Genomic DNA, 114755 nt, shown 5'->3' with positions numbered 1-114755 from the left:
CGCGGCCGCCTCAACGTCCTGATCAACACGCTCGGCAAGCCGCCGCGCCACCTGTTCGACGAGTTCGAAGGCAAGTTCGAGCACGTCCACAGCGACCTCGCCCACCAGGGCGACGTGAAGTACCACATGGGCTTCTCGGCCGACGTCGCCACCCCGGGGGGCCCGGTGCATCTCGCGCTCGCGTTCAACCCGTCGCACCTGGAGATCGTCGACCCGGTGGTCGTCGGTTCCGTGCGTTCGCGCCAGTCGCGCCGCGGCGACAAGGGCGCGCAGCAGGTGCTGCCGATCCTGATCCACGGCGACGCCGCGTTCGCCGGCCAGGGCGTGGTGATGGAGCTGTTCCAGATGTCGCAGGCGCGCGGTTTCCGCGTCGGCGGCACGGTGCACATCGTCATCAACAACCAGGTGGGCTTCACCACGAGCGCGGTGCAGGACGCCCGCTCGACGCTGTACTGCACCGACGTCGCGAAGATGGTCGGCGCGCCGGTGCTGCACGTGAACGGCGACAACCCCGAGGCGGTCGTGTTCTGCGCCGAACTGGCGCTGGACTTCCGCAACACGTTCGGCAAGGACGTGGTCATCGACCTGGTCTGCTACCGCCGCCACGGCCACAACGAGGCCGACGAGCCGGCGGCGACGCAGCCGGTGATGTACCAGGTCATCCGCAAGCACAAGACGCCGCGCGAGCTCTACGCGCAGCAGCTGGTCGCCGAGGGCACGCTCAGCGCCGACGAGGCGCAGGCGCTGGTCGACGGCTATCGCCAGAAGCTCGACGACGGCGTGGTCACGACCGAAGTGGTCGAGGTCAAGCCGGACGAGTTCACCATCGACTGGTCGAAGTACCTGTCGGGCAAGCTCAGCGATCCCGTCGACACCACGTTCGACCGCAAGAAGCTCGACAAGCTCGCCGTCACGATCAACGACGTGCCGGCCGACCTCAAGCTGCACCCGCGCGTGGCGAAAATCTACGAGGACCGCCGCAAGATGGCGGCCGGCGAGCAGCCGGGCGACTGGGGCTTCGCCGAGAACCTCGCCTACGCGACGCTGCTGGACGAAGGCTACAAGCTGCGTCTGGTCGGCCAGGACTGCGGCCGCGGCACGTTCTTCCACCGCCACGCGATCCTGCACGAGCAGACCAACGACGAGTACGTCCTGCCGCTGCGCCGTCTGGTGAAGAACCCGACCGACGTGACGATCATCGACTCGCTGCTGAGCGAGGAAGCGGTGATGGGCTTCGAGTACGGCTACGCGACCGCCGATCCCATGACGCTGGACATCTGGGAAGCGCAGTTCGGCGACTTCGCCAACGGCGCGCAGGTGGTGATCGACCAGTTCCTGTCCTCGGGCGAGGCCAAGTGGGGCCGCCTGTGCGGCCTGGCGCTGTTCCTGCCGCACGGCTACGAAGGCCAGGGCCCGGAGCACAGCTCCGCACGCCTCGAACGCTTCCTGCAGTTGTGCGCGCTGGAGAACATGATCGTCTGCACGCCGACCACCCCGGCGCAGGCGTATCACATGATCCGCCGCCAGATGCGCATGACCACGCGCAAGCCGCTGGTGGTGATGACGCCCAAGTCGCTGCTGCGCCACAAGCTCGCCGTCTCGACGCTGGACGAACTGGCCAAGGGCGAGTTCCAGCACCTGATCCCGGACGCCTCGGCGGACGTGAAGAAGGTCAAGCGCGTCGTGGTCTGCGGCGGCAAGGTCTACTACGACCTGCTGGAAGAACAGCAGAAGCAGGGCCTGGACGACGTGGCGATTCTGCGCGTCGAACAGCTCTATCCGTTCCCGCGCGCCATGCTGCAGGCCGAACTGAAGCGCTTCAAGAACGCCACCGACGTGGTGTGGTGCCAGGAAGAGCCGCAGAACCAGGGCGCGTGGTACCAGATCCGCCACCACCTGGCGGCCTGCCTGCAGTCCGGCCAGACGTTGCACTACGCCGGTCGCGCGCGCTCGCCGTCGCCGGCCGCCGGCCATCTCGCCGACCACGTCGCCGAGCAGACCGCGCTGGTCGCCGATGCACTGAAGAATCCGCTGCGTGGCGAGATCACGGCCGAATAACGGCCGCTCACCACACTCCGCCCACACACGACACACCGCTTACGTCATCCAGGATGCGCGCCCCATGAGCACCGAGATCAAAGTCCCCGTTCTGCCCGAATCCGTCTCCGACGCCACCATCGCGACCTGGCACAAGAAGGTCGGCGACGCCGTCAAGCGCGACGAGAACATCGTCGACCTGGAGACCGACAAGGTCGTGCTCGAGGTGCCCTCGCCTGTCGACGGCGTGATCAAGGAAATCAAGTTCAAGGAAGGCGACACGGTGACCAGCCAGCAGCTGATCGCCGTCGTCGAGGAAGGCGCGGCCGCCGCCGCTCCGGCCCCGGAGGCCAAGGCCGACAAGGCCGCGATCGACGCCAAGAACGTCGCCGCGACCACCGCCGAAGCCCAGCCGGTCACGCCGAAGGCTGCCGCGGCAGAAGCCACCAAGGCTGCGGGCGGCGTCGACCAGCTGCCGCCGGGCGCGCGCTTCACCGCCGTCACGCAGGGCATCGATCCGTCGCAGGTCGAAGGCACCGGCCGTCGTGGTGCGGTGACCAAGGAAGACCTGGTCAACTACGCCTCGGGCAAGACCGGCGGCGTGGCCGGCGGCGCGCGTCCGGAAGAGCGCGTGCCGATGACCCGCATCCGTGCGCGCATCGCCGAGCGCCTGATGCAGTCGAAGAACTCCATCGCCATGCTCACCTCGTTCAACGAGGTCAACCTGGGCAAGGTCATGGCCATGCGCAAGGAGCTGGGCGAGCAGTTCGAGAAGGCCAACGGCATCAAGCTCGGCTTCATGAGCTTCTTCGCCAAGGCCGCCGCCAACGCCCTGCAGAAGCACCCGGTGGTCAACGCCTCGGTCGACGGCAACGACATCATCTACCACGGCTACGCCGACATCTCGATCGCCGTGTCGACCGACAAGGGCCTGGTCACGCCGGTGCTGCGCAACGTCGAGCGCATGGGTTTCGCCGACATCGAGAAGGGCATCGCCGAGTACGCCAAGAAGGCGCGCGACGGGAAGCTCGGCCTGGACGACCTGCAGGGCGGCACCTTCACCATCACCAACGGCGGCACGTTCGGTTCGCTGATGTCCACGCCGATCGTCAACCCGCCGCAGAGTGCGATCCTCGGCATGCACGCCATCAAGGAGCGCGCGATCGTCGAGAACGGCCAGGTCGTCGCCGCGCCGATGATGTACATCGCGCTGTCCTACGACCACCGCATCATCGACGGCAAGGACGCGGTGCTGTTCCTGGTCGACATCAAGAACCAGCTCGAGAACCCGCACCGCATGCTGCTCGGGATGTAATCCCGCTTCGAGCCCCTCTCCCGGCGGGAGAGGGGTTGGGGTGAGGGTCGGCGAAGCGACACCGCCGGCCCTCCGTCGAGAACGACCGGCTCGCGCCCCACTCCGCCGTCCCCCATTCCGGCGCAGCGCGCCACCTTCCTGCAGTCGCAACGAAGGGCAAGGCACAGGACATACGCAATGAGCGAACAGCAAACCTTCGACGTCATCGTCATCGGCGCCGGCCCGGCCGGTTACCACGCGGCCATCCGCGCCGCACAGCTGGGCCTGAAGACCGCGTGCATCGACGCCGCGCTCGGCAAGGACGGCAAGCCGGCGCTGGGCGGGACCTGCCTGCGCGTGGGCTGCGTGCCGTCGAAGGCGCTGCTGGACAGCTCGCGCCAGTTCTACAACCTCGGCCACCTGTTCGGCGAACACGGCATCACGGCGAAGGACGCGAAGATCGACGTCGCCACGATGATCGGCCGCAAGGACAAGATCGTGAAGCAGTTCACCGGCGGCATCGCGATGCTGTTCAAGGCGAACAAGATCACGCCGTTCTACGGCTTCGGCCAGCTGCAGCCGGGCAACGTCGTCACGGTCAAGCAGCACGACGGCAGCACCGTCGAGCTCAAGGGCACCAACGTGATCCTGGCCGCTGGTTCGGATTCGATCGAACTGCCGTTCGCCAAGTTCGACGGCGAGAACATCGTCGACAACGTCGGCGCGCTGGACTTCACCGCCGTGCCCAAGCGCCTGGGCGTGATCGGCGCCGGCGTGATCGGCCTGGAACTGGGCAGCGTGTGGAAGCGACTGGGCGCCGAGGTGACCATCCTCGAAGCGCTGCCGGACTTCCTCGCCGCCGCCGACGCCGAAGTCGCCAAGACCGCCGCGAAGGAATTCAAGAAGCAGGGCCTGGACATCAAGCTGGGCGCGAAGGTCAGCAACACCGAAATCTCCGGCAAGGGCAAGACGAAGGAAGTCGTCGTCACCTATACCGACGCCGAAGGCGAGAAGACGCTCACCGTCGACAAGCTGCTGGTGTCGGTCGGCCGTCGCGCCGCCACGCGCGGCCTGCTCGCCGAAGGCACCGGCGTGAAGCTCGACCAGCGCGGCATGATCGAAGTCGACGCGCATTGCCACACCGGCGTCGATGGCGTCTGGGCCGTGGGCGACTGCGTGCGCGGCCCGATGCTGGCGCACAAGGGCTTCGAGGAAGGCATCGCCGTCGCCGAGCTGATCGCCGGCCTGCCGGGCCACGTCAACCTCGACACGATCCCGTGGGTCATCTACACCGAGCCGGAAATCGCCTGGGTCGGCAAGACCGAGCAGCAGCTCAAGGCCGAAGGCACGCCGTACAAGGTCGGCACCTTCCCGTTCGCCGCGATCGCGCGCGCCGTCGCCATGGGCGAGCCGGCCGGCTTCGTGAAGGTCATCGCGCACGCGGAAACCGACTTGATCCTCGGCATGCACCTGGTGGGTGTCGGCGTGTCCGAACTCGTGCACGAAGGCGTGCTGGCGATGGAGTTCAAGGGTTCGGCCGACGACCTCGCCCGCATCTGCCACGCCCATCCGACGCTGTCGGAGGCGATCCACGACGCCGCGATGGCAGTGTCCAAGCGCGCCATCCACAAGGCGAACTGATCGCCGCCGGCCGCGCCAACACCCGCGTGCGCCGCAACGAGGCCGCCATCACTTCCCAGTGCTGGCGGCCTTTTGCTTTGAGGGAGATCCCGTGACCGGCACTCCGATCCGCAACGTATCCGACACCGCCGCCTGGGTCGCGATCTATCGCGCGATGGAGAGCGAGCGTCCCGATGCGCTCTTCCACGATCCCTTCGCCCGGCGGCTCGGCGGCGAACGCGGAGAAACCATCGTCCGCACGCTGCCGCGCGGCGCATCGATGAGCTGGCCGATGGTCGTGCGTACCGCGGTGATGGACGAGATCATCCTGCGCTGCGTGCGCGAAGGCGCGACGACAGTCCTCAACCTCGCCGCCGGTCTGGACGCCCGCGCCTACCGCCTCGACCTGCCGCCCACGCTGCGCTGGATGCACGTGGACCTTCCCGAATCGGTCGACGACTTCCGCCAGCAGATGGCGGGCGAGACGCCGCGCTGCTCCGTTGAGTTCATCGGCGCCGACCTGCGCGATGCGTCCGTCCGCCGCGACGTCTTCGCCCGCGCTGCCGCGAACGGGCCGGTACTGGCAATCACCGAGGGGCTGTTGGTCTATCTGGAACCCGCCCAGGTCGCCGAACTGGCCGCCGACCTGCACGACGTCGCACGCGCCCGCTGGTGGCTGACCGACCTCGCATCGCCGCGATTGCTGAAGATGCTCGAACGCCGCTGGCAGCCGCAGTTGAAGGCCGGCAACGCGCCTTTCCGCTTCGGCCCGGCCGAAGGCACGGCATTCTTCGCGCCGTTCGGATGGCGCGAGCAGGAGTTCCGTTCCACCTGGGACGAAGCCCTGCGTCTTCGACGGTCCCCGCCGAACATGTGGCTGTGGAAGCTGCTCGATGCGCTGCAACCTGCGCGCAAGCGCAGAGAGATGCGACGCATGTCCGGCATCGTCCTGATGCAATCCACCCTGATCCACCTTCCGTTCCCGAGAGTTGAAAACATGCGTTCCCTTTGCGTCTATTGCGGCTCCAATTCCGGCTCCAAACCCATCTACACCGAACGCGCGATCGCGCTCGGCACGCGCCTGGCGAAGGACGGCATCACGCTGGTCTACGGCGGCGGCAACGTCGGCCTGATGGGCGTGGTCGCCGACTCCGTTCTCGCCGCGGGCGGCGAAGTGGTCGGCGTGATCCCCGAACAGCTGGTCAACTGGGAAGTCGCGCACAAGGGCCTGACGCGGCTGGAAATCGTCGGTTCGATGCACGAGCGCAAGGCGCGCATGTTCGACCTGTCCGACGGTTTCGTCGCCCTGCCCGGCGGATTCGGCACGCTCGACGAGATGTTCGAGATGCTCACCTGGCGCCAGCTCGGCATCGGCGACAAGCCGTGCGCGTTCTTCGACGTCGACGGCTTCTATTCGCCGCTGATGGGCATGCTCGACCGCATGGTCGCCGAACGCTTCCTGCACCCGGACCAGCGCGACGACCTGTGGCACGGCGACGACATGGACGCGATGCTCGCGTGGATGCACGCATACAAGCCCGCGCAGGCGGACAAGTGGATGGACGAGAAGCGGCGCGGGGCGATGCGGTGAGATCGAGCAGCAAGGGCGCTTAGCTGCGTAGTCTTTCACCGACCTGTAAATCCGTCATTCCAGCGGAAGCTGGAATCCATTTTCCGCTTTCATCGTCACTCGCCAGAGAAGCAAGATGGATTCCAGCTTTCGCTGGAATGACGAGTCTCAATGCGCAGGCAGTTGCATCCTTGCGTCTACATGCTGGCCAGTGGCGAGCGCGGCACCCTCTACATCGGAGTGACGTCCGATCTGATCAGGCGGATCTGGCAGCACAGGGAGAACGAAGCCGAGGGCTTTACTCGCCGCCACCACGTCCATCGTCTGGTCTGGCACGAGTCGCACGCAACCATGGACTCCGCCATGCGGCGCGAAAAGTCGCTCAAGGCATGGAAGCGCGCATGGAAGCTCCAGCTCATCGAATCCACCAATCCACGATGGCGCGACCTGTATCCCGATATCCTCTGATCCTGTTTCGCCAAGGATGCCCCTCATGACCATCCCCGCCACGTTCAACACCTTCCGCATCCACAACGACGCCAGCGGCTATCGCAGCGGGCTGGAGCAGGTCTCGCTCGACGACCTCTCGCCCGGCGAAGTGGTCGTCAAGGCGGCCTACTCGTCGGTCAACTTCAAGGACGCGCTCGCCGGCACCGGAGAAGGCAAGATCCTGCGCCGGTTCCCGCTGGTGGGCGGCATTGACGTCGCCGGCCACGTCGTCGCGTCCACCGACGCAACGTTCAAGGAAGGCGACGCCGTGCTGGTCACCGGTTGCGGCCTCAGCGAAACGCGCGACGGCGGCTACGGCGAGTACGCGCGGCTCGAATCGAAGTGGGTGATTCCGTTGCCCAGCGGCCTCAGCCTGCGCGAGAGCATGATCCTGGGCACCGCGGGCTTCACCGCCGCGCTCGCATTGCTGCGCATGACCGAAAACCGGCAGACGCCCGATCTGGGTCCGCTCGCGGTGACCGGCGCGACCGGCGGCGTCGGGTCGCTTGCGGTGGACATTTTCAGTCGCGCCGGCTTCGAAGTGCACGCCATCAGCGGCAAGCCGGAGCACGCCGACTACCTCAAGGAAATCGGCGCCACGCAGGTGCTCGGTCGCGATGCGCTCGCGACGACGCGGCCGATGGAATCGGCGCAGTTCGGCGGCGGCCTGGACAACGTCGGCGGCCCCATGCTCGCCAGCCTGCTCGCGCAGACCGCGCCCTACGGCAACGTCGCCAGCGCCGGGCTCGCCGCCACGGCCGAGCTCGACACCACGGTCATGCCCTTCATCATCCGCGGCGTGTCGCTCTTGGGTGTCGCCTCGGCCGGCACCGCGCGCGACATCCGCGAACGCGTGTGGCAGCACCTGGCCGACGACTGGAAGCCGCAGCACCTGGATCGCATCTGCATGCGCGAGGTCGGTCTGCAGCAATTGCCGGAGGTCTTCCCGACGATGCTGGCCGGCGGGTCGCTGGGACGTACGCTGGTCGTGATCTGACGCACGGATTGGGCGCGCGGAACGTTCGCCGCCCGCTGTTGCGACAGCCCTGACGCTGGCTACAATCCCCAAACGTTCAGGGGGACACATATGGCGCGCATTCTCATCGTCGACGACTCGCCGTCGCAGCTCATGGGCATCCGGCGCATCGTCGAGAAGCTCGGCCATGAGGCCCTCACCGCCGAAGACGGCGCCGCGGGCGTCGAGGCCGCCAAGCGCGAGCTTCCCGACATGATCCTGATGGACGTGGTGATGCCGAACCTCAACGGCTTCCAGGCCACGCGTTCGATCACCCGCGACCCGACGACCTCGCACATCCCGGTCGTCCTGGTCACCACCAAGGACCAGGACACCGACCGCGTCTGGGGCATGCGCCAGGGCGCGAAGGCCTACCTCACCAAGCCCTTCAGCGAGGGCGACCTGTCCGACGTCATCGGCCAGGTGATGAAGCGCTGAGCGGCGAAGGCGTCAGAACCAGAGCCGGTCGATCGCTTCGACCAGGATCGCGAAGGCGGTGATCCCGCAGACGCCCCACAGGAAGCAGATCGCATTGCGCATCCACCGCGCGCCGGTTTGAAGTTGGGAGTTCATGCCGTGATGGCACCAGACGACCTCCCGCCGCTCCATCGGATTAATCCGAAAGCGGCCTGATCAACCTTCAGACACGACAAAGGCGCCGCAAAGGCGCCTTTCTCGTTTCCTTACCCCGAGGTGCCGTCAGGCGCGACGCCAGTCGTCGCCGAACGCGTCGCGCAGCTGCTCGTAGGCCTCGCGTTCCGCGTCGGTGTTGGCGCGCGGTGCGAGGACTTCCAGCTCCACGATCTGGTCCCCCGGCGGCTGCCTGCCGGTCGGGTCGTTCGGCAGGCCACGGCCGCGCAGGCGCAGCTTGCGGCCGGCTTCCGAGTTGGCCGGGATCTTGAGTTCCACCGGGCCACCGAGCGTCGGCACGCTGACCGTCGCGCCCAGCGCCGCTTCCCACGGTGCGATCGGCAGCACGTGGATCACGTTGCGACCGTCCACCTCGAACTGCGGATTGGCGGCGTACTCGATCTCCAGCAAGAGGTCGCCGTGCGCGCCCTGCCCCGCCAGCCGGATCACCTGCCCCGGCCGGATGCCCTTGGGCACGCGCACGTCGAGCGTGCGGTTGTTGACCGAGATGCGCACCGTACCGCCTTCGTACACCGTCTCCAGCGACACGGCGAGCTTGGCGCGCGAATCTCCGCGCGGCTGCGGGCCGGCGCCGCGCTGCTGGCCGAAGCCGCCTCGACCGAACAGGCTTTCGAAGAAGTCGGAAAATCCGCCGCCCGCGCCACCGCCGGCGAAGATCTCCTCGAAGTCGGGGCTGCCGTAGCCGTTGCCGCCGAACCCGCCCGGCGGGGGCTGCACGTCGTCGCCCGGACGATAGCCGCGCGCGCGCAGCTGATCGTAGGCCGCGCGCTTCTGCGGATCGCGCAATGCCTCGTAGGCTTCGTTGACGGCCTTGAACTTCTCTTCGGCGCCGGCTTCCTTGCTGACGTCGGGGTGGTATTTCCGCGCGAGCCGGCGGTACGCCGTCTTGATTTCGGCGTCGCCCGCACCGGGCTCAACGCCCAGGGTTTCGTAGTAATCCTTGAACTGCATCGATCGTCCGTCCCGTAAAGGCTGCCCGCGGCATGGCCGCGAAGGCGGGAGGTTAGCGCAATCGCAGCGAAGCCGAGGTCGCGAGGGATCCACGGAGCCGCGAATGGCGGTAACCCTTTGAAATAGGCGCACGCGGACGGGCTTTCAAGCATGCGTTGACGCGGGGTTTCCCGGCGCAGGGTCTAGAATCGGGCGATCTTCCGCACCTCCGCACAGGAACCGCCATGACGATCCAGATCGGCGAACGCATCCCCGAAGTCCCGCTGCAACGCATCCGCGAGGGGGTGGAAACGGTCGATACCAACGCCCTGTTCGACGGCCGCCGGATCGTGCTGTTCGCGGTGCCCGGCGCGTTCACGCCGACCTGTTCGGAAAAGCACCTGCCCGGCTTCGTGGAGCATTTCGACGAATTCCGCAGCCGCGGCATCGAAGTCGCATGCATGGCGGTCAACGACCCGTTCGTGATGCAGGCGTGGGGCCAGAGCCAGAACGTGCCCGATGGCCTGATGATGCTGGCCGACGGCAATGGCGACTTCGCCCGCGCGCTCGGCCTGGAACTCGATGCGAGCGCCTACGGCATGGGCCGTCGCGCCAAGCGCTTCGCGCTGTATGCCGACGACGGCGTGGTGAAGCTGCTCAACGTCGAAGCGCCGGGCGAGTTCCGCGTGTCCTCCGCCGAGCACGTGCTCGAGCAGCTCAAGCACCTGTAATCCTGTCGGGAGGAAGCGTGCGCTCGCGCTTCTTCCCGACTCACTCGCTTCCCGCCTGCAGGCGGAATCCCAGACGCGACCACGCCCCGCTGTCGGCCAGCGCCGTCAGCGTGTGCTCGCCGGGCTGCTCGAAATCGTGGACGAACGCGCCCTCGCCCACGGATTCGCCGATGAGCCGACCGTCGAGCAGCCAGCGCACGCGCGCATCGCCGCCGAGCGCGCGCAGCGACAACCGCACCGCCTGCGCGCCACCGGGCGCAGGCGCGAGCGTCGCACGATCGTTCAGACCTTCGATGCGCAGCTCCTGCACTGCATCGCGTCCGTCGGCGACACAGTCGGGCGATAGCCGCGGCAGGCGCGCCGCCGCACGCGCCGCGCTGGACAGCCATGGCGAGGCGAGCGCCGGCCAGCGGGCGATCTCGCGCGACTCACGCACGTGAGTCGCGCTGCAATCGGCCGACAACCGCAGGCCGGTGCGCGCATCGACATCGAACCGCTCCACGCCCGCGCTCCACAGGCGCGCGTCGCGTTCGGCGAAGGTCGGCGGCACCGAGCCGTCGAGCGTCCAGGCCTCGCGTCGCTGACGGCACAGCTGTGGTGCCTCGGGATCGAGCGGCAGGCCGAGCGGCCAGCAGATGTCGAGCGTCCCCACGCTGGCCGGCGGCGGACGCGGCGCGGCGTCGGCGCGCTGCCGCGGCAGGCTGTCGATCACTTCGAACATCAGCGGCAGCGCGGTGATGGCGCCGTACTGGCCGGGCAGCGGCGTGCCGTCGGGACGGCCGACCCACACCCCGACCGTGTAACGCCGCGTGCCGCCCAGCGCCCACGCGTCGCGGAAACCGAAACTGGTGCCGGTCTTCCACGCCACGCGCGGGCGCCCGCGCGGATCGAACGTGTCGGCCGCGCTGCCGGGACGCGGATTGGCTTCGAGCATCTCGCGCACGATCCACGCCGCGCCGGGCGACAGCAGGCGCCGATCCACGCGCGGCGCATCGCGCGTGTAGCGGACGCGACCGGCGACGCCGTCGCGATTGAGCGCGGCATACGCGCCGACCAGATCCTCCAGTCGCGCACCGGTGCCGCCGAGGATCATCGACAGGTTCGGCGTCGCACCGGGCGGCCACTGCAGTCGGATGCCCGCATGCGCGAGCCGCGCGGAAAAACGCGACGGGCCGACGCGGTCGAGCAGATCCACCGCCGGCACGTTGAGCGACAAGCGCAGCGCCTGCGCAGCACCGACGGGACCATTGAACGCCGCATCGAAATTGCCCGGCCGGTAATCGCCGAACGCCTGCGGCGCATCGACCAGCAGGCTTTCGGAATGGATCAGCCCGTCGTCGAGCGCCAGGCCGTACAGGAACGGCTTGAGCGTCGAGCCCGGCGAACGCCACGCCTTCACCATGTCGACATGACCGACGCGCGCGGCGTCGGCAAACGCGAGCGAGCCGACATAGGCGCGCGCTTCCAACGTGGCGTTGTCGACCACCAGCAGCGCGGCGGAGGTGCGTTCGGGCAGTTGCGAGAAATACGCCGCGACGCGGTCTTCGAGCGTGCGCTGCAGGTCGAGGTCGAGCGTGGACGCGATGCGCACCGCGTCCGGTTGTTCGAAGCGAAGGCGCTGCGCCAGCAGCGGCGCGTAGCGCGGTGGCTGCAGCGACCGCGCGACGACCGGCTCCACGCGCGCGTCCGTTACCTGCGCGGGCGTCCACACCTGCATCTGCTGCATGCGCGCGAGCACCTTGTCGCGCGCGACGCGGGCGCGCTCGGGTTCGCGGTCGGGACGAAGGCGGCTGGGCGACTGCGGCAGCACGGCGAGCAGCGCGGCTTCGGCGTGCGACAGGCGCGAGGACGGCTTCCCGAGATACGCCCAGCTCGCCGCTTCCACACCTTCCACGGTGCCGCCAAACGGTGCGTGGTTGACGTACAGCGAGAGGATCTCGCGCTTGGACAGACGCACTTCCAGCTGCAGCGCGCGCAGCATCTGCCGCAGCTTGCGACCGGGCGTGCGCTGGTTCGACGCGCGCGCGTCCTGCCTCGAATCGAGGATGCGCGCGACCTGCATCGTCAGCGTCGAGCCGCCCGACACGACGCGCCCGCTGCGCGCCCATTGCCCGGCCGCGCGCAGCATCGCCACGGGATTGATGCCGGGATGCCGCCAGAACCAGCGGTCCTCGTAGGTCAGCAGCGCCTGCACGTACAGCGGCGACACCTGCTCCGGCTCGACCGCATAGCGCCAGATGCCGCCGGTGTCGGCGAACGCGCGCAGCGGCGTGCCGTCGGCGGCGGTGACGACGGCACCGCGGTCGCGCGCGTCGGGGAGCGGCAGCGGGAACGCGAGGTCGGCAAGCATTGCCGCGATGAGCAACAGCTGCGCGGCGAGGAGCGACTTCAGCGCGACGCGGCGGCGCTTCGACGAATGCTTCGCAGGAATGCGGGTCTCAGTCACGCGCCAGCCTGCCCGTCGCCGTTACACCTGCCAGAGCCGTGTTCCCTTCCAGAGCCGTCATATCTCCCAGAGCCGTCATCCCGGCGAAGGCCGGGACCCAGGCTGTCACGCATTACGGGAGCAACGCGACGGCAAACGGAAACACACCGGGTCTGGGTCCCGGCTTTCGCCGGGATGACGTTCTTCCACTCGATGGCAAAGCCCGGCAACTGCACGTCGAACCTCACTTCCCTCCCGGCTGCGTCACCGTGATCACCGACGGCGCCACCTTGCCGACGCCGCGCAGGTCCGGCCGGTACATGTCCTCCACGAGCGACGGCGGCACCGTGTACGTGCCCGGCGTCACCGCGCGCACGAGGTAGAACACGCGCGCGGTATCGCCGACGTCTAGCTTGAGCGCCGCCACGTAGCGGTCGTCGCGGAACTCCTCGTGGCGGACTTCGGCCGCGTCGTCGCGGTCGCTCAGCTCGATTCCGTCGATCACCACGCCTGCCCACTGCTTGCCGTCGCCGAGGTTGAAGTTCTCGATCTCCAGCCCCGCCGGCACCAGGTCGGTGAGCAGCGCGTCGGGCATCGGCCTGCTCGCGCGCACGTTCACCTGCACGACCAGCGCTTCGCCTTCGGCCAGCGTGCCGCCGGTCCAGGGCTGTCCGTCGGTCGAGTAGTACTTGCGGTCGATGTCGATGACCGATTTGTCCGGCGCCGGCGCGCTGCGTGGCACGCCGGCGACTTCGAAGCTCGCGTACAGCGGCGGCTCGCCCTTCGGCGTGAAGCTCACGCCCCGTGCGATGGCCGCGGCGTCGAACAGCTTTCCGACCAGGCGCGCCGGACCGGCCTCGCTGGTCGCGTCGCCGACCTTCCATTCGCCCGAGACCTGCTTGCCCTGGTCGGCCATCAGCGCCTTGCCCAGGCGCGCGATGGCGACCTGCTCCTGCGTGCTCAGCCACAGCCAGCCGCTGTTGCGGCGCGCGTCGAGTTCCTTGCCCAGCGCCACCGAACGCGCGTCGAACTCCGGCATGTCGAGCTTGTGCTCGTGCACCAGCGCGATCATCAGCGCATCGTCGCGCAGGCGGCTGCCGTAGTCGCCGAGGTAATCCGGACGATCGGCCGCATCGCGCGCAAAACCTTCGGCGATCGCCTTCGCACCGCGCGTCTTGTCGCCCTGCAGCGACAACGCGATGCCCAGATGCACCAGCGGGAGGCCGGTCAGGCTCTGCTTGCGCTCGTTGTCGTACAACGCGCGGAGCGTGCCCAGCGGCGCGCGGTTGACGCGTGCGAGCGCGTAGCCGGCATAGGCCTGGTAGGCGAACTTGAGGTGTTCTCGACGGTCGTAGCCGAAGAACGGCGCGCCGCCGGAGAGCAGGTCCTCGTTGAGTACCTTCAGCGCCTTCTGCAGCATCGCGTCGGGCACGGCGAAGCCGGCATCGCGCGCGTCGAGCAGGAACTCCACGACGTAGGGCGTGATCAGCGGATTGACGTAGTCGCCGTCGCCCCACATCGAGAAGTGGCCCGAGCCGATCTGCATCGCGGCCAGACGCCCGAACGCGCCTTCCATCCGCGCCCGACGCTTCGCTGCGTCCAGGCCCGTCGTGCCGAGCATCTTCGCCGTCGCATCGTCGAGTTCGAGCGCGGCGAAACCCTTGCTGGTCGTCTGCTCGGCGCAGCCGTAGGGATACTCGAGCGCGCCCTGCAATGCCGTGGCGAACGGGATCGGCGGCAACGCGCTGACCGTCAGGCGTGCGTTGACCGATTCGGGCATCAGGCCTTCGGCAAGCGCCTGGTCCAGCGCGATCTGGCCCAGCGAATCGAGCACCTTCGTCCTCGCGCGCACGACCGACGGCCATGCCGGGCGCACCGGCAGGTCGTAGCGGCGATCCACCTTCACTCCGTTACCGTCGACGCGTACGCGGACCTGCGCGACCGTCATGCCCGGACGTGCCTGCAGCGGGAAGGTGTAGGTGGTCTTCGCCTCGGACGCGAGCTGCGCGGTGCGCGTGCCATCGGCGATCGCGATCGGCCCCTCGCCCGTCACCTGCACCTTGAACGTGCCGGCGCGGCCGGTGAAGTTCTGCACGTCCAGCGTGACGTTGCTCTTGTCGCCCGGCGCGAGCACGCGCGGCAGGCTGGCTTCTGCCAGCACCGGCGCGCGCACGATGGTCTCCGCCGCACGGCTGCCGTACTTGCTGGCCGAATACACGAGCGCGGAGACCCGCAGCGTGCCGTTGAAGTCCGGCACCGGCAGCCGCACCCGCGCGTTGCCCTTCGCGTCGAGCTTCACCGGACCGGCGAACAGGTCGACGGTCTGGACCTTCGCCGTCGGACGCCGCGCCTGCGGCAGCGCAGCCAGCGCCATGTCGCCGCCGAAGCGGATCTTCGCCATGCTGCCTTCGAAACTTTCGATCACGCGGCCGTAGACGTCGTACGCGTCCACGCCCAGGCGACGCTGCGCGAAGAAATGCGCCGCGGCGTCGGGCACCGGGAAGCGCGTGATGTTGAGGATGCCCACGTCCACCGCCGAGACGGTCACGAACGCGTCCTGCCCGGCCAGCTGCGGCGCGCTCACCGTTACCGGCAGGTCGCGTTCGGGCTGCATCTGCTTCGGCACGGACAGGCCGACGGCAACCTTGCGATCGCGACGATCCATCGGCACGAACGCCACGCCCACCGCGCGCGCCGGCGTGATCTTGCTCGGCGCGCTGCCGCCGCGGAACACCAGCGCGGTGACGTAGACGTCGTGGCGCTCCCAGTCCTTCGTCACCGGGATTTCGAACGTGCTGCCGGCCTTGGCATCGATGTCCTGCACGTAGAGCATGCGGTCGGTCTCGACCATGAGCAGGCCCTTGCCGGCGTGCGGCGGCGTCAGCGTCACCTTCAGCGTGTCGCCGGCGCGGTACGAGGTCTTGTCGAGCGCGAGCTTGACCTTGTCCGGGCGTGCATCCAGGCCGCGGTTCTCGTCGTTCCAGCTCCACCCTGCGGTGAACGGGTAACGCGTCGTCAGCTTGGTTGCCGGGTCGAACACGTCGAGGCGATAGTCGCCCCACTCGACCGGGACATCGACGCGCGCCGATCCGCTGCCCACGTCGACGGTCTTCGTCTCGATGTCTTCATAACGGCGGGTGAAGTCGTAATCCCAGCCATCGTCGCCGTGGTTCCAGTGATAGTCGCGGTGCTCGCGCACCAGCGTCACGCGCAGCGCCTTGGCCGGGCGTGGCTGTGCGTCGCTGCCGTAACGGCCGATCTCGAATCCGACCGTGGTGTTCGCGTCGGCACCCTCCTTGTCGTCGAACAGCGGGCGCACGCCGACGATCGCATCGGCCGGCCACAGCACGCGCTTGAGGCTGCGATTGACGCTGCGCCCGCCGGTTTCGTACACGCTGCCGGTGACGATGGCGGCGATGGTGCTGGTGGGCTTGGCTTCCTCGGGAAGCGCGATGTCCTGCTCGAGCTTGCCCTGCTCGTCGAGCTCGGTGTCGACGACGTCCGCCGCTTCCTTCGGCAGCGACAGCGTGGGATCGCCGAAGAACCAGCCAGGCAGCTGTTCGAGCGGATGCTGCTCGACCGCCACGGCCAGCTTCGCCGTGAAGCGATTGCCCGACGCGGGGGCGCCGTACAGATACGCGCCATCGACCTGCAGCCGCAGCGGCTCGCCCGGCTTGAGCATGGGCGGCGCATCGAGGTCGAGCTTGAGGCGTTCGGGAAGGAACTCCTCCACGCGCAGTGTCATGCCCTGCACGGCGTCCTTGCTGCCGGGATCGGTGCGGAATTCCACGCGCCAGCGGCCGGTGGCCGCATCTACCGGAATCACCTGCGCGTGACGCACGTAGCCTTGTGCATCGGGTTGCAGGCGCGTTTCCAGGAACGTCTTGCCGTCGGGCTGCACATAACGCAGGAACACCGGCTGCGGCGTCTTTCCTGCTTTCGCCGCGACCGGATTGCCATCCTGGTCGCGCAGCAGCGCCGACAAACGCACGGTTTCGCCCGGCCGGTACAGATCGCGCCCTGACCACGCGAACACGTCGAACCACGCCTGCTCGCGGCCGCTCACCGCGAACTCGGACAGGTCCAGCGCCGGCTGGTTGAACGGCAGCATCGAGACGTCGCGACCCTTGCTCGCCACCAGCACATACGCCGCATCGAGCTTGTACTTCAGCAGCGCGTTGCCGTTGCCGTCGGTTTCGGCCTTCAGCACCGGTTCTCCGCGCGAGTCGAGGATGCGCAACTCCACGTTCGGCACCGCCGCGCCCGACTGCAGCGACGCGGTATGCACGAACATCGTGTCCTTGTACGCGCGTACGTGCAGGCCGAGGTCGCTGACGGTGAAGAAGGCGGTCTCGTACTGATCCTGGAACTGCCCGGCGCGCTTCATCACGGCGAAGTACAGGCCGGGCTCCTGCAGTTCCTTGATGTCCTGCACCGGCAGGTACGTCAGCACGCGCTCGTTGGGTTTGCCGCCCAGGACGAAGCGGTTCACGTAGACCGGTTCGGCGAGACGATCCAGCGGCGTCTTCTCGCTGTATTCGCTAGCCAGTTCCCAGCTGCCGCGACGACCGCCGCGCTGGTATTCGGCGAAGAACTTCGGCAGTTCCTTCTCGCGCACGCGCAGGAACTCGACGTCCACTTCCGGCACGTTGACCGAGACCACCGGCAGGCCGCGACTCTCGCGCGCCGGAAGCACGCTGCCCTGCGAGGCGAAGCCGACGACGGGATCCAGCGGCCCGGTGTAGACCTCCTTGCGCAGCGGTTGCGCGAGGCGATCGCCCGACGCGGCGGTGAGGCCGGCCTTGATCGCGACGATGTAGTCCTTGCTCGCCTCCACGTGCGGGAACCGCAGCACTCTGGCGTCGTCGGACAGCACCCAGCTGCCTTTCACGACCGCGCCGTTCTTGTCGGTCACCGCGATCAGGTCGTCGAAGGACTGCGTGCCCACCAGCGGCTTGCTGAAGTCCAGCGCGATGGCGAGCTGTTCGTCGCCCTTCTGGTCCGGGTATGCGGCGACGAGCGCGAAGCCCTGCACTGTCTGCGATTTCGCCTGGATCGCCTCGCCGCTCGGCGCGGGAAGCTGGCCGTTCGCGTCGCGCTTGCAGCCGCCCAGCAGCGCGGCGGCGATGGCGACGAATGCGAACCAACGAACCACGCGGCCGTGACCCGGCCAGGCGTGAACGAATCCTTCCGATGCGCGCTTCATGCGGTCTCCCCGGTTGTGCGCCGAGTATAGATTTCGGCCACGAAAACTTCGCGGCCGAACGTCGTGCCGAACGGGTCGATGCGCCTGTCGGGGTTGTCACACGGCGTGTGCGATCATCGGCCGCATCGTCCCACCCGACCTGACGCATGCCGCGCGACGTACCGCGTCCTGTCATCGCCGAACCCGACCTGCCGGCCAGACCGGCTGCCGCGTCGGAGCGCGACGTCCGGACCCGCAACCCGGTGCTGGTCATCCGTCACGGCGCATTCGGCGACCTGCTCCAGGCCGACGGCGCGCTGCGCGACCTGCGCGAACACCACCGCGACCGCCGCATCGTCCTGCTCGCCTCGTCGCCGTACACGCAGCTGATGTCGCGCTGCCCGCACGTGGACGAGGTGATCGCCGATCCACGCGCGCCGCTGCTCCAGCTCGGGCGCAATCTCGCGCTGCTGCGGACCCTGCGCGAGCGCGGCTTCGACCGCGTCTACGACCTGCAGGGCAGCGACCGCACCGCGCTGTACCGGCGCCTGATGCCCGAGCCCTCCCACTGGCTGCGCAAACACAACCCGGCGGACAGCGGCACTCCGGACCGGCTGGCCTATGCGTGGATGCTGGCGCAGGCGGGCATCCGGGTGCGCCACGCGGACGCGCCCGATCCGGTCTGGATGGCCGACGATGCGAGCGGGCTTCTCGCCGCCGCCGGCGTTCCTTCGGACTACATCGTGCTGATCCCCGGCAGCGCCGCCCGGCACGTGCACAAGCGCTGGCCAGGGCACGCCGAACTCGCCCGGCGCCTGGTCGAACTCGGACACGCGGTGGTGGTCGTGCCGGGGCCGGACGAACTGGAACTGGCCCGCAGCCTGCGCTGCCATGTGCTGACCGGGCCGAGCGGCTTCCTCGACTGGTTCGCCCTCGCCGGCGTGCTGCGGCACGCGTCGTTCGTGGTGGGCAACGACACCGGACCGACGCACCTGGCCGCGGCGCTTGGCGTGCCGGGCCTCGCCCTGTTCGGTTCGCACACCGCCGTCGAACGCACCGGCATCCGCATGCGCGCCTTCGATGCGATGCAGGTGCCGGACCTGGCGCAGCTGCCGGTCGACGTGGTCCTGGCGGAAGTGATGCGGCGCCTGCCGCGGCGCTGACGCTTTACCGCGTTCGCCACGGCGGTCACGATGGGTGCGTCCCCGCGCGTCCGACCCGCCATGAAGCTGAGCGACCTGTACCTGTACCCGATCAAGTCCTGCGCGCCGCTGGCGCTGGACGAGGCGCACGTCGAAGCACGCGGACTGGCCGGCGACCGCCGCTGGATGATCGTCGACGGCGACGGTCGCTTCATCACGGGCCGCCAGTTTCCCGAACTCACGCTCGTCCGCGCACGGCCCGTCGATGGCGGCCTGACACTCGACGCACCGGGATTGCCGACGTTGGACGTCGCGATTCCCGTGCCGTCGGAGCATTCGGTCGTCGAGATCTGGAAGAAGCCGGTCGCCGCCACGTTCGCGTCGTCCGAAGCCGGCGAATGGTTCAGCCGCTATCTCGGCACGACCGCGCGGCTGGTCTACATGGACGACAAGGTGCAACGGCAGGTCGATCCTGCGTTCGCGCGCGAAGGCGACATCGTCGGCTACGCGGACAGTTTCCCGATCATGCTGCTGGGCCGCGGCTCGCTGGATCGGCTCAATTCGCAGCTCGACGTGCCGGTCTCGATGACGCGCTTCCGGCCGAATTTCGTCGTCGATGTCGACGCACCGCACGCCGAGGATGCGTGGACGCGCATCGCCATCGGCGAGATGGAATTCGACGTCGCGAAGGACTGTACGCGCTGCAACTTCGTCAACATCGATCCGGCGACCGGGCGTCGATCGCACGACGGCCAGCCTTTGAAGACGCTCACGGGCTACCGGCGATTCGATGCCGGCGTGACGTTCGGGCGGCATCTGATTCCGCGCACGGCGGGCGTGGTGCGTCGCGGGGATGAGGTGCGGGTGCTGGGGTGATCGACGGTCTCGCGACGGCCTTTGACTGACGGCTTCCCCTCGCCAGTCCATGAACAAAAACGCCGCCCGAAGGCGGCGTTTTCGTTGACACGATAGTCGGATCGATCAGGTCGCGGCCGGCGAATCCGTTTCGCCCGACGCCTCGGCCGACGCATCGGCCACGACTGCCGAGGTGCCATCGATCGACGCTTCGCCGCCGTTCTCCTCGTCCTGGTCGAGCGAGGCGTCCACGCGTTCGATCGTCTGCAGGCTTTCCTCCGCCGACAGGCGCATCAGCGTGACGCCCTGCGTATTGCGGCCGACCTGCGAGATCTCCGCCGCGCGCGTGCGCACCAGCGTGCCGCCGTCGGAAATCAGCAGCACGTCGTGGTGGTCGGACAGCTGCACCGCGCCGATCAGCTTGCCGTTGCGCTCGGTGGTCTTGAGCGCGATCACGCCCTGGCCGCCGCGGCCCTTGCGCGGGTATTCCTCCAGCGCCGTGCGCTTGCCGTAGCCGCGTTCGCTGGCGGTGAGGATGTCGCCATCGCCTTCGACGACGATGAGGCTGACGACGTAAGCGCCGCTGGTGTTCCTGCCACCGTTGTCGTCACCTTCCTCGCCCTCCTCGCCTTCGGCCAGGCGGATGCCGCGCACGCCGGTGGCGGTACGGCCCATCGAACGCACTGCGTCCTCGGAGAAGCGGACGGCCTTGCCGTTGCTCGCGAACAGCATGATGTCGCAATCGCCATTGGTCATCGCGACATCGACCAGCGCATCGCCCTCATCGAGGTTGATCGCGATCTTGCCGCGCTGCAGGCGGAAGGCGAACTCGGTGAGCGGCGTCTTCTTGACCGTGCCGTTGCGCGTGGCGAAGAAGACGTAGCGGCCTTCCTCGTACTCGCGCACCGGCAGCACGGCCTGCACCTGCTCGCCGTTTTCCAGCGGGATCCAGTTGATGATCGGACGGCCGCGCGCGTTCGGGCCGGCGTCGGGCAGCTGGTGTACCGGCAGCCAGAACACGCGACCGGCGCTGGTGAAGGTCAGCAGCGTGTCGTGCGTGTTCACCAGCCACAGGTGGTCGATGAAATCCTCGTCCTTCGTCGAGGCCGCGTTGCGCCCCTTGCCGCCGCGCTTCTGCGCGCGGTACGCGCTGACCGGCTGGCGCTTGGCGTAGCCGGAATGCGACAGCGTCACCACCACGTCTTCCGGCGCGATGAGGTCGAGGATGTCGAGGTCTTCCTCGCTCGCGCGGATCTCGCTGCGGCGCGCGTCGCCGAACTCTTCCTTGACGTTGCGCAGCTCGGTGCGGATCACTTCCAGGAGCACGGACGGATCCTCGAGGATCTCGATCAGGCCGCGGATGGTTTCCAGCAGCTGCTTGTATTCGTCGGTGAGTTTGTCCTGCTCCAGGCCGGTGAGGCGGTGCAGGCGCATTTCCAGGATCTGCTGCGCCTGCGTCTCGGTGAGCTGGTAACGGCCATCGATCAGGCCGACGCCATTGGGCAGGTCTTCCGGACGCGACGCATCGCTGCCGGCGGCGGCGAGCAGCGCACCGACCAGGCCCGGCTCCCACGTGCGGGCGAGCATGCGTTCGCGCGCTTCGTTCGGGTTCGCCGAGGTCTTGATCAGCTCGATCATCTCGTCGATGTTGGCGAGCGCGACCGTCAGGCCTTCCAGGATGTGCGCACGCTGGCGCGCCTTGCGCAGCTCGAAGATGGTGCGGCGGGTGACGACTTCGCGGCGGTGCTTGACGAAGACTTCCAGCAGCTCCTTCAGGTTCAGCAGCTTCGGCCGGCCATCGACGATGGCGACCATGTTGATGCCGAACACCGACTCCATCTGCGTCTGCTGGTAGAGGTTGTTGAGCACGACCTCCGCCGATTCGCCGCGCTTGACCTCGATGTAGATGCGCATGCCGTCCTTGTCGGACTCGTCGCGCAGCTCGCTGATGCCTTCGAGCTTCTTTTCCTTGACCAGCTCGGCGATCTTCTCGATCAGGCGGGCCTTGTTGACCTGGTACGGGATCTCGGTGACGACGATCGCCTCGCGGCCGTTGTCGGCCACTTCGACTTCGGCGCGCGCACGCATGCGCACGCGGCCGCGACCGGTGCGGTACGCGGCGGTGATGCCCGCGGTGCCGTTGATGATGCCGGCGGTCGGGAAATCCGGACCCGGGATGTACTGCAGCAGGCCGTCGATGTCGATGGTCGGCTCGTCGATCAGCGCGATCGTCGCGTCGATCACTTCCGACAGGTTGTGCGGCGGGATGTTGGTCGCCATGCCGACCGCGATGCCGGCCGAACCGTTGACCAGCAGGTTCGGCACACGCGTCGGCATGACGGTGGGCTCGAGTTCCTTTTCATCGTAGTTGGGCTGGAAATCGACGGTTTCCTTGTCGATGTCGGCCATCAGCTCGTGCGCGATGCGCGACATGCGCGCCTCGGTGTATCGCATGGCCGCGGCGTTGTCGCCGTCGATCGAACCGAAGTTGCCCTGCCCGTCCACCAGCATGTAGCGCAGCGAGAACGGCTGCGCCATGCGCACCAGCGTGTCGTACACGGCCGTGTCGCCGTGCGGGTGGTACTTACCGATGACGTCGCCGACGATACGCGCCGACTTGTAGTACGGCTTGTTGCTGTGCGCGCCCAGTTCGTTCATCGCGTACAGCACGCGGCGATGCACCGGCTTGAGGCCGTCGCGCGCGTCCGGGAGCGCGCGCCCGACGATCACGCTCATCGCGTAATCGAGGTAGCTGCGGCGCATCTCGTCTTCGAGGTTTACCGGGATGATTTCCTTGGCGAGTTCGGCCATCGGGTTTCCGTGTCTGTTTGTTTGCGCGCGCCCGAACCGGAGGTTCCATCAGCGCGATGTTTCAGCCGCAAAACACCCCTTGCGGGCTGGCGTTCCAGTCCGCAGCGGGCGGTGTCGGATCGACAGGAAATGATAGCACGAAACGGGGTTTCGAGACACCCGAATCCCGGCCAGAAACAATGACTTGCGAGGGAATCCGGCGGGTTTTCCGCGATATTTGCGCGGGATCGTTCAGCACAGGCATGCAGGCACGGCGCGACGGCCGCACCGAATCCTCGACCGGCCGTGCGGAGGGTGTCGCGTTGACCGCTCCTTGCGGCTCCTTCCCGGCGGGTGCGGAGCCGGCAATGTCAGCCGAATGCCGCCTTCATCGACGCCTCGTCCGGCCGCTCGATCACGCCGCGCTCGGTCACGATGGCGTCGATCAGTTCGTGCGGCGTGACGTCGAACACCGGGTTCCAGGCGCCGATCTCGTCGGCCGCCGTGCGCACGCCACCGACGGCGAACAGCTCGCCGGGGTCGCGTTCCTCGATGTGGATCGCATCGCCGGACGGGGTTTCCATGTCGACCGTGGACGACGGCGCCACCACCATGAACTTCAGGCCGTGGTGGCGCGCGGCGATCGCGAGCTGGTAGGTGCCGATCTTGTTGGCGGTGTCGCCGTTGGCGCAGATGCGGTCGGCGCCGACGACCACCCACTGCACGTCGCCGGAGCGCATCAGGTGCGAGGCGGCGGAGTCGGCGATCAGCGTCGGCGAGATGCCGTCCTGCTGCAGTTCCCACACCGTCAGGCGCGCGCCTTGCAGCCACGGGCGAGTTTCGCCGGCAAACACCTTGTCGATGCGGCCTTCGGCCACGCCGGCGCGAATCACGCCAAGCGCGGTGCCGAAGCCGGCGGTCGCGAGCGAGCCGGTGTTGCAGTGGGTCAGCACGCCGCTGCCCGGCGGAATCAGCGCGGCACCGAGCGCGCCCATGCGACGGTTGGCGGCGAGGTCTTCGTCCGCGATGGCCTGCGCTTCGCGTTCGAGGACCTCGCGCCAGTCCGCGCCGGCGGCGGCAAGCGCACGGCGCATGCGCGCCAAGGCCCAGGCAAGGTTCACCGCGGTCGGGCGCGCGGCGTTGAGGCGCTGCAGCGCCGGTTCGAGTCGGGCGGCGGCGTCGCGGCCGTCATTGGCCTCGACCGTGCGCGATGCGAGCACCACGCCCCACGCTGCGGCGATGCCGATGGCCGGCGCGCCGCGGACGGTGAGCGCATGGATCGCCTCGGCGACGGCGTCGCTGTCGGCGCAGGTGACGTACTCGACCACGAACGGCAGCTTGCGCTGGTCCAGCAGTTCCAGGGCCTGCCCGGTCCAGCGGATCGGACGGATGCGGTCGTAGAGGTCGAAATCGATGGCGGTGGTATTCATGCGGCGAGTTTACAGGCCGCAGGTTTCAGGGCGGGAAACGGGCCCTCGCGCCCGCTTCCCGCACCAGCCACGTCGCAGGGTTCACCGCACCTGGAAGTCGGCGCGGCAGCCGTTGCTCACCCAGATGCCGTCGCGATCCCAGCCCCAGCTGCGGCCTTCGATGCATGCGGATTTGGACTTCTGCTGCACCATGCGCGCGTCGCGGCGGATGGTGACGTTGCAGCGGCGCTGGCGGTTGTCGTCGGAACCGCAGTAGAGCGTCTGCGCGGGGCCGCCACCGTTCCAGCCGCCACCGCCGTGACCGCCGCCGTTACCGCCATTCCAGCCGCCGCCGTGCCCGCCACCGTAGCCGGCGGCGAACTCGGCGCGGCAGCCGTTGTTCACCCACACGAAGCCGCGACCGACGCCCCAGCTGCGGCCTTCGACGCAGGCCGACTTGGAGTACTGACGGACCAGTCGCGCATCGCGGCCGTCGATGGCGCACTGCTGGTATCGGTTGTCGTTGGAATCGCAGCGCACGGTGCGGCCATCGCCACCACCGCCGCCACCCCAACCACCACCCCAACCGCCGCCGCCGAGCGCGAACTCGGCGCGGCACCCGTTGTTGACCCAGATTCCCGTCCGGTCGTAGCCCCAGCTGCGGCCTTCGACGCAGGACGATTTCGATACCTGCCGCAGCAGCCGCACACCGCCGCGCGTATCGGCGGCGCAGCGCTGCAACCGGTTGTCGTTGGAATCGCAGCGCACGGCCCGGTCGGAACCGTAACGCTGCGCATCGACCTGCGCGTGCGCGGCCTGCGCCGACAGCACGCCGGCGGCGATCACGGAGAAGAACCCAAGAACCTTGAGCGAATGCGCGAACATCGAAGCCCCCTTCGTGCGATGCGAGTTTTTCTCAGACTAACCAGCGAGGCTTAACGGGGACCGCACCGGAACGGTCCCGCCCGCGGTTATTCAGCCGTTGGAAGGTTGCGGCTTCTGGTGGATCTCGAACTCGGCGCGGCAGCCGTCCTCGACCCAGATGCCGTTGTCGTCCACGCCCCAGCTGCGGCCTTCGATGCAGGCGGCGCGGGAAAGCTGGCGGAACACGCGCACGCCGCCCTTGGTATCGATCGGGCAATGGCGCGGACGCTTCTCGACCGAATCGCAGCGCACGATCTCGCGCGGCGCTTCGTTGGCGACGTCGACCATCATGCGGAACTCGGCCCGGCAACCGCCGGACACCCACACGCCTCGCGCATCGGCGCCCCAGTTCTGGCCGCGCATGCAGGGGTTCTTCGAAAGCTGGCGCACCAGTTCGACGCCGGCCCGCGTTTCAGCCGGACAATGCGTCCAGCGGTTGCCCTTGGATTCGCAGCGCATCACGCGCGAACCGCTGCCGCTGCCGACGGTGCCGCCGTAGCCGAGCACGAAATCGGCGCGGCAACCGTCCTTCACCCAGACGCCCGCCGCGCTCACGCCCCAGGTCTTGTTCTCGTCGCAATCGGTGCGCGAGAGCGTGCGCAGCAGGCGGACGCCACCGCGCACATCGGCCGGGCAGATGTTGTCCTCGCCGTCCTTGGATTCGCAGCGCAGGATGCGGTCGCCGTAGAAACGTCCGCCCTCTTCCTGCGCGAACGCCTCAGGCGCGAACACCACACATGCCGCAAGCAACGTCGAGACCGCCAAGCTGCGCATCATGCACCCCTGTCTTCCAGACGCCACTGTATCGGGTCCGTGCGTAAACGGGCATCAAGGACGGGGACGATCCTGGAAGTGCGACCTCAGGCACGCGCGAAGTCGAAGGCCAGCACATCGGCGATGCGGCCGGTGCCGAGCATCGCCATCATCAGGCGGTCCATGCCCAGCGCGACGCCGGCGCACGCGGGGAACCCCGCCGACAGCGCCTCCAGCAGGCGTTCGTCGCGCGGCGGTGCGATGTCGCCACGCCCGCGGCGCACCTCCCGGTCCCGATCGAATCGCGCGCCCTGCTCGGCCCCGTCGGCCAGTTCGTGATACCCGTTGGCAAGCTCGAGCGGCCCAAGGTACAGCTCGAACCGCTCTGCGACGGGCACTTCGCCCGGGCGGATGCGAGCCAGCGCGCACTGCGAGGCCGGGTAGTCGTATACGGCCAGAAGTTCGTCGGGATCGAACGACGGCTGCAGCCGGTGCGTCATCAGCAGGTCGAGCCAGTCGTCGCGCGTCAGGCCCGTCGGGTCGATGACGACCTCGCCCAGCGCCGCGCGCAGTTGTTCGTCGTCAGCCGTCTCAACGTCGATGCCGAGCCGCTGCCGATACAGCTCGTGGTACGCGATGCGCGAGAGCGTCGCCGTCCGGCCGACCAGCGCCAGCGCGGCCTGCACCAACGCGGTGGTTTCGTCGACCAGACGCGTGTGGTCCCAGCCAAGCCGGTACCACTCCAGCATGGTGAACTCCGGATTGTGGCGACCGCCCGCTTCGCCGTCGCGGAACACGCGCCCGAGTTCGTAGCAATCGCCGAAGCCCGCGGCGAGCAACCGCTTCAACGGATATTCCGGCGACGTGCGCAGCCAGCGCGTGCGCGGCGCGCCGTCGGTGCGGCCGCTGAATTCCAGGTGGAACGACGCGATGTTCGGGTCGGTATTGCCGGCCACCGACATCACCGGCGTTTCCACTTCGACCACGCCGCGCTCAGCGAAGAAGGCACGCACGGTCGCGTTGAGCCGCGCGCGCAACCGCAGTGCGTCGAACGATGCCGAAGGTTGCCAGTCGCTCACGCGCTCAGCCTCCATGCTGCGCGAGGAACGCCAGCAGCTTCGCTTCGTCCCAGATGTCCACGCCCAGTTCCGTCGCCTTGTCGAGCTTGGAACCGGCCGCCTCGCCCGCGACGACGAAACTGGTCTTCTTCGACACGCTGCCGGCGACCTTCGCGCCGAGCGCTTCCAGCTTCGCCTTCGCCTCGTCGCGGCTCATGGCCGACAAGGTACCGGTGAGCACGGCGGTCTGGCCGTCGAGCGGACCGGCCGCGGCGACCTCGCCTTCGGGCGTCAGCGACAACAGCGTCGCCAGTGATTCCCCGCCGCGACCGAGCAGTCGCGCGTGTTCCTCGTCTTCCAGCCATTCGGCCAGCGACATGGCCGTGTCGTTCGGCAGGCCGGCGGTGACGAAGTTGTGCTGTGGCGCGTCGAGCAATGCCTGCACGTTCGGGAACGCGCTCGCCAATTGGTCGGCGCGGATCTTCGTGATCTTCGGGATTTCCAGGTCGACCAGCAGCGTCGCCACATCCAGGCCGTCGCGCAGCTTCGCGTTGGGCGCATGCGTGTCGTTGATGGTCACGCCGCGCGCGAGCAGGTCGTCGATCACCTGCTGGTTGCCGGGCTGGTCGAAGAAATGCCCGATCGCGCGGGCCACTTCGCCGCCGACGTCGGGCACGCGCTTGAACAGCGGCCACGGCAGGCGGCGGATCAGCGCGATGTCGCCGAACCACGCCGCCAGCGCCTTCGCCGTGCTCTCGCCGACATGCTGGATGCCGAGCGCGTAGAGGAAGCGCTCCAGCGTGGTGGTGCGGCTGTGGTCGATCGCGGCGATGAGGTTTTCGGCCCACTTCGTGGCGACCTTGCCGGACTTGACGGTCTCCGGCGTCGTCCCGTCGCGCTCGTCGGCTCGGCGCTTCATTTCCAGCAAGTCGTCGAGTTCGAGCTTGTACAGGTCGGCGACCGATTGGAGGTAGCCGAGGTCGGACAGATCCTCGATGAAGCGCTCGCCCAGGCCTTCAATGTCCATCGCGCGACGCGACGCGAAGTGGCGGATCGCTTCCTTGCGCTGCGCGGCGCAGGTGAGTTCGCCCGAGCAGCGCCACACCGCTTCGCCTTCCTCGCGGACGATCTCCGAACCGCACACGGGGCACTGCATGGGCATCTGCCACTGCGGTGCGTGCGGATCGCGGTATTCGGGCACGACACGCACGATCTCGGGAATCACGTCGCCGGCGCGACGCACGATGACCGTATCGCCGATGCGCACGTCCAGTCGCGCGATCTGGTCGGCGTTGTGCAGCGTCGCGTTGGTCACGACGACGCCGGCGACCTGCACCGGTTTCAGGCGCGCAACAGGCGTCGCGGCGCCGGTGCGGCCGATCTGGATGTCGATGCCTTCCAGCACCGTCGATTGCTCCTGCGCCGGGAACTTGTGCGCGATGGCCCAGCGCGGCGCGCGCGAGACGAAGCCCATTTCGCGCTGGCCTTCGTAGTCGTCGAGCTTGTAGACGACGCCGTCGATGTCGAACGGCAGCGATTCGCGCTGCTTGCCGATGGCGCTGTAGTAGCCGAGCAAACCTTCGGCGCCGGCCACGACGTCGTTGAGCCCGCTCACCGGGAAGCCCCACTCGCGCAGCTTAGCCAGCGTCTGCGAATGCGTCGGCGGCAGTTCCGCACCTTCGACGACGCCCACGGCGTACGCGTAGAACGCGAGCGGGCGCTGCGCGGTGATGCGCGGATCGAGCTGGCGCAGCGAACCGGCGGCGCCGTTGCGCGGGTTGGCGAGGACCTTACCGCCTGCCGATACCGCGCGCTCGTTGTACTTCCTGAACGCCTCCAGCGGCATGTAGACCTCGCCGCGCACTTCCAGCACGGCCGGCCAACCGGAACCGCGCATCTGCAGCGGGATCGCCTTGATCGTGCGCAGGTTCGCCGTGACGTCCTCGCCCGTCGCACCATCGCCGCGCGTGGCGCCCTGCACGAAGCGGCCGTTCTCGTAACGCAGGCTGATGGCCAGGCCATCGAGCTTGGGTTCGACCGAGAACTTCGGTGCGCGGCGACCGAGTTTTTCCTCGATGCGACGCTCGAAATCGGCCACTTCCTCGTCGGTGAAGGCATTGCCGAGCGAGAGCATCGGAATCGCATGGCGCACTTCGGCGAACGTGCCGCTTGGCGCGATGCCGACGCGCTGCGTGGGCGAATCGGGCGTCACCAACTCCGGATGTTCGGCTTCCAGCGATTGCAGTTCGCGCAGCAGCTGGTCGAACTCGGCATCGGGAATCGCCGGATCGTCGAGCACGTAATAGCGATAGTTGGCGTCGTCGATGCGCTGGCGCAGTTCGGCGATGCGATCGGCGGGAGTCTGGGTCTTGGCCACGTGCAGTCCTTCGGCCGTTGCACGGCGGGGGCGTAGGTAGTGTGCGGGTGAGGATGTGAGGACGGAAGCCTCGAGAGCGCATCTCGGCGGTGCGCGGATCCTTCGATGACACCGTCATCCCGGCGAAAGCCGGGACCTAGGCTGTCTTGCTTGCAGCAATCGCTGGGCTCGCGTATCGGCGAAGACGCTGCCGCGTAGTGGCCTTCAGCTGGAGCGATCGTCAGTGCACCTCACGCCCCAACCCTCACCCCAACCCCTCTCCCGGAGGAGAGGGGCTCAAGTCGTCATCGCGTTGAACGCAATGAGGAGGCTCGCAATCACCAGCGCGCCGGCTTCGTCAGCGGCGGCGCTTCGCGCTGGCGGTCGTAGGCACGCAGTTCGTCGCGGATGTGGGCGATGCGCTGGCGGCCGAGCGCGTTGCGCTGTTCGTCCAGGACGACGCCGTCGAGCAGTTCGGCCATGCGCTGCGCGGTGGGCAGCATGGTTTCCCATGCGTCGAGCGCGTTGACCGGCGCGGGCAGCGTGAGGAAGAACGCGATGGCCGGCGTTTCCATCGACTGGATGTTCGCCATGTCGAAGCTGCCGGGCTTCATGATGTTGGCGACGCTGAACACCGGGCCGCGATCGGGATGGTTCTCGACCAGGCGGTGGAACACACCCATGTAGCCGTAGACCAGACCGGCCTTCTCGGCGGCGACGACGATGTCCGGGCCATGCAGTTTCTGCCCGGCGCGCGCGGCCAGGTACAGGGTCACGATCTTGTCGAATTCCTCGCTGACGCGACGGCCCAGCTCGCTGTTGGCGCCACCTTCGAGCGCGCGGTCGAACAGTTCCAGCTCGGCCTGCGAGGTCGAGCCGCCGGCGGATCCGCCCTGCGCGAGGTCGCGTTCGATCTGCTCGCCCAGCGTCGGTTCCTGGCGCGGCGCGCCGGACGAGGCGGCCGCCTCGCGCGGTACGCGCTTGCCCTGCCCCGGCTTTCGCGGCCGGCCGAAGAAGACGATGGCGGCGACGAGGATCAGGCCGGCGATCAGGATGCCGATCCGCAGCAGGGTCACGTCGGACATTCGTTTGCTCCTAGGAAGCCGTGATTCGTGATTCGTGAATTGTGATTCGGGAAAGCGCGCGGCGCCGGCTTTTGCGGTTGGCAATCACGAATGCCGAATCACGAATCACGAATCACGGATTTTGTTACGCCACGCCCGCCAGGCGCGAGGCCTCGGCCAGGTCCACCGACACCAGGCGGCTGACACCCGGCTCGCGCATGGTCACGCCGGAGAGCTGGTGCGCGGCTTCCATCGTCGCCTTGTTGTGGGTGACGAAGAGGAACTGTACCGCCTCGCTCATCTCGCTGACCATCTGCGCGAGGCGGCCGACGTTGGCTTCGTCCAGCGGCGCGTCGACCTCGTCGAGCAGGCAGAACGGCGCGGGATTGAGGCGGAAGATCGCGAACACCAGCGCCACGGCCGTCATCGCCTTCTCGCCGCCGGACAGCAGCGAGATGTTCGACACGCGCTTGCCCGGCGGGCGCGCCATGATCGACACGCCGGTGTCGAGCAGGTCCTCGCCGGTGAGTTCGAGGTACGCGTGGCCGCCACCGAACAGGCGCGGATACAGCTCCTGCACGCCGGAATTGACGCGGTCGAAGGTGTCCTTGAAGCGGCCGCGGGTTTCGCGGTCGATCTTGCGGATCGCCTCTTCCAGCGTTTCCAGCGCGGTGGTGAGGTCGGTGTTCTGCGCGTCGAGGTAGTCCTTGCGCTGTTCGGCCTCGGCATGTTCGGCGATGGCGGCGAGGTTCACCGGCTCCAGGCGGCGCAGCTTGCCGTCCAGTTCGGACACCGTGCGCTCCCACACCTGCGGGTTCATGTCGTCGGTGAGCGTGTTGACCACGTCCTCCAGCACGAAGCCCGCCTCGACCACGGCCGCGGCGAGCTGTTCGGCCTTGAGCACCAGCGCCTGCTGTTCCAGGCGGCGCTGGCCGATGGCCTCGCGCTGCTGGATCGCCTGGTCGTCGCGCTGGTGGCGGACCTGTTCGAAGCGGCGCAGGTCGTTGTCGATGCCGTCCAACGTGGTCCGCGCGATGGTGAGGTTCTGCTCGGTCAGCACGCGCTGTTCGAGCGCGACCTGCCGCTGTTCTTCCAGCGTCGAGACCGGGTCGTCGCCCTCCGCCAGTTGCAGCGAGAGTTCTTCCAGCCGCGTGTCGAGCTGGCCGCGCTGCCCGACCATGCGCGAGACCGCCTGCTCCAGCGCGGCGATCTGCGTGCGCTGGGATTCCAGCGTGAGCGCCAGCGCGTGGGCGGCGTCGCGCGTTTCGCGGGCGATGTTGCGGGCCTGGTCGCGCGCGTCGGTCATCGAACGGCGTTCGCCTTCCAAAGCCTGGCGTGCGTCTTCCAGCTCGGTCATGCGCATCACCGCCTCTTCCTGGCGGTTGCGCGCCTCGCGGGCCTGGTCCTGCGCGGCTTCGAGGTTTTGCGCAAGCTGCGCCAGTTCCGCGTCGATCTTCTCGATGCGCGAACGCGCGTTGTCGAGGCGGCCCTGCTGGCTCTGCAGCTGGCCGGCGATTTCCGAGACGCTGCGATGCGCCATGTACAGCGTGCGCTGCGCGTCCTCGCGCTGCTGCTCGGCGGCGAGCGTGCGGTCGCGCAGCTGCACCTGCAGCGATTCGAGTTCCTTTTCGCGCGCGAGCAGCGTTTCGATCTCGCCGCGCAGCGTCTGGATCTCGCGTTCGCGCAGCAACGCGCCCTGCTGTGCGGCGCCGGAGCGCAGCACGCGGACCCAGCCGGCGCCCAGGCGTTCGCCCGTGCGCGTGATGACCGATTCGCCCTCGCCCAGGGTCGGCAGCAGCGCGCGCGCCGCGGTGAGGTCCTCGGCGGCATGCAGGCGCGCGAGGATGCGGCGGATCGCGATCGGGCCGCGCACCTTCGAGGCAAGCGACGTCGGTGCGAACTGCACGGCGTCGTTCTGCGGATCGACCAGCGCCAGGCGGCCTTCGCCCAGTTCGCCGATGGCTTCCACCAGCGTTTCCGGCGATTCGACCAGCACGCCTTCGATCATCTGGCCGAGCGCGCTTTCCACCGCGTTTTCCCAGCCGGCATCGACGTCGAGCGCCTCGCCCACGCGCGTGGCCGAATCGAGCCCGCGCGCCTTGAGCCAGCCCAGCGCGGCGCCCTGCTCCTGGCCCAGCGCGGCGTGCTGCAGGGTCTCCAGCGACGACAGGCGGCCACGTGCGGCCTGCGCCTGCTTGCGCGCCTCGGCCAGTTCGGACTGCGTGGAACGCTGCTGTTCCTGCAGTTCGGCCAGCGCGGCTTTGCGGGTCTCCAACTCCTCGGTGAGGCTGTCGATGGAGAACTTCTGCGTCTCGTGCTTTTCCTGCAGCTCGGCGAACGCATCCGACAGCGCGCTCAGGTCGAGGCCGGAGCGTTCGTTGCCGAGCGATTCGCGACGGCGATCGGCTTCCAGGACCTGACGGTCCAGATGCTCGATGCGCGTGCGTTCGACGTCGGCGGCACGCGAGGCTTCGGCCTGCGCGCGGCTGTGCGCTTCCCAGCGCTGCTGCCAGTCGGTCAGCGCGGCTTCGGCTTCGCGCAGCGCATCCTGGCGCAGGACGTCTTCCTCTCGCAGCTGCTCCAGGCGCGGCTCGGCTTCGGCCACCGCTTCGCGCAAAACGTCGAGCTTGGACTGGTCGCTGCCCATGTGCTGGCCCAGCTCGGCCAGCGCGGTCATCGCCTCGTCGCGCGCCTTGTTCAGGCGGTTGGCCATCTCGCGCTGGTGCTGGATCTGCTGTTCGATGCGCGCCAGCGTGCCGCTGACCTCGTAGCTGGCGGCCTGCGCCTTGTTGAGCGCCTCGGCGGCTTCCTCGCGCTTCACGCGGCCGGTTTCGATCTCTCGCTCGGCCTCGCGCTGTTCGGCAATGAGCTGCTGCAGGCGCGTTTCCTGCTGGGCGAGCTTCTCGCGCTGGCCCTGCAGCTTCTGATCGAGCGCGCGATGTTCCAGCGCCTTCCACTCGGCGTCCTTGATCTTCCGCTCGGCCTGGATCGCCTGGTACTGCTCGGCCTGGCGCGCCTGGCGCTTGAGGTGTTCGAGCTGCTTGCCGACTTCCTCGCGCAGGTCGTTCAGGCGGTCCAGGTTCTCGCGCGTGTGGCGGATGCGCGTTTCGGTTTCCTTGCGGCGTTCCTTGTACTTGGAGATGCCGGCGGCTTCCTCCAGGTAGACACGCAGTTCCTCGGGCTTGGCCTCGATGACCTGCGAGATCATGCCCTGCTCGATGATCGAGTAGCTGCGCGGGCCCAGGCCGGTGCCGAGGAACAGGTCGGTGATGTCGCGGCGGCGGCACTTGGCGCCGTTAAGGTAGTACTGGTTGCTGCCGTCGCGGCTGACGGTGCGCTTGACCGAGATCTCGTTGAACGCCGCGTACTCACCGGTGATGGTGTGGTCGGAGTTGTCGAAGATCAGCTCGACCATCGCCTGCGACACGGGCTTGCGGGCGGAGGAGCCGGCGAAGATGACGTCGGTCAGCGAATCGCCACGCAGGCGGCTGGCCGAGCTTTCGCCCATCACCCAGCGCACGGCGTCGATGATGTTGGACTTGCCGCAGCCGTTCGGACCGACGATGCCGGTCATGTTGGTCGGCAGGTGCAGCGTGGTCGGATCGACGAAGGATTTGAAGCCGGACAGCTTGATCGTGGACAGACGCATGCGTCGATGTGTTCTCGGGCTCGATGCGTGTCGCCGGACCGCGCGCGCATCCTCGTGAGGTGGATGACGTATCTACGCTAACTGCTTGATCGGTATAGCGAAGCATCGGCGTTTATGCCGAATGACGAAAGAGTATAGCGAGGCCGGACGGCCCTGCGGGCCGGATCGCCGCTCCGTGGACGCCCCCGGTGGGACGGCCGACAGGTCGACGCGGCATTTACGGCGCCGCTGCGAGGCTGGGGCATGGATCGAGGTTTCTGGGAGCAGGCGGGCGCGATCGCGTGGCCGTTGACGATCGCGCTGGTGCTGGGCCTGCTGGTCCATCGCGCCCTGCTAGCCCTGTCGCGCCGGGCCGACGCCCACGCCGCCACCCGGATGCGGGCTCGCATCACGCAGATCATCGCCCTGCCCGCCGCGGTCGCGCTGCCGCTCGTCTTCCTGAGCGTGGCGGTGCGCGCCGTGCCGCTTCCCGAAGACTGGCTGGACCGGATCCAGCACTGGCTGGGCGTCGGGACCCTGCTGTGCTTCACGTGGCTGGTGGTCCGGGCGATCGGCGCGATCGAACGGCGGATCCTGCGCCAGAACCCCGTCGAGGTCGCAGACAACCTCGAAGCCCGCCGCATCCAGACCCAGACGCGCGTGCTCAGCCGCATCGCCCAGGGCGTGGCGATCCTCGCCGGCGTCTCGATCGCGCTGATGACGTTCCCTGCCATCCGCCAGATCGGCACGACGCTGCTCGCATCGGCCGGCATCATCGGCCTGGTGGCGGGCATCGCCGCCAAGCCGGTGTTCGGCAACCTCATCGCCGGGCTGCAGATCGCCGTGGCACAGCCGATCCGCCTGGACGACGTCGTCATCGTGCAGGGCGAATGGGGCCGCATCGAGGAAATCGACAGCACGTATGTCGTCGTGCGCATCTGGGACGAGCGCCGCCTCGTGGTGCCGCTGCAATGGTTCATCGAGAACCCGTTCGAGAACTGGACGCGGACCACCTCGCAGCTGCTCGGCACCGCCTTCCTTTGGCTCGACTACCGCACGCCGATGGCCGAGGTACGCAAGGCGCTGCAGCACATCTGCGAGACCGACGAGCGCTGGGACGGCCGCGTATGCGTCGCGCAGATCACCGACTCGGACCAGTCGACGCTGCAGGTGCGATTGCTGGTGAGCGCGCGCAATTCCGGCGACCTGTTCGACCTGCGCTGCGCCGTGCGCGAACGGATGATCGAGTTCCTCAACGCCTCGCATCCCTATGCGCTGCCGCGCGTGCGCGTGGCGCGGGCGATCCGCGCGGCGGGCGATTCGGAATCGCGGCAGGCAGGACCGCGCGAAATCGGCGAGCAGACGACCTCGCCCGGTGCGGAAGACGTCAACGACGCCGACGTCGCGCGCGCGGCCGCGCAGCCCGAGTGAGGCCTACGCCCGCAGGCTGCGTCCACTCTCCGGATCGAAGTAGTGCATGTGCTCGGGGTTGTGCCCCAGATACACCGTGTCGCCGGGACCGGGCAGGTTGCGCGGAGGCAGGCGGACGACGAGCTCGCCGCCACCGCAGGCAAGGTTGAGGAAGGCTTCGTTGCCGATGGGTTCGACGGTTTCCACGCGCGCCTGCAGTTGCCCCGCGCCGGGTGCGGCGAGCGAGAGATCTTCCGGGCGCAGGCCGACGGTGAGCCGCTTGCCGGCAAAACCACGCAGGACCGCCCGCAGCTCGGCTTCTGGCTGCAGCGGAAGTTCGACGCCGTCCGCGAGCCGCAAGGCGAGATCGTCTCCGCGCTGCACGACCTCGCCTTCGAGCAGGTTCATCTTCGGGCTGCCCAGGAACGTCGCCACGAACAGGTTCGCCGGCCGGTTGTACAGCGCCATCGGCGTGTCGATCTGCTGGATGCGGCCCTTGTCCAGCACGACGATGCGCTGCCCGAGCGTCATCGCTTCGACCTGGTCGTGCGTGACGTAGATCATCGTCGTGCCGAGCTTGCGATGCAGGCGCGCGATCTCCACGCGCGTGGACGCACGCAGCTTGGCGTCAAGATTCGACAGCGGTTCGTCGAGCAGGAACACCTGCGGCTGTCGCACCAGCGCGCGGCCGAGCGCGACGCGCTGGCGCTGTCCGCCCGACAGCGCTGCCGGCTTGCGATCCAGCAGCGATTCCAGTTCGAGCATCTGCGCCGATTCGGTCACGCGGCGCGCGATGTCGTCCTTCGACGCGCCGCGCAGCTTCAAGCCGAAACCGAGGTTCTCGGCCACGGTCATGTGCGGATACAGCGCGTAGCTCTGGAAGACCATCGCGATGTCGCGATCCTTCGGCGCCACGTCGTTGACCACGCGATCGCCGATGCGCAATTCGCCGGCGGTGATGGTTTCCAGCCCCGCGATCATGCGCAGCAGCGTCGACTTGCCGCAGCCCGACGGGCCGACCAGCACCAGCAGTTCGCCGTCGCCGATGTCGAAGGTCGCGTCGTCCACGCCGACGAAGCCGTTGGGATAGACCTTGCGCAGACGATCCAGCGTGACCTTCGCCATTGAGTTCCTCGGGTGTGTCCCTGCGGTCGAGCGGGACGGCGCTCGCATTCTGTTGGTTCCGGCGATGCAAATGGCGCCGGGCTTCGTTATCCTGCCATGTAACCGTTTTCATGCCTATCGCGCGGCCTTCATGGGGCCACGGACCCGACGGTCGCGCACGGTTTGGCGGACGGGATCCGCTGCCCTTCCCTCCCACGGCAGCGGGTCCCGCCGCTCTTCTGGGAACGACGTGCGCGGCGGGGTCTGATTTCGTATTCAGTCGCGACAGGCCGGCGCCGGTACATCGCCCACGGAGACAGGCACGCGGCGGTCCATTACGCTGCGGCCTTTCTGCGTTTACCCCACCGCGGTGATCCCTTGAGCGAGACCTTCCAGACCGACAGCCACGCCCTGCTCGCCGACATCGGCGGCACCAATGCGCGCTTCGCGCTCGCGCGTCGCGATGCGGTCGACCCGTTGCTGATGGACAGCGTGCGCGAATTCGCCGTCGCCGATTTCCCCTCGCTGGCCGACGCCGCGCGCCATTACCTCGACACGACCGGCGCCATCGCGACGACCGGCGTGTTCGCCGTGGCCGGCCGCGTGGATGGCGACGAGGCGCGCATCACCAACCATCCGTGGGTGATCTCCGCCGTGCGCACCGGCGAACAACTCGGCCTGGGGTCGCTGCGCCTGGTTAACGATTTCGCCGCGCAGGCGATGGGCGCCTCGCTGCTGCGTCCGCAGGACGTGGTGCCGGTCGGCGGCATCGGCTGGAGCGGCCACGACGCCGTGGACCGCACCTTCGCCATCATCGGTGCCGGTACGGGCCTGGGCGTGGGCGGGCTGCTGCGACGCGGCGGCCGCTACTTCCCGCTGCAGACCGAGGGCGGCCACGTCAGCTTCGCGCCGAACTCGCCGGAGGAAATCGAGATCCTGGTGCAGATGTCGGCCGAGTTCGGCCGCGTGTCGAACGAACGCCTCGTCAGCGGCCAGGGCCTGGTGAACCTGCATCGCGCCCTGAGCAACATCGCCGGCGAGGATCCGGGTCCGCTGAAACCGTCGGACATCACCGCGCGCGCGAAGGAAGGCGACGAACGCAGCCTGCGCACGATCGACGTGTTCTGCGCGGTGTTCGGCGCGGCCGCGGGCGACCTGGTCCTGACGCTCGGCGCATGGGACGGCGTGTTCCTCACCGGCGGCCTCGTACCGAAGCTGTTGCCATCGATCGCGCATTCGGCCTTCCGCCAGCGCTTCGAGTACAAGGGCCGGTTCTCGCCGGTGATGGCACGCATCCCGACGCTGGCGGTGGTGCATCCGCAACCGGGGCTGCTCGGCGCCGCCGCGCTCGCGCAGGACGTCGCCTAGCGCCACACGTGGCCTTGAAGTGGGCTGTGCGAGGATCCGGCGAATGGCCGATCGCTCGCCCCAGCCGGTGCCCGAAACCGCCGCGACCTACACGTTCCACGCCCACACGCGAACCGCGAGGTGTGGACCTGGGCGGCGGCGGTGTCGATCGCCGCGGAACTGCGCCGCGAGCTGATCGTCCAGCCACGTGCGCGCCTGCTGCTCTCCGGCGGCGGCACGCCGGGGCCGGTCTACCGGGCGCTATCGCAGGCGCCGCTGGACTGGGAGCGCGTGGACGTCGGCCTCGTCGACGAGCGCTGGCTGCTGCCCGACGACCCCGACAGCAACGCGTGGCTGGTGCACCACGAATTCCTGCGCGACCACGCCGCCGTCGCGCGCTTCGAACCGATGACGCAGGCCGGCCGCAACCTCGAAGGCGCGGTCGCGACCGCCAACGCGCACGCGCGCCGCGAAGCGACCGTCGCGGTGTTCGGCATGGGCGAGGACGGGCATACGGCGTCGCTGTTCCCCGGCATGGCCAACGCCGAGCGCGTCCTAACCAGCCCGCGCGACTACGTCGCCGTGGACGCGCACGGCTGCCCCGGCGCGCAGCGATGGCCGCGCCGCATCAGCCTCACCCCGCACGGCATGAAGCGCATCGCGCACCGGTTGCTGCTCATCCAGGGTGCGCGAAAGCGCGCGGTGTTCGAAGAGGCGATCGCCTCCGGCGACGTGCAACGCTGGCCCGTGCTGGCGACACTGGAAAGCTCGTACGGCACGCCGCTCGACGTGCACTGGTGCGCGTGAGGTTCGGCGTTCGGATCAACCCTGGGCTTCGATCGACGCTTCGCTGCTGGCCACATGCACTGCGTCCTTCGACCTGATTTGCGCATCGCGCAGCAGGCGCCGCGCCACGAGCAGGTTCTTCAGCGGCAGCACCAGTCCGGATTCGAACGGACTGAGGATCACCGTCGTCACCAGCACGGGCACCAGGCCGACGGTTCGTGCGCGCGGATCGAGCGCGCGGCAGAGCCGGTGTGCGCGCACGGTGTAGAACAGCACCGGCGGAACCGTCACCAGCGTAAGCAGCACCGAGGCCTTCAGGCCGTCCTGACGCCACTGCAATGCGGTCGCGGTGCACATGATGGCGAACCACACCACGTGCAGCACATAGGTGCGGATCAATGCCGTGCGCGTGCGGGCGAGTTGCTGCAGGAGGGCATCGCGATCCATGCGTGCGCGGGTCCGGTGGGAACGCGGCCACTGTAGCCCGGGCGTGCGGGGCGGTGCCAAGGCACGTCGGTGCTCTGCCCTCATCCGCCTGCCGGCACCTTCTCCCGCAGGCGGGAGAAGGGTCGCGCTTCCGCCGTGCTCCCATTGGGAAGCGCTGTTCGCAGATCCGAGTTTTTGCAGATTTGAATGACTAATCGGCGCCGCCGCGACGAAGGCTAGACCTGCGGCACGCCGCGCGAACGTCCAACTTCCGATCGCGGGGGCGCGCCGAACAGGCGCTTGTATTCGCGGCTGAACTGCGACGGGCTTTCGTAGCCGACGTGGCGCGCGGCCGACAGCGCTTCCATGCCGCCGGCCATCATCAGCCGCCGCGCTTCGTGCAGGCGCAAGTGTTTCTGGAACTGCAGCGGCGACATCGTCGTCACCGCCTTGAACTGGTGGTGGAACGAGGACGTGCTCATGTGCACGGTGCGTGCGAGCTCGTCGATGCTCAGCGGTTGCAGGTAGTCCTCGCGCAGCCGCGCGACGGCGCGCGCGATGCGGCTGGAGCGCGTGTCCTTCGTCGCCAGCGCACGCAGGCGATGGCCGAGTTCTCCCGTCAGGACGCGATAGAGGATCTCGCGTCGCGCCATCGCGCCGAGCACCGGCAGGTCATCCGGCGTATCGAGCAGGCGCATCAGGCGAAGCACGGCGTCCATAAGCGGTGCGTTGACGCGCGCCGCGTAGAGGCCCAGATCAAGGCCCTGCGCGACGTCGGGCGACGCGGGCTGCGGCAGCCCGGACTGCGCGATGAGCGCGGCCACGTCGTCCGGGTCGATATCCAGGCGAAGGCACAGGTAGGGCTCGTCCGGCGTGGCCTCGATCACCTGCCCCGTCACCGGCAGGGTCACCGACACGACCAGGTAGTTGAGCGGGTTGTAGACGTAGGTCTGGCCGGCGAGCGTCGCCGTCTTGCTGCCCTGCGCCACGATCACCAGCCGCGGCTCGTACACGACCGGCGTGCAGGCGGTGGGACCGCTCAGGCGGACCAGGCTGAGCGGCGGGAACGCGGTCGCGTGGACGCCGTCGCCCGGTGTCGATCGGGCAATCCGCTGCGCGAGTTCCGGCAAGGCGGCGCAACCGGGGCGATCGTTCGGGGAATCGATGGAAGGCATTGGAGTTCCGGGGAGTTGCAGCCATTCCGGGAGGCGGTCCGATTATGACTTCCGGGCTATGCCGAAGCTTGCCGATCGTGCCGGCTCGCGACGGATTTGCAGGATCGGGCAATGATCCAGCAGCAATGGACTATCGCATGCCTCCGCCCGGGACTACCGTACGCAGGACACGGAACGCCCCGCGCCGACCCGCCCTGCACGCCCGCTTACGCGCGGCCGCGGGGCCATCGGGTGTGCGGCCTTCCCTCCCCCGACGCTTCGCCCAGCACAGGCCGGCCACCCGATGTGGATTGTCCAGTACGCCCTGAGCCGCCGATACACCATCGGCGTGCTCGCGATCCTGATCCTGCTGTTCGGCACGCTCGCCGCACGGCGCATGCCGACCGACATCCTCCCGGAGGTCGGCATCCCGTCGGTCAACCTGGTCTGGACCTATAACGGCCTGCCCGCCGCCGACATGGCCGCCAAGCTCACCTCGTTCTCCGAGGTGGCGATCATGAACACCGTCGACGACCTGAAAGAGGTCCGGTCCGACACGATCAACGGCGCGAGCATCGTGCGCATCGACTTCCAACCGAACGTGAGCCTGGACCGCGCGCTCGGCCAGATCACGTCGGTGTCGCAGACGATCCTGCGCCGCATGCCGCCGGGCACGTCGCCGCCGCTGGTGATCCGCAACAACGTCTCGTCCACGCCGGTGCTGATGCTGGTGCTGTCGTCGGACTCGCTCACCGAGGCGCAGCTGTACGACTACGCGCGCCTGCAGCTGCGCTCGCAGATCCAGACCATCCCCGGCATCCGCATGTCGCTGCCCTACGGCGGCGCGGCGCGGCAGATCATGGTCGACCTCAATCCCGCCGCGCTGCAGACCTACGGTCTGACGCCGGCCGATGTCACCGGCGCGCTGGAACGCGGCAGCCCGACGCTGCCGTCCGGTTCCATCCGCGAGAACGCGCGCGAGATGCAGATCTCGCTCGATTCCAGCCCGGCGACGGCGGCGGATTTCCTCGACATCCCCGTCGCGTCGCGCAACGGCACGCTGGTGTACGTGCGCGACATCGCCTCCGTGCGCGACGGCGGCGCGCTGCAGACCAACGTCGCGCGCATGGACGGTTCCAGCGCGGTCGCGGTGGCGCTGATCAAGCTCGGCAACGCCTCGGCGGTGGAACTGGTGCGTTCGGTGCGCGAACGCCTGCCGGAAATCGAAGCCTCCGCGCCGCCGGGCACGCGCATCCAGCCGATCTTCGACCAGTCGGTGTTCGTCGACAACGCCATCGGTTCGATCCGCCACGAGGCGCTGCTGGTCGGCCTGCTCGTCGCGCTGGTCGTGCTGGTGTTCATCGGATCGTGGCGCTCGAGCCTGATCGTGCTGTCGGCCATTCCGCTGGCGCTGCTGGCGTCGGTCGCGATGCTCAGCCTGCTGGGCTACACGTTCAACGTGATGACGCTGGGCGGCCTGGCGCTCGCCATCGGCATCCTGGTGGACAACGCGGTGGTGGACGTGGAGAACACCAACCGCAACATCGCGCTCGGAAAGGACGTGCGCACCGCGATCCTCGACAGCGCCAAGGAAGTGGTGTTCCCGGAGATGGTCTCGACCATCGCCATCTGCATCGTGCTCACGCCGATCCTGCTGATGACGGGCCTGTCGGCATGGGTGTTCACGCCGCTCGCGCTGGCGGTGATCTTCGCGATGCTCGCGTCCTTCCTGCTGTCGCGAACGCTGATCCCGGTGCTGTGCTACCTGCTGCTGCCGGCCGACATCCAGTCGCGCGCGAACCCGCGCTGGGCGCCGGAGAAGGCCCTGCTGAAGATCAACCACGCGGTCGAACATCGCCTCGATGCGCTGCGCGACAAGCACCACGCGCTGCTGGTGAAGCTCGGCCACCACGGCGGCGTGCTCGCCATCGCCGCGCTGCTCGTCATCGCCCTGGGTGGCGTGTCGGCGGTGTCGCTGGGACGCGAGTACTTCCCGCACGTCGACGCGGGCCAGTTGCGCTTCCAGGTGCGCTTCCCGTCCGGCACGCGACTGGAGCAGACCGCCGCGCGCGTGACCGACATCCAGCGTGAGATCCGCAAGATCGTGCCGCCGGACGAACTGCAGACGGTCTACGAGCAGATCGGCGTGCCCGACGCGGTGAACCTGTCGCTGGTCGACAGCGCCGTGGTGGGTTCGTTCGAAGCGGAGATCATGCTGCAGCTGAAGACGCCGCACGGTCCGAGCCACGAATACCTGTCGCGGATCCGCCACGCCATCGCCGAGAAATTCCCCGACGTGAAGATGTTCGAGCGCCCCCCGGACGCGACCAGCCGCACGCTGGCGGGCTCGGCCGCCGCGGCGTTCGAAGTGCGCATCATCGGCCGCGACAGCGCGGGCAACCTCGCGCTCGCACGCGAGATCGAACAGCGCCTGCACCGGGTGCCGGGCGCGGTGGACGTCGCGCTGCGCCAAGTGCTCGACCTGCCCGAATACCAGGTGCACATCGACCGCACGCGCGCGGCGCAGCTCGGCCTTGATGCGCAGCAGGCCAGCCGCGCGGTGCTCGCCGTGCTCGGCTCGGCCGGCACGGTGTCGCCGGTGTACTGGACCGACACCGTCAACGCGCTCGCCTACACCGTGCAGGTACAGGCGCCGCCGGTGAACATGACCAGCATCGACGAGCTGCTCAACGCGCCGCTGCGCATCGGCAGCGACGGACAGGCGGTGCTGCTGCGGAACATCGCGACGGTCACGCCGCGGCAAGTTCCGGCGAGCCTTGCGCGCACCACGCTCGCGCCGACGATCAGCGTGCTGGCGAACGTGGAAGGCACGGACCTCGGTTCGGTCCACGACGCGCTGACCGGCATCACCAAGCAGCTGGAATCGCGCCTTAAGCCGGGCAACCGCATCGAGATCGTCGGCCAGGCCGGCGAGATGCAGAGCGCGTACGGCGAACTCGCCGCGGGCCTGCTGATGTCGGCCGCGCTCGTCTTCCTCGTGCTGGTGGTGAACTTCCAGTCGTGGATCCAGCCGCTGGTGGCGATGTCGGGCCTGCCGATCGCCATCGCCGGCGCCGCCATCGGCCTGTTCGTCACCGGCACGCCGCTGAGCGTCCCGGCGCTGATGGGCGTGATGATGGTGATCGGCGTATCCACCGCGAACTCGGTGCTGGTCACCAGCTTCGCGCGCGGACTGGTCGCCGACGGCCACGACCCCGAACTTGCCGCGTACGAATCCGCCGCGGTGCGCCTGCGCCCGGTTCTGATGACGGCGAGCGCGATGGTGCTGGGCATCATCCCGATGGCGCTGGGCCTGGGCGAAGGCGGCGAACAGAACGCGCCGCTCGGCCGCGCCGTCATCGGCGGCCTGCTGTTCGGCACGCCCGCCACGCTGATCCTCGTTCCGTCCATCCTTGCCGTGCTCGGCCGCCGCATGCCGGCCGCCGCGCGTCACGCCGCCCATCCCGACGACACCCCCGGCACCGCAGACGCCGAGGCAGGAGCCACGCCATGACGACCGCCCCCTCCCACGCGCGCATCACCACGCGGGGCGCGACCTTCACCCTGACCGCGCTCTGGGTCGCGCTCGCGCTGTCGGGCTGCAACCGCAGCTCGGCCGAGCCCACGCCGTCGCAGTCGGTTCCCGACGTGCTCACGGTGCAAGCCAAGCCCGCCGACGCCGCGTTCGAACTGCGCCTGCCCGCGCGTGCGCTGGCCGGCGAATCGGCGCAGCTCTATCCGCGTGCGACCGGCTTCGTCAGCGAACGCCGCGTCGACCTCGGCGACAAGGTCGTCGCCGGCCAGGTGCTGGCCGTGATCTCCGCGCCGGAATCCGACCAGGCGGTCCGCGAAGCCGCCGCCGTGCTCGCGCAGGCGAAAGCGGACCAGGAACTGGCGAAGGTGAACTACGACCGCGCGCAGGTGTTGATCGGTTCGGGCGCGATCTCGAAGGAGCTCTACAGCGATCGCAAGGCGAACTTCGACGTCGCCGTGGCCGCGCGTGGCGCCGCCGAGGCACGTCTGGCGGCCGCACGCGAACGCCAGGGTTTCCAGACCGTGCGCGCGCCGTTCTCCGGCGTGGTGGTCGCGCGCAACGTCGAACGCGGCGATCGCGTGGTGGGCGATGTCGCCAGCGCGCAGCCGATGTTCGAGGTGAACGCGCTCGATCCGCTGCGCGTGGTCGTCGACGTCCCGCAGAACGTGGCGCTGCAGATCCAGCCGGGCGTCGAAGGCGACGTCACCTTCCCCGAGCTGCCGGGCCAGACGTTCAAGGCGCAGGTCGTGCGCAGCGCGCAGGCGATCTCGCGCGATGCCGGCGTGATGCGCACCGAGTTGCGCCTGCCCAATCCCGACAGCCGCATCCCCGCCGGCATGGTCGGCAGCGTCGCGCTGCACCTCACGCGTGCGGTGCCGGCGATCGTGGTGCCGGTGTCGACCGTCGTGCAGCGCGGCACGGTGGCGCAGGTGGCGACGGTGCAGGACGGCAAGCTCGCCTTCCACGACGTCACGCTCGGCCGCAACCTCGGCAACGACATCGAAGTGCTGTCGGGCGTCGCGGCGAACGACACCGTCGTGCTCGCGCCGAACGCACTGCTTACCGACGGCAGCGCGGTCAACGCCAAACCGATGGCGCCGGCGAAGAAGCAGTAATCGGGTTCAGGCCGGCGACTCGCCGGCCGCGTCCTTCTGGCGGCTCAGGTCGGCTTCGGCGCGCAGGAACACCGCGCCGAGCGCTTCGTCGCCGTGCGTCGAAACCGCGCTGCCCACGAGCACCGCCAACCCGCTCTGCGAAGGTTCCGCCGCGGCGACGGCCAGCAGCGCGTCCAGACGCGCTTCGCCCGCATCGCCCATCAGTACGGCGACGAACTCCGCGCTTTCGCTCACGCGGTTCACGCGATCGCCGGCCTCCAGGTCCATGCAGGCTTCGAAGCGCGATTCCAGCGCCGCCAACGCCTTGTCGACGGTGCGCTCGCCACTGCTTTCCACCGCGGCCGCGTAGCGCTGCACTTCCAGGATGGCGATGCGGTAGTTCTCCTTCGCCTTCGCTTCCGGCTCCGGCTGCGGCGCGCGCGGCGGGTCGAGCGCGGCGCGGACTTCGTCCTGGTAGCGGCGCGCATGCCCGTCCAGCAGGCCCATCGCGATGCGGCCCAGCGAATGCAGCCACTCGCGCTGTTCTCCGTCGAGCGTGCGCGGCTGGCGGTCGACGATGCACAACGTGCCGATCGCCTGCCCGTCGGCGGTCGTGAGCGGCATGCTCGCGTAAAAGCGGGCGCGCACCTCGCCGATCACGATCGGAAGGAACGCGAAGCGGGGATCGCGCGCGAGGTCGCTCACTTCCATCAGCTCGCCCGGCTGCAGGATCGCGTGCGCGCAGACCGCGACGTTGCGCGGTGTTTCGTGCTCGGCCAGGCCGACGCGCGCCTTGAACCACTGGCGTTCGCGATCGATCAGCGACAACAGCGCGATCGGTGCGCCGCACAGGTGCGCGGCGGCGCGGACCAGATCGTCGTAGACCGTCTCGGTGGGGGTGTCGACCACGTGGTAGCGGTCCAGCGCGTGCTGGCGCGCACGCTCGTCGGCTGGAAGAACGCGTTGGGGGATCCGGGCCAAGGGCCGCACTTCATGCTGCGGAGGCTCGAACGTTGCCGCAGCGAAGGTCCAGACGGCGTCAACGCGACGCCGCCCAGCCCGTGCCGTTCAGCGCAGCGCCACCCGCACGCGTGCGCCGGCGCGCCCGATGCGCAGTTCGCCGTCGTGCCACTGCGCCGGCTTGCCGTCGATGGTGGTCGCGCCGGGCGCGGTATCGTACGGCCAGGTGAACACGATGCCGCCCGGCGGCAGCCGGGTGTCCGGCGCGATGTCGAGCATCAACGCCCCGTCGGACTCGCGCAGCCTGTAGCCCACCGGGCCGTACTGCGTGCGCAGGTTCGCCACGCTGACGCCCTCGCCCGCCAGCCAGTCCGCGGGAATCCCGGCGGCGACGACGAGCGTGTCATCCAGGTCGCGCGAATACGCAAACAGGTCCAGCGCCGAACGCACGTAATCCGACCCGACCCACGCATGCGGCAGGTCGCCGACGAAGAACGGCTTGCGCGGCGTGCGCGAGACGACTTCGGCCCACTGGTTCCATGCACGCGGCTGCTGGTCGGCGAAGAAGAAATCCAGCGCCTCGTGCGCGCGATCGCGCCAGCCGAGCCGCACGAACGTGCCGATCGTGCGCAGCTCGTACGGCGTGTAGTCCTTCCATTCGCGCGTGCCGTCGCGACGCGCCACGAACTCGCGCCAATAGCGTTCGAACGTGTTGGTGAGCAGGTCCTGCGGAAGACGACCCTGCTCGCCGCCCGGCGCGAGCGCGATCGTGGTCGAGGTCGCATCGAAATCACCGAGTTCCGCCGCGCCCGGTAGGAAGTCGATGCCGTGCTGCTGCGTCGCGCTGCGCAGCGACGCGTACAGGTCGTCGCGGAATTGATCGCGCGACGCGGCAAAGCGTTTCGCGTCGGCGTCCTTGCCGAGCCACTGCGCGATCTCGACCGCATCCTTGTAGCCGCGCAGCGCCCAGAAGTTGTCCCAGTACGAATGCATCGGCTTGGCCGAATAGCCTTCGTGACTGATCGACGCCGGCATCATTCCGTAGAACGCCGGGTTGCGTGCGCGGTTGGCCTCGGTGCGTTCGGACAGTCGGAGCTTCTCCATGTAGTCGAACGCGCCGACCACGTGCGGCCACATCGCCTGCAGCATCGCGCGATCGCGGTTGAAGCGGTACACCTCGGCGATGGTGAAGATGAGCTCGCCGTGGCTGTCGTTTTCCGGTACCGGATCGCTGCCGCGGTCGTCCACGCAGCACGGCACCTTGCCGTTGTCGAACTGGTACGGCGCGTACCAGCGCAGGAATTCGGCCGCGACGTCCTCACGTCCCATGCGCAGCAGGCCTTCGCCGATCATCGCGCCATCGCGGATCCACGCGCGCGAATACGAGCGTGTGCCCGGTTGCAGACGCGGACCGATGCGGCTGATCAGCATGTGCGCGAGCGCGGTGCGCAGCGTATCGACGACGTGCTGGCCTTGTTCGGGAACCTGAATCTGCACGCGGTCAAGCTTGCCGCGCCAGAGGGCCGCTGTGGCGTCCTGTGCCTTCGCGGCGTCGATGGTCTTCGGAGTCGCCATATCGCGTCCGGTGAGGCGCACGCTCCAGTCGAATTCGCGCGACTGTCCGGGCGCGAGCTCGACCGCATACAGCAGCGCGCCGGACGCCAGCCCGGTCGCGTCCTCGACCTGGTTCTCCACGGCACCGAACGCCTTGCGTTCGCAGCCCTTCGAACAGAACGACGCCCAGTCCGCGCGCGCGAGCCGCTGCACCACTTCACCTTCGTCGAAGCGGCTGACGAACGCGGAATCGGCGGCCCTGCCCGCTTGCACCGGGAAACGGCCGGCAACGGTGATGGTGTCGGCGCTCGCGCTGATCGAACGGATCTCGCTGACGCCACCAACCGTGCTGAGGAACTGCGTCGGCGGATTCACCTGCATCGGCCGCGCCGCCAGCGCGAAGACGTATCGGCGCGGGCGATCGCTCGTGTTGCGAAGCACGTAGCGCGCGGTGAGATGCGAGTCATCGCGCGTTCCGTGCGCGAAGGCGGTGGTGTCGAGCGCGAAGTCCGCGTGCTGCCAATGCACCGACGGGATCGGCAGGTAGCTATCCTGCAGCGACTGCGTGGTCTTCACGTCGGCCCACGTCACCAGCGTGCCGTCGCTCACCACGAACGGTTCGATGCTGAAGCCGCCCTTGCCGGTTTCGATGGCGCCGTCTTCGCCGATCAGGCCCTGCTCGATGCCGCCGTCGAGACCGAGGATCGTCCAGTACGGCTGTTCGCCGAAGAAGCCCCGCGGCCAGCGGCCACGCGGTGCGTCTTTCGCAACGGAGCGGACGAAATCGTTGGGCGTCGCGGCGAACGCCAGCGGCATCACCTGCAAGCGCGAAAGCGCGATGCGGCCTGCCGGCGCTTTCAGCAGCGTCAGGCGGACGAAGCGCGCTTCGGATTCGGGCAGCGCGATGTGATCGCGCCCGCCGTCGGCACCGCGCACCTCGCGCGCCGTTCGCCAGGTCGCGCCGCCGTCCGACAACTCGATGCGGTAATCGCTCGCGTGTTCGCCCGACAACCAGTCGAGGACGAGCCCGCCGAACTCGCGCGGCTTGCGCAGGTCGAGCGTGAACTGCGGCGCCTGCTTCGCGCCTACGTCGGCTCGCCATGCGGTGTCGGGCGCATCGTCGATCGCGGCACGTGCCAGTCCGTTGCGGGTTTCCGCTGTCGCGCTTGCGGTGCCGGCCAGCGGCGAGTTGTCCTGCGGCGCGAGTTTGCGGAACGCCAGCTGGTCGAAACACACCGAACCCTTGCCGCCGACGCTGTTGTAGATCGTGAATTCGATCCTGCGGCTATGCCGCAGCGTGGGGTCCGGCGCCGGGCCCCACGCGCGAGTGATGTGGCGCTGCTTGTAGACGACCGGCGTCCACGTCTTCGGGAAGTCGTAACGCGGCTTGTTGACCCACCACACGTTGTCGCCACTCTCGTCGACGACCTTGAACTGGAGGTCGTTCGGCGGCGAATCGCCGCGCAACTGGAACGAGAACGCGTAGTTGTCCGGATAATCGATCGGAATTTCACGCGTCAATCCGGCATAACCGGACACGCCGTTGAAGTCGTAGTCCAGGCACACGGCCTGGCCGTCGGCGCCCGGCACGGTGCGCAGCGTCCCGCTCACCTGATCGGAGGTGACGACCTGCCACGGCGTGGTCGATTCGAAATCGTCCAACACGCGGATCTCGCCAACCCCCTGCGCGAACGCCATCACCGGAACGAGCGCGAACGCCCAAGCGAAACGCCTTGCCATCCTCACCCCTTCACGCTGCCGACCAGCAGGCCCTGCAGGTAGTAGCGCTGCAGCGCCAGGAACAGGATCAGCACCGGCAACACCGTCACCACCGATCCGGCCATCATCATCTCGTTGTCCTGCACGTGCTCGCGCGACAGCGACGCCAGCGCGACCGGCAGGGTGAAATGCCCCGCGTCGCTCAGCACGATCAACGGCCACATGAAGTCGTTCCACGCGCCGAGGAAGACGAAGATCGCCAGCGTGACGAGGATCGGCTTGAGTACCGGCAGCACGATCTGGAAGAAGATGCGCGTCTCGCTCGCGCCGTCGATGCGGGCCGCTTCGAGCAGTTCGTCGGGAATGGAGCGCGCGTACTGGCGCACCAGGAAGATGCCGAACACGCTCGCCATCAGCGGCACGATCGCGCCGGCGTACGTGTTCACCAGCCCCATCTGCTTGAGCATCAGGAACAGCGGCATCATCGTGACCTGCGCCGGGATGATCAGCGCGGCCAGCAGCAGGCGGAACACGCGCTCGCGCCCGGCGAACTTCAGCTTGGCGAACGCATAGCCGGCCATCGTGTTGAGCAGCAGCGCGATCAGCGTGGCCGCGGTGGCGATCATCGCGCTGTTGAGCAGGTAACGCCCCATGCCCGCACGCGCGAACAGCTCGTGGTAGTTGTGCAGCGTCGGCGCGGCGGGCAGCAGCGGCGGCGGGAAATGCGCCGCTTCGCCCGGCTGCATGAACGACACCGACAGCATCCACAGCAGCGGCGCAAGACTGATCACCGCGAGCGCGATCATCAGCCCGTTGACGATTGCCTTCGCCAGACGCGGGCTCATGCTTCTGCTCCCTTGCGCCGAGCGAACCAGAGCAGGCCGCTGGTCGCCACCGACATCAGCGCGAACAGCAGGAACGCCACCGCCGACGCGTTGCCGAGGTTCCACCACTTGAAGCCCTGTTCGTACATCAGATACAGCACGCTGACCGTGCTCTCCAGCGGCCCGCCCTGCGTGATGACGTAAGGCTCGGCGAACAGCTGGAAGTAGCCCGACAACGTCAGGATGCTCACCATCAGCAGCACCGGGCCCAGCTGCGGCAGCGTCACGTTCCAGAACTGCTGCGCGGGCGTGGCGCCATCGATGCGCGCGGCTTCGTAGAGGTCCTCCGGGATCGACTGCAGGCCCGCGAGGAAGATGATCATGTTGTAGCCGAAGTTCTTCCACACGGCGAACAGGATGATCGTCGGCATCGCCCACGTTGGATCGCCGAGCCAGTCGATGGGATCCAGGCCGATCGACGTCAGGCCCCAGTTCACCAGGCCATAGCGCGTGTGGAACAGATAACGCCAGATCACCGCGACCGCGACGACCGTCGTCACCACCGGCGCGAAGTACGCAGTGCGGAAGAACGGCTTGAAGCGCGCGCTCTTCGCGTGCAGCAGCAGCGCCGCGCCGAGCGACACCGCGATCGACAGCGGCACGCCGACCACGACGAAGTACATCGTGTTGCCAAGCGCCTTCCAGAACAGCGGATCCTGCAGCAGCGTCGCGTAGTTGTGGAGGCCAACGAAGCGCAGGTTCGACAGGTCCGCAAGCGAGTAGATGTCGAAATCGGTCAGGCTCAGCGCGAACGCGGCGAGCACCGGCAGGCCGAAGAACACGCCGATCACCGTCAGCGCGGGCGCGGCGAACACCCAGCCCGCGGTGGACGCGCTGACGCGTGGCATGGCGTTCATCGCGCACCTCCGGCGGCGTGCTGTTCGAGCATCCAGCGGCGCTTTTCGAGGATCGCATCGGCACGGCGATCGAGCTCGGCTGCCGCTTCGTCCACGGTATACCGCCCGGCGACCATCTGCTCGCCGACGATCCGCAGCTCCTGCGCGATGCGCTCCCACTCGGGCACCTTCGGCGCGGGCCTGGCGCGTTCGAGCTGCTCGCGGAAAGGCAGCGTGAACGGGTCCGCCGCCAGCGCTTCGCTACCGGCCCATGCGCTTCGCCGCGGCGGCAGGTTGCCGGTGAGCGAGTGGAAACGCACCTGCACCTGCGGATCGGACAGATACGCGACGAGCTTCCACGCCGCGTCCTTGTGCTTGGACTGTTCGAACACGACGAAACTCGCGCCGCCCGCGACCGACGCGCCGGGCCCGTCCGGACCGGGGAGCGGCATCGTGCCCCACTTGCCTTCCAGTTCCGGCGGCAGACGCTTGCGGAACTCGGCGATGTTCCAGGGGCCGTTGACGTAGAAGGTGAAGAAGCCGCGGCCGAACTCGTTCCAGACGTTGGCGATCTGCGTGTTGGCGAAGGCCGGCGCCCACTTGCGCGCGAAGATGTCGTTGTAGAACGTCAGCGCGCGCTTGAAGCCGGCGCTGCGGAAATTGCCGTAGCGTCCGTCGTCGCGCAGCAGCGGATCTGGCTGCTGGATCGCCAGATTGAGCAGCGGCTCGTATTCGTTCAGCGGAAGGTGGATCGCGTAGCGATCGGGCCCGACGTGTCGCTTCACCGCGGCCATCGCGTCGTTCCATTCGGCCCACGTGCGCGGCACCTGCTTCACGCCGGAGGCTTCGAGGATGTCCTTGCGATAGAACGGCAGGCGGGTCTCGACGTACCACGGCACCGCATAGACATGGCCGCCGATGAGGCCCGTATCCCACGAGCCGCTGAAGTAGTCGTTCGCCGGCATCGTCGGCGTGCGCGCGAGGAACGGCTCCAGCGGCGCGACGGCGCGCAGTTCCACGAATTCCGCCAGCCACGTGTTGCCGAGGCCGCACACGTCCGGCAGGCCGTCGCCGGCGAACGCGGTCAGCAGCTTCTCGTGCGCGGCGGTGACCGGCAGTTGCTGCACTTCGACGCGGATGCCGGGGTTGGCGCGTTCGAAATCGGGGATGAGCTGGCGGACCATCTCGCCTTCGAATCCCATGGCCCAGAAGCGCACGACGGTGCGGTCGTCACGTTCGCTTTTGCATCCGACGAGTGCGACGAGCGCGCACAGCACGATCGACGCGATGAACGCACGCGCCGTGATCCGCCGTGGCGTTCGCCCGCTCACTTCGTCTTCGGTTCCGGCGCCGGTGCCGGCTGCGGCGTCTGCGAGGCACGGTTCACGCGCGACTCGGCTTCACCCAGCGCGCGCGCCGTCGCGGCGTCCTTTTCCGCCTGCGTCTGCGGCTTGGGCTGCGTCGGCGCGGCTTCGCCTTCCTTCGCCGGTTCCAGCCAGCCGCCCTTGAAGCCCGCCTTCTGCAATCCATCGCGGATGTACTTGTTCCGCTTCATCACGTTCCAGACGAACTCGTTGCGGTAGTTGCTGATCATCGCCAGGATCGGCCCCTGGTCGATGCCGATGTAGTCGCTGGCGACCCAGCCTTCGCCCGGCACGAGGCGGCCGGTCTTCAGCGGAATGTCGAAGTCGAAGCTGCGGTTGAACGAATCCAGGAAGCCGTAGCTGGAATACAGGTATTCGCCGTAGCGCTCGTGCATCGCGACGGTCGAAGGAATGACGATTTCCGGAGCGAACGGCAGCGACGCGATCGCCGCGGTCGGCGCGATGGTGCCGTCGTCGAACGTGTCGCGCAGGCCGGCGCCGCGCGCGGAGTAGTGGCGGAACTGTCGCTGCTCGCCGCGGAATTCCTGCAACGTCTGCTGCGGACCGTCGCTGGCGGTCAGGCCCCACACTTCCGGGCCGTAGTCCTTCCACTTCATGGGATTGGCGATGGCGTAGGCGCGCTGCGCGTACGCCGCGCGGCGGCTGTTCTCGAAATAGTCGATGCCGCGCTCGCGCATGTAGTCGTCCTGGATGCCGCGGAAATCGATCCAGACGTGGCTGTACTGATGGCCGAACAACGGGCCGAACGACAGGTATTCCTCGCCCTGGTAGACGCCCCACGAATCGTTGTACGTGCGCGTCCACACCGACCACGACTCCGGCGCCACCGGATGCGTCGGCGATCCCATCGCGAGGATGTAGAGCATCATCGCTTCGTTGTAGCCGGTCCAGTCGTGCTGGATGAAGCCGCTTTCGGGGAACCAGCCCATCGAGATCAGCGGCGCGTTGCGCTGCAGCCACGGCCAGTCCACGCGCTTGTAGAGCGTGTCGGCGAGGTCGCGGATTTCCTTCTCGCGCGGATCGTCGCGATCGTAGTAACTCTGCGCGAACAGCACGCCCATCATCAGCAGCGCGGTGTCGACGCTCGAAAGCTCGACCCAGCTCTGGTAGCGGGCGCCAGTGTCCATGTCGAGGAAGTGGTAGTAGAAGCCGTTGTAGGCGCCCTTCCCTTCCGCCTGCGGACCCGACGGAATGTCGCGGAAGAACTTCAGCGTGGTGAGCGTGCGATCCACCGCCTGGCGGCGGCTGACCCAGCCGTTCTCGATGCCGATCGGATACGCGGTCAGCGCGAAGCCGACCGAGGCGATCGACGCGAACGGGCGCGAGGGATAGCGGTCGGGCGTGAGCCCGTTCACTTCGTTGGTGGTGTCCCAGAAGAACTGGAACGTGCGCTTTTCGACGTCGCGGAACAGCGGCGGCAGTTCGAGCTTGGTCGGCTTCAACGGCTCCACCTCGACAGGCGGCGCGGACGCGATCGGGAACGCCTTGGACGCCGGCCCTTCCTGCTTGCATCCGGAAATGAACACGAGCACCGCCACCAGCGATGCAGTCCCCACGCTGCGTCGTATCGAATCGAACATCACCACGCCATCTTGTCGAATGGAAGTCGCCGTGCCTTGCCCATCCGGGCGAAGGCCGTACCACGAAACCGCCGACCGCCCCGACGAGAAGGCGGCCGGCGGCCCGGGTCAGAAGTTGAAGCCTAGCGAGAGCTTGAAGGTACGGGTTGGCAGGGCCTGTGCAAGCGGGATGCCGAATTCGGGGTTGGGCGAATTGAAGCCACCGGGGTAATCCTGGTAACTGTTGTAGTTCGCCCAGTCGAATACGTTCAGGATGTCGGCGCGGGCCCACATCTTGAATCCTGCTCCCGTGTCGAATTCCTTCATGGCCGCGATGTCGAACTGCTTGCTGCCATACGTGCCATCCGGCTTGTACTGGTCGATGAAGCAGTTGTCCGGCTGGTCGACGTTCACGCAGTTCACGAAGTAGCGCGGCGGCTGCGAGGTCAACGTCAGCTTGGCCGATAGCGTCGTGTTCCACGGGCCGTCGTAGATGCCGGTGGCGACCAGGCGATGCTCCGGCACCTCGGCGTCATGCCAGCCCAGTGCGGCCACCGTCGGGTAATCGAGCGAGAACACCTCCGGCGATTCGCGCTGCTCGCGCGCGTCGAGGTAGGTGTAGGCGACCGTCACGCTCCAGCCGGATTCGGCCGTGTACGGCTTTTCGGCCTTCAGGTACAGCGCGTTGGTCTTGGTCTCAAGCCCGTTGGTGCCCAGGATCAGGTTGCCGAAGGGCGCGAAACCCTGCCCCCACGGCGGACCCCAGCTGAAGCCCGGGCGGAAGAACGAGCCGTCCGCCTGGCGGTTGCCGAGCAGGAACACGAAGCCGTCCTTGCTCTCCACGCGCGAGATCGTCACGTCGGTCAGCCAGTCGCCGACCTGGTTGCGCATGCCGAGGCTGAACTGGTCGGAGTACGGCGTCTTGAGGTTGTTGTCGAGCATGAAGACTTCGCGCCCAAGGCCCGTCTGAGACGCGAGCGTCGACAGCACCGCCGGATCGAAGTACGCGTCGCTCCAGTCGATGCACGGCGTGCCCGGCGACGGCAAAGGACGCGGGCACGAGCCGTCGGCGAGACGGAAATCGATGTCGGTCGTCGGGAACGTCGACTTGGTGATCTCCAGCTGCAGCCAGTCGAACAGGTTGCGGTCGTACGCGCGGCCGGCGCCGCCGTAGATCACGTGTTCCTGGTTGGCGAACAGGTCGTACGAGAAGCCAAGGCGCGGCTGCCAGCCGTCCTTGAAGGACTTCCGGTTGCTGCCGTTGCTGATGTAACGCTCGACGTTGATGCCCGAGTTCGGGTTGTTGATCGCGGTGGAGTTGCGCAGCGCGGCGGCGACGTCGGCCGGCGTGACGTAATCCAGGTACGTCGGGCTCTTCTCGTAGTCGTAGCGCAGGCCGAGGTTGAGGATCAGCTTGTCGTTGACCTCCCAGTCGTCCTGGAAATAGATGCCGTACTGCTTGTTCGACGACGACGCCGAGCCGTCGCCCACGCCCGGAAGCGCGGTGCCGAACTTGACGTGGATCGGCTGCGTCAGGCTCGTGCCGACGTCATAGGTGAACTGCGGGTAGTACGGCTGGCGCTCGGTGGCGTCGACATCGACGTCCTTGAACTTCACGCCCATCTTCAGCGTGTGGCCCTGGAAGCCGGTGAAGGTCAGGTCGTTCTGGATGCCGTAACCCTTCTGCCCCTTGTCCTGGAAGTCAGAACCGCCGCCGCTGCGCACGATGACGTTGTTGAAATCGGCGTTTCCGTTGTCGCTGCGGTTGCTGAGGATGTACGCGATGCCGCTGGTATACGGGCTCGGGTTGAACGTCGAGTCCTCGTACGTCAGGTGGAAATCGTTGAGCCACGGACCGTTGGTGTACTGGTAGCGCAGGTCCGCGCGCGTTTCCTCGTTGAGCTTGTTGGTGGCGTAGCTGGGCAGGTTCTGGCCGCCGGTGTTGGTCAGCTCTTCCTCGTCGCGGTACTTGCCGGTCAGCTCGAAGTAGTGGTTCTCGCCGATCAGCCAGTCGACCTTGCCGAAGTACAGGTCTTCCTTGAACGGTGCGTTGAACAGGCCCGTGCCGGCTTCGGCCTGCAGGAAGTCCGGCAACTGGTCGATGGAGTAGCCGCGGCCCGGCGTGAGCGTGCGGGGCGACTCGTATTCCTTGGCTTCGTACGACAGGAAGAAATGCGCGCGATCGCGCAGGATCGGGCCGCCGAAGGTCGCGCCGTACTGCTCTTCCTTGGTCTGCACCTTGTCGTCGGCGCGCTCTTCGAACACCGTCGGCGTGCGCCAGTCGGTGGAGGTGTAGTCCCAGAAGAAGCTGCCTTCGAAATTGTTCGTGCCCGAGCGCGTGGTGGCGACGATCGCCGCACTGCTCAGCTGGTCGTACTCGGCCTTGTAGTTCTGCGTGATGACCTTGTACTCGCCGATGGCCGACTGCGGGAACGGATTGCCGCGGCTGGAATCCTGGCCGCTGATGCCGCCGCGCAGCACGTAATCCTTCTGGCCGACGCCGTCGATGTAGACGTTGATGCCGTTGGCGTTCTGCGCGCCGGACTTGATGCGCGTGGAGCCTTCATTGCCGGTTTCGAACGCCACGCCCGGCGCGAGGTCGGCGAAGGCGAGGAAGTTGCGCGTGCCCTGCGGCAGCGATTCGATCTGCTTGTTGGTGACGTAGGTGGCGATTTCCGACGTCTTGGTTTCCGCGACCACTTCGCTGGTCACGGTGACGGCGTCGACGGTGGTCGCATCACCGGCCGGCGCGGTTTCGGGAAGTCCGCCGGCGGACAGGTTGATCGTCGCCGTCTGGCCGACCTGCAGCGTCACGGTCCTCGTCGTCGTCTGCCCGTTGGCGACCGCGTCGATGCGGTACGTACCCGGCGGCAGGCCACCAAGGTTGTAGGTGCCGTTCGCCGCCTGCACTTTTCGGGTGAGGCCGGTGGCGGTGTTGGTCGCGGTGATCTGGGCTTCGGTCGCAGGCGCCGAATCGACCGTGATCTGGCCGCGGATGGTCGCCGAGGTGCTTTGCGCCATCACCGCGGGGGCGGCGACGACCAGGCAGCTGGCAAGGGCGCAGGCGAGCAGCCGGCGCGTCGGATGTCGGGGGAACCTCGAATTCATATGCTTCCTCTCTCCAAAAGCATGTCGAACCACGTGGAATCGTTTACAGCGAACAGACACAAGGAACCGTGACGTCCCGGGGCACAGGCCGTCACGGAGAACGCGGAGGTGGGCGGGAACCGCTCGATTCGCGCACGATGAGCCCGGTTTCCAGCAGCTCGCTGGAAGACGCGGGCGCTTCGTCGGCCGCTTCTCCGGCGATCTGCGCGATGAGCAATCGCGCAGCGCGCGCGCCGAGTTCGGCGATGTTGACGCGAATGGTCGTGAGGGCCGGGTGCACGTAGCGTGCAAGCGGGATGTCGTCGAAGCCGGCCACGGCGATGTCGTCCGGCACGCGCAGGCCATCGTGCGCGAACGCGAACAGGCAGCCGAGCGCCATCATGTCGTTGGCGGCGAACACGGCATCGGGGCGCCTCGACGCGTCGATCAGCTCACGTCCGGCGCGATGGCCGGACGCTTCGTCGAAGTCGCCCTGCAACACCCATTCGGGCGTGCCGGGCAGCAGGCGCGCGAGCGCATCGCGATAACCGCGAAGACGCTCGTGCGCATCGAAGTTGTCGGCGGGACCTGCGATGAAGGCGATGCTGCGATGCCCCGACGCGACGAGATGTTCGACCATCGCCACCGCGCCGCCGTGGTTGTCCACGCGCAGGACGGCCGCGCCGTCGAGCCCCGACTGGCTGTTGATCAGCACCGTCGGCAGCGAGGGATCGAGGTGTTCGCCCAGCAACGTCGGCGTTTCGGCGAACGGCGACAGGACCAGCAGCCCATCGACGCGGCCGCGCATCGCGCGCAGTGCGGCGCCCTGCTCGTCCGGATTGCCGTGGTAGCTCGATACCAGCAGGTGCAGCCGCTTGGCGCGGGCGACCTGGTCGATGCCGCGCATCAGCTCGGAAAAGAACTCGCCGTGCAGGTCGGGCAACACTACGCCGAGCGTCTGCGTGCGGCGGCTGCTGAGGCTGCGTGCGGCGGCGTGCGGGGTGTAGCGCAGTTCCTGCGCCGCCGCGAAGACGCGATTGCGGACGTCTTCGGCGACGTTCCCATGGCCGTTGAGGGCTCGCGAGACGGTGGCCACGGAGACCTGCGCGACGCGGGCGACGTCTTTGATGGTTACGCTCGGCACGCTGTCAGGGCCTGTGCGGACAATGCGCGCGGACTGTAAACGTTTCCAATTTCAAGTGTAAAGCTGGTGTTACGCGACCACCGCAAACGTCGGCTTCGTCGGCGTTCTTGCAGGCAAATCGACCGCCGGATGTTGCAGCGCGGCACTGTCGCTGGAATTCGGATCCGGACTCAGTTTGCCTCGGCCGGGGTCCGCGCCCGGATGGAAAGCGCATGGATGTCGGTCGTCATCAAGTCGCCCAGGGCGGCGTAGACCGCCCGGTGACGGGCGATCGGCCCGAGGCCGGCGAAGGCCTCGCTCACCACGTCGACGCGAAAGTGCCCTCGCCCGTCGGCCGCCCCGGCATGGCCGGCGTGGCGGTGGCTTTCGTCCTCGATCTCGAGCGACAGCGGCGCGAGTGCGGCCTCGAGCGCGGCGCGGATGGCGCCGACCCGCTGCTCGCGCGGCAGGCTCACGGCAGCACCTTGCGGAATGGCCGGACCTCCACGCGCTGGTAGACGCCGGCGGCGACGTAGGGATCGGCGTCGGCCCAGGCGCGGGCGGCATCGAGCGATTCGAACTCGGCGATGACGACGCTGCCGCTGAAACCGGCCGGGCCCGGATCCTCGGCATCGATTGCCGGGCACGGGCCGGCGAGCAGCAGACGCCCGGCATCGCGCAGCGCGGTCAGGCGCGCCAGGTGGTCGGGGCGGGCCGCCAGCCGCTGGGCCAGTACATCGTTGCCGTCATAACCTTCGATCACGTACCACATGCCGTCGCGCGTCCTTCCGAACCATTGGGAACCGACCTGAATTGTAGTCGCCCCGCGGCTGGACACGGCCCGGACGAGGCCGTACCCTTGCCTTCACAAGGCCGGCTGCAGCGGCCCGACGCGACCGGATCCCCACACCGTCGCCTCGCACGCACCCGGTGCGTCGCTGCCCCCGACGGCCTCGAGCCCGAACTCCATCGCCCGCCACGCCCCCGCGTGACGCACCGGCGTTGGTCGTCCGGTAAGGGCCTGAGGTTCGACATATAGGAAAGGTTTCCTGACGGGAGTTCCGACCGGACCAGCATCTGTCCGGCAGGGTTCGACCCAGCAAGTCCGTTGCATCCACGGTGGTCCGTCGACCGCCAGCCTGAGCGATAGCAGTGCCCACGGCCCGGAGGGGCCGGCTCCGAATGACCGAAGAACGCGCAGCCGACGCGAGCGATCCGCAACCCGTGGCCGCCCCGGCCTCCACCGCGCCACAGCAGCAGGAAATGCCGCTGGCGGTGGTGCATGGCCAGCCCGTGCTGCAGATCCCGCAGGACCTCTACATCCCGCCGGACGCGCTGGAGGTCATCCTCGAGGCGTTCGAAGGCCCGCTCGACCTGCTGCTGTACCTGATCCGCCGGCAGAACCTGGACATCCTCGACATCCCGGTGGCGGACATCACCCGCCAGTACGTCGACTACATCCAGGCCATGCACGAGATGCGCTTCGAGCTGGCCGCCGACTACCTGGTCATGGCCGCGATGCTGGCCGAGATCAAGTCGCGCATGCTGCTGCCGCGCGCGGTGAACGAGGTCGGCGAGGAAGAGGATCCGCGCGCCGAGCTGGTCCGCCGCCTGCAGGAATACGAGCGTTTCAAGAAGGCCGCCGAGGACATCGACAGCCTGCCCCGGCTGGATCGCGATACCGCGCCGGTGCAGGCCTTCGTCCCGGACCGCGCGTCGGTGCGGCTGCCGCCGCCGGTGGAGCTGAAGGAAATGCTGCTGGCGCTGCACGACGTGCTCAAGCGCGCCGAGCTGTTCACCCAGCACGCGATCAAGCGCGATGCGCTCAGCGTCCGCCAGCGCATGGGCGAGCTGCTGGAACGGCTGAAGGACGGCACGTTCCAGCGCTTCGAAACGCTGTTCACTGCCGAGGAAGGCAAGCTCGGCATCGTGGTCACGTTCCTGGGCATGCTCACGCTGGCCAAGGAACAGCTGGTGGAGATCGTGCAGGAGGCACCGTTCGCACCGATCTACGTCAAGTCGCTCGCGCTGCTCAAGGACGGGGAAGAGATCGAACTGAGCAGCGAGTTCGACGAGCCGGCGGCCAACGATGGCTGAGTTCCGGACCGCACGCTCCCGCTACACCGCAACAACCGCAACGTCCTTGGCTTCCCGCTGACGCGGGAATGACGAGCAAACGCAGACGCAGGGCAAAGATCCCTTCATGGACCAACCACTGATCACCCGCATCGTCGAGGCCGCGTTGCTGGCCGCGAACCAGCCGCTGACGCTGGCGCAGCTGCACGCGCTGTTCCCCGAAGACCAGCCGGCCCCGCCGGACAGCGTCGAACAGGCGCTGGAAGCCCTGCGCGCCGGCTGCGAGGACCGCGGCGTCGAACTGGTCGAGGTGTCCTCGGGCTTCCGCTTCCAGGTCAAGGCCGACGTGCACCCGTGGGTCGCGCGCCTGTGGACCGAGCGCCAGACCCGTTACACCCGCGCCACGCTGGAAACCCTGGCGCTGATCGCCTACCGCCAGCCGATCACGCGCGGCGAGATCGAGCAGGTCCGCGGCGTGGCGGTCAACAGCAACATCATCAAGGCGCTGGAAGAGCGCGAGTGGATCCGCGTCGTCGGCCACCGTGACGTACCGGGCAAGCCGGCGCTGTTCGGCACGACGAAGGTGTTCCTGGACTACTTCGGCCTCAAGCGCCTGGACGAACTGCCGCCGTTGTCGGAGCTGAAGGACATCGGCGAACTCGAACCGCAGTTGCAGTTCGAAGGCACGCCGGCGCCCATCGCGGCGGGCGTGGCCGACGAAGCCGCGGCGTCCAACGCCGAAGCCGCCGATGCGTCGGACGAGCCGGCGAACGAGGCGGACACGGACGACACCGCCGCTGCCACCGCATCGGATGCGGATGAAACCGGCGCCGAAGCAGGCGACGACATCGGCGATGAAGCCGCGGCCGGCGATACCGCCGACACCGACGAGAACGAAACACCGGACGCGGCCGCCGACGAGGCGACCGAAAACGAAAACGAAGCCGAAGCCGAAACCATCGACGACGAGGTCGTCGACCTCGACATCGACGAAAACGAATACGCCCTGCAGGGCGACCCCGAAGCCGCGCCGGGCGAGCGCGCGGCGGACGAGAACGATCACGAGCAAGACAACGCCGTCGAGACGACGACCGTTCCCACCGATGACGAAGCCGAACTGGCCGAGTCGGAGCAACACAAAAATGACTGAAGAAAAGAGCCGCAAGCTCACCCTCAAACGCGCGCCCGATGCGGCCGCCACCGAGGCGCCGAAACTCGAAGAACGCCTGCACAAGGTGCTCGCGCAGGCCGGCCTCGGCTCGCGCCGCGCGCTGGAGCAACGCATCGCCGACGGCCTGGTGAAGGTAAACGGCGAGACCGCGCAGGTCGGCGTGAGCGTCAAGAGCGGCGACCGCATCGAGCTCGACGGACGCCAGTTCGTCGCCAGCGCGCTCACCGATCCCTCGCGCGTGCTGATGTACAACAAGCCCGAAGGCGAAGTGACCACGCGCGAAGACCCCGAAGGCCGCCCGACGGTGTTCGAGGCACTGCCCGCGCTGAAGGGCGCGCGCTGGATCGCCATCGGCCGCCTGGACATCAACACCACCGGCCTGCTGCTGCTGTCCACCGACGGCGAGCTGGCCAATGCACTGATGCATCCCTCGTTCGAAGTCGAACGCGAATACGTCTGCCGCGTGCGTGCGCCCGAAGGCGAGGACGTCGTGCCGGACAACATCGTCGACCGCCTCTCGCGTGGCGTCGCGCTGGAAGACGGCCCGGCGAAGTTCGACGAGATCGAACGCATCGGCGGCACCGATTCGCACGACTGGTTCCGCGTCGTGGTGAAGGAAGGCCGCAACCGCGAAGTGCGCCGCCTCTGGGAATCGCAGGGCTGCCAGGTGAGCCGCCTCAAGCGCATCCGCTACGGCGACGTCGCGCTGCCGCGCGAACTGCTGCGCGGCCAGTCGCGCGAGCTGACGTCCGAAGCCGTCGAAGCGCTTCGCGGCAAGCTGGGCCTGGAAGATGGCGGCGCGCCGTCGGCGCTGACGCTGCAGCCGGTGATCGGCCAGCGCAAGGCGACCAAGGCGACGATCGACCTGACCGGCAAGGCGCGTTCGCACGGTTACGTGGGCGGCCACAACACGGCCGACGAAGGCCGCGAACTGCGCCGCTTCGACCACGTGCGCGAGGATCGCGGCCGTGGCCGCGGTGGTCCGCGCAAGCACGGCGGCCTGACCGTCAGCGGCGAAGCCGCCGCGAAGGCCGGCAACAAGCCGTTCAAGCAGCGCAAGGAAAAGGGTCCCAAGCCGTTGCCGGAAGGCAATCCGGCCGCGTTCCGCACCTGGTACGTGCCGGACGGCGTGACCACCGGTCCGAGCGGCCATCGCAACCCCGACGGCGCGCGCGGTCCGCGCAAGCCGAACGCCGGCAAGGGCCCGCGCCCGGGCGGCGGTGGCGGTCGCGCCGGTGGCGGTTTCGGTGGCGAGCGTGGCGGCGGCTTTGGCGGTGAACGCAGCGGCGGTGGCGGTTTCGGCGGCGGCTTTGGCGGCGAACGCAGCGGGGGCGGTGGCCAGCGCAGCGGCCAGGGTCCGCGTGGCGGTCAGGGTCAGGGCCAGCGCGCCTCGCGTCCCTACGGTCATCCGGGCAACGCGCCGAGCTTCCCGTCCGACCACGCCAACCCGGGCAGCTTCAACCCGTACGGCGACAAGCCGCGCGCGCCGCGTCCGGGCGGTCGCCCGGGCGGCCCGAAGCCGGCTGGCGGTCGTCCGGGCGGCAACCCCGGCGGCAACCGTCCGGGCGGCAATCGTCCGGCGGGCGGTCCGCGTCCGGGTGGTCCGCGCGGCGGTGGACGTCCGGGCGGCGGTCGCGGTCCGCGCGGCTGATCGCGCAAGCAGCACGACTCGAAACGGGGCGCTCACAGCGCCCCGTTTTCGTTTGTGCGAACAAGGCGACGTACGGCACGCGATTTCACCCTCAGCGAACGAACGAGGGCCAAGCATGTAGCGCGGGCATCCGGCGGCCGATGCCCGCCCCGCATCGCGGCCGCACGCCGGACGACAAGCCGGGAGATCGCACCGTGGCGATGCTGGACACGGTATGGGCAGGCGCGTGCTCGTGTGCCCTTCTGTTCGCGAGCGCCGCATCCGCGGCGACGCGCATGTCTGCCTTCCGGGTGACCGCGACGGTCGCTTCGTCCTGCCGCATCGACGCGCCATCCCTCGTCGCCACAACGGCGGCGATCCGCATCCTCTGCACTTCGCGCGCGCCATACGCCGTCGCTTTCCAGGCCATGCCCGATGCACGCGGCGCCCCCGACGCCGCGGCGGCTCCTCGTCCTTGTCACGTACTGAACCGGATCCCTGCGATCCGGCGCCCATCGCTGCCAGGAGGTTTTCGATGCGTACCCTGCCCGCTTCCCGCCTTCCAATGCTGGCCGCCATTGCGGCCCTGACGACGGCGCCGCTCGCGTCGCCCGCCGCCACGAAGACCGCGACCTTCCAGGTGCTGGCCACGATGGTCAGCGACTGCACCATCATCAGCGCGCCGAACATCGACTTCGGCACGGTCGGCGTGATGACCGCAAACGTCGACAGCACCAGCACGCTGATCATCGCCTGCACGCCGGGCACGCCGTACTCGGTGGCGCTGGATGCGGGCACGGGAACGGGCTCCACCATCACCGACCGGCGCATGGCCAGCGCCGGCGGAAACGCGCTGAAGTACCAGTTGTTCCGCGACAGCATGCGCACGCAGAACTGGGGCAACACCGTCGGCACCGACACGGTCGGCGGCACCGGCAACGGCGGGAACATCGCCCACGTGATCTTCGCGCGGGTTCCGGAGCAGCCGGCGCCCGCCCCGGGCGCGTACGCCAGCACCGTCACGGTCACCGTCAACTACTGAGGCCGCCCCGCAACGCCACCACATCCCATCCGAGCGCGCGATCCGCGTCGTCAGGGCGTGCGCGCTCCCCGTCGGGCAAGGAGATCCGACATGAGGCTCAACCGCGTTCTTCCCGCGCTCGCACTGGCCTTCGCGCTCGCCATCGGTACCGCGATGGCGGGCTCGATCCACGTGATGCCGACCACGATCACGCTCGGTCCCGGCAAGGCGACGGCGGTGATGACCATCACCAACGAAGGCGATGCGCCCATCAGGACGCAGGTGCGCGTGTTCGCCTGGGACCAGAAGGACAACGAGGATCGCCTGACGCCAACGCAGAAGGTCGTCGCCAGCCCGCCGATGGCGACGCTCGCGCCGAAACAGACGCAGTCGATCCGCATCGTGCGCGTGGACAAGTCGGCGATCGCGGCCGAGGAAACCTACCGCCTGATCGTCGACGAAATCCCCGACGCCACGCGCGCGCCGAACGTCGGCGTGTCGGTGCAGATGCGCTATTCGGTGCCGGTGTTCGTGCTGCCCAAGGCGACGATGCCGCCGGGCGCGGTCACCTTCGCGGCGCAGATCGCGGGCAGCACGCTCACGCTCGACGCGCAGAACAAGAGCGACGCGCACATGCAGGCATCCGAAGTGGCGATCGAACACGCCGGCGGCACGTCGACGCCCGTCGTCGGTGGACTGCTCGGTTACGTGCTGCCAGGGAGAAGCATGCGCTGGAGCGTGCCGATTCCGGCGAACGCGGCGGCCAAGGGTCGACCCACGCGCGTGGTCGCGATGTTCAACGGCCAGCCGATCGCGGTCGACCTGTAATCGCCCGGCGGGGAGGCCGCGCGGCCATGGCTCCGTCGTCCCTGCGGCGATGTGCGGGAGAGGCAGCCGATGCGCGCGCGCATGCGGACGACCGTGACGATCTGCGCCGTCGCCGCGCTGGTGCGCCTAGCTGCGCTCGCGCCCGCCATGGCGCAGCCGGCCGATGAGGCGCCGGCGTCCTACTACCTGGAGGCGACGGTGAACGGTCGCGCGACCGGGCTGGTCGTGCAGGTGGACCGCGTGCGCGGGGCGTTCCGGATGCCCGCCGACGAACTGACGCAGATCGGCCTGCGCGAGGACGCGTTGCCGCTCGATGCGGACCGACAGGTGATGCTCGACGCCATCCAGGGTTTGTCGTTCGACTACATCGAGGATGCGCAGCGCATCGACTTCACGTTGCCCGAGACGATGCTGGTCGCGCAGCGCCTGGGCGAGGCGCCGCCTCCTCCGCCGCCGAGCCGCTCCGGCACCGGACTGCTGCTCAATTACACCGCGCGCCTGCAGAACTCGCGCGTCGATTTCGACGAGAAGCGCCTTGGGCGCCGCCTGCACGCACCGCTGCTGGGATCGGCGCGCTACGGTCGCTTGCCGGTGCTGGGCGAGGAGGAATTCGAAGCGCAGTACGACCGTCGCAACCGCACCTTCGCGCTGAACACCGAACTGCGTTTCTTCTCGCCAGCCGGGGTGTTCGTCAACACCGGCTACGCGACGGTCGAGAACGGCGAGTACGACTACGTGCGCCAGGACACGTACTGGACCTACACGAATCCCGACGCGCTGCGCACGTGGACGGTCGGCGACCTGGTGTCCTCGTCGCTGACGTGGTCGCGCGCGATCCACATGGGCGGCGCGAGCCTGTCGCGCAATTTCGACGTGCGGCCGGACCTGATCACTTTTCCGATTCCCGCACTTGGCGGTGATGCCGTCGTGCCGACGATGGTGGACCTCTACGTCAACGGCCTACGCCAGTTCACCGGTAACGCGACCGGCGGCCCGTTCGTGATCGCCGCACCGCCGGCCCTCACCGGCGCGGGCGTGGCCACCGTCGTGTTCCAGGACGCGCAGGGCCGGCAGGTGACGCTGAGCCAGCCGCTCTACCTGGACACGCGCCTGCTCGGCGACGGACTGACCGATTACTCGGTGGAAGTGGGCTATCCGCGACGCAACTACGGTAGTCGTTCGTTCGATTACGCCGACGATCCGGCGGCCAACGCGTCGCTGCGCCACGGGATCAACGACCGGTTCACGCTCGAAGCGCATACCGAACTCACGCGAGGCCTGACCAACCTTGGCGTCGGCGCGTTGTTCGAACTGCGCGGCGCGGGCGTGCTCAACGCATCGGCGACCGGCAGCGGCGGCGACGGCCAGCACGGCATGCAATGGGGCCTCGGCTACCAGTACCAGTCGCCGCGATTCAACGTCGACCTGCAGGCGCTGCGCGCCGACGGCGGCTTTCGCGACCTCGGCACGGTGAAGGGCGTGACCGTGCCGCAGCGGCAGGCGCATGCCTCGCTCGGCATCCCGCTCGGACAGCGGCACTCGATCACCTTCACCTACACGCGCCAGGAGGCGTCCGACCTCGGCGGTTCGCGCATCGTGTCGATGGGCTACAGCGGCACGTTCGGGCAGCGACTCAGCGTGTTCGCCAATGCATTCCGCGACGTCGACGTGGACGACTCCGCAGGCCTCTACATCGGCGCCTCGCTGTCGCTGGATCGCCGCATCAGCGTGTCGTCCAGCGTGAGCCGCTACGGTGAGGCGCGCACGGCGACGATCGCCGCGAACCGCTCGATGGACTACGACGCCGGCGGCTTCGCGTGGAACGCGCTGCTGGATGGCGGCAACGACGGGTATCGCCACGGCTCGGGCCGGCTCGACTACCGCGGCCGCTATGGCGACGCCTCGCTGATGCTGGAACACGCCACGCGCGACGACTTCAGCTACGACAACGCCTCGCTGTTCGCCACCGGCGCGCTGGTGTGGATGGATGGCGACCTGATGGCCACGCGTTCGGTCTACGACGCCTTCGCGCTGGTCGACACTGACGGCATGGCCAACGTGCCCGTCCTGCGCGAGAACCGCCGTGCAGGCACGACGAACGCGCAAGGCCATCTGCTGATTCCGGACCTGCTGTCATGGCAGGGGAACCGGCTCGCGATCGACACCCTTGCACTGCCGCTCGACGCCAACCTCGACGTCGAGTCGATGCAGGTCGCGCCGCGCGCGATGTCGGGCGTGCTCGTGTCGTTCCCCGTGACGCGTTTCCGCGGCGCCCTTGTCGTGCTCGTGGACGAAAGCGGCCAACCGCTGCCGCTCGGCACGGTCGTCACGCTGGTGGCCACGGGCGAGGCTACCGCGGTGGGCTACGACGGCCAGGTCTTCCTGCCGCAATTGCAGGAAGACAACGAACTTTCCGCCGAACCCGCAGGGAACCCGTGTCGCGTCCGCTTCACGTTCGATGCGTCCGCGACGATGACCACGCTGGGTCCGTTCGTCTGCACCGCGGGTGGCGCGCCATGAACGCCGCGTATCGCGGGGCCGCAATTCGCCTGGGCCTGCTCGCCGCAATGGCGGTGATGGTGTGCTTCACGCCGGTCCGCGCGCAGACGTGCACCTTCACGATGAGCAATGTGGACTTCGGCAACGTCGATGCGTTCGCCACCGAGGCGGTCGACCTGCTGGCGCAGGCAACCTTCACCTGCACCGGTGCGTCGACGCCGTATATCCATGCGTGTGCGAGCCTGGGCTCACGCGGGATGACCGGCCCCGGCGGCGCCAAGCTGGCATACGACCTTTACATCGACTCGGCCCGCACCCGGCCTTGGGGCAGTCTCTGGGAGGCCACCGCCAGCAACGTGCTGACTGGCGAAATACCGATCGCGTCCGGCAGCGGCAGCGTGACGGTGCCGGTCTACGTGCGCATCTTCGGCGGCCAGTCGCAGCTTACGGCGGGAGCGTACTCGCAAGGTTTCCTCGGTGCCGGCTATACCGGCTACAACACGGTGGGCTACACCTCGGGCACGCCGCCGTCGTGCACCACGAGCTCCGGCCCGCAGAACGCGTTCTCGTTCACGACACGGGCCACCGTGATTTCCAACTGCACGGTGTCGGCGACCAACATCGACTTCGGCCAGCAGGGCGTCATCCGGGCGGCGACGACAAGCACCGGCGTCGTCTCGACGACCTGCACGAAGGGCGCGAATTACACGATCGCGCTCAACGCCGGCTCGGGCACCGGCGCCACGTTCGCGGAACGGCGCATGACGCGCTCCGGCGGCAGCGAGACGCTGGGCTACGCGCTCTATCGCGACAGCGGGCGGACGCAGATCTGGGGCGATGGCAGCGGAGGCTCCGGCACCGTGTCCGGGTCGGGGACCGGCGCGGCGCAGACCAGCACCGTCTACGCGACGCTGCCCATGCAGACGTCGCCGCCGCCGGGCAGCTACGCCGATACGATCACGGTGACGGTGACGTTCTGACCGCCCGTCCGCGTCGAGAAGTGCGCCGGTGATTCAGGGAGAAAGACGCGGCTGCGCGTCGTACCACTCGCGTGCCTTTATCAGGTGGAAGTCGCGCTGCCCGTTGTCGACGGCCACCGCGCAACTCAGGACGCCCCACTTCGCGTACAGGCTGCCGTCGCGCTGCCTGCCGTGCAGGCGCAAGCGGGCCATCACGTCATAGCGCTGGTTGCTCGCGTGCACGTCGTTGAGCAGCAGCGTCTTTCCGGCGAGGCGCACGTTGCCGTTCGCCTGCGCCTGGCCGGAGTCGATCAGCTTGCCCATCCACTTCGGGTAGTCCTTCTTCCGCGAGAACAGCGCAAGCAAAAAACCGACATCCTTCATCGCGATCTGCGCGCGTCCGTCGATGCTCACCGGACGGTCCCAGTCCATGCGCGCTCGCTGCAGGTCGATGCGCGTCCACCATCCGCTGCGCGATTCGCCGCCGGGTTCGGTGAAGCTGACGTTCTGCAGCGCCAGGCGCGTGCCGTCGATACTGAACGTGTGGCGCTTCAGGTCGGCGCGGCGCAGCTTGGTGTCGATGTCGACGTCGGTACGAAGCGCGATACCCGCCAGGTGCATGCGGGCCGCACGCGCGTCCACTCCGAGCATGCCCTGCCCGATCGCGCCCGCGCCATCGAGCGTCAGGTCGCCCGACAGCGTGCCGGCGCCGCCGTCGAAACGCAGGTGTTCATTGGGCAGGTAGCGGTTGTACGCCCGCAGGTCCGGCACCTGCGCGTCGGTAAAGATGAGGTGCGCGCGCATCGCCTGCCCGACCTGCTTCATCGCGCCGGGCTGGCGCAGCGCCTGCCGTTCCACGCCGGACACGCTTTCCAGCAGCAGCCGCAGGTTCTGTCCCTGCACGAAGGGCTTGGCTGGCGCATCGTCGGCGGCGATGTCGAAGCGCTCCATCAGCAACTCCAGGCGCGGCAGGACTTCGTCGTTCGGGCCTGCATCCAGTCGCCCGTCGGCCTTCGCGCGACCGGCGATGCGGTTGCCCATCACGTGCGCGACCGCCTGCACGTCGGGCACGCCGACGCGACTGCCACCCGCGACGCGGCCATCGACCACGCGCACGTCGGCGTCGACCACGCCGGCGCCGTCGAGCGACAGCCATGGCGCATCGAAGAAATTGCCAAGCCAGCGCAGCGATGCGAAGTGCCAGCGCCCGACCACGTGTCCGGAGCTGCGCGGCAACAGGCTGCGTGGATCCTTCAGCGGCACCTGCGTGCCGCGTACGGTGAGGTCGGCATCGAGCGACAGCCGGCCTTCGGCATGCGCAGGCGCGCGGGCGACGAGGTGCATATCGCGATCCACGTTGAGCGCGATGTCCAGCGCATCGTCGAACGCCGCGCCGCGACCGTCGTGACCGGTGACCGGCGTGTGCCAGCGCAGCCGGCTGCCCGGCGTCAGCGAACCACGCGCGAAGCCAAGGTCGATCTGCGCGCGACCATCGCCGGCGACGTTCGCCAGCGCGATGCGGCCCTGCGGATCGACCTCGACGCGCAGCGTCGGCGCCTTGCCATCGAGCTTCAGCTTCGCGTCGGTCAACAGCAGCTTCGCGATGCCGCGCGCTTGCTCGCGCGTGTGCCGCGCAATGGCGAAGTCGGCGTCAATGCGGCCGTCGCGCAGCAGTGCCTCCTTGCCGTAGCGCAGCTGCACGTTCTCGAAATGCGCACGGGACGGCATCAGCTCCAGCGCGCCGCCGCGCAGTTGTTTGTAGAAGCCGACGTCGGCGCTGCCCAGGCCTTCGAGCACGAGGTCGCCCAGACGCCCGTTGCGGATCGAGTCGCTGTGGATCCGATCGAACTGCAGCACCCAGCCGCCGGGGCGCGCAGGCAACGGCGGCTTGCGCGCGCCGCCGATGTCGACCGCACCTGTCACGTCAACCGCGATCACCTCGGGCACGCGCACCGTCTTGCGCAGCAGCGGCAGGATCGCGATGCGCCCATTCGCGCGCGCTGCATTCACCGCCCACGTCGCGCGCCCGGCGTGGCCTTTCATCCGCACGTCCCATACGTGCACGCGGCCTGGCCACACGGTGTAGCCCGGGCCCCATTCGATCTGGAACTTCTCCGGCTTGCGGTTCGCCGTCCATTCGCCGATCGGCGTGTTGATGAACACGTTGCCCGCGAGCAGGTAGAACGCGTACACGCCGACCAGCGCGAAGGCGATGCGCCGGCTCCACGTTCGCGCGGACACCGGGATGCGCTGCCACGAGCGCGAGACGGCGTTCAGTTCCATTGAGCCACGCCTCCGGATGCACGATTTGGGCGCGGCAGGTTAACCGCGCAGTGCGTCCGCCGGACCTCCGCCCGGCGGGAACTTTGCACCGTGCATTGCACGCGCGATGCGGTTAGTGGCGCGCCAGCTCGACCATGCGCGGATGCACGAGGCGTTCGAAGTCGTGCCAGCCCATGCGCATCAGCTCGCGATGCGTGCCCGCGTTGAAGGCGATGTCGTCGTCATCGGCCAGGCTCGCCGCGGCGTACACGTCCATCGCGTAGAGGTTGCCAAACGGCGGCATCGCGCCGACTTCGCATTCGGGGAAACGATCCTTGAAATCGGCTTCGGTCGCCAATGCGACCTCGCGTGCGCCACTGGCCTTGCGCAGCTGCGCGAGGTCGAGCCATTCGTCCGACGGAAGCACGGCCATCGCAAGCTTTCCGTCGAGCCGCACCATGACGGTCTTCAGCATCTCGTGGCTGTCGATGTGGGCGCTGGCCGCGGTGTCGCGTGCGGTGAACGCATGCGGGTGCGTCATCGTGTCGTAGTGGACGCGATTGGAACTGAGGAATTCCTGGAGGCGCGGGGACAGGGTTTCGGACGACATGGCACGGGCTCCTTCTACGGAGGCCGGGCGCGACGCGGCGCACGGGGCGGCGCGGGGCTCGGTCGTTGTCGATGGTTTCAGAACTGCCGCAGGCCGCGAAGGCGGCTTCACGCGTGACGCGAGGCGCGGCCCGGCCAGTGTACGCCCGTTGCAGCGAAAAGCCGTGATTGGTGATTCGGGATTCGTGATTCGCAGCCGCAGAAGCCCGACGGCTGGCGGGCTTCGCATCTTCACGCGCCCGGACGCCGCTTTCCGAATCCCGAATCCCGAATCCCGAATCCCGAATCCCGAATCCCGAATCCCGAATCCGGATCACGAACCCCGAATCACGGCTCACAACAACTCGAACGCATCCGCATCCAGCATCGCGGGGAAACGCTCGCGATGCGCCGCCAGTTCGGCCGCCGACAGCGTCACGGTGACCACGGTTTCTACGTCGGCGCACTCGGTCACCGGCTGGCCGACGTAGTCGATCACCGCGCTGTCGCCGGCGTAATGCAGGCCGTTGCCGTCGGTGCCGACGCGGTTCACCGCGGCGACGTAGCACAGGTTTTCGATCGCCCGCGCGCGCAGCAGCGTCTTCCACGGGTACGCGCGCGCAGACGGCCAGTTCGCGACGAAGATCATCAGGTCGAAATCGAGCTGGCCGGCGCGTTCCACGTCGAAGCGGTTGCGCGAGAACACCGGGAAACGCAGGTCGTAGCAGACCAGCGGACAGATGCGCCAGCCGCGCCAGTCGAGCGTGAGGCGATCGCGACCGGCCGCGTAGCGTTCGTGTTCGCGCGCGTAACGGAACAGGTGGCGCTTGTCGTACGTGCTCAACGCACCGTCGGGCGTGGCGAACAGCAAGCGGTTGTAGACGCCTTCACCGTCGCGCAACTGCACGCTGCCGGTCACCGCCGCGTCCAGTCGCGCGGCCTGCTCGCGGACCCATTCGACCGTGGCGCCGGCCATCGTTTCGGCGTTGCCGATGGCGTCGTTCGAGAACCCGCTGGTGAAGGTTTCCGGCAGGATCACCAGGTCCGTTGCGCCGCGCAGCGGCGCGATCAGTCCACCGTAGTAATCGCGATTGCCGGCCGGATCGTGCCAGCGGGTGTCGCCTTGTACGAGGGTGACGCGTAGGTCGTTCATGTGGATCTCGCGAAGTCGTGTCTGGTTTCGTTTTCCCTGTCATCCCCGCGAAGGCGGGGATCCAACGTCCCGCCGCGTCACGTTTTACCGAGGACGTGATGCACCGGACAGATGGATTCCCGCCTTCGCGGGAATGACAGCTTGAACAGCTTCAGAAGGTCAGAGCCTCTGCAAGCGCTCGATCGCCTTGTCCAGCGTCGCCTCGTTCTTCGCGAAGCACAACCGCGCCAGGCGCTGGCCGGACGGCGGCGATTCGTAGAACGGCGACAACGGGATCGCGGCGACGCCCTTCTCCGTCGTCAGCCAGCGGCAGAAGGCGGCATCGTCCAGATCGCTCACGTCGGAATAATCCACGAGCTGGAAATACCCGCCCGGCACCGGCAGCGGCTTGAGGCGCGTGGTGAGCAGTTGCTCGCGGAAGCGGTCGCGCTTGGACTGGTAGAACGCGCCGAGCTGCTCGTAGTGTTCGGGTTCGGCTTCGATCATCTCCGCGAACGCCCACTGCGCCGGGGCGAAGGTGCAGAAGGTGTTGTACTGGTGGACCTTGCGCAGCTCGGCCGACAGCAGCGGCGGCGCGATGCAGTAACCGACCTTCCAGCCCGTGCAGTGGTACGTCTTGCCGAAGCTGGACACGACGAACGCGCGCTCGCGCAGTTCCGGATAGCGCAGCACGGACTCGTGGTGGCGACCGTCGAACACGATGTGCTCGTACACCTCGTCCGAGAGCAGCCAGATGTTCGTATCGCGAAGCAGCGCCGTGAGCTGCGCGATGTCGTCCGCGGTGAACATCGCGCCCGACGGGTTGTGCGGCGAGTTGATCATCAGCAGGCGCGTCTTCGGCGTCACCGCGGCGCGGATCGCCTGCCAGTCCGGCGCGAAGGTCGCAGGATCCAGCGGCACGTGCACCGCGCGACCGCCGGCCAGGTCGATCGCCGGCTCGTAGGAGTCGTAGCAGGGATCGAGCACGATGACCTCCTCGCCCGGGCGCACCACGGCGGCGACGGCGTCGAAGATCGCCTCGCTCGCGCCCGAAACGACGGTGACTTCCGAGTCCGCATCCGGGCGATGGCCGTAGCAGCGCTCGGTCTTGGCGGCGATGGCCTGCCGCAGCGCCGGCACGCCGGTCATCGGCGCGTACTGGTTCTTCCCGTCGCGCATCGCGCGGTCGAGCGCTTCGATCAGGCGCTCCGGTACGTTGAAGTCCGGGAAGCCCTGGCCGAGGTTGACCGCGTCGCGCTCCATCGCGAGCTGCGACATGACGGTGAAGATGGTCGTGCCGACCTTCGGCAGCTTGGTTTGCAGGGTCATCGCGGGGGAAGCTCGACGTGGGGTTGCGGACCGCCAAGTGTAAGGACGCGGGCACGGCGGCGTCATGACGAACGCTCATCTGCGCATCGCCCGGCCGTGCCCGGCGTCATCGCCCGTCGATTGCACCGGTCATGTGCGGTGTGGACACTTGCCCCATGCGTGAACTGCAGATCGTCGACGCCGCCGAGCTAGCCAGCGCCTACGCCGCCGCGGAGTACGTGGTGGCGCTCGACGGCGACGCCTTCCCGCTGCGCGTGGGCGAGCCGGCGCTCGACCTTGAGGCGTACGCCCCGGCGTCGCGCTATACCTTCATCACCGCGTGGAATCCGGCGTCGCAGCCGCGTTCGGACACGGCCAACGAGGCCGCCGACGCGCTGCTGGTCGCGCAGCTGGAGACGCTGGGCGCCACGCGGCATCCGGCCTGGGCGCAGGACGTCGCGGGCCGCTGGCGCGAACCGGGCTGGCTCGTCGCCGACCTGGACGCGAGCACGGTGCTGAGGCTCGCGGAGGAATTCGGCCAGGCGGGCGTGCTGGACTGGGCCGCCGGCGAGCCGGTGCGCCTGCGGATGCTCGCGTCGCCCCCGGCCGGGGCCGCGGTCGCCCACACCGACTGGTTGCCGGCCTGACCGCGAACGCGAGGGCCGCGCCGCCGCCCGACGCCGGCAAGCGGCGGCTTTCGCGAACCGAATAGAATGGCCGCCCTCGCGGCGCCGCCCGCCCCGGCTTTCCCGATGACGCCCCACGACCGCCCCGCCCCGCCGCTGCTGGCCGCCCGCGGCCTGCGCTTCGCGCGCAACGACGAACCGGTGTTCGGCCCGCTGGATTTCAGCGTCGATGCCGGCGAAGCGCTGCTCGTGCAGGGCGACAACGGCGCCGGCAAGACGACGTTGCTGCGCGTGCTCGCCGGGCTGCTGCGCTCGGACGGGGGCGAGATCGACCTGGACGGCGAACCTGCCGGGCACGCCCGCCGCGCCCGGGCCATCGCCTATCTCAGCCATCTGCCGGGCCTGAAGGCCGACCTGACGGCGATGGAGAACCTCGATTTCCTGTGCGGCCTGCAGGGCCGGCGTCGCGCGCAGCTGCCGGAGAACGCCCTGGGGATCGTCGGATTGGCCGGGTACGAGGACGCCCTCGCCCGCCAGCTGTCGGCCGGGCAGAAGAAGCGTCTGTCGCTCGCCCGGCTGTGGATGTCGCCGGCGCCGCTGTGGCTGCTCGACGAGCCCTACGCGAACCTCGACCTGGAAGGCATCGAACTGGTCAACCGCATGGTCCAGGCGCACCTCCGTGATGGTGGTGCGGCGCTGGTCACCACCCACGGCGCGTATGCCGCCCCGCCGGTGCGCACGCGCATGCTGGTGCTGAACAAGGCGGCCGCCGCATGACGCCCTCCACATCACCCAGCCTCGTCGGCGCCGCGCGCGCCCTGCTCGCCCGCGACGCCCGCCTGCTGTGGCGCCGTCGCGGCGATGCGCTGCAGCCTGCCCTGTTCGCGCTGCTCGTGGTCACGCTGTTCGCCCTGGCGCTGGGCGCGGAGAAGGCGGCGCTGTCGAAGGTCGCGTCCGCCGTGCTGTGGGTGTCGATGCTGCTGGCCGGCCTGCTGTCGCTGGACACGCTGTTCCGCGGCGATGCCGAGGACGGCTCGCTGGAACAGTGGATGCTGGCGCCGGTGCCGCTGGCGTGGCTGGTCGGCGTGCGCACGTTCATCCACTGGGCGACGACCGCGTTGCCGCTGCTCGTCGCCGCGCCGTTCCTGGGCGAACTGCTGTACCTGCCGCGCGAGCAGTTGCCGGTGCTCATGATTTCGCTCGCGCTAGGCACGCCGCTGCTGAGCCTCATCGGCGCGGTGGTCGCGGCCCTGACGGTCGGGATGCGGCGCTCCGGTATACTCGTGGCCTTGCTGGCGCTGCCGTTGTACGTGCCGGTGCTGGTGTTCGGCGCGGGCAGCGTGGCTGCCTCGGCGCAGGGGCTGGATCCGACCGGGGCGCTGCTGCTGCTCGGAGCCGGGCTGGCGGTGGCGCTGGTCGTGGCCCCGCTGGCCGCGGCCGCCGCGATCCGCATCGCACTGAGTTGAGTTCGACGGACGATGGACGGCGCACGGAGCTTTGAGCCAGATCAAGGGCCGACGTCCCGGCCGACGCGACAATCCGCCGCAACCGCCACCGTCCGGTCGCACCACCGGACCGGCTGAGAAACTGATGAATCCGATCATCCGCTGGTTCCACAAACTCGGATCGCCGCCGTACTTCGATCGCTTCGCCGCTCGCTGGGCGCCCTGGGGCTACGGGCTGGGCCTGCTGGTGATGGCATGGGGCCTGTACGGCGCGCTGTTCCAGGTGCCGGCCGACTACCAGCAGGGCGACAGCTTCCGCATCCTCTACATCCACGTGCCGAGCGCCTGGATGAGCATGGCCGTCTTCGGCCTGATGGCCCTCTACGCGGCCATCGCGCTGGTCTGGCGCATCAAGCTGTGCGAGATCCTCGCCATGGCCTGCGCGCCGATCGGCGCCGCCTTCACCCTCATCACCCTGCTCACCGGCTCGATCTGGGGCAAGCCGATGTGGGGCACGTGGTGGGACTGGGACCCGCGCCTGACGACGGAACTGATCCTGCTGTTCCTCTACCTGGGCGTGATCGGCCTGTACAACGCGATCGACGACCGCCGCGCCGCCGCGCGCGCCGCGGGACTGCTGGCGATCGTCGGCGTCGCGCTGCTGCCGGTCATCCGCTATTCGGTGGTGTGGTGGAACTCGCTGCACCAGGGCCAGACGATCCAGATCTTCGGCGAATCGAAGATGGATCCGTCGATGTACGGCCCGCTCATCTGGATGGTCATCGGCACCAAGCTGTGGTTCGCCGGCGCGCTGCTGTCGCGCGCGCGCGCCGACAACCTGCGTCGCGAAAGCGGCAAGGCATGGGTCGCCGACCTGGCCGGAGGTCGCCGCGCATGAGCTATCAGAACTACGTGATCGCCGCCTACGCGGTGTTCGTGATCGTGCTGGGCTGGGACTTCGTCAGCACGAAACTGCAGATCCGTCGCGAGTTGCGCGGCGCACGCCTGCGTGCCGCGCGCGACGCCGCGCGCCCGGGCCGCGACGCCGAACTGACCCGCTAGCCGTATTCCGCTCGAGAGTGCTTTCCGCATGAATCCCGTCCGTCGCCGCCGCCTGCTCTGGGTCATCGCCCTGGTCGTGGCCGCCGGCATCGCCACCACGCTCGTCGCGATGGCCCTGCAGCGCAACATCGCCTACCTCTACACGCCCAGCGAAGTGCTGCGCGGCGAAGCCGGCGAACAGGCGCGTTTCCGCCTCGGCGGCATGGTCGCGGCCGATTCGTTCAAGCGCGCGCCGGGCTCGCTCGATGCCACCTTCCGCGTCACCGACGGCGACGCGCAGATGCCGGTGAGGTACACCGGCATCCTTCCCGACCTGTTCCGCGAGAAGCAGGCGGTCGTCGCCACCGGCCGCATGCAGGGCGACGTGTTCGTCGCCGAGGAAATCCTGGCCAAGCACGACGAGAACTACATGCCCAAGGAGGTCGCCGACAAGATGGGCATGGCGCACAGGAAGCACGACGTCAACGCGCCCGCCGCCGGCGCGGCGCAGGAAGCCAAGTAAGTGCTGGGCGAGATCGGGCAGGTCGCGCTGATCCTCGCGCTGCTGGTGTCGGTGCTGCAGGCGGCACTGCCGCTGGCCGGCGCGCAGCGCGGCGTCGCACCGTGGATGGCCGTCGCGCGTCCGGCGGCCTACGCGCAGCTGGCGCTGGTGGCCTTCGCATTCGTCATCCTCACGCACGGTTTCGTGACGCAGGATTTCTCGCTGCAGTACGTCGCCGAGAACAGCAATTCGCTGCTGCCGCTGATGTATCGCTACACCGCGGTGTGGGGCGCGCACGAAGGCTCGCTGCTGCTGTGGGCGCTGATCCTGGCCGCGTGGACCGGCGCGGTGGCGCGCTTCTCGCGCAACCTGCCTGAGACCGTCATCGCACGCGTGCTGGGCGTCATGGGCCTGGTGAGCGCGGGCTTTCTCGCGTTCCTGATCTTCACCAGCAATCCGTTCCTGCGGCTGCTGCCCGCGGCGGCGGAAGGCCGCGACCTCAACCCGCTGCTGCAGGATCCGGGGATGATCATCCATCCGCCGATGCTGTACCTGGGCTACGTGGGCTTCGCGGTGCCGTTCGCATTCGCCATCGCCGCATTGCTCGACGGCAAGGTCGATGCGCGCTGGCTGCGCTGGACGCGTCCGTGGACGAACGTCGCCTGGGCCTTCCTGACGCTCGGCATCGCACTGGGTTCGTGGTGGGCGTATTACGAACTCGGCTGGGGCGGCTGGTGGTTCTGGGATCCAGTCGAGAACGCGAGCTTCATGCCGTGGCTCGCCGGCGCGGCGCTGCTGCATTCGCAGGCGGTGACCGAAAAGCGCGGCAGCTTCCGCGGGTGGACGCTGCTGCTGGCGATCGCCACGTTCTCGCTCTCGCTGCTGGGCACGTTCCTGGTGCGTTCGGGCGTGCTGACCAGCGTGCACGCGTTCGCGGCCGACCCGGCGCGCGGATTGTTCATCCTGATCTTCCTCGGCATCGTCGTGGGCGGATCGCTCCTGCTGTACGCGCTGAAGGCGCCTTCGTCGGACGATGCCGGCAAGCCGTTCGAATTGTTCTCGCGCGAAACGCTGCTGCTGGCCAACAACCTGCTGCTGTCGACCGCCTGCGCGATGGTGCTGCTCGGCACGCTCTATCCGCTGCTCGCCGATGCGCTCGAACTGGGCAAGATCTCCGTCGGCCCGCCCTACTTCGCGCTGATGTTCGTGCTGCTGATGGCGCCGCTGGTGCTGCTGCTGCCGTTCGGCCCGATTACGCGCTGGCAGCGCGAACAGCCGTCCAAGCCGCTGGCGATTCTGATGCCGTGGGCGGCCTTGGCGGTCGTGCTCGCTGCGATCGCGTATTTCATGGCGTCGCAGGGGCCGTTGAAGGTCGCCGCCGGCGTGCTCGGCGCGGCGTGGGTGTTGTTCGGCACGGCGCGCTTCGTGTGGACGCGCGTGCGCAGCCAGACCACCGGCCAGCGCTTCACCGCCGAAATGCTCGGCATGACGCTCGCGCATTTCGGCGTCGCGGTGTTCCTCGTCGGCGCGCTGCTGACCGAAGGCCTGACGACGCAGCGCGAGCTCGCCGTCGCCCCGGGGCAGACGGTCGAACTGGGCCGTTATTCGTTCCGCTTCGACGGCGCAACGCATTCGCAGGGACCGAACTACGAAGCCGACCGCGGCACCGTCACCGTCTTCGAGAACGGCCGACCGCTTACCGTCATGCATCCCGAAAAGCGCGCCTACGCGAGCGGCGGCCAGGTGATGACCGAAGCCGCGATCGCGCGCGGCGTCACGCGTGACCTCTACGTCGCGCTGGGCGAACCGCTCGGCAACGATGCGTGGGCGCTGCGCGTGCACATCAAGCCGTTCGTGCGGTGGATCTGGGCCGGCGCGCTGCTGATGATGCTGGGCGGGTTCGTGACGGCGACGGATCGGCGTTTCCGCCGCGTGGCCGAAGCGCGCACCCCGACCATCACCGCGACCGAACCCACTCCGGAGCCCGCACGATGAGCGATACGCCCGACAGCGCACCGCGCAAATCCACAATGCGCTGGATTCCGCTGGCGATCGTCGCCGCACTCGGCGTGCTGCTCTTCGCCGGCGTGCTGCTCAGCCGCAATCCCAATCGCGACGCCCTGCCCTCGCCGCTGATCGGCAAGCCTGCGCCCGCCTTCCGCCTGCCGGTGCTACACGAAGCCGGGCGCCTGGTCACCGACAAGGACCTGCGCGGCGCACCGTACCTGCTGAACGTGTGGGGCAGCTGGTGCCCGGCATGTCGCGACGAACATCCCGTGCTCACGCGCTTCGCCGAAACCAAGCGCCTGCGCGTGATCGGCTTCAACTGGAAGGACGAACACGCCGACGCCTTGCGCTGGCTCGAACAGTTCGGCAATCCGTACCTGATGGTCCTCACCGACTACGACGGCAAGGCCGCGATCGACTGGGGCATCTACGGGGCGCCTGAAACCTTCCTCGTCGATGGCGGCGGCATCATCCGCTGGAAGTACGTCGGCCCGCTCACCGACGAGGTGATCGCGAACGAACTGCTGCCCAAGCTTGCGCAGATCGACGCGCAAGTCGGACAGGGCAAGCCGCTGTGATGCGCGCACTGCTGCTGGCCTTCGTGATGATGCTGTCGGGCGCCCCGGCGTTCGCGCAGGTCGCCACCGATGCAACGCCGCTGCGCTTCGCCGACACCGCTGAGGAAACGCGCTTCCATGCACTGGTGAGCGAGCTGCGCTGCGTGATGTGCCAGAACCAGTCGCTGGCCGATTCCAATGCGCAGATCGCGGTCGACCTTCGCCGCGAAGTGCTCGAACTGATGCGCAAGGGCAAGAGCGACGAGGAGGTCAAGGACTTCCTCGTGGCGCGCTACGGCGAGTTCGTGCTGTACCGCCCGCAGGTCGAGAGCAAGACGTGGCTGCTGTGGTTTGGCCCCGCGCTGGTGCTGCTGGCCGGCGGCATCATCGTGGTCGGCGCGGTACGGCGCCGCTCGCGTCCGTCCGCACAGGCCGACAACGAACGCACGGCTGATCGCAACGAAGAGCAGGAGTGGTGATGGGCGGTGCGATGTGGGGTTTCGTGATCGCCGGCCTCGTGCTGGCCGTGCTGACGCTGGCGTACGTGCTGCGACCGTTGTGGCGCACGCGCCGCGTCGCCGGCATTGCCGTGATCGCCGGGCTGACGCTCGCCACGGCGATGACCTACTTCGCGATCGGCACGCCGGCCGCGCTTGACCCGGCGCAGCGCGAGATGCCGCGCACGCTGGAAGACGCCATCGTCAAGCTCGAAGGCGAACTGCAGCGCGATCCCAACCAGGTCGAAGGCTGGCGCCTGCTCGCCCGCGCCTACATCGCGCAGGGCAATGCCGCGAAGGCGTCCGACGCGCTGGCCCATGCGCTCAAGCTCGCGCCGGACGATCCGGACCTGCTGGCCGAAGGCGCCGAAATGCGCGCCCTCGCCGCGCCGGAGCGCCGCTTCGATGCCGAAGGCGTCGCGATGTTGCGCCACGCGATCGAACTCCAGCCGATGCACCAGCGCGCGCGCTGGTTCCTCGGCATCGCGCAGCGGCAGGCATCGCAGCCGGCTGAAGCGGCGCGTACGTGGGAGCCGCTGCTTTCCGTCGTCGACGCCGCAGCGGCGGCGCCGCTGCGCGCGCAGATCGACGCAGCACGTGCCGAAGCCGGGCTGTCGCCGCTGCCAGCGGCCACGGCTGCAGCCCAAACGCCTGCACAGGGCGGGTTGAAGGTGAAGGTGTCGGTCGCGCCGGAACTCGCCGCGAAGATCCCGCCGAAGGCGACGCTGTTCGTCATCGCACGCCAGGCCGGTGGCCCGCCGATGCCGGTGGCGGTCGAGAAGCTCCCCGCCGCCGGCTTCCCGCGTGAGGTCGTGCTCGACGACGGCGACAGCCCGATGCCGACGTTGAAGCTTTCGCAGCTGGATGCCGTCGACGTGCTCGCGCGCATCTCCGCCAGCGGCGATGCGATGCCGAGATCGGGCGATCTGGAAGCGAAGGCGAAGCCGTCGAAGACGTCCGGCGCGATCGAACTGGTGATCGATTCCGTTCGGCCCTAAGGGGCCGCGGACGCATGGACGACAGCACGTAGCCGTACGTTCCGGCATGTCCGCAATCGCAACCGTGATGCCCTATCGCCACCAGGGCGATTAAGCTTGCGCCATGACCGAATTCATCCCGCCCGGCACGCGTTGGTTCGACCTTCCCTCCCCGTTCCCGATGAAACGCGGCGGCGAACTGCACGGCGCCCGCGTCGCATACGAAACCTGGGGCACGCTCAACGCCGCGCGCGACAATGCGGTGCTGATCGTCACCGGCCTCTCGCCCGATGCGCACGCGGCGAGTAACGAAGCCAACCCGGAACCGGGCTGGTGGGAAGCGATGCTCGGCCCGGGCAAGCCCATCGACACGAACCGCTGGTTCGTGATCTGCGTGAACTCGCTCGGAAGCTGCAAGGGTTCCACCGGCCCGGCGTCGATCAACCCGCTGACGGGCGCGCTGTATCGCCTGGATTTCCCGGATCTTTCGGTCGAAGACGGCGCCGATGCCGCAGCGCATCTCGTGCGCGGACTGGGCCTGGATCGCATCGCGTGCCTCATCGGCAACTCGATGGGCGGTATGACGGCGCTGGCGTTCCTGCTTCGTCATCCCGGCTTGGCGCAACATCACATCAACATCTCCGGCGCGGCGAAGGCGTTGCCCTTCTCGATCGCAATCCGTTCGCTGCAGCGCGAGGCGATCCGCCTGGATCCGAACTGGAACCACGGTCAGTACGACGATGCGCACTATCCCGAATCGGGCATGCGCATGGCGCGCAAGCTGGGCGTGATCACTTACCGGTCCGCGCTGGAATGGGACGGCCGCTTCGGTCGCGTGAGGCTGGATTCCGACCGCGCCGACGAAGATCCCTTCGGTCTTGAGTTCGAAGTCGAAAGCTACCTGGAAGGCCACGCGCGACGTTTCGTGCGACGGTTCGATCCCAATTGCTACCTGTACCTCAGCCGGTCGATGGACTGGTTCGACATCGGGGAATACTCCGCGACACGCCAGAACGGCGAAGCCGACACGCGCGCGGGTCTGGCGAGCATCCGCATCGGGAAGGCGCTGGCGATCGGCGTGCACACCGACATCCTCTTCCCGCTGCAGCAGCAGGAGGAAATCGCCGAAGGCCTGCGCGCCGGCGGTGCCGAGGCCACCTTCCTGCCGCTGCCGTCGCCGCAGGGCCATGACGCGTTCCTGGTGGATATCGCGCGTTTCGGACCGGCGGTCGAAGGCTTCCTGAACGCCCTCTAGGCCGGCTCAAGCGCCCTGCTTTCGTCTGGTAACCCCGCGCGGATTGACGCAGCGCAAGAAAGGCCCAGCGCGCCGCGCGGTAGAATCGGTGCCATGAACGCCCACGACGCGCTGCCCGACCTGCACTTTCCCGGCCACGAAAAGCTGGTCGCCGCCATCGATGCCGCGGTGTCGAGCGGCGACGAGCATGCGGTGACATCCGCGCTGCGCAGCACGCTGTGCGGCATGATCCGCGACCGCGACGTGCAGCTGCCGGCCTGCGTCCACGAGCCCATCGCCGACCACTACGCGCGCCGCGAGCTCTACCGCAGCCCGGAGCTTGGCTACAGCGTCGTCGCGATGACGTGGGGCCCGGGCCAGGGCACGCCGGTGCACGACCACTGCGGCTTGTGGTGCGTGGAAGGCGTGTGGGACGGCGAACTGGAGATCACGCAGTACGAGCTGCTCGAACGCGAAGGCGATCGTTACCGCTTCCGCGCCGCGGGTGGCATGCATGCCGGTCCGGGCAGCGCGGGCAGCCTGATTCCGCCGCATGAGTACCACACGATCCGGAACGTCAGCCCGGACGCTGTCGCGGTGTCGTTGCACATCTACAAGGCGGCGATGGAATCCTGCGCGACGTTCGTCCCGGTCCAGGGCGAGTGGTTCTCGCGCGTCGCCAAGACGCTGCGCACCGACGAAGCCGCGTGAACCATGCGCCCGGCAGACGCGGGCCATCACATTCTGACCTTCGGCATCTAGCCGCCGTCCCGCGGCGGCACTAGCGTGGGCCGCATTCATCGCCAGGAGCGCGCCACGTGCTGATCGACTTCGTACTCGCTTCGCTCCACCACCTGCTCGTCTTCGGCCTGGTTTCGATGCTGGTCGCCGAATCGGTCCTGCTCCGCGGCACGCTGGACCGCGTGTCGCTCCAGCGCCTGGCCGGTATCGACATGGGCTACGGAATGACCGCCATGGCGCTGATCGCGGTGGGCATCGCGCGTGTCGCCTTCGGCATCAAGGGCCATGACTTCTACCTGCACAACCCGTGGTTCCACGCGAAGATGGGCGCGTTCGTGCTCGTCGGGCTGCTCTCGATCCTGCCGACGGTGCGTTTCCTGCGCTGGCGCAAGGCGCTGGCCGCCAACCCGATCTTCCTGCCCGATGCCGCCGAGACCGCCCGCATGCGTACGATCGTCCGCTTCGAACTCATCCTGCTGGCGGCGATCTTCGTCCTGGCTGCCGCGATGGCCCGCTACGGCGGCCTGAGCCTGTAACGCTGCACCGCGAGCCGGCCCCTCGGCTATACTGCACGGCCGCGCCGGAATGGCGGAATCGGTAGACGCAGCGGACTCAAAATCCGCCGCCCTTAAAAGCGTGTGGGTTCGAGTCCCACTTCCGGCACCAAGATCCCCTTTCAGGGGGCACCAATTAACCCGCCCATGGACATAAAGCCCAGTTTTAAAGGGCCTTCGGGGCGGTTGGGGTCCCGTGGGTAAATTGAATCGGTCGCCCTCTGGGGGCAAGATGAGGGGCACGGGGGCACATCGCGCCTCCTTGGGGGCACGACCGAATGAAGCTCAAAGCGCGCGCGCTGGCCACCTTGCCCGCCGGTAAGCATTTCGACGGCCGAGGCCTTTACCTTGAAGTCGCACCGACAGGGGCGCGACGCTGGCGCATGAAGTACCGTCATGGGGGCAAAGAAAACCGCCTGACCTTTGGCGCATTCCCCGACGTCTCACTGGCCGACGCCCGCGCCCGCGCCGGCGCCGCGCGGAACCAACTAAGTGGTGGCACCGATCCTGCGGCCGAGCGAAAGGCTAAACGTCAGCAGCAACAGGCCGACGCCCTTACCTTCTCCGTCCTTCGCGATGAATGGCTGAAGTTGCAAGAATCGGCCCTGAGCCTTACCACGTTGACGAAGGCGCGCTGGTTATTCGCGCAAGCGTCGGCTCTGGACGACGTGCCTGCCTCGCAGATTACGGCCCCCATGGTGCTGGGCGTGCTGCGGAAAGTCGAAGCGGACGGAAGGAACGAAACCGCACACAGGGTCAAGCAACGGATCAGCCAAGTGTTCCGCTATGCGCTTGCCACCGGTCGCGCTGAAAGCGACCCCACGCGCGACCTTCGGGGCGTACTTCAAGCCGTCAAAGTCCGGAGCCACGCGGCTGTCATTGACCCGAAGCCAGTGGGCGACCTGCTGCGCGCGCTGCATGCCTACGAAGGGCAACCCACGACCGTGGCAGCCTTGAAGCTCGCGCCTTTACTGTTCGTCCGACCTGGCAACCTGCGTGCAATGGAATGGAGCGAGTTGGACTTCGACGCCGCAGAATGGCGAATCCCCGCCGGCAAAATGAAGATGCGGGAGGCGCACGTTGTCCCACTGGCGAAACAGGCGCTTGTCCTTCTGCGTGAACTGAAGCGTTTGACCGGTCGCGGCCGCTACTGCTTTCCTTCCCTGCTCACCGATGATCGCCCCATGTCGGAAAATACCGTGAACGTCGCCCTGCGACGTCTCGGCTTTGATAAGGACACGATGACAGGCCACGGCTTCCGCGCGATGGCATCTTCGCTGCTGAACGAACTGGGTTGGGCGCCTGACGTGATCGAACGCCAGCTTGCGCATGCCGAGCGCAACAAAGTGCGCGCCGTTTACAACCGGGCGCAGTACATGGCCGAACGCCGCAAGATGATGCAGTCATGGGCCGACTACCTCGATCAATTACGCGAGGGCGGCACGGTGGTTGCCATCAAGGCGGCCAAGAAAAAGCGCAGCAAATAGCATGCGAAAAGTGCGCAACCCGCACCCCGCTTAGCTCCTAGCGCATAAGAGGGTCTCGCCAAGGCTTCGCACAGGGACACGCAGGGACAAAGCGGGACTTTAAAGTACGGTTTTTCTTGCTTTTTTTGATTTCGCCCCCCAGCCCACCCCATCCTCTCGCACATGACGCCCATGGTGCCCATGGGCCAACTGAGAGGAGCGCAGCGAATGAGCGGGCAAATCCTTCGACACGGCGAGGTGGGCGCCTTGACGGGCCTTTCCCGCACCACGATTGATCGCCTCGAAGCGCAAGGGGATTTTCCGCCGCGCGTGCGGCTCGCCTCGTGTGCAGTCGGTTGGCTGGAGTCAGAAGTTCGCGACTGGGTACGCGCGCGAGTTGCGCAACGCGATTCCGAGGTTGCATCGGGCGCTGATCGCCGCGCACCTTCAGGCGGATGGCGGAACGGAACCCGGTGACCCATGGCCGTTCGCCCCCTAAGCGACCGAGGGGTGCGGCCGCAACATTCCCCCGCGTGCTGGTGCGACGAGTGCGACCCACTGCACCGTCGCCCGATTGAGCTGCCGAAAGATCGGCGCGCGTTCCGCAACAGCCTCGCGCGCGCGCTGAAGCCGGTGCTCAGGCGCGCGCTGCGACTCGACCACGACCACGCCGCGCGACTGGCGCGTGACGTTGCCGCGCAAACCTCAGCGCGGTGGGCGGTGCGCCCATGACGGACCACGACGACCGCACGCCCGACGAGATCGCCGAGCGCTTCGCATCGGTGACGCCGTTGCACATCGCGCGCGCTGCACGCGACGCGAAGCAGCCCACGAACGCGTTGAAGTTCCGCCGCATGGGCGAACTTGAAGTCCGCCAGCCCGACTGGCTGGTGCGCGGCTTCATCGAAGCCGACGCGCTCGCGCTGCTGATCGGCGACCCCGGCACGGGCAAGAGCTTTTGCGCCCTCGACCTTGCCGCGTGCATCGCCACGGGCGCGTCATGGTACGGGCACCGCGTCAAAGCCGGTCCGGTGCTCTACATCGCAGGCGAAGGTCAGAGCGGCCTTGCGCGGCGGTGCAAGGCATGGGAAAGGGCGCACGGCCTCAGCTTGCGCGATGCACCACTGTTTGTCTCGACGGTCGCAACGCGCCTAACAGACAAAGACGCACAATCGTGGCTTCTCAGGGAGATCGAGAGCTTCGTCGTCCAGTACGGCCATCCGGTCCTCGTCGTGCTCGACACGCTGGCGCGGAACTTCGGTGGCGGCGACGAGAACGATACGCACGACATGAACCTCGCGGTGCTCGCGTGCGACGCGATCCGCCGCGCTACGGGCGCGACCGTGCTGATTGCCCATCACAGCAGCCACGCAGATAAGGGGCGTGGGCGTGGATCGACCGTGCTGCGCGCGGCTGCTGACGCCGAGTTTCTGTTGGTGCGCGACGGCGCTGTCATAAAGCTGACGCCCACGAAGATGAAGGACGCGCCCTTCCCGGCGCCCATGTCCTTTCGTTTCGATTCCGTCGACCTGGGCTTGACCGACGACGAGGGCGAGCCGATCACGTCGGCGGTTCTGGTACCAACCGACCACGAAGAGCCCAGCAAGCCGACGTCGGCCGGCACTGGAAAGAACCAGCGGCGCGCGCTGGAAACGCTACGGGACATGTACGAGAGGAACCGCGCTCACGTCGTCGCCAGTGGACGCGATGCCGGTGTCGCGCGCGTCATGGTGGACGACTGGCGCTTGCGGTGCGAAGCCGGCGGCATGGATCGGCGCCGGTTTTGGGAAGCCAGCCGCAGCCTTGCCCTATCCGGTTTGGTCACGATGGAAAATGGGCTCGTCACCCTGTCCGAAACGTCCGAAACGCGTCCGAAAAATCACGTTTCGGACGTGCCGGCGCCGTCCGAAACGTCCGAACCCCCTTATAGGGGTTCGGACGTTCGGACGTTCGGACGCCCGGCTTCGGCGTCCGAAAGCGGCAGTGCGCCGTTTCGGACGCCATCGGGCGGCATGGACAAAGCGAACGGGGCCGGCTGTCGCGCAGGCAAGGACGGTGACCTGTGACCGGCCTCAGCAGCCCGACCCTGACGAACTTGCTGCCGGCGTTGGTCGCGGCGCAGGCCGCGTTCGGGCCAGCGACGAAGGACGCGCGGAACTCGCACTTCGGTTCCAGCTACACGACGTTGGCCGCCGCGCTCGACGCGATCCTGCCCGCGCTGAACGCGGCGGGGCTATGCATCGTCCAACAGACCCACGTCGCCGAAGGCGTCGTGATGCTGCGCACACTGCTGCTGCACACGTCCGGCGAATGGATCGCGGCGGAGTATCCGATCCTGCCCACGAAGCCGGACCCGCAGGGATACGGAAGCGCGACCACCTACGCGAGGCGCTACTGCCTCATGGCGTTGGTGTCCGTTGCGCCCGAGGACGACGACGGCAACGGCGCAAGCGAACCGCCGGCGCCTAAGCATCGCGGCACATTCCCGCGCAACGAGAAGTCCAGGTCGAAGCCACGCGGGCCAGACGTTCACGCCGACGCGCTCGCGGCTGACCTAGCCGACGCCATCGACTCCGCCCCGGACCTCAGGCGACTGGACGAGCTTGTCGAAACCTTGCAACGACTCCCTGCCGAACTGCGGCCGCCGTTACGCCAACGGTTCTCCGACCAGCGCACGCGCCTGCGCGAACTGGAACGCGACGCGCTCGACCTTGCCGCGCTCGACCATCCAACCGAGGACACCCCATGAAGCACACGAACGCCCCGCCATCCTTCCCAGAGCATGAGCGCCGCGCGCTGGGCCGCGCCGTATCCGTCGTGATCGACCGGCGCCTATCGGCCCGGATGGAAGCCGACACAGCCCTGCGCGAGATCGTCGCCGACCTGCTGTTTCGCATTGATCGACTCGAAAGCCTTAACGGCGTATCCGACGACACGCGTATGCAGGTGCGCCGCGTCACGCCGTTCCGTCCCCGCCCTAGCCGTAACCGATAAGGAGCACGTCATGCCCGGATATTTCATGCACCCCAACCCCGGCGAAGGCATCCATGCCGATCCGCCGGAACGCCCCGCCGTTTGGCTTGAGAACGGCCGCGCCGTTGTTGATGAAGCAATCTGGCTGCGATACGGCCCGGAAGGTCGCGCGCTGCTACAGGAAGAGATGGAACGACTTAATCGACAGGAAGCCGAACGCGTACAGGCGAAGGCGAACGAGCCCATCTTCATTCCGCCGCGCCCGGCGATCCCGGCGTCGTCTTTGGAGCGCGCCGCGCGCGATCTGGTCAAAGCCGGTGCCAGCCTTATGACTGCGGGCAATGCGCTGTTCGCTGCCATTCCTAACCTCGCCGTCATTGACGAGGGCGCCGCGAACGGTGAAGCCAATGCCGAGTAGTCCACAGAGCGAGCCGACGTTGGACGCCGAGGCCGTGCTCGATGGTGTCATTGCGTGGCTCAGCAAGGACGCGCACTTCAGCGGCGTCGATGCGGGCATCCGTCGCCGTGTCGCGGAAGCGCTCGCGGCGCGGGGAAGCCCGGCGGGGGGGAAGGTGGCAAATCCCACCGCCCCCATGAGTACCGGACGCCGACCCGTCGCGTGAATAAAAGTCCACGAATCGGAAACCCGAGGCACGTATGAGCAGAAAACCTGCCGAATATCACCCGCAGAACCGCGTCCTGCCGCCCGAGGACTTGCCCGCGCACCTGCGGGCGATCTGGGCGACGGAATTCGCCCACGTCCCCGCCGGCCACTTCGTGCAGTCCGATCTGGCGGCGATGGTGGACCTATGCCGACTGGTCCACGAAGCCGGCGAGGCGAACCTGGCGATGGTGGCGAATCGAAGCCGTGACATGTGCGGGCACTGGCGCGCGTGTATGGCGCTAGCGCAATCGGCGCGCCGCGCGCTGCGCTTGCTTCCGCACTCACGGCAAAGCCCGAAGCGCGCGGGCGTCCTGGCGACCGGTCGTGCCCAAACAGATGGCAGCGCATTTGACCCGCCTGCGCCCGGCTCGCACGACTGGCGCGCTCTGTTCCCGGTCGCCGCGACAGTAGTTCCAATGCCAAAGTCGAAACGGAGGCCGCCGTGACTGACAGCGACCGAAGCGCGCTCCTGCTTGAGCGGGAAATGGGATACCTCGCCGAGTCCATCGCCTCGCTTGAGTACTCGGCAAGCGTGACCATGCAGGCTGTTGTTAAAGCTGTAGGACGAAGAGAGCGACCCGAGGTCGTCGCCGAAATGTTGAGTCTTCTGCGCGAGTTGGCAGACAGTCGCCGCGAACTGGCAGAACGTCGCTGCGACCAAATTCCAGAAGGTCTGTTGCGAGCCGACCTACCAGTCAGTGACCTTACCTCTTACGTCGTGCGCAGACAGATTCAGCAGAAGCTTGCCGCCCAGTTTGTCGCCGGTGTCGACGCACTTCTGGAATCCCAAGATGCGCGAGCCATAGCTGGCAATCAACTGACTCTATCAAAGTCAAGGGCGTAGGTGTTCGTTGCTCGCCGTACTTGCCAAATTTCAGCATGCGGGTACTTCATCGAGATGATAGGGATTAACGCAGACCTTGTTGCGTCAGTGGCACGGCAGCCAAAATATACGGCGTGGAGTTCTTCAGTAAAGAACTCCACGTACTCGACCGGCGCGTTCGGCAGCCTTCCGTCGCCTGTGTCTATTCGCCACTCGTGCTCGTATGCCCAGTCGTCGGACTTCGTATAGATCAATCGGTCCACCACGTCCATTTCCACCTTGGCATCCCCAGCCAATATTCTCGCGATGGTCTCGTCGTCATAGAACTGCGGTATTCGGTTGCTGTACATCACGGGCCTCGCGATCTTGTACGGGCTATCGCGATTTGCGGCATTGCGGAACTCAAGGACGATCCCAGCGTGGCTTTCCGCATAATGCGACCACATCAACGTGCTGTCGCGACGAACGCTGAAGCAAATGACCTTGGTTGTTGCCAATCCCTTACGAAGATCAGCCGACATTCTGGCGACCGAAGGAGCCAGCTTTGCAAGGGAGGCCTCGATTCCAGGTCGCATCTCGGCTCGAATGAACTCCTCCCCACGAGATTGGAAGTACTCTCGAAACTGGTCCATGACGTGACCGACCGCATTGGCCGCGGGAGGAGCGGTGCCGGCGCATCGAGCACATATCAGATCAAGTGTGCGCTCTACGACTGAGTCGCGGTCATAAGAGACACCGAAATCCATTTGCATGTCAGCAGGGTCATTGAACGTCTGTGGCGTCGCCCATCGCAGCGTTTGATTGGTTAAGACTGCAGTGGCACTCGAGACAGAGAGGTACTTGTAAAAAGAAACTTGCGTGATCGACTGGCTCGTCACAGCGGGTGGTCCTCGTTAAGGGCGCGATGAATGACAACGATATCGGCATTCAACTTCTCGAGACCCCCAACACTGAATATATCTTCGCCCTTGTACTCGCACCTCTTCGGGTCACGGCCCTGCGCATCGAAAGTATGGGCAACGAGATTACGCAGGCCGTTGACCTGATGAATAAGGCTCATGCAGGATTTCAGCGCGGGGTAAAACTGCAGCACCGTTTCAGCCTTACGGATAAGACTCATGCCATCCATCAGCTTCAATAGGATGGGCCGACGTGCGTCGCCTCCGCTGTCGGGTCCAAGGACGTGCTCGCATATTCGCAGCTCTAAGAGATAGTCAATCATTGTGAACTCGTACACGATATGACCTCGCACCAACTGGTCGGAGGTCATATCTGTAAAAAAAGGATCTGTATGGCCGAAGGAGGTCTCGTGTTGAATCCTCCTCAGCACGTACCGTGGGTCCATATCGAGGTAATTCACTATCGACTCGTAGTGACGCCAGCTTCGCTTCTGCGCGTCACTTAGCCCGGATAGTTCACCTTCAGGCGCCGCGAACTCGTCCATAGGTCCTCCGTCCATGTTTGGTTAGGCAGCGATCCGGTGCTCGTAATACGGGTGCCGCTTGTCGTCAAAAATGGCATGCAGCGCACCTAAGTTACTTGGGTCCGGATTCAGCCAAGCATCGATGTGCTCTGGCTTGATATTGATGACTGTTCGGTCGTGCCCCGCATCTGCCACTTCTGGCTCTGGGTCGTCGGTGATAGCTGCAAATGACAACAGGTCCGGCTGACCATCCTTACCGGGCGAACGCGACCATAGGCAGGCGATCAGCATCGGCTCGCCGGATCGCGGAGTAAATGCAAGGATTTGGTTCTTGCCCTCAGCGTCTTCGACGTTCTCGAAGAACACGTCCGCCACGATCAGGCCGTGCTGATAACCGAACAACTCGCGCCATGACTTCTCGAGCTTGTCCCGTCGGGCGTTGTACGTTCCGGGATATTGGCGCTCGGTTGCCTCGTTCCATCCCGGCAAACGGCACTGATAACGCATTGGCTTTATGACACGCCGGTCATTTTCCATGACCATCACCGGGGCATAGACGCCGGGAAATATCCGTTCGTCACGCGGCAACGGCTCTGTGCGCCTTAGGTCGGAAAGCTTCTCGCGGGCGATGGCGATCTTATTAGCCGCGATTCGAGCGTCCTCCTGCGCCTTCTTGGTCGGCTTCGATTCCAGCGCGCGCTGCGCGTTGTTCAGACGCGTTGTCTGCTGGAACAGTTCCTTCTCCCACTTCGTGGCTGCTTCCGTGTTCCATGCGGAAATGGCCTCCCAGACTTCGCGCTCCGCTGGCGTGTCGCCCTTGGCGAACGCATCGTCCATGCCCTTCGGGGTCTTCGGGCGCGCCTTGGCGGGATCGAAGGAGTACAACTTGGCGAACTCTTCTATCGACATGATCGCGCCGTACTGGCGGACCAGCTTTTGGTAGTTCGCACGGACCTGGGCGGAATAACACACGGACAACCTCCGGCAGCGTATCGGCAGACCCAAGGACCATGGTCGATGATCGTCTCACCAAATGAGACTGGTTTGGGGCAGACGAAGGCGCCGCCGAATCCTCGCCCGCCCGAAGCGGCCCGTGGTATTTTTCGAGGATGGGGACCTATCCTGACGAAAACGCGCATGGCCTGACGACACCGTTTGGCATGCTGCGCTATGCGGAGGAGTACCGCATGGCCGCAGAACTTGTGCATTCGCGCGATGAGCTGATAATGCCGGCCCATACCCTGCTTGGGATGTCCTTCGAACTCGCCCTCAAGGCATTTCTGCTTTCGCGCGGCATGACGGTGGAGGAACTTCGTAAGTTTCCGTACGGTCACGACCTGGAGGAACTTTGGAAGGCGGCGAAGCAGCGGCGGGTTGACCGCCTTTTCGCGCTGGGCATGTTGGCCGACGACGTTCTGAGAACTTTGAACCTGCACTACAAGACCCACGAGTTCCGCTACATACGTACGGGCATCAAGACGGTACCGCATTGGGAATTCGCAGCACCGCTCGCAAAGTCCCTCATTGAGAGCCTGCACTACCATTGCTTGTGTCGCCGGATTGGCCGAACGAGTGCTCGAAGGCGGATTGCCCTTCGCGGAATATTTGGACGAAAGCCATTGAGTTCGAATGCAGTGTCCGAAGCTGACTCAGCCGGGTGACGCGCGTTTGGCACCGTTCTGCTCAGCCACCCACGCGTTCGTAAAAGGGACCACCGGGCGCGTCAGGTTTATCTGAGACATCGCCGCTCGCGCCCAGCCTTCGCACCAGCGCTTCGCCTGCCGTTCGCTCCCGGCGATGGCCTCGCGCTGCAACGACTCGGCCCACAGCACCGCGACACGCGTGAGCCATAGGCCGTCCTTCCGGCGACGAGCGATGGCGACCACATTGTCACGTACCATCAAGTCGAAGGCGTCGCCACGCGCGCTGTCGGCGTACCAAATGCAGTCAGGGGGTAACGGCGGCAGCGGCATCGCTATACGGTAGTTCGCAGTCGTCGCAGGTGCTGAGCCGGATGCCGTCTCGTCCGAGATTGGCGCTGGTGGCCCACCATGGTCCTTGAAGCGAAGGCCTTCGCATCATGCGCTACGCATCGTCGCCGGGCATCGCTTCGCCCGGTCATTCGCGGCCCTTGTGGCCACGTCGAGCGCGCGCTGTAGCCCATCCATGGCGGCCCAACTCGGGCACTGGCGCGCTCGCCGCTGGCAAGGTGCGTAATCGTGGAGCGCGCGACGCCGGCTGCCCGCGCCACATCGGCGCGCGTCATGCCGGCCAACTCACACCGGCGGATCAACGCGGCGGGGTTGATCTGGCGGACGCGCATGCGGGCGAATCTAGGATCGGCAAAACCGACCGGCGGCGCCCCCTCGCCTGCCCGCGCACTTTGGCGCAAGCGGCGCCAACACGGCGCCCGCCGAGGCGATTCTGCAGCCTCAATCAAGGCGAATCAGCGCCCGCCGGGCATCGAATCAAGCGAGCAAATGAGACTGGGGGCACGGGAGGGGGCACGGCAAATGATTGGCCGTCAAGGCCCTCTTTTATAGTTGTTTTTTATAGTTTCGGGTCCCACTTCCGGCACCAGACAGAAACCCGCGAGCGATCGCGGGTTTTTTGTTTGTCGCGCCAGCGCCGCCTTCGTGTGCGAGGTGATCGCCCCAGTCTCACGCCAGGAGACAACCAACGCCGATCGTATGCGCCGCACCACAACCGGGAGTGGATGATGCCCAACGACACCTTCAGCGCGTACGACGAAGCCGGCAACCGCTACACGATCCATGTGCGTCGCACGCTGATCGAAACGCGCGGCGCGGGAGAGCGTCGCGTGGTGGAAGGGTTGCGTTCGTATCATCTGAGCGACGGCGCGGCGGTCGATCGCATCGATGCGGACTCGTTCGCGATCGCCGCGAATGGGCTGGCGCTGAAGTTGCGGCCCGCCGTCGCCTGAAATCTCTCGATTACAGCCCGGTGTTCGCCACGCGCCGATACCGCACTTCGACCGCCCTCGCCGCCTCACCCTGCGGCGAGATGTTCGTCATCGTGATGACGAGCTGGTCGGGATCGGGCTGTTCGATTTCCGTCCGCCAGTCCCAGCGCGGGCCGCCCTGGCCGTCGCCGTAGCTGCCGAGCACGTTGAAGTGCTCCGATGCGGCCGGTCCCGCCGAGAACATGATGCTGGTGCCGGTACCGAAGCTTTCGACCCACGCCGATTCGTAGGCGTTGTCGTCCAGGTGCAGGCCGTAGATGGCGACGCCTTCGATCGGCTCGTCGCCGAAACGGCTGCGATACTCGTGCAGCAGGAAGCGGCCGTCGAGGATGCCGCGGATCGTGCCGCGTTGCGGCGCTTCGCAGGCGACGTGGTCAGGCTGGAACCAGAGCCGGAACGTGCCTTCCCATTCGCCGATCATCTGCGCGAGGCGGTGGTGGCCGCCGCTGGCGATGGAGGCTTCGAACTCCTTCTTGCCCATGTCGTGCTCCGAGGGAGACGGTGGGCGACGCAAAAAGGCGCCGCTGCTCAGGGCAGGAGCGTACCGAACACCACGCGGGAACGCTCGTCGTAGATGCGCAGCCACAGCGCCTGGCTGCTCCGCTCCGCGCAACGTTTTGCCTTGGGCAGCACCGCGGCCAGCGCGGCTTCGGCACTGGCGTAATCGGCGCTGGCTTCGGCGATCTGCTGCTGCAGGACGCCGCCGTCATGGCGCGATAGTTCGACGCGGTACATCGGAGGGCTCCTCCCGACGGGGGCGTCCGGAATGGACGTGCGGGGACAGGGTTCATAGGCTGCCAAGGTTTTCGCGGCGCCACAGTCAGCGAGGGCTGCGCTGCTTTGTAGGACTATCCCTACAACGGTCCCGCCGCCCCAGCTGAACGCAACTTCCATTCCTCCTGCCGACATACACGCATGTGCCTGATTGCCCTTTCGTGGAAGCAGCATCCCCGCTACCGGCTGGCGCTGATCGCCAATCGCGACGAAGCGCACGACCGGCCGGCCGCGCCCGCCGGCGTGGATCCGGTCGATCCGGCGCTCTATGGCGGGCGCGATCTGCTCGCCGGCGGGAGTTGGCTGATGGCGTCCACCCGCGGCCGGCTTGCCGCCGTCACGAACGTTCGCGCGGGCGCCGCCGAGGGCCCCATGCCCCGCTCGCGTGGCGCGCTCGTGCGGGAATTCGTGGGTGACGACGGCAGTGTCGATGCGTTGGCCGGCCTCGCTCCCGAAGCGGCCGGGTTCGGCCGGTTCAACATGCTGGCCTTCGATGGTGGCCGACTCGCGTTCGCCAGCAATTACCCGCAGTTCCGGACGTACGACGTGACGCCCGGCCTTCACGCCATGTCGAACGGGGATTTCGATGCGCCCTGGCCCAAGACCGGCCATGCGACGCGGGCCCTGGAGCGCTGGCTCGCGAGCGCCGCCGCCGTCGATGGCCAGACCGGCGACGAGGCCCTTGCGCCGCTGTTCGATGCCTTGGCCGACACCACGCCGGCCCCCGACGACACCCTGCCCGACACCGGCGTCGGCCTGCCGCTGGAACGCCTGCTGTCGCCGCCGTTCGTGCGCGGCGAGCGCTACGGCACGCGCTGCAGTTCCATCGTGTTGATCGAGGAAGCACGCGTGACGTTCGTCGAACAGAGCTTCGGCCCGAACGGGCTGCGCTTGGGTCGCACCCGGGCGAGCTTCCACATCGGCTGACGTCCCCACTCGGACCGCCGGCGCAAGGCCGCACCGGCGACACGCAGCAATGCACGGAATGCGCTACCCGCTGCCCGGCCACCGGCCTACCATTGCGACATCGCCCCCGCGCGCCAGGGCCCCCGCGGCCGCATGGACACCCTCCTCCACCTCATCGCCGTCTACGGCCTGCTCGTCGTCTTCGTCAGCGTGCTGCTGGACCAGGGCGGCATTCCCGTGCCGGCGTATCCGCCGATCATCCTCACCGCGGCGCTCGCGACCGACCAAGGCCGCAGCGTGTGGCCGATCGTCGCCGTGGCCGCCCTCGCGGCCGTCCTCGCGGACTGGCTCTGGTATGTGGGTGGACGCCGGCTCGGCGCCAAACTACTGCGGCTGATGTGCCGGCTGTCGCTCTCGCCGGATTCGTGCGTGCTGATGACGCGCGGCATCTACGGGCGATGGGGTCCGCCGTCGCTGATCGTCGCCAAGTTCATCCCCGGCTTCGCGGCCGTGGCGACGACACTGGCCGGCGAAACCGGCACGCGCGCAGGCCGCTTCCTGCTGTACGACGGCATCGGCGCCGTGTTGTGGGCCGGTGTCGCCGTGGCGCTGGGCGCGATCTTCCACGAAGCCGTCAATGACGTGCTCGATCGCCTGGAAACGCTGGGGCGCATGACGATTCCGGTCGTGCTCGCGCTGATCGCCGCCTTCGTGCTGTGGAAACTGTGGCGCCGCCGCATGTTCCAGCGCCAGTTGCGCATGGCTCGGATCACGCCGGCCGAGCTGCGTGCGCTGATGGACGGCGAATCGCCGCCGCTCATCCTCGATGTGCGATCGGAACCGCAGCGCGCGCAAACCGGCTGGATTCCGGGCTCGGTCTTCGTGCAGACCGTCGCTGAAGCGCCGCTGATGCCGCGCGAGGAAGTGATCGTCTACTGCGATTGCCCGAACGAAGCGTCCGCCGCCGTGCTGGCGCGCGCGCTCAACAAGCGCGGCTTCAAGCGCGTGCGCCCGCTCGCCGGCGGTTTCGCGGCGTGGAAGAGCGAGGGCCAGCTGATTTCGTTCGAATGAGGCGGGGTCGCTACGAGGCCGACCACGGCCACCAGCCGCGCCCCGTGCTCGCATAGCGATCGGCCGCACGTTCGAACCGGTTGCGCACGCTGATTCCGCCCGACAGCAGATACAGCGGCAGGAACAGCGGCCCGAGCGCGAGGTATTGATACACATGCGCGCGTTCGTGGTCGGCCAGGACGATTGGCGCTTCCTCACCGTGACCGGCGCGATGGGCATAGGTGACGCACGGCGAGTCCAGATCGTCGCCGGTATGCAGGATCACGTTGCCGAACGTGATGGCCCCGCCGGGTCCCCACGGCCAGCGGTGGAAGACGAGCGCCAGTTCGCGTCGGCGCCAGTGCGCGTGCGAACCGAAGGCGAGCCCGGCCACGCCCAGCAGCAGGCCGAGCAGCGTATTGGGCAGAGTCCACAGCGCGCCCAGAAGTATCAATGTGCGTAGCGGTACGCGGTGCATACAATCCAGCCTACCGGCAATTCCCCCGATTGCCGATGAGGGCATCACCATGAACGCTCGTCTCGCAACCGCAGGACTGCTCGTTGCCTTCCTCTTGCCACCTGCGCCCGCCTTCGCGGGGGAGGCCGAGGACCGGACGGAACTTGCCCGGCTGGAGCAGGCCTGGCTCGACGCGGGAAGCCGCAACGACAAGGACGCGATCGGACGTATCCTCGCCCCGACCTTCGTCAACACGACCGTGGACGGCGTACGCCGCGACCGCTCGCAAGTGCTTGCAGCTGCGCCGCTGCCGGAGGGAGCCTCTCAGCGCCTGCGCGATATGTCGATCACGATCACCGGCGACACTGCGGTCATCACGGGCATCAATGTGTTCACACCCCGTCCCGGCGCGATGCCGGTCGAGGTCGCGTATACCGACGTGTGGGTCCGCAGTGAGCAAGGCTGGAAGGCCGTCGCATCGCAAGAGACAGTGAAGGTTCGCCGCGCTCCCTGACCGGTGCGGCTCAATCGCCTTCGGGAATCAGAAGCCAGAGGATCAGGTAGACCAGCGCGCCCGGAAACGCCGCCGAGGCGATCGACACCAGCACGAACAACACGCGCGTGAGCGTCGAATTCCAGCCGAATCTTCGGGCGATGCCGCCGAGGACGCCGGCGATCATGCGATCGTGGCGGGAGCGGGTAAGCGTGCGGGTGACGTTCATGGCGCGTGCTCGCAAGGCCAGGCCGGCCGACGCGCGCGAGTCTAGCGCCGGCCGTCAGGGCGTCGCGTGACGGAATTGCGAGAGCTTCGCGCCGAGCCATTGCGCCGACGGTACCGCTCCCTGCCCCGGGCATCGCACGGCGTAGGCCTTGCCGCTCATGCTGCTCTGCGTGCCCGCGCGCTCGATGAACTGCTCGGCGGTGGCGACGAGGTCGCGCTTTCGCAGGTAGTCGTACTTGCGGCGAAGGTGCGCCTGCGCCTCGGTGGCCGGATACCAGGAACCGTTGCGCTGGAACTCGCACCCGGAGCGGCCGAGCGCGTCGATCAGCCGTTCGATCTCGCGCTGCGCCTGCGGCGGCGGTGCGGCGGCCACCGACGCCGCCAGCAGCGCCAGCAGCGCGCCGGCGAGCAGCGTCGCAATGGCGCGCGGAATGCTCACGGCGTGGGCTGCGCCGCCAGCCACGGCCGCACGACGCCCGCCCAGATCGCATATCCGCTCGCATTCATGTGCAGGCGATCGGCGACGAACAGTTCCTCGCGCGGCTGGCCCTGCGCATCGAGCATCGGCAGGAAGACGTCGAGGTAATCCACGCCTTCGGATTGCTGCGCGAACTCGCGCACGAGCGCGTTGGCTTCGCGGATCTGCGGCAGCAGCGCGGCACGCGACGGACTGGGCTTGATCGACACGAACGCGATGCGCGTGCGCGGCAGCTCCTTGCGCACCTTGTCGACGAACGCGGCGAAGTCGTCGCGAACCTGCTTCGGCGTGCGCCCTTCGTACAGATCGTTGTCGCCGGCGTAGAACACGATCGCGCTGGGCGAGTACGGCGTGACGATGCGATCGGCGTAGTACGTCGAATCGCGAACGCGCGAGCCGCCAAACCCGCGGTTGATGATCGGCACGCCGGGAAAATCGTCGGGAATCGAGTCCCACAGCCGGATCGAGGACGAACCGACGAAGACCACGCCACCCGGCCGGCGGCGCACGACGCTGTCGGCCTGTTCGAACGCGGCGATGTCCGGTTCCCACTGGGCCGAGTCGCTGACGGCCGCGGGGGGCGCGGTGGTCGTGGCGGGATGCGCAACGCAGGCGCCGAGCAGCGCGAGGCAGGCGACGAGGAGGATTCGGATCACGGTATGCGTCCTTCTGGATCGCCGCAGTTTCGCACGCGCGACGTCGCCGCCGCGCGTTCGCATGCGCGTATGCGGACCTTCGTCACGCGCTACGGGCGGATCGGGCGATTACCGCGCCCGCTGCCCGAGCCAGTCGTGGATGGCCTGCGGCACTTCGCGCTGCGCGCGGCTGGAGACGTAGATGCCGATGTGGCCGCCGCGGAACGAGAGCTCGCTGTAGTCGTCGCTTCCGGTCAGCCCCGCCAGCGCCTTCGACGACGCCGGCGGAACCAGATGGTCCTGTTCGGCGTAGATGTTGAGGATCGGCACCTCGATGCTGCGCAGGTCCACCGCGCGCCCGCCGATGTCGATGCCGCCCTTGATGAAGCCGTTGCCCTGGTAGAACTGCTTCACGAACTGGCGGAACGCCTCGCCGGCCTGGTCGGGCGAGTCGAAGATCCACTTCTCCATGCGCAGGAAATCCTCCAGCGCCTTCGGATCGTCGAGCACGTCCACCATGCCCACGTACTTCTGCACGAACAACCGCCACGGCTTGAGCGTGAGGTAGCACCAGTTCATGACATCGGCCGGCACGTTGCCCAGCGTGTCGACGAACAGGTCCACGTCCAGGCCGCGGGTCCAGTTGCCCAGCATGTTGTCGCTGGTGTGGAAATCCACCGGCGTCACCATGGTGATGAGGTTGCGCACCTTGTGCGGATTGAGCGCGGTGAAGCACAGCGAGAACGCGCCGCCCTGGCAGATGCCGAGCACGTTGATGCCGTCCATGCGGTATTCGCCGCGCAGGTGTTCCACCGCCCCGCCGATGTAGCGCTGGATGTAGTCGTCCAGTTCGAGGTAGCGGTCGGAACGGTCGGGATAGCCCCAGTCGAGCACGTACACGTCCTCGCCGCGTTCCAGCAGGCCGCGCACGATCGACTTGTCGTCCTGCAGGTCCACCATGTACGGCCGGTTCACCAGCGCGTAGACGATCAGCAGCGGCACGCGCGCGGTCGGTGCCCGTCCGTTGGGAAGCGTGTTGCCGCGGAAGCGGTACAGCACGACCTTTCCGTCGCGCCAGACTTCTTCGCGCGCCGTCGCGCCGTAATCGATGTCGTGCACCTGGTGCAGCGTGTCCAGGCCGGCGCGGAGCTTGGCCTGGAAGCGCAGCGATTCCTGCGCCAGCGAATCGGGCGTGAATCCCAACGGGCCGAAGGCGTCCATTAGCGCGTCCTCCCGCGCTTGCCCGCCGGCTTGCCGGCTTTCGTCGCGTTGGCCGGCGCCTTCTTCGCAGCAGGTTTTGCTGGCGCGACTTTCTTCGGTGCGGCAGACGATCGGGTTTCCTCCGCCGGCGCGCTGCGCGCCTCGGGCCGCGACTGCCGCGACAAGGCTTCGATCGCATCGCGAAGGCGTCGCAGTTCGCGCTCCAGTTCGACGATCTTGCGATGCGCCGAGTCCACTTCGGTCCGCGTCGGCATGCCCAGTTGCGAACCCAGCTGCTCGACTTCCTTCTGCATGCGCCCGCGCAGCGTCATCTGCGCGTTGACCAGCGCGGCGTAGGCATCGCGGAAGCGCGGCGACAGCGCGATGTCGGCATACGCCTCCTCGGCCGCGTCGATCCACAGATCGAACAGCGCGCGCACCGAGTCGAGCTGCTTGCCCGGCGCGCTGCGCTCCTCCAGCTTGCGCTCGAATCGCGCGAAGGCGTCCTGCCCGGCTTCGGCGAGTAGCGCCTGGTAGGCCTGGCTCTGCTGTTGCAGTTCAACCTGCGCCTGCGCCAGCTGCTGCCAGCGTTCCTGGTGCTCGCGCGCGAAGCCGAAGGCCGGCAACGACAGCCATGCGCGCCCGTCCCACGGTTGTGCGCCGTGCTGCATCGATTGCAGCATCGGCGCGAAGGCTTCGAACCACCTGGACGGATCGGTCTGCGCGCTGCCCGGCATGTTCGCGAACACCTGCGCGAACGGATTGGCACCGTCGCCGCCGAGCGCCTGTTTCCAGGCGGAGGCGATGTCGCCCGCGTTGGCGCTGCGCCCGGCGAACTGCGCCGCCAGCTGCTGCATCTGCCCGAACCAGCCCTGGGCCTGCGCGTTAAAGCGCGACACGGCCTCGTCGGCCTGCGGCAGCCCGCCACGGGCGAACTGCGACCACCAGTCCACGGCCTCGTTCCATCCGGGCATGGTCGGCGTCGCGGCCGGCTGCGTCGCACGCAGCGCGTCGCCCCAGGCGTTCCAGTACCGCCGGTTCCACGCTTCGAAATCGTCAACGCCCTGCATCGCCATCACCGCCATCGGGGAAGGCGGTCATGGTACCAACGCCGTGTTTCGCCGCCGCGACGGCGCCCCGGTCAGGGCTTGGGGATGCGCAGCGTCTTGCTGATCATCAGCGAGCCGGAGAGCGCGAACATCAGCACCAGCGGATGGAACTGCCACGGCCCCAGCTGCACCATGCCCAGCCACAGGTTCTCGCCGATGGCGCCCTGCGAGGCCGCCACGGCCAGCACGATCACCAGCAGCAGGCTGGTCGGGATCGGCGTGCCCTCGAAGTACTTCACCTTGTCGTCCTCGCCCGAGAGCGCTTCGGCGGTGACGTTGTAGCGCGCCAGTCGGCTCACGCCGCAGACGACGAAGTAGCTCAGCACGATCCAGTCCCAGCCGCCCTGCAGGCCGCACGCGTAGGCCAGCGCGGCCGGCGCGACGCCAAAGGAGATCACGTCGGCCAGCGAATCCAGTTCGCGCCCGAGCGTGGACGCCGACTTGCGCCAGCGCGCGACGCGGCCGTCGAGCGCGTCGAAGATGAAGGCCAGCGGGATCAGCGCCATGCCGATGAGCAGGTCGTTCACCACGCCGTCCTGGAGGAAGCGCATCGCCGCGAAGATCGCGCCGGTGCCGCAGAAGGCGTTGCCCAGCGTGAACCAGTCGGCGAGATGGAACTCGCGCAACATCGAGAAATGGCGGCGCGGCATGCGGCGCTCCGTGATCGGTGAGACCGCCAGCGTGCCAAATCGGGCGTGAAGCCAGCAAGAGGCGGTAGATCCGAAGCCCTGCCCGAACGCTGAAGAAACAGCGGGGACATTGCCCCTCTCCCGCGAGCGGGAGAGGGGTTGGGGTGAGGGCACGCGGTGCACTCGGCCGCCGTCGCTACAGATCGCGAGCGCTGCCCTCATCCGCCTGCCGGCACCTTCTCCCGCACGCGGGAGAAGGGTCATGACCTCACGACAGACGCGATCTTCAGCGCGGCATCGCCAGATCCGATGCCCGCAGCGCCTTCCCCACCCCGCGCGGTGTCGTTTCGATCACCGCATCCGTCGGGAGCGAGCCCGCGCCGTCCAGGTGCGCATCCACCCGGTCCAGCGCCTCGTACACATACGGCAGCAGCGGCAGGTAGCGCGCGCCGTAGTCCGGCAGGCCGAGGAACGCATCGAAATGCTGCGCGTTGCGCACCTGCCAGTAGCGCACGTCGCGACCTGCGGCCTTCGCCTGTCGCACGTACGGCGCACTGCTGAAGGCCGGCGGGATCAGCCCGTCGTCCGTTCCGTGGATCACCACCACCGGCAGCCCCTCGCGTGGCAGGTCGGCGCGCGTTTCGGCGACGCCCTGCTGCACGCGTCCGGCATCGGCGTCGTTGCCGGTCCACATCGCGCGCAGGCACTGCAGCGTGGTGAGCGGCGCGGTCGGGTTCTGTTCGACGACGTGGACGCCCGCGCCCGGCGGGATGCCGCTCGCGTCCGACCACCACGCCGCGCGTTCGGCGGCGGTGGCGGCACGCGGCGCGAAGTCCGCTCCCAGCGCGGCGTACCGATTGCCGCACGGCATGTCGCCGAAGCCATAGCGCCCGTACGCCGAGGCGTAGGTGACTGCGACCGCGCGCCACAGGTCGAAGCCCACCGACAACGCGCCGGCACGCAGCGCCTGGTCGGTCCAGCCGGACGCCTTCATCGCCTGGTACGCCGAGCGCGCCTGCGCCGCGGTGTCGTCGCCCTCGATGAGGCCGGCGGCCTTGAGCGCGGCGCAGCGCTGCGTCCACAGCGGCACCGACTGCGCGGTGAGCGGCGGCTGCGGCAGGTTCTGCAGGTGCAGCAGCGCGCACGGCATCAGCAGCGCCGCCTGCGTGGTGTAGTCGTACAGCGGTCGCGCGCCTTCGACGTAGACGTTCGGTTCGCCCGCGACGACCGCGTCCAGCCAGTCGCCATCCAGTTCCGCCGCACGCAGCACGGCACCGCCACCGTTGGAGATGCCGACCGCGATCACCCGCGTGTTGTCGAAGGTGAAAGGCGCCGCACCGGGGAATGCCGCGTCCAGCGACTGGAGCGCGAACTGCGCCGCCTGCTTCACGTGGCGGCCCCAGTCGGCCTCCGGGTTGTCCTTCGAGTGCGCATGCTTGAAGGCCACGCCGGATGTCGCGGTCGTCGCGGGATCGAATGCGAGCGCCTCGCCGCGTGCACCAACCGTGCCGTCCGCGCGCACGCCCTGCCCTGCGTCGAGATCGAAGTAGTCCGTGCCCGCGCCCTTATCGGTGTAGGCGACGGCGCAGCCTTCCGGCAGCCCCCACGCGCCCGCGACGGCGATCGAGCCGTAGATGCCGCGCGAACCCGACGAGGCGGTGACGACGACGCAACGCTTGCCCGTATCGAACGCATCGGGCACCTGCACCAGCACGCGGTGCGGCTGGCTCGCGCCGGCCACCGTGGCGAAGGCGCTGAATTCCCGGCCGGGGATCGGCGCGATGGTCCCGTACAGCTCGCCATAGCCGCCGCCCGGCGCGAGATCGGCGATGCCGCGCCAGTTGCTCCAGAGCGCGCGCCGGCGCAGTTCCGCCGGCGTCGGATGCCCGGCATCGGCGAAGGCCGGCGGCGTGATCGCGCGCAATCCGGCAAGGCCGAGACCGCCGCTGAGCAGGTCGTCGTCGCCGCGGTGGTCGGTCGTGCGCGGTTGCGAGAACACCGGTGCGGCCTCCTTCGCGGAGCGCGGTGAGGTGGCGCAGGCGGCCAGCGCGAGCGCGGCCCCTGCGACGGCGATGCGGACGGGTGTCAGGTTCATGCGGCGAGCCTAGCAATCCCATCCGCGTCGCCCATCGTACTTTCGTACCACCGCCGCGCCGGACGCGCGGCCGCTTGCTAGGCTTGCCCGATGCCGAGCCTGCTTGTCGCCGACGACCATCCGCTGTTCCGCGCCGCCTTGCGCCAGGCGGCGATGGAGGCCGTTGCCGATGCCGAAATCCGCGAAGCCGGCAGCCTCGACGCCGTGCTCGCCGCGCTGGAAGCCGACGCCGGCATCGACCTGGTCCTCCTCGATCTGCACATGCCGGGCAACCACGGGCTGGCGGGGCTGGCGGCGATCCGCGCGCAATACCCGGGTGTCGCGGTGGTCGTGGTGTCGGCGAACGACGATCCGCGCGTGGTGCGCCGCGCGCTCGATCACGGCGCGGCGGGTTACCTCCCCAAGAGCGCCGGCCTGGACGAACTGCGCGATGCCATCCGCGCCGTGCTCGCGTGCGAACAGTGGCTGCCCGGTTCGCTGCGTGCGGCCGTGGCGCGCACGCAGAGCGACAGCAGCGACGCCGACCTCGCCGCGCGACTGGCCAGCCTGTCGCCTCAGCAGTTCCGCGTACTGACGCTGGTGGCCGAAGGCCTGCTCAACAAGCAGATTGCCGATCGCCTCGACGTGCAGGAACGCACGGTCAAGGCGCACCTGTCGGCGATATTCGAACGCCTGCGCGTGCGCAATCGCACGCAGGCGAGCGTGGTGCTGCGCGAACTCGAACTGGCCGACCCGGCGCGACAGCTCGCGTCGTAGTCCGCGCAGGACGAATCAGGCGCCGTTCCCGCCATTGCGACCGTTGCCACCTCCGTCGCGGCCATCGCGCGCGGCGCGGTTGCTGCCGCTCGCCTCGCCGCCCTTGCGACCGATGGCCGACATGTGTTCGCGGTCGCGGCTGACCGCTTCGCCGCCCTTGCGCCCGGCGACGCGCGCCTCGTCCGAACTGAATTCGTGCGCGCGCCCGCTCTCGTGCGCGGCCTTGCCGCCCTTGCTGGCGATCTCGCGCTGGCGGCCGGCATCCATCGATGCGAACCCGCGCTCGCTCTTGCCCTGTCGGTTTACCTGTGCGTGGTCGTTGGCCATGGTTGCGTCCTCTCGTGTGGGGTGGGCGCAGGCCCCGGAACCCGCCTGCACCGAGGAAAGGCGCAATTTCCATGCCATGACGCGCAAGCGGCCGATGGCGCCGCGCGGCTCAAGGCCGGATGAAATTGCTTCAGGGAACAAAGCTGATGCGTGCGGCATGGGGCGCCGACAGGTGCGGCGGCGCAGGCTGTGCGGCATGTGACGAAGGCGCGGACATCCTTTCCGCGGATGCAGAACCGGCCTCAGGCGTGCAGAAATTTCACGACATCGCGACTTCGCGCGCGGCCAGCGCCCGGTCGAGCATGGACTTCAACGCCAGCGGCTTCACCGGCTTGGCCAGCAACGACAGGCCGGCCTCGTGCACGGCGCGGCGCACCTCTTCGCCGCGATCGGCGCTGAGGATCAGCGTCGGCCGCGCGCCGAATGCGTCCGCCAACCGTCCTGCCAGCCGCACGCCGGTGTCGCCCTCGTCCAGGTGGTAGTCGAACAGCCACAACGCCGCCGGCGCGGTGCGCAACGCGGCTTCGGCCTCGACGCCGTCGACGGCACACACGACCTCGTAGCCCCACCGCTGCAGCACGCCGGCGAGCGCGTCCATCGCCAGCGGATCGTTGTCGACCAGCAGCACGCGCAGCGGCCCGCCGTCGTGCGCGACGGCGTGCGGCGTCGCCGTCGGACGCGGCGCCAGCGGCACGCGCACCGAAAATACCGTGCCGGCGCCGAGTTCGCTTCGCAGCGCCAGCGGGGCGCCGAGCAACTGCGCGATGCGCTCGGCGATGGACAATCCCAGCCCGAGTCCCTGCCCCGGTGCATCCTCGCCGCGGCGGAATTCCTCGAAGATCGCCGCCTGCTGCGCGGGCGCGATGCCCGGTCCGGTGTCGTGCACTTCGATGCGCAGCCCGTCGCCGTCGCGACGCACGCCGAAGAGCACGCTGCCCCGCGGCGTATAGCGAACGGCGTTGGCGAGGAAGTTCTGCAGCACGCGGCGCAGCAGTTGCGGGTCGCTGTGCGTCCACGCGCGCGTGCCGACGAAGCGGAAGCGCAGGCCGTGCGCGGCGGCGATCGCGCGGAACTCCGACGCGAGCGGCTCGAGCACGTCCCCCAGAGGGAAGGCGCGCGGCTGCGGCTCCAGCCCGCCGGCCTCCAGCCGCGACATGTCGAGCAGGCCGGTAAGCAGGTCATTGGTCGAATCCAGCGCGCCGCCGATCTGCGCCACCGTTTCGCGCTGGCGCCCATCGAGCGGCTGCTGCGCGAGCGCATCGGCGAACAGTTGCGCTGCATGCAGCGGTTGCATCAGGTCGTGGCCGATCGCGGCGAGGAAGCGGCTCTTGGCTTCGTTCGCGCGCTCGGCCTCGCGCTTGGCGACTTCCAGGTCCGCGGTGCGCTCGGCGACACGCAGCTCCAGCGTTTCGTTCGCCATGATCAGCCCGGCTTCTGCGCGACGGAACGCGGTGACGTCGGTGAAGGTAGCGACGAAACCGCCGCCGGGCATCGGATTGCCGCGGATTTCCACGATGCTGCCGTCGGGCAGCACGCGCTCTGACAGGTGCGGCGTGCCGGCACGCATGAAGGCCAGCCGGCGTTCGAGCGCGCGCTCGAGATCGCGTCCGCTCCAGCCGCGCGACGGCAGGCGTTGCAGCGCCCAGCGCGAGAGTTCGGCGATCGGCCGCCCGACCGTGAGCAGTTCGTCGGGAAAACCGAACAGCTCGGCGTAGCGGCGATTCCACGCGACCAGGCGCAGTTCGGCATCGACCACGCTGATGCCCTGGCTCATGTTGTGCAGCGCCGCTTCGAGCACGCGCTGGTTGAAGCGCAGGTCGGCGGAGGCTTCGCCGACGATGGCCGCGACGGTGTCGAGTTCCTGGCTGCCCGCGCGTCGAGCCGCATCGAGCAGCACGCGCGCCGAAGCCGAACCGAGCACGGCCGCGAGTTCGCGTTCGATGCCGGCTTCCACCGCCGCCGGCACCGCGCCGACGGCGGGCACGCCGTGCAGCAGCTGCTCGACGCGTTCGCGCGGAAGGAAGCGCAAGCCGGCGTCGCGCAGCGTGCGAAGGTCCAGACCGCGTTGCGCGCGCCGCGGCGCCTCGCGTCGCCACAACGCCACCACGACCGTCGTCATCGTGCCGACGAAGAGGCTGGCGCCGACCGCACGGCCAAGGCGGCTCCAGCCCGTGAGGCCGAACAGACCGTCCGGCGCGAGCCAGCCCAGGTCGAACGGCCCGGCCACGATCCACGCCGGCATCGCGCCACGGGCTTCGAACGTCAGCGGCAACAGCAGCACCCACGCCCAGGCCGCGAATCCCGCGACGATGCCGGCCACCGCCGCGCGCGGCGGCGTCTGCGGGCGCCATACCGCGAAGAACAGCGCCGGTGCGAGCGTCGCCAGCGCCGAGAACGACACCGCTCCGACGTCGGCCAGCGCGTCGCTGCCCGCGAGCAGCCGGCTGTACGCCCACGCCAACAGCATGATCGCGACGATGCCGCTGCGGCGAAGCGCGATCACGCTGCCGCGCAGGTCGCTGCCGTCGTTGCGCGACCACGCGCCGCGCAACAGGCCCGGCGCGAACCAGTGGTTGCCGATCATCAGGCTGAGCGTGAGCGTGCTCACCACGACCATGCCGGTGGCGGCGCTCAAACCGCCGAGGAACGCGAACAGCGCGAGCCCTTCCTGCCCGTGCGACAGCGGCAGCGCGAGCACGAACAGGTCCGACGGCACGCCGGTGCCTGCGAGCAACGATTGCCCGGCCGTCGCGAGCGGAAGCACCGGCAGCGCGATCAGCACCAGGTACAACGGGAACTGCCAGCGGGCGGTGCGCACGTCGCGCTCGTCGCGGCATTCGACCACGCCGACGTGGAACTGGTGCGGCAGCACGAACATCGCCAGTGCGCCCAGCAGCACCAGCGGCGCGAAGCCATCGGCGCCGCGCGGCGGCGGCGGCGCCGCGGCGGCCTGCGGCAGATCGCCCAGTCCGAACCAGACGAACGCGCCGAGCGCGAGCATCGCCGCTAGCTTGAACACCGATTCGAACGCCATCGCCAGCACGAGGCCGCGGTTGTGTTCGGCGGCGCTCGCACGGCGCGTACCGAACAGCATCGCGAAGAGCGCCATCGCCAGCGCGACGTACAACGCGCTGTCCTGCCACGCCGGCCCGGCGGCGCCGTGCGAGCTGCGCGTGGTGAGCATCGCGAAACTCATCGCCACCGCCTTCAACTGCAGCGCGATGTACGGAATCAGGCCGAGCGCGGCGATCAGCGTGACCGTCGCGGCGAGCCACGCGTCCTTGCCCAGGCGCGTCGCGATGAGGTCAGCGAGCGAGGTCGCGTTGGTCTCGCGCGAGAGCCGCACGAGTTTCACCATGAACGCGATCGCCAGGCCATACAGCAGGATCGCGCCGAGGAACGTCGGCGGCAGCGGCCAGCCGTAGCGCGCCGCCTGCGTCACGGTGCCGTAGAACGTCCACGAGGTGCAGTGCACCGCGAGCGAAAGCGCATAGACGTGCCGCCACTGCCGCGCGAGCACCGTCGGCCGCCGTTCGGCATACAGCGCCGTGCCGAACATCAGCGCCAGCCACGCCAGGCTGGCGACGGCGACGGTGGTGAAGCTCAGCATGGGCATGCGGCGGGGCTCATGGGCTGAGGATAGCGTTAGCCCCTCTCCCACCGGGAGAGGGGTTGGGGTGAGGGGCAACGGAGCGGAAGGGGTAACCCACCGTTGCGGTACAGCGCTGCGCTGTTGCCAACGCGAAGGGAAGCTCCGAGAGTCAAATGGGTTCCAGCTCTCGCTGGAATGACGGCGAGGATGCGGGAGGCATGACAGCCTGGGTCCCGGCCTTCGCCGGGATGACGCTGGAAAGGTGAGCCGACGAGATCACAGCCGTCGCAACGCAGAGCCCCTCTTCCTCCGGCGACCGAAGGGAGTGCAGACCGAGAGGGATTGGGGGTGAGGGGCAACGGAGCGTCACCGTCCAACGCGCAGTGCAGCACTGCACTGACAGGTCGAACCATGACCCTCCGTTACCCCTCATCCGCCCTTCGGGCACCTTCTCCCGAAGGGAGAAGGAAGAATTGCTGCGGTCCGAGTACGCAAGGCGCACCCGGAATCCCGCATCAGAAGTCGTACCGCACCGCCAGGCTGTACTGGCGCGGCGCGCCATAGAACCCGGTGAGCACGCCCAGCGCCGCGTTGAGGTTGTAGCCGGTGGTGCGGTATTCCTTGTCGGCGAGGTTCGTGCCCTGCAGCGAGAACGACCAGTTCTCGTCCAGGCGCCAGATCACGCCCGCGTTCACCAGGCCGTAGCCGTCCTGCGTGATCGGCTGCGCACCGGTGCGCACGATTTCCGTCGTCGCCACCACGTCGCTCTGATAGCTGTAGCCGACGCGTGCGGAGATATCGCCGCCGTTCGACAAGGGCGTGCGCCATTCGACGTTCAGCGCACCGGAGAACTCCGGTGCATTGGTGAATTCCTGCTCGTCGGCGATGTTGACGCCGGCGTACATGAACTCGTCGTACTTCGCATCCAGCCACGCGAAGTTGCCGCTGATCAGCCAGTGCTTCGTCGGCAGCCACTGGTATTCCACTTCCACGCCTTCCACCGTGCCGGAACCGGCGTTGGTGAAATCGCCGAAGAACGCATCGTTCGTGCCGTCGCCGTTGCTGTCGTAGGCGGTGAACACCGACAGCTGGATGTCCTTGTACTTGTTGTGGAACGCAGCGAGGTTAAGGAACAGCGTCTGGTCCAGGAAGCCCATCTTCGTGCCGATTTCATAGCTGTCGACCGACTCGTCGTCGAACGGCTCGGCCGAACGCGGCACCGCGGTGGCCTGCGCGCGGATGTTGTAACCGCCCGACTTGAAGCCGCGCGATGCCAGGCCATAGACCATGATGTCCGGCGTGACCTGGTAATCCAGCGACACCTTCGGCGAGGTGTTCTGGAAGCCGATGCGCTTGTCGAAGTTGGCGGCGATCGGCGTCGGGTTGTTCGCGGCGCAGCGCACGGCCAGCGTGCTGAAGGTCGCATCGGTGTAGCAGCGGTTGAGCACGACCGCGTGCTTGCGCTCGTCGGTGTAACGCGCGCCGACATCAAGCTTGAGCTTCTCGGTGAGGTCGAACGTCCAGTCCGCGTACAGCGCCCACTGGTCGGTGTAGACCGTGCCCTGCGTATCGCCGAAGGACGCGTTGAAGAAGTTGTTCAGCACCTGGCCGCCGGCCCAGCCGTCGAAGAAATACAGGCCGACCACGCCGCGGCTGCGGCCGCCGGCGTCGTAGTTCACCTGCAGTTCGTTGGTGACCTGCTCGTCGCTGTAGAACGCCTTCACGTCCGCGATCTTGTTGGGCAGCGTGTCGAAGTCGATGTTCGTCTCGGTGTCCGACTCGCGCTTGGCGAGGATGTACTTCACCGCCCAGTCGTCGTTCACGCGCCAGTTGACGGTGGCCGATGCGCCCTTCATCTCGGTGTCGTTGACGTTGGGCATGCCGCTGCGGATGTCGTATCGGTCGTCCAGCGGCGCGAAACCCGGCGCGAAGCGGTTCGGCGCGAGCATCTTCGCGCCGCGCACGCCGGACTGGTCGTCCATCCAGTCGAAGGCGAACTGGATGTCGAGGTTGTCGCTGACGTACGCACCCAGCTGGCCGCGCGCGGCGAGGATTTCCTTGTCGCTGACCGGCTGTCCGTTGGTGAGGTTCTCGCCATAGCCGTCACGGTTGAGGCTGGCCACGGCCAGGCGGCCACGCAGTGCGCCATCGCCAACCGAACCGCTGGCCGCGGCGCGCACGTCGAGCTGGTTGTAGTTGCCGACGGTGACCGACGCCTGGCCGTCCGGGTCGACGCTCAGGCCGCGCGAGATGTACTTGATCGCGCCGCCGATGGTGTTCTTGCCGTACAGCGTGCCCTGCGGGCCGCGCAGCACTTCCACGCGCTCCACATCGAACACGTCGAGCAGCGCGCCCTGCGGACGGGCGATGTAGACATCGTCCATGTAGATGCCCACGCCGGGGTCCACGCCCCACAGCGGATCGGACTGGCCGACGCCGCGGATGTAGGCGGTGATCGTGCTGGACGAGCCGCGCGCGGCGTAGATCGTCAGGTTAGGAACCTGCGCATCGAGGTCGCTGAGGTCCTCGACGTTGAGCTGGTCGAGCGCGTCGGCGGTGAACGCCGTGACCGCGACCGGCACTTCCTGCAGCGTCTCCTCGCGCTTTCGCGCGGTGACGGTGACGCCGCTCAGCGTGGTCGTTTCCTCGCCCTGCGCGGTGGCCGTGGTGTCCTGCGCCTGCGCGGCCGGGGCCAGCAGCGCGGCGGTGATGGCCATGCCGATGGCGATGCTCAATCCGTTGCGGTTGCTGCTGTGCTTCATGTCGACGCTCCTCCCCCAACTCGTTCAAGGACGCCCACCGCGTATTGCCGGCGGACGAAATGGACGACGGCCCTCCCCGTCATGGAGGCAAGCCTAGAGCGCAAGGTACAAAGACCGCTCCTGTACCTTCGGACAATGCCGGCCACCCCCCGCCGCGCCGAGACTTGCCCCATCGCCCTGGTTCGTCATTCCCGCGAAGGCGGGAATCCAACTGTCCCCTCCATCACCGCCTTCGAATGGCGTGACGCACCGGACACATGGATCCCCGCCTGCGCGGGGATGACGGCACGGGTTGCGGTCTGGACTGAATGATCCCGGGGATTTCGATGGCATTTCTGATCGTGCTGGCCGCGCTGTGCTTTCTGATGTTCGTCGCGTATCGCGGCTACAGCGTGATCCTGTTCGCGCCGGTGGCGGCGCTGGGCGCGGTGCTGCTGACCGATCCGTCGCTGGTCGCGCCGATGTTCACCGGCCTGTTCATGGACAAGATGGTCGGCTTCCTGAAGCTGTATTTTCCGGTGTTCCTGCTCGGTGCGATCTTCGGCAAGCTCATCGAGCTGTCGGGTTTTTCGAAGTCGATAGTCACCGCCACGATCGGCCTGTTCGGCGCGCAACGCGCGATGCTGTCGATCGTCGTGGTCTGCGCGCTGCTGACCTACGGCGGCGTCTCGCTGTTCGTGGTGGTGTTCGCGGTGTATCCGTTCGCGGCGGAGCTGTTCCGCCAGAGCGACATCCCCAAGCGCCTGATTCCGGGCACCATCGCGCTCGGTGCGTTCACCTTCACCATGGACGCGCTGCCGGGCACGCCGCAGATCCAGAACATCATTCCCACCACGTTCTTCGGCACGAACACCTGGGCCGCGCCGGTGCTGGGCACGATCGGCGGCATCTTCATCCTCGTCGTCGGCCTGGCGTACCTGGACTGGCGCCGCCGCACCGCTCGCGCGAACGGCGAAGGCTACGGCACGTCGCTGGTGAACGAACCGGCGGCGTTCTCCGGCCAGACGCTCGCGCATCCGCTCATCGCGATCGCGCCGCTGGTGCTCGTGGGCGTGGCGAACAAGGTGCTCACGTCGGTCATTCCACGCTTCTACGGCGAGAGCCACAGCTTCGATCCGGCGGTCATCGGCAGCGCGGCGCCGGTGGTGCAGGAGGTCGCGAAGTTCGCCGCGATCTGGGCCGTCCTGGGCGCGCTGCTGATAGGCATCGCCACCGTGTTGGTTTTCGCGTGGAAGCCGGTGATGACCAGCTTCGCAGAAGGCACCAAGTCGGCCATCGGCGGCGCATTGCTCGCGGCGATGAATACCGCGTCCGAGTACGGCTTCGGCGCCGTGATCGCGGCGTTGCCGGGGTTCCTCGTCGTGGCGAATGCGCTGGGCGCGATCCCGAATCCGCTGGTCAACCAGGCCGTCACCGTGACGGCGCTCGCCGGCATCACCGGCTCGGCATCGGGCGGCATGAGCATCGCGCTGGCGGCGATGGCGGAGACCTTCATCGCGAACGCCAACGCCGCCGGCATTCCGATGGAAGTATTGCATCGCGTCGCCTCGATGGCCTCCGGCGGCATGGACACCCTGCCCCACAACGGCGCCGTGATCACCTTGCTGGCGGTCACCGGCCTCACGCATCGCCAGGCCTACAAGGACATCTTCGCGATCACGGTGATCAAGACGATCGCGGTGTTCGTCGTGATCGGCGTGTTCTACGCGACGGGCTGGGTGTGAGTGTGGTTAGCCCCTCTCCCACCGGGAGAGGGGTTTGGGTGAGGGGCAACGGAGCGGCAGCGCAGAAACCTCGCGTCGCCGCACAACGCTACGGTTCTAGCTCTTGTAACGCGGATAAGCGAAGCGCACCCAGGGAGCTGTCACGCTCATAAGCCCGCTTTAGCCCCTCTCCCTGCGGCCACCGAAGGGAGTGCAGAGCTGAGAGGAGTCGAGCGTGAGCCCGCTTTAGCCCCTCTCCCTGCGGGAGAGGGGTTGGGGTGAGGGGCAACGGAGCGACAGCGCTGAAATCTCGCGCTCCCCGCACAACGCTACGGTTCCGCTTTCGGCCGACATCATCAACCCGGCTCAGGCTCCGGACCGTGCTGAATGACGAGCGACAACGCATCGTCTACATACCCCGCCGTGCGTTCGAAGAGTTCGGACAGCGCGTCCAGCGAGAGGACGACATACTCGGTCGGCTCCGTGCGGGCTTCGGTGAATTGAGCCAGCAGCCGCAACTGATCGCGCGTCTGGACCAGCGAGTCGTGGGCGGAACGGGGCAGCAGGTAGCCGCGAAATGCGGCGGGGATGGAACGCGTGTCCTTGCTCATGCGGGGGTCTCCAGCAAACCAGCCGGGCTTGCGCCGGGGATTCGGCGCAAGGGTGTCGGGAGGTTAGAAGCCGCAAGTAGTCGGCGGGCGTATTTCCTCTTGCGAGGTGTTGTATTAGCCGCCCTCCCGACGCGGACTGCTTTCGCGTCGGACACATGCCCAAGAATCGGACATAAGAAACCCGCCTGTGATCGGTGGCGGGTTACCGCTACTTGCGGAGCTTCTACACTCCTTGAGAGCGAGTGTGCTGATGACGGTGAGCGGCGAGCAATCAGCCTTTGTCGCAGTGGTGCTTCAAGCCGCGCTGACCTCGGGCGGTGCGCGCGAGATGAGTCGCCGTCGGCCGCGACGAAGAGATCAAGCTGCCCTCTTCTTTGCTACGTGATCGCCGAAAACGGCACCCAGCGCGGCAAGCACGGCAAACCAGACAAGGATCACGAGCGTTCCACTCGGTGTGTACTCGGGGTCTATTAGCATTGGAGCCAGCATAGCCAGCATGATGCCGATGGAGCCACCGACGATTCCGTGCGCGATACGCCAACGTGGCGCCTTACTCGCCGCCACGTAGCCTGCGAACACGGGCACCAGGTAGCCCATGATTTGGATCACCACGCCGCCCGACGCGTACACGCCGGCTTCCACCAAAGCGTTTGCAAAGAACGCCATCAATGCATAGGCGGCGAGGAAAGCGGCAATTCCGTACCCGAGTGATTTGATGCTCATGCGCACAACTCTTTGTGCGTTACTGCGTTTCTGCGGCCACGCGCTCCGACAGATGAACCTTCAGAGCCTCCGAAATTTCATTTAGCTCCTTATTGCTAAGCCAAACTCGCTCACCTTCCATAGCCCTAGGAACGAATGCGCGCTTGCTTTCAACAAAAGCGGCAAACCCTTCAGCATTCAAGGCACGAAGCGCGCCATAGAACAACGTAGCCATGTAACTTTCCGGCATCTCCATATCCCGGACGATATCGAATCCTTCCTCAATCTTTCCGGCCGCTATCAGATAACAACCCAAGTTCGCGCGAATAAGTGGGATTTCCGGCCTCGAAGCTGCCTGACGAAACATGGACT

Annotated in this window: 99 protein-coding genes, 1 tRNA gene and 3 pseudogenes (2 of these 103 running past the window's edge); 52 read left to right on the top strand and 51 right to left on the bottom strand. The window is 67.9% G+C overall.

Translation table 11 applies throughout. The features are described from left to right. The 8 genes and pseudogenes from ABIE51_RS08990 to pilH all read left to right on the top strand — a co-directional run. Positions 1-2058, top strand: the 3' portion of a protein-coding gene (locus ABIE51_RS08990; RefSeq protein ID WP_157029931.1) for a 2-oxoglutarate dehydrogenase E1 component. 774 nt of this gene lie to the left of the window's left edge; only the last 2058 of its 2832 coding nucleotides appear in the window; its start codon lies off the left edge, out of view; it ends in the stop codon at positions 2056-2058. A gap of 64 nt (positions 2059-2122) precedes the next feature. Then, positions 2123-3352 carry a dihydrolipoyllysine-residue succinyltransferase gene (sucB, locus tag ABIE51_RS08985; protein WP_157029930.1) on the top strand — a complete coding sequence of 410 codons (1230 nt, stop codon included), beginning with the start codon at positions 2123-2125 and terminating at the stop codon, positions 3350-3352. 177 nt (positions 3353-3529) lie between these two features. Continuing rightward, positions 3530-4972 carry a dihydrolipoyl dehydrogenase gene (gene lpdA / locus ABIE51_RS08980; protein WP_115840580.1) on the top strand — a complete coding sequence of 481 codons (1443 nt, stop codon included), beginning with the start codon at positions 3530-3532 and terminating at the stop codon, positions 4970-4972. Positions 4973-5030: 58 nt separating this feature from the next. Continuing rightward, positions 5031-5777, top strand: a pseudogene (locus tag ABIE51_RS08975) (class I SAM-dependent methyltransferase); the annotation flags it as partial. Positions 5778-5948: 171 nt separating this feature from the next. Further along, positions 5949-6542, top strand: coding sequence for an LOG family protein (locus ABIE51_RS08970; RefSeq protein WP_115840582.1), 594 nt, complete (start codon positions 5949-5951; stop codon positions 6540-6542). A gap of 150 nt (positions 6543-6692) precedes the next feature. Then, positions 6693-6989 (top strand): GIY-YIG nuclease family protein, encoded by a 297-nt coding sequence (locus ABIE51_RS08965; RefSeq protein WP_192630457.1) that lies wholly within the window; start codon positions 6693-6695, stop codon positions 6987-6989. 25 nt (positions 6990-7014) lie between these two features. After that, on the top strand, positions 7015-8007 hold the full coding sequence (locus ABIE51_RS08960) for a YhdH/YhfP family quinone oxidoreductase (protein WP_192630456.1): 993 nt from the start codon (positions 7015-7017) through the stop codon (positions 8005-8007). A 90-nt stretch (positions 8008-8097) separates the two neighbouring features. Continuing rightward, complete coding sequence (pilH, locus tag ABIE51_RS08955; RefSeq protein ID WP_115840585.1) at positions 8098-8463, top strand: twitching motility response regulator PilH; 366 nt, start codon at positions 8098-8100, stop codon at positions 8461-8463. Between the two features lie 12 nt (positions 8464-8475). Here pilH and ABIE51_RS08950 read toward each other — a convergent pair whose 3' ends face one another. Then, entirely contained in the window at positions 8476-8598 is a 123-nt protein-coding gene (locus ABIE51_RS08950; protein WP_301271250.1) for a hypothetical protein, read from the bottom strand. Between the two features lie 126 nt (positions 8599-8724). After that, on the bottom strand, positions 8725-9627 hold the full coding sequence (locus tag ABIE51_RS08945) for a DnaJ C-terminal domain-containing protein (protein ID WP_157029925.1): 903 nt from the start codon (positions 9625-9627) through the stop codon (positions 8725-8727). Positions 9628-9851: 224 nt separating this feature from the next. Here ABIE51_RS08945 and ABIE51_RS08940 point away from each other — a divergent pair, with 224 nt between their 5' ends. Next, the gene (locus ABIE51_RS08940; RefSeq protein WP_157029924.1) at positions 9852-10337 is read left to right on the top strand and encodes a peroxiredoxin; all 486 of its coding nucleotides are present in this window, start codon (positions 9852-9854) and stop codon (positions 10335-10337) included. A gap of 40 nt (positions 10338-10377) precedes the next feature. Here the strand turns inward: ABIE51_RS08940 and pbpC are convergent, their stop codons facing one another. Continuing rightward, positions 10378-12768: a penicillin-binding protein 1C gene (gene pbpC / locus ABIE51_RS08935; protein WP_502913330.1), complete on the bottom strand. Its 2391-nt coding sequence runs from the start codon at positions 12766-12768 to the stop codon at positions 10378-10380. A 238-nt stretch (positions 12769-13006) separates the two neighbouring features. Continuing rightward, positions 13007-17968: an alpha-2-macroglobulin family protein gene (locus ABIE51_RS08930; RefSeq protein WP_192630455.1), complete on the bottom strand. Its 4962-nt coding sequence runs from the start codon at positions 17966-17968 to the stop codon at positions 13007-13009. A gap of 146 nt (positions 17969-18114) precedes the next feature. Here ABIE51_RS08930 and ABIE51_RS08925 point away from each other — a divergent pair, with 146 nt between their 5' ends. Together ABIE51_RS08925 and ABIE51_RS08920 are read left to right on the top strand one after the other, a co-directional pair. Continuing rightward, entirely contained in the window at positions 18115-19110 is a 996-nt protein-coding gene (locus ABIE51_RS08925) for a glycosyltransferase family 9 protein (protein WP_192630454.1), read from the top strand. Positions 19111-19170: 60 nt separating this feature from the next. Beyond that, the gene (locus ABIE51_RS08920; RefSeq protein WP_192630453.1) at positions 19171-19965 is read left to right on the top strand and encodes an MOSC domain-containing protein; all 795 of its coding nucleotides are present in this window, start codon (positions 19171-19173) and stop codon (positions 19963-19965) included. Positions 19966-20070: 105 nt separating this feature from the next. On the opposite strand, the gene gyrA is transcribed toward ABIE51_RS08920, so the two are convergent. The 9 genes and pseudogenes from gyrA to smc all read right to left on the bottom strand — a co-directional run bounded on the left by gyrA (position 20071) and on the right by smc (position 33947). Continuing rightward, positions 20071-22755: a DNA gyrase subunit A gene (gene gyrA / locus ABIE51_RS08915; protein ID WP_192630452.1), complete on the bottom strand. Its 2685-nt coding sequence runs from the start codon at positions 22753-22755 to the stop codon at positions 20071-20073. 350 nt (positions 22756-23105) lie between these two features. After that, positions 23106-24164, bottom strand: coding sequence for an S-methyl-5-thioribose-1-phosphate isomerase (gene mtnA, locus ABIE51_RS08910; protein WP_192630451.1), 1059 nt, complete (start codon positions 24162-24164; stop codon positions 23106-23108). Between the two features lie 81 nt (positions 24165-24245). Continuing rightward, entirely contained in the window at positions 24246-25028 is a 783-nt protein-coding gene (locus ABIE51_RS08905; RefSeq protein WP_192630450.1) for a DUF3011 domain-containing protein, read from the bottom strand. 90 nt (positions 25029-25118) lie between these two features. Beyond that, positions 25119-25841, bottom strand: coding sequence for a DUF3011 domain-containing protein (locus ABIE51_RS08900; RefSeq protein ID WP_192630449.1), 723 nt, complete (start codon positions 25839-25841; stop codon positions 25119-25121). Between the two features lie 86 nt (positions 25842-25927). Beyond that, positions 25928-26899: an EF-P lysine aminoacylase EpmA gene (epmA, locus tag ABIE51_RS08895; RefSeq protein ID WP_502913272.1), complete on the bottom strand. Its 972-nt coding sequence runs from the start codon at positions 26897-26899 to the stop codon at positions 25928-25930. Between the two features lie 4 nt (positions 26900-26903). Next, positions 26904-27149: pseudogene (locus ABIE51_RS19345) on the bottom strand (BRCT domain-containing protein); the annotation flags it as partial. Between the two features lie 182 nt (positions 27150-27331). Beyond that, positions 27332-29255 (bottom strand): annotated as a pseudogene (gene ligA / locus ABIE51_RS08890) (NAD-dependent DNA ligase LigA); the annotation flags it as partial. Positions 29256-29572: 317 nt separating this feature from the next. Further along, complete coding sequence (zipA, locus tag ABIE51_RS08885) at positions 29573-30319, bottom strand: cell division protein ZipA (RefSeq protein ID WP_192630446.1); 747 nt, start codon at positions 30317-30319, stop codon at positions 29573-29575. A 124-nt stretch (positions 30320-30443) separates the two neighbouring features. Further along, on the bottom strand, positions 30444-33947 hold the full coding sequence (gene smc / locus ABIE51_RS08880; RefSeq protein WP_192630445.1) for a chromosome segregation protein SMC: 3504 nt from the start codon (positions 33945-33947) through the stop codon (positions 30444-30446). A gap of 243 nt (positions 33948-34190) precedes the next feature. On the opposite strand from smc, the gene ABIE51_RS08875 reads away from it, so the two are divergent. Continuing rightward, positions 34191-35357, top strand: a complete 1167-nt coding sequence (locus tag ABIE51_RS08875) for a mechanosensitive ion channel family protein (RefSeq protein ID WP_192630444.1) — start codon at positions 34191-34193, stop codon at positions 35355-35357. A gap of 3 nt (positions 35358-35360) precedes the next feature. Here the strand turns inward: ABIE51_RS08875 and ABIE51_RS08870 are convergent, their stop codons facing one another. Beyond that, on the bottom strand, positions 35361-36461 hold the full coding sequence (locus tag ABIE51_RS08870) for an ABC transporter ATP-binding protein (RefSeq protein ID WP_192630443.1): 1101 nt from the start codon (positions 36459-36461) through the stop codon (positions 35361-35363). A gap of 357 nt (positions 36462-36818) precedes the next feature. Between ABIE51_RS08870 and glk the strand changes: the two genes are divergently transcribed. Both glk and pgl read left to right on the top strand, forming a co-directional pair. Continuing rightward, complete coding sequence (gene glk, locus ABIE51_RS08865) at positions 36819-37808, top strand: glucokinase (protein ID WP_354503871.1); 990 nt, start codon at positions 36819-36821, stop codon at positions 37806-37808. Between the two features lie 120 nt (positions 37809-37928). Continuing rightward, positions 37929-38594: a 6-phosphogluconolactonase gene (gene pgl, locus ABIE51_RS08860; RefSeq protein ID WP_354503869.1), complete on the top strand. Its 666-nt coding sequence runs from the start codon at positions 37929-37931 to the stop codon at positions 38592-38594. A gap of 15 nt (positions 38595-38609) precedes the next feature. On the opposite strand, the gene ABIE51_RS08855 is transcribed toward pgl, so the two are convergent. Beyond that, positions 38610-39020, bottom strand: a complete 411-nt coding sequence (locus ABIE51_RS08855; RefSeq protein WP_192630441.1) for a hypothetical protein — start codon at positions 39018-39020, stop codon at positions 38610-38612. 215 nt (positions 39021-39235) lie between these two features. Next, positions 39236-40174 carry an AraC family transcriptional regulator gene (locus ABIE51_RS08850; RefSeq protein WP_115840604.1) on the bottom strand — a complete coding sequence of 313 codons (939 nt, stop codon included), beginning with the start codon at positions 40172-40174 and terminating at the stop codon, positions 39236-39238. A gap of 283 nt (positions 40175-40457) precedes the next feature. Between ABIE51_RS08850 and ABIE51_RS08845 the strand changes: the two genes are divergently transcribed. Beyond that, positions 40458-43667 carry an efflux RND transporter permease subunit gene (locus ABIE51_RS08845; protein WP_192630440.1) on the top strand — a complete coding sequence of 1070 codons (3210 nt, stop codon included), beginning with the start codon at positions 40458-40460 and terminating at the stop codon, positions 43665-43667. Further along, entirely contained in the window at positions 43664-44803 is a 1140-nt protein-coding gene (locus ABIE51_RS08840; RefSeq protein ID WP_192630439.1) for an efflux RND transporter periplasmic adaptor subunit, read from the top strand. The genes ABIE51_RS08845 and ABIE51_RS08840 overlap by 4 nt, the downstream gene beginning before the upstream one ends. Before the next feature lie 6 nt (positions 44804-44809). On the opposite strand, the gene ABIE51_RS08835 is transcribed toward ABIE51_RS08840, so the two are convergent. The 10 genes from ABIE51_RS08835 to ABIE51_RS08790 form a co-directional block, all read right to left on the bottom strand. Beyond that, positions 44810-45763: a GAF domain-containing protein gene (locus ABIE51_RS08835; protein ID WP_192630438.1), complete on the bottom strand. Its 954-nt coding sequence runs from the start codon at positions 45761-45763 to the stop codon at positions 44810-44812. 87 nt (positions 45764-45850) lie between these two features. Then, positions 45851-49036 carry a discoidin domain-containing protein gene (locus ABIE51_RS08830; protein WP_354503866.1) on the bottom strand — a complete coding sequence of 1062 codons (3186 nt, stop codon included), beginning with the start codon at positions 49034-49036 and terminating at the stop codon, positions 45851-45853. A gap of 2 nt (positions 49037-49038) precedes the next feature. Then, entirely contained in the window at positions 49039-49860 is an 822-nt protein-coding gene (locus ABIE51_RS08825; RefSeq protein ID WP_115840609.1) for a carbohydrate ABC transporter permease, read from the bottom strand. Then, complete coding sequence (locus ABIE51_RS08820; protein WP_192631652.1) at positions 49857-50747, bottom strand: carbohydrate ABC transporter permease; 891 nt, start codon at positions 50745-50747, stop codon at positions 49857-49859. Before ABIE51_RS08820 ends, ABIE51_RS08825 begins: the two co-directional genes overlap by 4 nt. A 5-nt stretch (positions 50748-50752) precedes the next feature. Next, the gene (locus ABIE51_RS08815; protein ID WP_502913270.1) at positions 50753-52066 is read right to left on the bottom strand and encodes a sugar ABC transporter substrate-binding protein; all 1314 of its coding nucleotides are present in this window, start codon (positions 52064-52066) and stop codon (positions 50753-50755) included. After that, entirely contained in the window at positions 52063-53700 is a 1638-nt protein-coding gene (locus tag ABIE51_RS08810) for a glucoamylase family protein (RefSeq protein ID WP_192630437.1), read from the bottom strand. The genes ABIE51_RS08815 and ABIE51_RS08810 overlap by 4 nt, the downstream gene beginning before the upstream one ends. A gap of 108 nt (positions 53701-53808) precedes the next feature. After that, on the bottom strand, positions 53809-56787 hold the full coding sequence (locus tag ABIE51_RS08805; RefSeq protein ID WP_192630436.1) for a TonB-dependent receptor: 2979 nt from the start codon (positions 56785-56787) through the stop codon (positions 53809-53811). Positions 56788-56878: 91 nt separating this feature from the next. Beyond that, the gene (locus ABIE51_RS08800; protein WP_192630435.1) at positions 56879-57910 is read right to left on the bottom strand and encodes a LacI family DNA-binding transcriptional regulator; all 1032 of its coding nucleotides are present in this window, start codon (positions 57908-57910) and stop codon (positions 56879-56881) included. Positions 57911-58080: 170 nt separating this feature from the next. Next, the gene (locus tag ABIE51_RS08795; RefSeq protein WP_354504845.1) at positions 58081-58359 is read right to left on the bottom strand and encodes a BolA family protein; all 279 of its coding nucleotides are present in this window, start codon (positions 58357-58359) and stop codon (positions 58081-58083) included. Positions 58360-58361: 2 nt separating this feature from the next. Beyond that, entirely contained in the window at positions 58362-58661 is a 300-nt protein-coding gene (locus ABIE51_RS08790; protein ID WP_115840613.1) for a YciI family protein, read from the bottom strand. 410 nt (positions 58662-59071) lie between these two features. On the opposite strand from ABIE51_RS08790, the gene ABIE51_RS08785 reads away from it, so the two are divergent. From ABIE51_RS08785 to ABIE51_RS08755, 7 genes are all read left to right on the top strand, one after another. After that, complete coding sequence (locus tag ABIE51_RS08785; RefSeq protein WP_115840614.1) at positions 59072-59986, top strand: segregation and condensation protein A; 915 nt, start codon at positions 59072-59074, stop codon at positions 59984-59986. A 106-nt stretch (positions 59987-60092) separates the two neighbouring features. Beyond that, positions 60093-61115, top strand: a complete 1023-nt coding sequence (scpB, locus tag ABIE51_RS08780; RefSeq protein WP_192630434.1) for an SMC-Scp complex subunit ScpB — start codon at positions 60093-60095, stop codon at positions 61113-61115. Continuing rightward, on the top strand, positions 61108-62787 hold the full coding sequence (locus ABIE51_RS08775; RefSeq protein ID WP_192630433.1) for a pseudouridine synthase: 1680 nt from the start codon (positions 61108-61110) through the stop codon (positions 62785-62787). The genes scpB and ABIE51_RS08775 overlap by 8 nt, the downstream gene beginning before the upstream one ends. 514 nt (positions 62788-63301) lie before the next feature. Next, positions 63302-63808 carry a Csu type fimbrial protein gene (locus ABIE51_RS08770; protein WP_192630432.1) on the top strand — a complete coding sequence of 169 codons (507 nt, stop codon included), beginning with the start codon at positions 63302-63304 and terminating at the stop codon, positions 63806-63808. Between the two features lie 90 nt (positions 63809-63898). Continuing rightward, entirely contained in the window at positions 63899-64615 is a 717-nt protein-coding gene (locus ABIE51_RS08765) for a fimbrial biogenesis chaperone (RefSeq protein WP_192630431.1), read from the top strand. Positions 64616-64684: 69 nt separating this feature from the next. Beyond that, complete coding sequence (locus tag ABIE51_RS08760) at positions 64685-67135, top strand: fimbria/pilus outer membrane usher protein (protein ID WP_192630430.1); 2451 nt, start codon at positions 64685-64687, stop codon at positions 67133-67135. After that, the gene (locus tag ABIE51_RS08755; RefSeq protein WP_192630429.1) at positions 67132-68094 is read left to right on the top strand and encodes a Csu type fimbrial protein; all 963 of its coding nucleotides are present in this window, start codon (positions 67132-67134) and stop codon (positions 68092-68094) included. The genes ABIE51_RS08760 and ABIE51_RS08755 overlap by 4 nt, the downstream gene beginning before the upstream one ends. Before the next feature lie 33 nt (positions 68095-68127). Here ABIE51_RS08755 and ABIE51_RS08750 read toward each other — a convergent pair whose 3' ends face one another. From ABIE51_RS08750 to ABIE51_RS08735, 4 genes are all read right to left on the bottom strand, one after another. Further along, complete coding sequence (locus ABIE51_RS08750; RefSeq protein WP_192630428.1) at positions 68128-70356, bottom strand: AsmA family protein; 2229 nt, start codon at positions 70354-70356, stop codon at positions 68128-68130. Between the two features lie 112 nt (positions 70357-70468). Beyond that, a complete protein-coding gene (locus ABIE51_RS08745) occupies positions 70469-70945 on the bottom strand; it encodes an aminoacyl-tRNA deacylase (protein WP_192630427.1) in 477 nt (158 codons plus the stop codon). Positions 70946-71278: 333 nt separating this feature from the next. Next, a complete protein-coding gene (locus tag ABIE51_RS08740) occupies positions 71279-72076 on the bottom strand; it encodes an amidohydrolase (RefSeq protein ID WP_192630426.1) in 798 nt (265 codons plus the stop codon). A 159-nt stretch (positions 72077-72235) separates the two neighbouring features. Then, the gene (locus tag ABIE51_RS08735) at positions 72236-73384 is read right to left on the bottom strand and encodes a pyridoxal phosphate-dependent aminotransferase (protein ID WP_192630425.1); all 1149 of its coding nucleotides are present in this window, start codon (positions 73382-73384) and stop codon (positions 72236-72238) included. 155 nt (positions 73385-73539) lie between these two features. On the opposite strand from ABIE51_RS08735, the gene ABIE51_RS08730 reads away from it, so the two are divergent. From ABIE51_RS08730 to ABIE51_RS08625, 22 genes are all read left to right on the top strand, one after another. Beyond that, complete coding sequence (locus ABIE51_RS08730; RefSeq protein ID WP_192630424.1) at positions 73540-74010, top strand: DUF3293 domain-containing protein; 471 nt, start codon at positions 73540-73542, stop codon at positions 74008-74010. Between the two features lie 105 nt (positions 74011-74115). Continuing rightward, positions 74116-74766, top strand: coding sequence for a heme ABC exporter ATP-binding protein CcmA (ccmA, locus tag ABIE51_RS08725; RefSeq protein WP_192630423.1), 651 nt, complete (start codon positions 74116-74118; stop codon positions 74764-74766). Then, the gene (gene ccmB / locus ABIE51_RS08720) at positions 74763-75455 is read left to right on the top strand and encodes a heme exporter protein CcmB (RefSeq protein WP_192630422.1); all 693 of its coding nucleotides are present in this window, start codon (positions 74763-74765) and stop codon (positions 75453-75455) included. The genes ccmA and ccmB overlap by 4 nt, the downstream gene beginning before the upstream one ends. A 124-nt stretch (positions 75456-75579) precedes the next feature. Continuing rightward, positions 75580-76332, top strand: coding sequence for a heme ABC transporter permease CcmC (ccmC, locus tag ABIE51_RS08715; protein ID WP_192630421.1), 753 nt, complete (start codon positions 75580-75582; stop codon positions 76330-76332). Then, on the top strand, positions 76329-76496 hold the full coding sequence (ccmD, locus tag ABIE51_RS08710; RefSeq protein WP_115840624.1) for a heme exporter protein CcmD: 168 nt from the start codon (positions 76329-76331) through the stop codon (positions 76494-76496). Before ccmC ends, ccmD begins: the two co-directional genes overlap by 4 nt. 28 nt (positions 76497-76524) lie before the next feature. Next, the gene (gene ccmE / locus ABIE51_RS08705; protein ID WP_192630420.1) at positions 76525-76998 is read left to right on the top strand and encodes a cytochrome c maturation protein CcmE; all 474 of its coding nucleotides are present in this window, start codon (positions 76525-76527) and stop codon (positions 76996-76998) included. After that, positions 76999-78972: a heme lyase CcmF/NrfE family subunit gene (locus ABIE51_RS08700; RefSeq protein WP_192630419.1), complete on the top strand. Its 1974-nt coding sequence runs from the start codon at positions 76999-77001 to the stop codon at positions 78970-78972. Beyond that, entirely contained in the window at positions 78969-79562 is a 594-nt protein-coding gene (locus ABIE51_RS08695; protein WP_192630418.1) for a DsbE family thiol:disulfide interchange protein, read from the top strand. Before ABIE51_RS08700 ends, ABIE51_RS08695 begins: the two co-directional genes overlap by 4 nt. Continuing rightward, complete coding sequence (locus ABIE51_RS08690; protein WP_502913269.1) at positions 79559-80020, top strand: cytochrome c-type biogenesis protein; 462 nt, start codon at positions 79559-79561, stop codon at positions 80018-80020. Before ABIE51_RS08695 ends, ABIE51_RS08690 begins: the two co-directional genes overlap by 4 nt. Further along, positions 80020-81036 carry a tetratricopeptide repeat protein gene (locus tag ABIE51_RS08685; protein ID WP_354503856.1) on the top strand — a complete coding sequence of 339 codons (1017 nt, stop codon included), beginning with the start codon at positions 80020-80022 and terminating at the stop codon, positions 81034-81036. The genes ABIE51_RS08690 and ABIE51_RS08685 overlap by 1 nt, the downstream gene beginning before the upstream one ends. Positions 81037-81139: 103 nt before the next feature. Beyond that, positions 81140-82270 carry a homoserine O-acetyltransferase MetX gene (metX, locus tag ABIE51_RS08680; RefSeq protein ID WP_192630417.1) on the top strand — a complete coding sequence of 377 codons (1131 nt, stop codon included), beginning with the start codon at positions 81140-81142 and terminating at the stop codon, positions 82268-82270. A gap of 93 nt (positions 82271-82363) precedes the next feature. Continuing rightward, complete coding sequence (locus tag ABIE51_RS08675; protein ID WP_354503854.1) at positions 82364-82960, top strand: cysteine dioxygenase family protein; 597 nt, start codon at positions 82364-82366, stop codon at positions 82958-82960. Between the two features lie 107 nt (positions 82961-83067). After that, positions 83068-83526: a DUF2214 family protein gene (locus tag ABIE51_RS08670; protein WP_354503852.1), complete on the top strand. Its 459-nt coding sequence runs from the start codon at positions 83068-83070 to the stop codon at positions 83524-83526. Between the two features lie 43 nt (positions 83527-83569). Next, positions 83570-83656, top strand: a tRNA-Leu gene (locus tag ABIE51_RS08665). A 166-nt stretch (positions 83657-83822) separates the two neighbouring features. Then, positions 83823-85031, top strand: a complete 1209-nt coding sequence (locus ABIE51_RS08660) for a tyrosine-type recombinase/integrase (RefSeq protein WP_192630416.1) — start codon at positions 83823-83825, stop codon at positions 85029-85031. Positions 85032-85193: 162 nt separating this feature from the next. Further along, positions 85194-85487: a helix-turn-helix transcriptional regulator gene (locus ABIE51_RS08655; protein ID WP_354503849.1), complete on the top strand. Its 294-nt coding sequence runs from the start codon at positions 85194-85196 to the stop codon at positions 85485-85487. A 251-nt stretch (positions 85488-85738) separates the two neighbouring features. Continuing rightward, positions 85739-87076: an AAA family ATPase gene (locus ABIE51_RS08650; protein WP_192630414.1), complete on the top strand. Its 1338-nt coding sequence runs from the start codon at positions 85739-85741 to the stop codon at positions 87074-87076. Continuing rightward, positions 87073-87759: an ERF family protein gene (locus ABIE51_RS08645; RefSeq protein WP_192630413.1), complete on the top strand. Its 687-nt coding sequence runs from the start codon at positions 87073-87075 to the stop codon at positions 87757-87759. Before ABIE51_RS08650 ends, ABIE51_RS08645 begins: the two co-directional genes overlap by 4 nt. Beyond that, positions 87756-88004: a hypothetical protein gene (locus tag ABIE51_RS08640; protein WP_192630412.1), complete on the top strand. Its 249-nt coding sequence runs from the start codon at positions 87756-87758 to the stop codon at positions 88002-88004. The genes ABIE51_RS08645 and ABIE51_RS08640 overlap by 4 nt, the downstream gene beginning before the upstream one ends. 10 nt (positions 88005-88014) lie before the next feature. Next, entirely contained in the window at positions 88015-88401 is a 387-nt protein-coding gene (locus ABIE51_RS08635) for a hypothetical protein (protein WP_192630411.1), read from the top strand. A gap of 239 nt (positions 88402-88640) precedes the next feature. Continuing rightward, entirely contained in the window at positions 88641-89093 is a 453-nt protein-coding gene (locus ABIE51_RS08630; protein WP_192630410.1) for a hypothetical protein, read from the top strand. Further along, a complete protein-coding gene (locus ABIE51_RS08625) occupies positions 89090-89491 on the top strand; it encodes a hypothetical protein (protein ID WP_192630409.1) in 402 nt (133 codons plus the stop codon). The genes ABIE51_RS08630 and ABIE51_RS08625 overlap by 4 nt, the downstream gene beginning before the upstream one ends. On the opposite strand, the gene ABIE51_RS08620 is transcribed toward ABIE51_RS08625, so the two are convergent. The 3 genes from ABIE51_RS08620 to ABIE51_RS08610 are packed head-to-tail and all read right to left on the bottom strand — an operon-like array spanning position 89461 to position 91865. After that, on the bottom strand, positions 89461-90348 hold the full coding sequence (locus ABIE51_RS08620; protein ID WP_354503845.1) for a DUF2971 domain-containing protein: 888 nt from the start codon (positions 90346-90348) through the stop codon (positions 89461-89463). The two genes, ABIE51_RS08625 and ABIE51_RS08620, sit on opposite strands and share 31 nt — an antisense overlap. Continuing rightward, a complete protein-coding gene (locus ABIE51_RS08615) occupies positions 90345-90914 on the bottom strand; it encodes a hypothetical protein (RefSeq protein ID WP_192630407.1) in 570 nt (189 codons plus the stop codon). The genes ABIE51_RS08620 and ABIE51_RS08615 overlap by 4 nt, the downstream gene beginning before the upstream one ends. A 21-nt stretch (positions 90915-90935) precedes the next feature. Continuing rightward, complete coding sequence (locus ABIE51_RS08610) at positions 90936-91865, bottom strand: SOS response-associated peptidase family protein (RefSeq protein WP_192630406.1); 930 nt, start codon at positions 91863-91865, stop codon at positions 90936-90938. 215 nt (positions 91866-92080) lie between these two features. On the opposite strand from ABIE51_RS08610, the gene ABIE51_RS08605 reads away from it, so the two are divergent. After that, positions 92081-92554, top strand: a complete 474-nt coding sequence (locus ABIE51_RS08605; RefSeq protein WP_192630405.1) for a HEPN domain-containing protein — start codon at positions 92081-92083, stop codon at positions 92552-92554. On the opposite strand, the gene ABIE51_RS08600 is transcribed toward ABIE51_RS08605, so the two are convergent. Both ABIE51_RS08600 and ABIE51_RS08595 read right to left on the bottom strand, forming a co-directional pair. Beyond that, positions 92543-92866, bottom strand: coding sequence for a hypothetical protein (locus tag ABIE51_RS08600; protein WP_192630404.1), 324 nt, complete (start codon positions 92864-92866; stop codon positions 92543-92545). The two genes, ABIE51_RS08605 and ABIE51_RS08600, sit on opposite strands and share 12 nt — an antisense overlap. 2 nt (positions 92867-92868) lie before the next feature. Further along, positions 92869-93216 carry a helix-turn-helix domain-containing protein gene (locus tag ABIE51_RS08595; protein WP_192630403.1) on the bottom strand — a complete coding sequence of 116 codons (348 nt, stop codon included), beginning with the start codon at positions 93214-93216 and terminating at the stop codon, positions 92869-92871. A 396-nt stretch (positions 93217-93612) separates the two neighbouring features. On the opposite strand from ABIE51_RS08595, the gene ABIE51_RS08590 reads away from it, so the two are divergent. After that, the gene (locus tag ABIE51_RS08590; RefSeq protein WP_192630402.1) at positions 93613-93837 is read left to right on the top strand and encodes a hypothetical protein; all 225 of its coding nucleotides are present in this window, start codon (positions 93613-93615) and stop codon (positions 93835-93837) included. A gap of 10 nt (positions 93838-93847) precedes the next feature. Here the strand turns inward: ABIE51_RS08590 and ABIE51_RS08585 are convergent, their stop codons facing one another. Together ABIE51_RS08585 and ABIE51_RS08580 are read right to left on the bottom strand one after the other, a co-directional pair. Then, a complete protein-coding gene (locus ABIE51_RS08585) occupies positions 93848-94357 on the bottom strand; it encodes a DUF1579 domain-containing protein (protein WP_115840631.1) in 510 nt (169 codons plus the stop codon). A gap of 47 nt (positions 94358-94404) precedes the next feature. Beyond that, positions 94405-94611, bottom strand: coding sequence for a hypothetical protein (locus ABIE51_RS08580; RefSeq protein WP_115840632.1), 207 nt, complete (start codon positions 94609-94611; stop codon positions 94405-94407). Positions 94612-94791: 180 nt separating this feature from the next. On the opposite strand from ABIE51_RS08580, the gene ABIE51_RS08575 reads away from it, so the two are divergent. Both ABIE51_RS08575 and ABIE51_RS08570 read left to right on the top strand, forming a co-directional pair. Further along, the gene (locus ABIE51_RS08575) at positions 94792-95577 is read left to right on the top strand and encodes an NRDE family protein (protein WP_192630401.1); all 786 of its coding nucleotides are present in this window, start codon (positions 94792-94794) and stop codon (positions 95575-95577) included. A gap of 132 nt (positions 95578-95709) precedes the next feature. Further along, positions 95710-96627 carry a rhodanese-like domain-containing protein gene (locus ABIE51_RS08570; RefSeq protein WP_192630400.1) on the top strand — a complete coding sequence of 306 codons (918 nt, stop codon included), beginning with the start codon at positions 95710-95712 and terminating at the stop codon, positions 96625-96627. Positions 96628-96637: 10 nt separating this feature from the next. On the opposite strand, the gene ABIE51_RS08565 is transcribed toward ABIE51_RS08570, so the two are convergent. Beyond that, the gene (locus tag ABIE51_RS08565; protein WP_192630399.1) at positions 96638-97084 is read right to left on the bottom strand and encodes a hypothetical protein; all 447 of its coding nucleotides are present in this window, start codon (positions 97082-97084) and stop codon (positions 96638-96640) included. 49 nt (positions 97085-97133) lie between these two features. On the opposite strand from ABIE51_RS08565, the gene ABIE51_RS08560 reads away from it, so the two are divergent. Then, on the top strand, positions 97134-97577 hold the full coding sequence (locus ABIE51_RS08560) for a nuclear transport factor 2 family protein (protein WP_192630398.1): 444 nt from the start codon (positions 97134-97136) through the stop codon (positions 97575-97577). A 10-nt stretch (positions 97578-97587) separates the two neighbouring features. Here the strand turns inward: ABIE51_RS08560 and ABIE51_RS08555 are convergent, their stop codons facing one another. The 7 genes from ABIE51_RS08555 to ABIE51_RS08525 all read right to left on the bottom strand — a co-directional run bounded on the left by ABIE51_RS08555 (position 97588) and on the right by ABIE51_RS08525 (position 103930). Further along, positions 97588-97785: a PspC domain-containing protein gene (locus ABIE51_RS08555; RefSeq protein ID WP_115840635.1), complete on the bottom strand. Its 198-nt coding sequence runs from the start codon at positions 97783-97785 to the stop codon at positions 97588-97590. Between the two features lie 54 nt (positions 97786-97839). Then, positions 97840-98217: a YfeK family protein gene (locus tag ABIE51_RS08550; protein WP_502913329.1), complete on the bottom strand. Its 378-nt coding sequence runs from the start codon at positions 98215-98217 to the stop codon at positions 97840-97842. Positions 98218-98219: 2 nt separating this feature from the next. After that, the gene (locus tag ABIE51_RS08545; RefSeq protein ID WP_192630397.1) at positions 98220-98981 is read right to left on the bottom strand and encodes an SGNH/GDSL hydrolase family protein; all 762 of its coding nucleotides are present in this window, start codon (positions 98979-98981) and stop codon (positions 98220-98222) included. Between the two features lie 45 nt (positions 98982-99026). Then, the gene (locus tag ABIE51_RS08540) at positions 99027-100118 is read right to left on the bottom strand and encodes a class III poly(R)-hydroxyalkanoic acid synthase subunit PhaC (protein WP_192630396.1); all 1092 of its coding nucleotides are present in this window, start codon (positions 100116-100118) and stop codon (positions 99027-99029) included. Continuing rightward, positions 100118-101167: a class III poly(R)-hydroxyalkanoic acid synthase subunit PhaE gene (gene phaE, locus ABIE51_RS08535; protein ID WP_192630395.1), complete on the bottom strand. Its 1050-nt coding sequence runs from the start codon at positions 101165-101167 to the stop codon at positions 100118-100120. Before phaE ends, ABIE51_RS08540 begins: the two co-directional genes overlap by 1 nt. A 71-nt stretch (positions 101168-101238) precedes the next feature. Next, positions 101239-101856 carry a CDP-diacylglycerol--serine O-phosphatidyltransferase gene (gene pssA, locus ABIE51_RS08530; RefSeq protein WP_115840639.1) on the bottom strand — a complete coding sequence of 206 codons (618 nt, stop codon included), beginning with the start codon at positions 101854-101856 and terminating at the stop codon, positions 101239-101241. Between the two features lie 265 nt (positions 101857-102121). Next, complete coding sequence (locus ABIE51_RS08525) at positions 102122-103930, bottom strand: 3-hydroxybutyrate oligomer hydrolase family protein (protein ID WP_192630394.1); 1809 nt, start codon at positions 103928-103930, stop codon at positions 102122-102124. A gap of 90 nt (positions 103931-104020) precedes the next feature. Between ABIE51_RS08525 and ABIE51_RS08520 the strand changes: the two genes are divergently transcribed. Beyond that, positions 104021-104686: a response regulator transcription factor gene (locus ABIE51_RS08520; protein ID WP_115840641.1), complete on the top strand. Its 666-nt coding sequence runs from the start codon at positions 104021-104023 to the stop codon at positions 104684-104686. A 15-nt stretch (positions 104687-104701) separates the two neighbouring features. Here the strand turns inward: ABIE51_RS08520 and ABIE51_RS08515 are convergent, their stop codons facing one another. The 3 genes from ABIE51_RS08515 to ABIE51_RS08505 form a co-directional block, all read right to left on the bottom strand. Beyond that, complete coding sequence (locus ABIE51_RS08515; RefSeq protein ID WP_115840642.1) at positions 104702-105013, bottom strand: KGG domain-containing protein; 312 nt, start codon at positions 105011-105013, stop codon at positions 104702-104704. A gap of 259 nt (positions 105014-105272) precedes the next feature. Then, entirely contained in the window at positions 105273-108629 is a 3357-nt protein-coding gene (locus ABIE51_RS08510) for a hybrid sensor histidine kinase/response regulator (RefSeq protein WP_502913268.1), read from the bottom strand. 491 nt (positions 108630-109120) lie between these two features. Beyond that, positions 109121-111367, bottom strand: a complete 2247-nt coding sequence (locus ABIE51_RS08505; RefSeq protein WP_354503835.1) for a TonB-dependent receptor — start codon at positions 111365-111367, stop codon at positions 109121-109123. Positions 111368-111693: 326 nt separating this feature from the next. Between ABIE51_RS08505 and ABIE51_RS08500 the strand changes: the two genes are divergently transcribed. Continuing rightward, positions 111694-113091 carry a GntP family permease gene (locus ABIE51_RS08500; RefSeq protein ID WP_192630393.1) on the top strand — a complete coding sequence of 466 codons (1398 nt, stop codon included), beginning with the start codon at positions 111694-111696 and terminating at the stop codon, positions 113089-113091. A 335-nt stretch (positions 113092-113426) separates the two neighbouring features. On the opposite strand, the gene ABIE51_RS08495 is transcribed toward ABIE51_RS08500, so the two are convergent. From ABIE51_RS08495 to ABIE51_RS08485, 3 genes are all read right to left on the bottom strand, one after another. Next, complete coding sequence (locus tag ABIE51_RS08495; RefSeq protein ID WP_192630392.1) at positions 113427-113681, bottom strand: XAC0095 family protein; 255 nt, start codon at positions 113679-113681, stop codon at positions 113427-113429. Between the two features lie 357 nt (positions 113682-114038). Continuing rightward, positions 114039-114404, bottom strand: coding sequence for a hypothetical protein (locus tag ABIE51_RS08490; protein ID WP_192630391.1), 366 nt, complete (start codon positions 114402-114404; stop codon positions 114039-114041). Between the two features lie 19 nt (positions 114405-114423). Next, positions 114424-114755, bottom strand: the 3' portion of a protein-coding gene (locus ABIE51_RS08485; RefSeq protein WP_192630390.1) for a GGDEF domain-containing protein. The gene runs 1996 nt beyond the window's last position; 332 of the gene's 2328 nt are visible here — the last part of the coding sequence; its start codon lies beyond the right edge, outside the window — the gene reads right to left on this strand; the stop codon is at positions 114424-114426.

The sequence above is a fragment of the Lysobacter sp. OAE881 genome, assembly GCF_040546665.1.
GTDB classification, from domain to species: domain Bacteria; phylum Pseudomonadota; class Gammaproteobacteria; order Xanthomonadales; family Xanthomonadaceae; genus Lysobacter_J; species Lysobacter_J soli.
The sequence above is the reverse complement of the archived record's forward strand: the minus strand, read 5'-3'. Positions and strand labels throughout refer to the sequence as shown.

What these genes read in the sequence shown, in the direction of transcription:
- ABIE51_RS08510 (WP_502913268.1), bottom strand. Translation starts at nt 108,629, where the DNA reads ATGCCCATGCTGAGCTTCACCACCGTCGCCGTCGCCAGCCTGGCGTGG.
- ABIE51_RS08755 (WP_192630429.1), top strand. Translation starts at nt 67,132, where the DNA reads ATGAACGCCGCGTATCGCGGGGCCGCAATTCGCCTGGGCCTGCTCGCC.
- ABIE51_RS08875 (WP_192630444.1), top strand. Translation starts at nt 34,191, where the DNA reads ATGGATCGAGGTTTCTGGGAGCAGGCGGGCGCGATCGCGTGGCCGTTG.
- ABIE51_RS08825 (WP_115840609.1), bottom strand. Translation starts at nt 49,860, where the DNA reads ATGAGCCCGCGTCTGGCGAAGGCAATCGTCAACGGGCTGATGATCGCG.
- ABIE51_RS08590 (WP_192630402.1), top strand. Translation starts at nt 93,613, where the DNA reads ATGCCCAACGACACCTTCAGCGCGTACGACGAAGCCGGCAACCGCTAC.
- ABIE51_RS08495 (WP_192630392.1), bottom strand. Translation starts at nt 113,681, where the DNA reads ATGAGCAAGGACACGCGTTCCATCCCCGCCGCATTTCGCGGCTACCTG.
- ABIE51_RS08600 (WP_192630404.1), bottom strand. Translation starts at nt 92,866, where the DNA reads ATGCCGCTGCCGCCGTTACCCCCTGACTGCATTTGGTACGCCGACAGC.
- ABIE51_RS08785 (WP_115840614.1), top strand. Translation starts at nt 59,072, where the DNA reads ATGACCGAAGAACGCGCAGCCGACGCGAGCGATCCGCAACCCGTGGCC.
- ABIE51_RS08615 (WP_192630407.1), bottom strand. Translation starts at nt 90,914, where the DNA reads ATGGACGAGTTCGCGGCGCCTGAAGGTGAACTATCCGGGCTAAGTGAC.
- ABIE51_RS08490 (WP_192630391.1), bottom strand. Translation starts at nt 114,404, where the DNA reads ATGAGCATCAAATCACTCGGGTACGGAATTGCCGCTTTCCTCGCCGCC.
- ABIE51_RS08515 (WP_115840642.1), bottom strand. Translation starts at nt 105,013, where the DNA reads ATGGCCAACGACCACGCACAGGTAAACCGACAGGGCAAGAGCGAGCGC.
- ABIE51_RS08965 (WP_192630457.1), top strand. Translation starts at nt 6,693, where the DNA reads ATGCGCAGGCAGTTGCATCCTTGCGTCTACATGCTGGCCAGTGGCGAG.
- ABIE51_RS08650 (WP_192630414.1), top strand. Translation starts at nt 85,739, where the DNA reads ATGACGGACCACGACGACCGCACGCCCGACGAGATCGCCGAGCGCTTC.
- metX (WP_192630417.1), top strand. Translation starts at nt 81,140, where the DNA reads ATGACCGAATTCATCCCGCCCGGCACGCGTTGGTTCGACCTTCCCTCC.
- ABIE51_RS08595 (WP_192630403.1), bottom strand. Translation starts at nt 93,216, where the DNA reads ATGCGCGTCCGCCAGATCAACCCCGCCGCGTTGATCCGCCGGTGTGAG.
- ABIE51_RS08605 (WP_192630405.1), top strand. Translation starts at nt 92,081, where the DNA reads ATGGCCGCAGAACTTGTGCATTCGCGCGATGAGCTGATAATGCCGGCC.
- ABIE51_RS08920 (WP_192630453.1), top strand. Translation starts at nt 19,171, where the DNA reads ATGAAGCTGAGCGACCTGTACCTGTACCCGATCAAGTCCTGCGCGCCG.
- ABIE51_RS08580 (WP_115840632.1), bottom strand. Translation starts at nt 94,611, where the DNA reads ATGTACCGCGTCGAACTATCGCGCCATGACGGCGGCGTCCTGCAGCAG.
- ABIE51_RS08555 (WP_115840635.1), bottom strand. Translation starts at nt 97,785, where the DNA reads ATGAACGTCACCCGCACGCTTACCCGCTCCCGCCACGATCGCATGATC.
- sucB (WP_157029930.1), top strand. Translation starts at nt 2,123, where the DNA reads ATGAGCACCGAGATCAAAGTCCCCGTTCTGCCCGAATCCGTCTCCGAC.
- ABIE51_RS08810 (WP_192630437.1), bottom strand. Translation starts at nt 53,700, where the DNA reads ATGTTCGATTCGATACGACGCAGCGTGGGGACTGCATCGCTGGTGGCG.
- gyrA (WP_192630452.1), bottom strand. Translation starts at nt 22,755, where the DNA reads ATGGCCGAACTCGCCAAGGAAATCATCCCGGTAAACCTCGAAGACGAG.
- ABIE51_RS08840 (WP_192630439.1), top strand. Translation starts at nt 43,664, where the DNA reads ATGACGACCGCCCCCTCCCACGCGCGCATCACCACGCGGGGCGCGACC.
- ABIE51_RS08745 (WP_192630427.1), bottom strand. Translation starts at nt 70,945, where the DNA reads ATGTCGTCCGAAACCCTGTCCCCGCGCCTCCAGGAATTCCTCAGTTCC.
- ABIE51_RS08845 (WP_192630440.1), top strand. Translation starts at nt 40,458, where the DNA reads ATGTGGATTGTCCAGTACGCCCTGAGCCGCCGATACACCATCGGCGTG.
- ABIE51_RS08830 (WP_354503866.1), bottom strand. Translation starts at nt 49,036, where the DNA reads ATGGCAAGGCGTTTCGCTTGGGCGTTCGCGCTCGTTCCGGTGATGGCG.
- ABIE51_RS08750 (WP_192630428.1), bottom strand. Translation starts at nt 70,356, where the DNA reads ATGGAACTGAACGCCGTCTCGCGCTCGTGGCAGCGCATCCCGGTGTCC.
- ABIE51_RS08695 (WP_192630418.1), top strand. Translation starts at nt 78,969, where the DNA reads ATGAGCGATACGCCCGACAGCGCACCGCGCAAATCCACAATGCGCTGG.
- ABIE51_RS08655 (WP_354503849.1), top strand. Translation starts at nt 85,194, where the DNA reads ATGACGCCCATGGTGCCCATGGGCCAACTGAGAGGAGCGCAGCGAATG.
- mtnA (WP_192630451.1), bottom strand. Translation starts at nt 24,164, where the DNA reads ATGAATACCACCGCCATCGATTTCGACCTCTACGACCGCATCCGTCCG.
- ccmE (WP_192630420.1), top strand. Translation starts at nt 76,525, where the DNA reads ATGAATCCCGTCCGTCGCCGCCGCCTGCTCTGGGTCATCGCCCTGGTC.
- ABIE51_RS08950 (WP_301271250.1), bottom strand. Translation starts at nt 8,598, where the DNA reads ATGAACTCCCAACTTCAAACCGGCGCGCGGTGGATGCGCAATGCGATC.
- ABIE51_RS08675 (WP_354503854.1), top strand. Translation starts at nt 82,364, where the DNA reads ATGAACGCCCACGACGCGCTGCCCGACCTGCACTTTCCCGGCCACGAA.
- phaE (WP_192630395.1), bottom strand. Translation starts at nt 101,167, where the DNA reads ATGCAGGGCGTTGACGATTTCGAAGCGTGGAACCGGCGGTACTGGAAC.
- ccmA (WP_192630423.1), top strand. Translation starts at nt 74,116, where the DNA reads ATGACGCCCCACGACCGCCCCGCCCCGCCGCTGCTGGCCGCCCGCGGC.
- ABIE51_RS08855 (WP_192630441.1), bottom strand. Translation starts at nt 39,020, where the DNA reads ATGGATCGCGATGCCCTCCTGCAGCAACTCGCCCGCACGCGCACGGCA.
- ABIE51_RS08660 (WP_192630416.1), top strand. Translation starts at nt 83,823, where the DNA reads ATGAAGCTCAAAGCGCGCGCGCTGGCCACCTTGCCCGCCGGTAAGCAT.
- ABIE51_RS08685 (WP_354503856.1), top strand. Translation starts at nt 80,020, where the DNA reads ATGGGCGGTGCGATGTGGGGTTTCGTGATCGCCGGCCTCGTGCTGGCC.
- ABIE51_RS08760 (WP_192630430.1), top strand. Translation starts at nt 64,685, where the DNA reads ATGCGCGCGCGCATGCGGACGACCGTGACGATCTGCGCCGTCGCCGCG.
- pssA (WP_115840639.1), bottom strand. Translation starts at nt 101,856, where the DNA reads ATGCCGCGCCGCCATTTCTCGATGTTGCGCGAGTTCCATCTCGCCGAC.
- ABIE51_RS08960 (WP_192630456.1), top strand. Translation starts at nt 7,015, where the DNA reads ATGACCATCCCCGCCACGTTCAACACCTTCCGCATCCACAACGACGCC.
- ABIE51_RS08765 (WP_192630431.1), top strand. Translation starts at nt 63,899, where the DNA reads ATGAGGCTCAACCGCGTTCTTCCCGCGCTCGCACTGGCCTTCGCGCTC.
- ccmC (WP_192630421.1), top strand. Translation starts at nt 75,580, where the DNA reads ATGAATCCGATCATCCGCTGGTTCCACAAACTCGGATCGCCGCCGTAC.
- ccmB (WP_192630422.1), top strand. Translation starts at nt 74,763, where the DNA reads ATGACGCCCTCCACATCACCCAGCCTCGTCGGCGCCGCGCGCGCCCTG.
- ABIE51_RS08925 (WP_192630454.1), top strand. Translation starts at nt 18,115, where the DNA reads ATGCCGCGCGACGTACCGCGTCCTGTCATCGCCGAACCCGACCTGCCG.
- ABIE51_RS08545 (WP_192630397.1), bottom strand. Translation starts at nt 98,981, where the DNA reads ATGCGAACGCGCGGCGGCGACGTCGCGCGTGCGAAACTGCGGCGATCC.
- ABIE51_RS08505 (WP_354503835.1), bottom strand. Translation starts at nt 111,367, where the DNA reads ATGAAGCACAGCAGCAACCGCAACGGATTGAGCATCGCCATCGGCATG.
- ABIE51_RS08520 (WP_115840641.1), top strand. Translation starts at nt 104,021, where the DNA reads ATGCCGAGCCTGCTTGTCGCCGACGACCATCCGCTGTTCCGCGCCGCC.
- ABIE51_RS08640 (WP_192630412.1), top strand. Translation starts at nt 87,756, where the DNA reads ATGAAGCACACGAACGCCCCGCCATCCTTCCCAGAGCATGAGCGCCGC.
- ABIE51_RS08930 (WP_192630455.1), bottom strand. Translation starts at nt 17,968, where the DNA reads ATGAAGCGCGCATCGGAAGGATTCGTTCACGCCTGGCCGGGTCACGGC.
- scpB (WP_192630434.1), top strand. Translation starts at nt 60,093, where the DNA reads ATGGACCAACCACTGATCACCCGCATCGTCGAGGCCGCGTTGCTGGCC.
- ABIE51_RS08500 (WP_192630393.1), top strand. Translation starts at nt 111,694, where the DNA reads ATGGCATTTCTGATCGTGCTGGCCGCGCTGTGCTTTCTGATGTTCGTC.
- zipA (WP_192630446.1), bottom strand. Translation starts at nt 30,319, where the DNA reads ATGTCCGACGTGACCCTGCTGCGGATCGGCATCCTGATCGCCGGCCTG.
- ABIE51_RS08740 (WP_192630426.1), bottom strand. Translation starts at nt 72,076, where the DNA reads ATGAACGACCTACGCGTCACCCTCGTACAAGGCGACACCCGCTGGCAC.
- ABIE51_RS08850 (WP_115840604.1), bottom strand. Translation starts at nt 40,174, where the DNA reads ATGCCTTCCATCGATTCCCCGAACGATCGCCCCGGTTGCGCCGCCTTG.
- ABIE51_RS08565 (WP_192630399.1), bottom strand. Translation starts at nt 97,084, where the DNA reads ATGCACCGCGTACCGCTACGCACATTGATACTTCTGGGCGCGCTGTGG.
- ABIE51_RS08805 (WP_192630436.1), bottom strand. Translation starts at nt 56,787, where the DNA reads ATGAATTCGAGGTTCCCCCGACATCCGACGCGCCGGCTGCTCGCCTGC.
- pilH (WP_115840585.1), top strand. Translation starts at nt 8,098, where the DNA reads ATGGCGCGCATTCTCATCGTCGACGACTCGCCGTCGCAGCTCATGGGC.
- ABIE51_RS08525 (WP_192630394.1), bottom strand. Translation starts at nt 103,930, where the DNA reads ATGAACCTGACACCCGTCCGCATCGCCGTCGCAGGGGCCGCGCTCGCG.
- ABIE51_RS08560 (WP_192630398.1), top strand. Translation starts at nt 97,134, where the DNA reads ATGAACGCTCGTCTCGCAACCGCAGGACTGCTCGTTGCCTTCCTCTTG.
- ABIE51_RS08940 (WP_157029924.1), top strand. Translation starts at nt 9,852, where the DNA reads ATGACGATCCAGATCGGCGAACGCATCCCCGAAGTCCCGCTGCAACGC.
- ABIE51_RS08770 (WP_192630432.1), top strand. Translation starts at nt 63,302, where the DNA reads ATGCGTACCCTGCCCGCTTCCCGCCTTCCAATGCTGGCCGCCATTGCG.
- ABIE51_RS08790 (WP_115840613.1), bottom strand. Translation starts at nt 58,661, where the DNA reads ATGTGGTACGTGATCGAAGGTTATGACGGCAACGATGTACTGGCCCAG.
- ABIE51_RS08570 (WP_192630400.1), top strand. Translation starts at nt 95,710, where the DNA reads ATGGACACCCTCCTCCACCTCATCGCCGTCTACGGCCTGCTCGTCGTC.
- ABIE51_RS08945 (WP_157029925.1), bottom strand. Translation starts at nt 9,627, where the DNA reads ATGCAGTTCAAGGATTACTACGAAACCCTGGGCGTTGAGCCCGGTGCG.
- ABIE51_RS08730 (WP_192630424.1), top strand. Translation starts at nt 73,540, where the DNA reads ATGCGTGAACTGCAGATCGTCGACGCCGCCGAGCTAGCCAGCGCCTAC.
- ABIE51_RS08540 (WP_192630396.1), bottom strand. Translation starts at nt 100,118, where the DNA reads ATGGACGCCTTCGGCCCGTTGGGATTCACGCCCGATTCGCTGGCGCAG.
- ABIE51_RS08635 (WP_192630411.1), top strand. Translation starts at nt 88,015, where the DNA reads ATGCCCGGATATTTCATGCACCCCAACCCCGGCGAAGGCATCCATGCC.
- ABIE51_RS08820 (WP_192631652.1), bottom strand. Translation starts at nt 50,747, where the DNA reads ATGCCACGCGTCAGCGCGTCCACCGCGGGCTGGGTGTTCGCCGCGCCC.
- ABIE51_RS08575 (WP_192630401.1), top strand. Translation starts at nt 94,792, where the DNA reads ATGTGCCTGATTGCCCTTTCGTGGAAGCAGCATCCCCGCTACCGGCTG.
- lpdA (WP_115840580.1), top strand. Translation starts at nt 3,530, where the DNA reads ATGAGCGAACAGCAAACCTTCGACGTCATCGTCATCGGCGCCGGCCCG.
- ABIE51_RS08900 (WP_192630449.1), bottom strand. Translation starts at nt 25,841, where the DNA reads ATGCGCAGCTTGGCGGTCTCGACGTTGCTTGCGGCATGTGTGGTGTTC.
- ABIE51_RS08735 (WP_192630425.1), bottom strand. Translation starts at nt 73,384, where the DNA reads ATGACCCTGCAAACCAAGCTGCCGAAGGTCGGCACGACCATCTTCACC.
- ccmD (WP_115840624.1), top strand. Translation starts at nt 76,329, where the DNA reads ATGAGCTATCAGAACTACGTGATCGCCGCCTACGCGGTGTTCGTGATC.
- ABIE51_RS08905 (WP_192630450.1), bottom strand. Translation starts at nt 25,028, where the DNA reads ATGTTCGCGCATTCGCTCAAGGTTCTTGGGTTCTTCTCCGTGATCGCC.
- ABIE51_RS08775 (WP_192630433.1), top strand. Translation starts at nt 61,108, where the DNA reads ATGACTGAAGAAAAGAGCCGCAAGCTCACCCTCAAACGCGCGCCCGAT.
- ABIE51_RS08970 (WP_115840582.1), top strand. Translation starts at nt 5,949, where the DNA reads ATGCGTTCCCTTTGCGTCTATTGCGGCTCCAATTCCGGCTCCAAACCC.
- ABIE51_RS08585 (WP_115840631.1), bottom strand. Translation starts at nt 94,357, where the DNA reads ATGGGCAAGAAGGAGTTCGAAGCCTCCATCGCCAGCGGCGGCCACCAC.
- ABIE51_RS08630 (WP_192630410.1), top strand. Translation starts at nt 88,641, where the DNA reads ATGAGCAGAAAACCTGCCGAATATCACCCGCAGAACCGCGTCCTGCCG.
- ABIE51_RS08870 (WP_192630443.1), bottom strand. Translation starts at nt 36,461, where the DNA reads ATGGCGAAGGTCACGCTGGATCGTCTGCGCAAGGTCTATCCCAACGGC.
- smc (WP_192630445.1), bottom strand. Translation starts at nt 33,947, where the DNA reads ATGCGTCTGTCCACGATCAAGCTGTCCGGCTTCAAATCCTTCGTCGAT.